At 68.3% G+C, this 110916-nt stretch carries 105 protein-coding genes, 2 tRNA genes and 2 pseudogenes (1 of these 109 cut by a window edge); 54 read left to right on the plus strand and 55 right to left on the minus strand.

From position 1 onward, the window contains the following. Positions 1 to 6 precede the first annotated feature (6 nt). Positions 7 to 1116: an NAD(P)/FAD-dependent oxidoreductase gene (locus ACFIMZ_RS18320; RefSeq protein ID WP_431820756.1), complete on the minus strand. Its 1110-nt coding sequence runs from the start codon at positions 1114 to 1116 to the stop codon at positions 7 to 9. A gap of 139 nt (positions 1117 to 1255) precedes the next feature. After that, positions 1256 to 2236 carry an AAA family ATPase gene (locus tag ACFIMZ_RS18325; RefSeq protein ID WP_431820757.1) on the minus strand — a complete coding sequence of 327 codons (981 nt, stop codon included), beginning with the start codon at positions 2234 to 2236 and terminating at the stop codon, positions 1256 to 1258. Positions 2237 to 2448: 212 nt separating this feature from the next. On the opposite strand from ACFIMZ_RS18325, the gene ACFIMZ_RS18330 reads away from it, so the two are divergent. From ACFIMZ_RS18330 to ACFIMZ_RS18370, 9 genes are all read left to right on the plus strand, one after another. Continuing rightward, entirely contained in the window at positions 2449 to 3168 is a 720-nt protein-coding gene (locus tag ACFIMZ_RS18330; protein ID WP_431820758.1) for a nitroreductase, read from the plus strand. Positions 3169 to 3314: 146 nt separating this feature from the next. Next, complete coding sequence (locus tag ACFIMZ_RS18335; RefSeq protein WP_431820759.1) at positions 3315 to 3797, plus strand: hypothetical protein; 483 nt, start codon at positions 3315 to 3317, stop codon at positions 3795 to 3797. A gap of 6 nt (positions 3798 to 3803) precedes the next feature. Continuing rightward, positions 3804 to 4628 carry an endonuclease/exonuclease/phosphatase family protein gene (locus tag ACFIMZ_RS18340; protein WP_431820760.1) on the plus strand — a complete coding sequence of 275 codons (825 nt, stop codon included), beginning with the start codon at positions 3804 to 3806 and terminating at the stop codon, positions 4626 to 4628. Between the two features lie 61 nt (positions 4629 to 4689). Further along, the gene (locus tag ACFIMZ_RS18345) at positions 4690 to 5337 is read left to right on the plus strand and encodes a LysE family translocator (protein WP_431820761.1); all 648 of its coding nucleotides are present in this window, start codon (positions 4690 to 4692) and stop codon (positions 5335 to 5337) included. Positions 5338 to 5551: 214 nt separating this feature from the next. Continuing rightward, complete coding sequence (locus ACFIMZ_RS18350) at positions 5552 to 6322, plus strand: ferredoxin--NADP reductase (RefSeq protein ID WP_431820762.1); 771 nt, start codon at positions 5552 to 5554, stop codon at positions 6320 to 6322. Positions 6323 to 6738: 416 nt separating this feature from the next. Then, positions 6739 to 7557, plus strand: a complete 819-nt coding sequence (rqpS, locus tag ACFIMZ_RS18355) for a quorum system sensor histidine kinase RqpS (RefSeq protein WP_431820763.1) — start codon at positions 6739 to 6741, stop codon at positions 7555 to 7557. Between the two features lie 7 nt (positions 7558 to 7564). Then, a complete protein-coding gene (gene rqpR, locus ACFIMZ_RS18360) occupies positions 7565 to 8221 on the plus strand; it encodes a response regulator transcription factor RqpR (protein WP_431820764.1) in 657 nt (218 codons plus the stop codon). A 159-nt stretch (positions 8222 to 8380) separates the two neighbouring features. After that, entirely contained in the window at positions 8381 to 9784 is a 1404-nt protein-coding gene (locus ACFIMZ_RS18365) for an amino acid permease (protein WP_431820765.1), read from the plus strand. Between the two features lie 296 nt (positions 9785 to 10080). Further along, the gene (locus tag ACFIMZ_RS18370; protein WP_431822527.1) at positions 10081 to 11106 is read left to right on the plus strand and encodes an XdhC family protein; all 1026 of its coding nucleotides are present in this window, start codon (positions 10081 to 10083) and stop codon (positions 11104 to 11106) included. An 18-nt stretch (positions 11107 to 11124) separates the two neighbouring features. Here the strand turns inward: ACFIMZ_RS18370 and ACFIMZ_RS18375 are convergent, their stop codons facing one another. The 6 genes from ACFIMZ_RS18375 to fliE form a co-directional block, all read right to left on the minus strand. Then, positions 11125 to 11880, minus strand: a complete 756-nt coding sequence (locus tag ACFIMZ_RS18375) for a PepSY-associated TM helix domain-containing protein (protein WP_431820766.1) — start codon at positions 11878 to 11880, stop codon at positions 11125 to 11127. A 139-nt stretch (positions 11881 to 12019) separates the two neighbouring features. Beyond that, on the minus strand, positions 12020 to 12337 hold the full coding sequence (locus ACFIMZ_RS18380; protein WP_431820767.1) for an EscU/YscU/HrcU family type III secretion system export apparatus switch protein: 318 nt from the start codon (positions 12335 to 12337) through the stop codon (positions 12020 to 12022). Further along, the gene (locus tag ACFIMZ_RS18385; protein ID WP_431820768.1) at positions 12334 to 13674 is read right to left on the minus strand and encodes a flagellar hook-length control protein FliK; all 1341 of its coding nucleotides are present in this window, start codon (positions 13672 to 13674) and stop codon (positions 12334 to 12336) included. The genes ACFIMZ_RS18380 and ACFIMZ_RS18385 overlap by 4 nt, the downstream gene beginning before the upstream one ends. Positions 13675 to 13751: 77 nt before the next feature. After that, complete coding sequence (locus tag ACFIMZ_RS18390) at positions 13752 to 14090, minus strand: flagellar protein FliT (protein ID WP_431820769.1); 339 nt, start codon at positions 14088 to 14090, stop codon at positions 13752 to 13754. Beyond that, complete coding sequence (fliS, locus tag ACFIMZ_RS18395) at positions 14087 to 14521, minus strand: flagellar export chaperone FliS (RefSeq protein WP_431820770.1); 435 nt, start codon at positions 14519 to 14521, stop codon at positions 14087 to 14089. The genes ACFIMZ_RS18390 and fliS overlap by 4 nt, the downstream gene beginning before the upstream one ends. A 159-nt stretch (positions 14522 to 14680) precedes the next feature. After that, positions 14681 to 15025, minus strand: coding sequence for a flagellar hook-basal body complex protein FliE (gene fliE / locus ACFIMZ_RS18400; protein WP_431820771.1), 345 nt, complete (start codon positions 15023 to 15025; stop codon positions 14681 to 14683). Positions 15026 to 15281: 256 nt separating this feature from the next. On the opposite strand from fliE, the gene fliF reads away from it, so the two are divergent. The 6 genes from fliF to ACFIMZ_RS18430 are packed head-to-tail and all read left to right on the plus strand — an operon-like array spanning position 15282 to position 22099. Then, a complete protein-coding gene (gene fliF / locus ACFIMZ_RS18405) occupies positions 15282 to 17054 on the plus strand; it encodes a flagellar basal-body MS-ring/collar protein FliF (RefSeq protein ID WP_431820772.1) in 1773 nt (590 codons plus the stop codon). Further along, positions 17044 to 18039, plus strand: coding sequence for a flagellar motor switch protein FliG (gene fliG, locus ACFIMZ_RS18410; RefSeq protein WP_431820773.1), 996 nt, complete (start codon positions 17044 to 17046; stop codon positions 18037 to 18039). Before fliF ends, fliG begins: the two co-directional genes overlap by 11 nt. Next, the gene (gene fliH, locus ACFIMZ_RS18415) at positions 18032 to 18715 is read left to right on the plus strand and encodes a flagellar assembly protein FliH (protein ID WP_431820774.1); all 684 of its coding nucleotides are present in this window, start codon (positions 18032 to 18034) and stop codon (positions 18713 to 18715) included. Before fliG ends, fliH begins: the two co-directional genes overlap by 8 nt. Next, positions 18709 to 20229: a flagellar protein export ATPase FliI gene (gene fliI, locus ACFIMZ_RS18420; RefSeq protein ID WP_431820775.1), complete on the plus strand. Its 1521-nt coding sequence runs from the start codon at positions 18709 to 18711 to the stop codon at positions 20227 to 20229. The genes fliH and fliI overlap by 7 nt, the downstream gene beginning before the upstream one ends. 6 nt (positions 20230 to 20235) lie before the next feature. Next, complete coding sequence (fliJ, locus tag ACFIMZ_RS18425; RefSeq protein ID WP_431820776.1) at positions 20236 to 20694, plus strand: flagellar export protein FliJ; 459 nt, start codon at positions 20236 to 20238, stop codon at positions 20692 to 20694. A gap of 31 nt (positions 20695 to 20725) precedes the next feature. Then, positions 20726 to 22099 (plus strand): flagellar hook-length control protein FliK, encoded by a 1374-nt coding sequence (locus ACFIMZ_RS18430; RefSeq protein ID WP_431820777.1) that lies wholly within the window; start codon positions 20726 to 20728, stop codon positions 22097 to 22099. A gap of 17 nt (positions 22100 to 22116) precedes the next feature. On the opposite strand, the gene ACFIMZ_RS18435 is transcribed toward ACFIMZ_RS18430, so the two are convergent. Continuing rightward, positions 22117 to 23754: a GMC family oxidoreductase gene (locus tag ACFIMZ_RS18435; RefSeq protein WP_431820778.1), complete on the minus strand. Its 1638-nt coding sequence runs from the start codon at positions 23752 to 23754 to the stop codon at positions 22117 to 22119. Between the two features lie 683 nt (positions 23755 to 24437). Here ACFIMZ_RS18435 and ACFIMZ_RS18440 point away from each other — a divergent pair. Next, positions 24438 to 25856: a coniferyl aldehyde dehydrogenase gene (locus tag ACFIMZ_RS18440; RefSeq protein ID WP_431820779.1), complete on the plus strand. Its 1419-nt coding sequence runs from the start codon at positions 24438 to 24440 to the stop codon at positions 25854 to 25856. A 36-nt stretch (positions 25857 to 25892) separates the two neighbouring features. On the opposite strand, the gene ACFIMZ_RS18445 is transcribed toward ACFIMZ_RS18440, so the two are convergent. Beyond that, positions 25893 to 26924 (minus strand): serine/threonine protein kinase, encoded by a 1032-nt coding sequence (locus ACFIMZ_RS18445; protein ID WP_431820780.1) that lies wholly within the window; start codon positions 26922 to 26924, stop codon positions 25893 to 25895. 49 nt (positions 26925 to 26973) lie between these two features. Continuing rightward, positions 26974 to 27186, minus strand: coding sequence for a hypothetical protein (locus ACFIMZ_RS18450; RefSeq protein ID WP_029226305.1), 213 nt, complete (start codon positions 27184 to 27186; stop codon positions 26974 to 26976). A 658-nt stretch (positions 27187 to 27844) separates the two neighbouring features. Between ACFIMZ_RS18450 and ACFIMZ_RS18455 the strand changes: the two genes are divergently transcribed. Both ACFIMZ_RS18455 and ACFIMZ_RS18460 read left to right on the plus strand, forming a co-directional pair. After that, positions 27845 to 28711, plus strand: a complete 867-nt coding sequence (locus ACFIMZ_RS18455; RefSeq protein ID WP_431820781.1) for a DMT family transporter — start codon at positions 27845 to 27847, stop codon at positions 28709 to 28711. Positions 28712 to 29007: 296 nt separating this feature from the next. Continuing rightward, positions 29008 to 29193, plus strand: a complete 186-nt coding sequence (locus ACFIMZ_RS18460; protein ID WP_010090370.1) for a hypothetical protein — start codon at positions 29008 to 29010, stop codon at positions 29191 to 29193. A 90-nt stretch (positions 29194 to 29283) separates the two neighbouring features. Here the strand turns inward: ACFIMZ_RS18460 and mgrA are convergent, their stop codons facing one another. Further along, positions 29284 to 30327 carry an L-glyceraldehyde 3-phosphate reductase gene (gene mgrA, locus ACFIMZ_RS18465; RefSeq protein WP_431820782.1) on the minus strand — a complete coding sequence of 348 codons (1044 nt, stop codon included), beginning with the start codon at positions 30325 to 30327 and terminating at the stop codon, positions 29284 to 29286. A gap of 183 nt (positions 30328 to 30510) precedes the next feature. On the opposite strand from mgrA, the gene ACFIMZ_RS18470 reads away from it, so the two are divergent. Then, positions 30511 to 30717 (plus strand): DUF3185 family protein, encoded by a 207-nt coding sequence (locus tag ACFIMZ_RS18470; protein WP_431820783.1) that lies wholly within the window; start codon positions 30511 to 30513, stop codon positions 30715 to 30717. 57 nt (positions 30718 to 30774) lie between these two features. Here ACFIMZ_RS18470 and ACFIMZ_RS18475 read toward each other — a convergent pair whose 3' ends face one another. Continuing rightward, entirely contained in the window at positions 30775 to 31545 is a 771-nt protein-coding gene (locus ACFIMZ_RS18475; RefSeq protein WP_431820784.1) for a phytanoyl-CoA dioxygenase family protein, read from the minus strand. A 357-nt stretch (positions 31546 to 31902) separates the two neighbouring features. Here ACFIMZ_RS18475 and ACFIMZ_RS18480 point away from each other — a divergent pair, with 357 nt between their 5' ends. Beyond that, positions 31903 to 32244 (plus strand): hypothetical protein, encoded by a 342-nt coding sequence (locus ACFIMZ_RS18480; RefSeq protein ID WP_431820785.1) that lies wholly within the window; start codon positions 31903 to 31905, stop codon positions 32242 to 32244. 111 nt (positions 32245 to 32355) lie between these two features. On the opposite strand, the gene metK is transcribed toward ACFIMZ_RS18480, so the two are convergent. Next, positions 32356 to 33543, minus strand: a complete 1188-nt coding sequence (metK, locus tag ACFIMZ_RS18485; protein WP_431820786.1) for a methionine adenosyltransferase — start codon at positions 33541 to 33543, stop codon at positions 32356 to 32358. Positions 33544 to 33809: 266 nt separating this feature from the next. Between metK and ACFIMZ_RS18490 the strand changes: the two genes are divergently transcribed. Continuing rightward, positions 33810 to 34694 (plus strand): lipid A biosynthesis lauroyl acyltransferase, encoded by an 885-nt coding sequence (locus ACFIMZ_RS18490; RefSeq protein WP_431820787.1) that lies wholly within the window; start codon positions 33810 to 33812, stop codon positions 34692 to 34694. 21 nt (positions 34695 to 34715) lie between these two features. Here the strand turns inward: ACFIMZ_RS18490 and ACFIMZ_RS18495 are convergent, their stop codons facing one another. Both ACFIMZ_RS18495 and ACFIMZ_RS18500 read right to left on the minus strand, forming a co-directional pair. Next, positions 34716 to 35018: a HigA family addiction module antitoxin gene (locus ACFIMZ_RS18495; RefSeq protein WP_431820788.1), complete on the minus strand. Its 303-nt coding sequence runs from the start codon at positions 35016 to 35018 to the stop codon at positions 34716 to 34718. A 14-nt stretch (positions 35019 to 35032) separates the two neighbouring features. Continuing rightward, positions 35033 to 35311 carry a type II toxin-antitoxin system RelE/ParE family toxin gene (locus tag ACFIMZ_RS18500; protein WP_431820789.1) on the minus strand — a complete coding sequence of 93 codons (279 nt, stop codon included), beginning with the start codon at positions 35309 to 35311 and terminating at the stop codon, positions 35033 to 35035. 347 nt (positions 35312 to 35658) lie between these two features. Between ACFIMZ_RS18500 and dapF the strand changes: the two genes are divergently transcribed. From dapF to ACFIMZ_RS18545, 9 genes are all read left to right on the plus strand, one after another. After that, entirely contained in the window at positions 35659 to 36528 is an 870-nt protein-coding gene (dapF, locus tag ACFIMZ_RS18505) for a diaminopimelate epimerase (protein WP_431820790.1), read from the plus strand. Positions 36529 to 36562: 34 nt separating this feature from the next. Beyond that, positions 36563 to 37285, plus strand: a complete 723-nt coding sequence (locus ACFIMZ_RS18510) for a DUF484 family protein (RefSeq protein WP_431820791.1) — start codon at positions 36563 to 36565, stop codon at positions 37283 to 37285. Positions 37286 to 37293: 8 nt separating this feature from the next. Continuing rightward, complete coding sequence (gene xerC / locus ACFIMZ_RS18515; RefSeq protein ID WP_431820792.1) at positions 37294 to 38214, plus strand: tyrosine recombinase XerC; 921 nt, start codon at positions 37294 to 37296, stop codon at positions 38212 to 38214. Positions 38215 to 38293: 79 nt separating this feature from the next. After that, positions 38294 to 39502, plus strand: a complete 1209-nt coding sequence (locus tag ACFIMZ_RS18520; RefSeq protein WP_431820793.1) for a class I SAM-dependent rRNA methyltransferase — start codon at positions 38294 to 38296, stop codon at positions 39500 to 39502. 75 nt (positions 39503 to 39577) lie between these two features. Further along, on the plus strand, positions 39578 to 40738 hold the full coding sequence (locus tag ACFIMZ_RS18525) for a CobW family GTP-binding protein (RefSeq protein ID WP_431820794.1): 1161 nt from the start codon (positions 39578 to 39580) through the stop codon (positions 40736 to 40738). Positions 40739 to 41214: 476 nt separating this feature from the next. Then, positions 41215 to 41631, plus strand: a complete 417-nt coding sequence (gene dksA, locus ACFIMZ_RS18530) for an RNA polymerase-binding protein DksA (protein ID WP_059611863.1) — start codon at positions 41215 to 41217, stop codon at positions 41629 to 41631. A 221-nt stretch (positions 41632 to 41852) separates the two neighbouring features. Next, on the plus strand, positions 41853 to 42389 hold the full coding sequence (gene hslV, locus ACFIMZ_RS18535) for an ATP-dependent protease subunit HslV (RefSeq protein WP_431820795.1): 537 nt from the start codon (positions 41853 to 41855) through the stop codon (positions 42387 to 42389). Between the two features lie 10 nt (positions 42390 to 42399). After that, the gene (gene hslU / locus ACFIMZ_RS18540; protein ID WP_431820796.1) at positions 42400 to 43743 is read left to right on the plus strand and encodes an ATP-dependent protease ATPase subunit HslU; all 1344 of its coding nucleotides are present in this window, start codon (positions 42400 to 42402) and stop codon (positions 43741 to 43743) included. Between the two features lie 178 nt (positions 43744 to 43921). Next, positions 43922 to 44284 (plus strand): hypothetical protein, encoded by a 363-nt coding sequence (locus ACFIMZ_RS18545; RefSeq protein WP_431820797.1) that lies wholly within the window; start codon positions 43922 to 43924, stop codon positions 44282 to 44284. 33 nt (positions 44285 to 44317) lie between these two features. Here the strand turns inward: ACFIMZ_RS18545 and ACFIMZ_RS18550 are convergent, their stop codons facing one another. The 3 genes from ACFIMZ_RS18550 to ACFIMZ_RS18560 form a co-directional block, all read right to left on the minus strand. Then, complete coding sequence (locus tag ACFIMZ_RS18550) at positions 44318 to 44860, minus strand: response regulator transcription factor (protein ID WP_059611872.1); 543 nt, start codon at positions 44858 to 44860, stop codon at positions 44318 to 44320. 36 nt (positions 44861 to 44896) lie between these two features. Beyond that, entirely contained in the window at positions 44897 to 46270 is a 1374-nt protein-coding gene (locus ACFIMZ_RS18555) for an ATP-binding protein (protein ID WP_431820798.1), read from the minus strand. Positions 46271 to 46359: 89 nt separating this feature from the next. Next, the gene (locus tag ACFIMZ_RS18560) at positions 46360 to 46584 is read right to left on the minus strand and encodes a cysteine-rich CWC family protein (RefSeq protein ID WP_010090349.1); all 225 of its coding nucleotides are present in this window, start codon (positions 46582 to 46584) and stop codon (positions 46360 to 46362) included. Positions 46585 to 46886: 302 nt separating this feature from the next. On the opposite strand from ACFIMZ_RS18560, the gene argB reads away from it, so the two are divergent. The 7 genes from argB to ACFIMZ_RS18595 all read left to right on the plus strand — a co-directional run bounded on the left by argB (position 46887) and on the right by ACFIMZ_RS18595 (position 53977). Beyond that, positions 46887 to 47786: an acetylglutamate kinase gene (gene argB / locus ACFIMZ_RS18565; protein WP_059633286.1), complete on the plus strand. Its 900-nt coding sequence runs from the start codon at positions 46887 to 46889 to the stop codon at positions 47784 to 47786. Beyond that, a complete protein-coding gene (locus tag ACFIMZ_RS18570) occupies positions 47783 to 48574 on the plus strand; it encodes a pyrimidine 5'-nucleotidase (protein ID WP_431820799.1) in 792 nt (263 codons plus the stop codon). The genes argB and ACFIMZ_RS18570 overlap by 4 nt, the downstream gene beginning before the upstream one ends. Then, entirely contained in the window at positions 48541 to 49224 is a 684-nt protein-coding gene (gene slmA, locus ACFIMZ_RS18575; RefSeq protein ID WP_431820800.1) for a nucleoid occlusion factor SlmA, read from the plus strand. Before ACFIMZ_RS18570 ends, slmA begins: the two co-directional genes overlap by 34 nt. Positions 49225 to 49659: 435 nt before the next feature. After that, positions 49660 to 50805 (plus strand): homoserine O-succinyltransferase MetX, encoded by a 1146-nt coding sequence (metX, locus tag ACFIMZ_RS18580; RefSeq protein ID WP_431820801.1) that lies wholly within the window; start codon positions 49660 to 49662, stop codon positions 50803 to 50805. Then, entirely contained in the window at positions 50802 to 51410 is a 609-nt protein-coding gene (gene metW / locus ACFIMZ_RS18585; protein WP_431820802.1) for a methionine biosynthesis protein MetW, read from the plus strand. Before metX ends, metW begins: the two co-directional genes overlap by 4 nt. A gap of 124 nt (positions 51411 to 51534) precedes the next feature. After that, on the plus strand, positions 51535 to 52956 hold the full coding sequence (locus ACFIMZ_RS18590; protein WP_431820803.1) for an AmpG family muropeptide MFS transporter: 1422 nt from the start codon (positions 51535 to 51537) through the stop codon (positions 52954 to 52956). Then, positions 52946 to 53977, plus strand: a complete 1032-nt coding sequence (locus ACFIMZ_RS18595) for a M48 family metallopeptidase (protein WP_431820804.1) — start codon at positions 52946 to 52948, stop codon at positions 53975 to 53977. Before ACFIMZ_RS18590 ends, ACFIMZ_RS18595 begins: the two co-directional genes overlap by 11 nt. 56 nt (positions 53978 to 54033) lie before the next feature. On the opposite strand, the gene ACFIMZ_RS18600 is transcribed toward ACFIMZ_RS18595, so the two are convergent. After that, on the minus strand, positions 54034 to 55008 hold the full coding sequence (locus ACFIMZ_RS18600) for an AraC family transcriptional regulator (RefSeq protein ID WP_431820805.1): 975 nt from the start codon (positions 55006 to 55008) through the stop codon (positions 54034 to 54036). A gap of 214 nt (positions 55009 to 55222) precedes the next feature. Between ACFIMZ_RS18600 and ACFIMZ_RS18605 the strand changes: the two genes are divergently transcribed. Next, entirely contained in the window at positions 55223 to 56275 is a 1053-nt protein-coding gene (locus ACFIMZ_RS18605) for an NAD(P)-dependent alcohol dehydrogenase (protein ID WP_431820806.1), read from the plus strand. A gap of 114 nt (positions 56276 to 56389) precedes the next feature. On the opposite strand, the gene ACFIMZ_RS18610 is transcribed toward ACFIMZ_RS18605, so the two are convergent. From ACFIMZ_RS18610 to gatC, 5 genes are all read right to left on the minus strand, one after another. Then, positions 56390 to 57163 (minus strand): exodeoxyribonuclease III, encoded by a 774-nt coding sequence (locus ACFIMZ_RS18610; RefSeq protein ID WP_431820807.1) that lies wholly within the window; start codon positions 57161 to 57163, stop codon positions 56390 to 56392. A gap of 58 nt (positions 57164 to 57221) precedes the next feature. Further along, positions 57222 to 58061 (minus strand): polyphosphate kinase 2 family protein, encoded by an 840-nt coding sequence (locus tag ACFIMZ_RS18615; protein ID WP_431820808.1) that lies wholly within the window; start codon positions 58059 to 58061, stop codon positions 57222 to 57224. 112 nt (positions 58062 to 58173) lie between these two features. Next, entirely contained in the window at positions 58174 to 59646 is a 1473-nt protein-coding gene (gene gatB, locus ACFIMZ_RS18620) for an Asp-tRNA(Asn)/Glu-tRNA(Gln) amidotransferase subunit GatB (RefSeq protein ID WP_431820809.1), read from the minus strand. A gap of 3 nt (positions 59647 to 59649) precedes the next feature. Beyond that, positions 59650 to 61140, minus strand: a complete 1491-nt coding sequence (gene gatA, locus ACFIMZ_RS18625) for an Asp-tRNA(Asn)/Glu-tRNA(Gln) amidotransferase subunit GatA (protein ID WP_431820810.1) — start codon at positions 61138 to 61140, stop codon at positions 59650 to 59652. A gap of 79 nt (positions 61141 to 61219) precedes the next feature. After that, positions 61220 to 61519, minus strand: a complete 300-nt coding sequence (gene gatC, locus ACFIMZ_RS18630) for an Asp-tRNA(Asn)/Glu-tRNA(Gln) amidotransferase subunit GatC (protein ID WP_042586579.1) — start codon at positions 61517 to 61519, stop codon at positions 61220 to 61222. Between the two features lie 363 nt (positions 61520 to 61882). Here gatC and ACFIMZ_RS18635 point away from each other — a divergent pair, with 363 nt between their 5' ends. The 5 genes from ACFIMZ_RS18635 to rodA all read left to right on the plus strand — a co-directional run bounded on the left by ACFIMZ_RS18635 (position 61883) and on the right by rodA (position 68206). After that, a complete protein-coding gene (locus tag ACFIMZ_RS18635) occupies positions 61883 to 62926 on the plus strand; it encodes a rod shape-determining protein (RefSeq protein WP_004189550.1) in 1044 nt (347 codons plus the stop codon). 126 nt (positions 62927 to 63052) lie between these two features. After that, a complete protein-coding gene (gene mreC / locus ACFIMZ_RS18640) occupies positions 63053 to 64132 on the plus strand; it encodes a rod shape-determining protein MreC (protein ID WP_431820811.1) in 1080 nt (359 codons plus the stop codon). After that, positions 64129 to 64641 carry a rod shape-determining protein MreD gene (gene mreD / locus ACFIMZ_RS18645; RefSeq protein ID WP_431820812.1) on the plus strand — a complete coding sequence of 171 codons (513 nt, stop codon included), beginning with the start codon at positions 64129 to 64131 and terminating at the stop codon, positions 64639 to 64641. Before mreC ends, mreD begins: the two co-directional genes overlap by 4 nt. Before the next feature lie 128 nt (positions 64642 to 64769). Beyond that, a complete protein-coding gene (mrdA, locus tag ACFIMZ_RS18650) occupies positions 64770 to 67046 on the plus strand; it encodes a penicillin-binding protein 2 (protein ID WP_431820813.1) in 2277 nt (758 codons plus the stop codon). Between the two features lie 11 nt (positions 67047 to 67057). After that, positions 67058 to 68206, plus strand: a complete 1149-nt coding sequence (gene rodA / locus ACFIMZ_RS18655) for a rod shape-determining protein RodA (RefSeq protein WP_431820814.1) — start codon at positions 67058 to 67060, stop codon at positions 68204 to 68206. Between the two features lie 46 nt (positions 68207 to 68252). On the opposite strand, the gene ACFIMZ_RS18660 is transcribed toward rodA, so the two are convergent. From ACFIMZ_RS18660 to def, 14 genes are all read right to left on the minus strand, one after another. Then, on the minus strand, positions 68253 to 69029 hold the full coding sequence (locus ACFIMZ_RS18660) for a tetratricopeptide repeat protein (RefSeq protein WP_431820815.1): 777 nt from the start codon (positions 69027 to 69029) through the stop codon (positions 68253 to 68255). Continuing rightward, on the minus strand, positions 69026 to 69811 hold the full coding sequence (locus ACFIMZ_RS18665; protein WP_431820816.1) for an HpcH/HpaI aldolase family protein: 786 nt from the start codon (positions 69809 to 69811) through the stop codon (positions 69026 to 69028). Before ACFIMZ_RS18665 ends, ACFIMZ_RS18660 begins: the two co-directional genes overlap by 4 nt. 244 nt (positions 69812 to 70055) lie before the next feature. Continuing rightward, positions 70056 to 70508, minus strand: a complete 453-nt coding sequence (gene queD, locus ACFIMZ_RS18670; RefSeq protein ID WP_010090320.1) for a 6-carboxytetrahydropterin synthase QueD — start codon at positions 70506 to 70508, stop codon at positions 70056 to 70058. A gap of 19 nt (positions 70509 to 70527) precedes the next feature. Continuing rightward, on the minus strand, positions 70528 to 71160 hold the full coding sequence (queE, locus tag ACFIMZ_RS18675; protein ID WP_431820817.1) for a 7-carboxy-7-deazaguanine synthase: 633 nt from the start codon (positions 71158 to 71160) through the stop codon (positions 70528 to 70530). A 69-nt stretch (positions 71161 to 71229) separates the two neighbouring features. Then, on the minus strand, positions 71230 to 71964 hold the full coding sequence (gene queC / locus ACFIMZ_RS18680; protein WP_042586588.1) for a 7-cyano-7-deazaguanine synthase QueC: 735 nt from the start codon (positions 71962 to 71964) through the stop codon (positions 71230 to 71232). A 303-nt stretch (positions 71965 to 72267) separates the two neighbouring features. Continuing rightward, positions 72268 to 72343, minus strand: a tRNA-Phe gene (locus ACFIMZ_RS18685). A 61-nt stretch (positions 72344 to 72404) separates the two neighbouring features. After that, the gene (esaR, locus tag ACFIMZ_RS18690; RefSeq protein ID WP_431820818.1) at positions 72405 to 73106 is read right to left on the minus strand and encodes a response regulator transcription factor EsaR; all 702 of its coding nucleotides are present in this window, start codon (positions 73104 to 73106) and stop codon (positions 72405 to 72407) included. Beyond that, the gene (gene esaS / locus ACFIMZ_RS18695; protein ID WP_431820819.1) at positions 73107 to 75548 is read right to left on the minus strand and encodes a sensor histidine kinase EsaS; all 2442 of its coding nucleotides are present in this window, start codon (positions 75546 to 75548) and stop codon (positions 73107 to 73109) included. After that, complete coding sequence (locus ACFIMZ_RS18700) at positions 75538 to 76128, minus strand: DUF4390 domain-containing protein (RefSeq protein WP_431820820.1); 591 nt, start codon at positions 76126 to 76128, stop codon at positions 75538 to 75540. The genes esaS and ACFIMZ_RS18700 overlap by 11 nt, the downstream gene beginning before the upstream one ends. Further along, positions 76125 to 77522, minus strand: a complete 1398-nt coding sequence (gene rsmB, locus ACFIMZ_RS18705) for a 16S rRNA (cytosine(967)-C(5))-methyltransferase RsmB (protein ID WP_431820821.1) — start codon at positions 77520 to 77522, stop codon at positions 76125 to 76127. The genes ACFIMZ_RS18700 and rsmB overlap by 4 nt, the downstream gene beginning before the upstream one ends. A gap of 193 nt (positions 77523 to 77715) precedes the next feature. Next, entirely contained in the window at positions 77716 to 78573 is an 858-nt protein-coding gene (htpX, locus tag ACFIMZ_RS18710; protein ID WP_321873644.1) for a zinc metalloprotease HtpX, read from the minus strand. A gap of 107 nt (positions 78574 to 78680) precedes the next feature. After that, the gene (locus ACFIMZ_RS18715; protein WP_431820822.1) at positions 78681 to 79322 is read right to left on the minus strand and encodes a LysE family translocator; all 642 of its coding nucleotides are present in this window, start codon (positions 79320 to 79322) and stop codon (positions 78681 to 78683) included. Between the two features lie 111 nt (positions 79323 to 79433). Beyond that, positions 79434 to 80417, minus strand: a complete 984-nt coding sequence (fmt, locus tag ACFIMZ_RS18720; RefSeq protein ID WP_431820823.1) for a methionyl-tRNA formyltransferase — start codon at positions 80415 to 80417, stop codon at positions 79434 to 79436. Between the two features lie 35 nt (positions 80418 to 80452). Next, a complete protein-coding gene (gene def, locus ACFIMZ_RS18725; RefSeq protein WP_010090310.1) occupies positions 80453 to 80956 on the minus strand; it encodes a peptide deformylase in 504 nt (167 codons plus the stop codon). A 185-nt stretch (positions 80957 to 81141) separates the two neighbouring features. Between def and dprA the strand changes: the two genes are divergently transcribed. The 3 genes from dprA (at position 81142) to ACFIMZ_RS18740 (ending at position 85556) form a co-directional block, all read left to right on the plus strand. Further along, on the plus strand, positions 81142 to 82347 hold the full coding sequence (dprA, locus tag ACFIMZ_RS18730; protein ID WP_431820824.1) for a DNA-processing protein DprA: 1206 nt from the start codon (positions 81142 to 81144) through the stop codon (positions 82345 to 82347). Between the two features lie 40 nt (positions 82348 to 82387). Then, positions 82388 to 82768 (plus strand): thioredoxin family protein, encoded by a 381-nt coding sequence (locus tag ACFIMZ_RS18735; RefSeq protein WP_431820825.1) that lies wholly within the window; start codon positions 82388 to 82390, stop codon positions 82766 to 82768. A 190-nt stretch (positions 82769 to 82958) separates the two neighbouring features. Continuing rightward, complete coding sequence (locus ACFIMZ_RS18740; RefSeq protein WP_431820826.1) at positions 82959 to 85556, plus strand: DNA topoisomerase III; 2598 nt, start codon at positions 82959 to 82961, stop codon at positions 85554 to 85556. A 113-nt stretch (positions 85557 to 85669) separates the two neighbouring features. Here ACFIMZ_RS18740 and ACFIMZ_RS18745 read toward each other — a convergent pair whose 3' ends face one another. Then, positions 85670 to 86719: a LysR family transcriptional regulator gene (locus ACFIMZ_RS18745; protein WP_431820827.1), complete on the minus strand. Its 1050-nt coding sequence runs from the start codon at positions 86717 to 86719 to the stop codon at positions 85670 to 85672. A 424-nt stretch (positions 86720 to 87143) separates the two neighbouring features. Between ACFIMZ_RS18745 and ACFIMZ_RS18750 the strand changes: the two genes are divergently transcribed. Then, complete coding sequence (locus tag ACFIMZ_RS18750) at positions 87144 to 88157, plus strand: D-2-hydroxyacid dehydrogenase family protein (RefSeq protein WP_431820828.1); 1014 nt, start codon at positions 87144 to 87146, stop codon at positions 88155 to 88157. A 41-nt stretch (positions 88158 to 88198) separates the two neighbouring features. Here ACFIMZ_RS18750 and ACFIMZ_RS18755 read toward each other — a convergent pair whose 3' ends face one another. Both ACFIMZ_RS18755 and ACFIMZ_RS18760 read right to left on the minus strand, forming a co-directional pair. Next, entirely contained in the window at positions 88199 to 89065 is an 867-nt protein-coding gene (locus ACFIMZ_RS18755) for a patatin-like phospholipase family protein (protein WP_431820829.1), read from the minus strand. A 10-nt stretch (positions 89066 to 89075) separates the two neighbouring features. Beyond that, a complete protein-coding gene (locus tag ACFIMZ_RS18760) occupies positions 89076 to 89480 on the minus strand; it encodes a PaaI family thioesterase (RefSeq protein ID WP_431820830.1) in 405 nt (134 codons plus the stop codon). 192 nt (positions 89481 to 89672) lie between these two features. Here ACFIMZ_RS18760 and ACFIMZ_RS18765 point away from each other — a divergent pair. Beyond that, positions 89673 to 89748, plus strand: a tRNA-Lys gene (locus ACFIMZ_RS18765). A gap of 282 nt (positions 89749 to 90030) precedes the next feature. On the opposite strand, the gene ACFIMZ_RS18770 is transcribed toward ACFIMZ_RS18765, so the two are convergent. Next, positions 90031 to 90936, minus strand: coding sequence for a hypothetical protein (locus ACFIMZ_RS18770; protein ID WP_431820831.1), 906 nt, complete (start codon positions 90934 to 90936; stop codon positions 90031 to 90033). A 13-nt stretch (positions 90937 to 90949) separates the two neighbouring features. Then, a pseudogene (locus tag ACFIMZ_RS18775) lies at positions 90950 to 91189 on the minus strand (contractile injection system protein, VgrG/Pvc8 family); the annotation flags it as partial. Positions 91190 to 91433: 244 nt separating this feature from the next. Between ACFIMZ_RS18775 and ACFIMZ_RS18780 the strand changes: the two are divergent. After that, positions 91434 to 91988: a hypothetical protein gene (locus tag ACFIMZ_RS18780; RefSeq protein ID WP_431820832.1), complete on the plus strand. Its 555-nt coding sequence runs from the start codon at positions 91434 to 91436 to the stop codon at positions 91986 to 91988. A gap of 17 nt (positions 91989 to 92005) precedes the next feature. On the opposite strand, the gene ACFIMZ_RS18785 is transcribed toward ACFIMZ_RS18780, so the two are convergent. The 3 genes from ACFIMZ_RS18785 to ACFIMZ_RS18795 are packed head-to-tail and all read right to left on the minus strand — an operon-like array spanning position 92006 to position 94238. Then, positions 92006 to 92764 carry an amino acid ABC transporter ATP-binding protein gene (locus ACFIMZ_RS18785; RefSeq protein WP_431820833.1) on the minus strand — a complete coding sequence of 253 codons (759 nt, stop codon included), beginning with the start codon at positions 92762 to 92764 and terminating at the stop codon, positions 92006 to 92008. Continuing rightward, the gene (locus ACFIMZ_RS18790) at positions 92761 to 93441 is read right to left on the minus strand and encodes an amino acid ABC transporter permease (RefSeq protein ID WP_431820834.1); all 681 of its coding nucleotides are present in this window, start codon (positions 93439 to 93441) and stop codon (positions 92761 to 92763) included. Before ACFIMZ_RS18790 ends, ACFIMZ_RS18785 begins: the two co-directional genes overlap by 4 nt. Positions 93442 to 93455: 14 nt before the next feature. Beyond that, a complete protein-coding gene (locus tag ACFIMZ_RS18795; protein WP_431820835.1) occupies positions 93456 to 94238 on the minus strand; it encodes an amino acid ABC transporter substrate-binding protein in 783 nt (260 codons plus the stop codon). A 309-nt stretch (positions 94239 to 94547) separates the two neighbouring features. Between ACFIMZ_RS18795 and ACFIMZ_RS18800 the strand changes: the two genes are divergently transcribed. After that, entirely contained in the window at positions 94548 to 94826 is a 279-nt protein-coding gene (locus ACFIMZ_RS18800; protein ID WP_431820836.1) for a hypothetical protein, read from the plus strand. Between the two features lie 54 nt (positions 94827 to 94880). Here the strand turns inward: ACFIMZ_RS18800 and phnY are convergent, their stop codons facing one another. Then, on the minus strand, positions 94881 to 96335 hold the full coding sequence (gene phnY, locus ACFIMZ_RS18805) for a phosphonoacetaldehyde dehydrogenase (protein WP_431820837.1): 1455 nt from the start codon (positions 96333 to 96335) through the stop codon (positions 94881 to 94883). 119 nt (positions 96336 to 96454) lie between these two features. Between phnY and ACFIMZ_RS18810 the strand changes: the two are divergent. Beyond that, positions 96455 to 97504: pseudogene (locus ACFIMZ_RS18810) on the plus strand (RNA-guided endonuclease InsQ/TnpB family protein); the annotation flags it as partial. A 49-nt stretch (positions 97505 to 97553) separates the two neighbouring features. Here ACFIMZ_RS18810 and phnA read toward each other — a convergent pair. Continuing rightward, complete coding sequence (phnA, locus tag ACFIMZ_RS18815; RefSeq protein ID WP_431820838.1) at positions 97554 to 98792, minus strand: phosphonoacetate hydrolase; 1239 nt, start codon at positions 98790 to 98792, stop codon at positions 97554 to 97556. A 242-nt stretch (positions 98793 to 99034) separates the two neighbouring features. On the opposite strand from phnA, the gene ACFIMZ_RS18820 reads away from it, so the two are divergent. Then, positions 99035 to 100423 (plus strand): FAD-dependent oxidoreductase, encoded by a 1389-nt coding sequence (locus ACFIMZ_RS18820; protein WP_431820839.1) that lies wholly within the window; start codon positions 99035 to 99037, stop codon positions 100421 to 100423. 116 nt (positions 100424 to 100539) lie between these two features. On the opposite strand, the gene ACFIMZ_RS18825 is transcribed toward ACFIMZ_RS18820, so the two are convergent. Continuing rightward, entirely contained in the window at positions 100540 to 101268 is a 729-nt protein-coding gene (locus ACFIMZ_RS18825) for a phosphonate utilization associated transcriptional regulator (protein ID WP_431820840.1), read from the minus strand. 164 nt (positions 101269 to 101432) lie between these two features. Continuing rightward, on the minus strand, positions 101433 to 103598 hold the full coding sequence (locus tag ACFIMZ_RS18830; protein ID WP_431820841.1) for a phosphocholine-specific phospholipase C: 2166 nt from the start codon (positions 103596 to 103598) through the stop codon (positions 101433 to 101435). A 235-nt stretch (positions 103599 to 103833) separates the two neighbouring features. Between ACFIMZ_RS18830 and ACFIMZ_RS18835 the strand changes: the two genes are divergently transcribed. Next, entirely contained in the window at positions 103834 to 104739 is a 906-nt protein-coding gene (locus ACFIMZ_RS18835) for a LysR family transcriptional regulator (RefSeq protein ID WP_431820842.1), read from the plus strand. Positions 104740 to 104758: 19 nt separating this feature from the next. Here the strand turns inward: ACFIMZ_RS18835 and ACFIMZ_RS18840 are convergent, their stop codons facing one another. Beyond that, complete coding sequence (locus ACFIMZ_RS18840; protein ID WP_431820843.1) at positions 104759 to 106402, minus strand: L-lactate permease; 1644 nt, start codon at positions 106400 to 106402, stop codon at positions 104759 to 104761. A 415-nt stretch (positions 106403 to 106817) separates the two neighbouring features. On the opposite strand from ACFIMZ_RS18840, the gene ACFIMZ_RS18845 reads away from it, so the two are divergent. Next, on the plus strand, positions 106818 to 107138 hold the full coding sequence (locus ACFIMZ_RS18845; RefSeq protein WP_431820844.1) for a DUF4148 domain-containing protein: 321 nt from the start codon (positions 106818 to 106820) through the stop codon (positions 107136 to 107138). A 178-nt stretch (positions 107139 to 107316) separates the two neighbouring features. On the opposite strand, the gene gshA is transcribed toward ACFIMZ_RS18845, so the two are convergent. The 3 genes from gshA to ada all read right to left on the minus strand — a co-directional run. After that, positions 107317 to 108930 (minus strand): glutamate--cysteine ligase, encoded by a 1614-nt coding sequence (gene gshA / locus ACFIMZ_RS18850; protein ID WP_431820845.1) that lies wholly within the window; start codon positions 108928 to 108930, stop codon positions 107317 to 107319. Between the two features lie 295 nt (positions 108931 to 109225). Then, positions 109226 to 110194, minus strand: coding sequence for a DNA-3-methyladenine glycosylase family protein (locus ACFIMZ_RS18855; protein WP_431820846.1), 969 nt, complete (start codon positions 110192 to 110194; stop codon positions 109226 to 109228). Continuing rightward, positions 110191 to 110916 carry the 3' portion of a bifunctional DNA-binding transcriptional regulator/O6-methylguanine-DNA methyltransferase Ada gene (gene ada / locus ACFIMZ_RS18860; RefSeq protein WP_431820847.1) on the minus strand. It continues 378 nt past the right edge of the window, so 726 of the gene's 1104 nt are visible here — the last part of the coding sequence; its start codon lies off the right edge, out of view; its stop codon occupies positions 110191 to 110193. The genes ACFIMZ_RS18855 and ada overlap by 4 nt, the downstream gene beginning before the upstream one ends.

Genomic DNA, 110916 nt, shown 5'->3' on the forward strand with positions numbered 1-110916 from the left:
GCGAAATCATCCGCGCGCCGTCATCTCGCCGACCCGCTGCGCGAGCGCGAGCGCCGCGGTCAGCCCCGGCGACTCGATGCCGAACAGGTTCACGAGGCCGCGCACGCCATGCTGCGCCGCGCCCTGCACGATGAAGTCGGCGGGCGCTTCGCCCGGCCCCGCGATCTTCGGGCGGATGCCCGCATAGGCCGGCTGCAGCGCATCGTCGGGCAGCGCCGGCCAGTACGCGCGGATCAGCGCGTAGAACGCCTCCGCGCGCGCCGGATCGACGTCGTAGCGCAGCGTGTCGATCCACTCGACGTCCGGCCCGAAGCGCGCCTGCCCGGCGAGGTCCAGCGTCAGATGGATGCCGAGCCCGGTGCGGTCGGGCATCGGGTAGACCAGGTGCGAGAACGGCGCGCGCCCGGACAGGCTGAAGTAGTTGCCGCGCGCGAGATAGAGCGGCGGCACCCAGCGCGGATCGAGGCCGCGCGTGCGGCGCGCGAGCGCCTGCGCGCCGAGCCCCGCGCTGTTGATCACGCACGCCGCCTCGATCTCGGCCGGCGTGTCGCCGCCGGTGCGCACGACGAAGCGCGCGCCGCGCAGCACGTCGATCGATTCGACCGGGGACTTCAGCGCGCACATCGCGCCGTTGCATTCGGCATCGCCGAGCAGCGCGAGCATCAGCTGATGGCTGTCGACGATGCCCGTGCTCGGCGAGAACAGCGCCTCGACGCATTCGAGCGCGGGCTCGAGCGTCTGCGCCTCGCCGCGCGTGAGCGGCATCAGGTCGAGCACGCCGTTCTCCGCTGCGCGCGCGCCGATCGCCTTCAGCTGCTTCACCTGCGTGGCGGACGTCGCGACGAGCAGCTTGCCGACGCGGCGATGCGGGACGTGATGCGTTTCGCAGAATTCGTACAGCAGGTCGCGGCCGTGCACGCACGACATCGCCTTCAGCGAGCCGCGCGGATAGTAGAGGCCCGCGTGAATCACCTCGCTGCTGCGCGCGCTCGTGCCGGTGCCGATCGCGTCGGCCGCCTCGAGCACCAGCGTCTCGCGGCCGCGCGCGGCGAGCTCGCGGGCGATCGCGAGCCCGACGACGCCCGCGCCGATCACCACACAGTCCGTCTGCTCCATGGCTTTTCGCGTCGTTATCGCGTCGAGGGAGAGAAGACGATTGTACGTCCCGGCCCGCACGCATGCAGGACACATGTGTAGCCGGATGTATCTCGCCGCTCCCGCGTCGCCGACAACGCCTCTCCCTGTATCCCGAGTGTCAGAACCCGATCGGGCGGCGCTTCGTCGCGCCTTCGTCCGCGCGGATGTCGCGCGCCTCGATCGCATCGCGCCCGTCGAGCCGCGCGGCGCCGAACGCGTGCAGCAACGCGCGCCGCATCGTGCGCGGCGGCGTCGCGGCGAGCACGTCGAGCGCGTCGTCGCCGAGCGTGTCCGGAAAGCGTCGGCCCCATGCGTGCGACGTGCGGATCTCGTCGTAAATCGTCTGCGCGATGCGGCGCGCGCCGGCCGCGTCGGGCGGCGCGATCTCGTACACGTTCATGCGGTTGAGCAGCGGCTCAGGAATCGCCTGCGCATCGTTCGCGGTCGCGACCCAGATCACGTTGCCCGCATCGATCGGCACCTCGGCGAATTCGTCGACGAACGCGCGCGCGGTGTCATGCTCGAGCAACGCATAAAGCGCGCCGAGCGGATCGTATTGCGCGTCGCTGCCCGCCTTGTCGATCTCGTCGACCGCGATCACCGGGTTCGCGTAGCTGCCGTTGACCAGCGCATCGAACACCTTGCCCGGCTTCGCGTTCTTCCACTGCGACGACGCGCCCGACAGGATCCAGCCCGCCGTCAGCGAACTCATCGGCACGTAGTGATACGACGTGCCGAGCAGCTGCGCGAGCGCCTTCGCGAAATACGTCTTGCCGATGCCCGGCGGGCCGAGCAGCAGGATCGGCATCAGCTCGAGCCGGTCGTCCGTTTCGAGGCACAGCGCGACCTGCTTGCGCACGTCGCCGAGCGGCTCCGTGAAATTGGGCAGCGCCTCGCCAAGCGCGTCGAACGACGGCATCCGGTTCGGCTTCACGCAAAAGCGCAGATTGCCGGTCTTGAGCATCCTCTCGTAGGTGGCGCGCAGCGCGTCGCTCGCGCCGTCGTTCAGGTCGTTCAGCGCCGTCTCGACCTGCTCGAGGTCATACACCGTGCTGAAGGACGCCACCGCCAGTTCCTGTTTCACCATCGCCGTCGTCATACCAACCTCGCACCCGCTTGCTTGCCGCACCATCAGACCCCTTCGATTTCAGTGTAGCGGCCCAAAATCCCGGTGCAAGCAAGCAGCCACGCGCGTGTGCTGCTAACAGCGGGCGCGCGCTGCGGATTCAGGCGACGGCGCGTATGATCGACAGCTTGCCGGCGGCGGCGCCGCCGCGCGCCGCCGCCGACTCCCGCCCCGAAGGAACGCCGATGTCCGTCCCCTCCCCTTCCGAGCGCGTCGACGCCGACGCAATCCACGCCGTCGACGCCGCGCTGACGTCGCGCCGCGCGATCCGCGCATTCCTGCCGACACCCGTGCCGCGCGCCACGCTCGAGGCGATCCTCGAAGCAGCGAGCCGCGCGCCGTCGGGCACCAACATCCAGCCGTGGCACGTGTACGTCGCGACGGGCGCGACCCGCGATGCGCTCGCCGCCGCGCTCGTCGCGGCCTACGACGACCCCGCGCGCGACGAGAAATACGTCGCCGAATACGACTACTACCCGCGCGAATGGATCTCGCCGTATCTCGACCGGCGCCGCAAGGTCGGCCGGGACCTGTACGGGCTCTTGAACATCGGCCGCGACGAGAAGGCGCGCATGCATGCGCAGCATGCGCGCAACTTCCGCTTCTTCGATGCGCCGGTCGCCTTGTTCTTCACGCTCGATCGCGTGATGACGCACGGCGCATGGCTCGACTGCGGGATGTTCCTGCAGGGCGTCATGACGGCCGCCCGCGCGCGCGGCCTCGACACCTGCCCGCAGGCCGCGTTCGTGCCGTTCCATCGGATCATCGCCGAGCACCTCGGCATGCCGGCCAACGAGCAGCTCGTGTGCGGCATGTCGCTCGGCCATGCGGCCCCCGACGCGATCGAAAACCGGCTCGTCACCGAGCGCGCGCCCGTCTCCGAATTCACGCGTTTTTTTGCTTGAAAACGCGTGACGCGCACTTACCTTTCAAGCAGGACCGCATCGTGCGACACACGCGTCGCGCCACCTCCGGTCGCATCGCCGTCGATGCCGATCGGGCGTAAGATGTGCGTCCGTTTCCCGCTACACCGCGATTCCGGAGAGGCTTCATGCTGAAACACGGCCTGGCCGTCCTGCTGGCGAGCGCCGCGCTCGCCGCCCATGCGCAGAGCCCCGCGCCCGCCGTCGTCGCATGGGAGATCCAGGTGGTGCGCGACGGTCAGACGATCGACACGTTCCAGCAGAAGACCACCGTGGGTCAGACCCGCACCGACACCCATCGTTATCCGTCCGCCGTGCCCGTCGGCTGCGGCGACCAGGCGCGCGTCGTGCCGACCGAGCGCTCGCGCTCCGTCACCGTCGCGCCGCTCGCCGTCGACGCGAACGCGATCTCGCTCGCGCTCGACGTGCAGGAAACGCTCGACGACCCGGGCGCGAAGCCGAGCGATCCGTGCCTGCCGAGCTCGCCGCGGCAAATCGTCGCGAGCCATCCGGGGCTGTCGGTCGGCGGCGACAACTGGACCGACTGGACGCTCGTCGAGCAGCATCCGCAACTCGTGTACCGCCTGCGCGCGCACGTCAGCAAGGACTGAGCCGACATGCACGCGCCCGATGCCCTGTCCATCCCGTTCGCCGAGCCGCACGCCGCGCCCGACGAACTCACCGCGGTGAGCTGGAACCTGCACAAGGGCCGCACGCCGCTCGGCTTCACCGCGTGGAACGCGATGCGCGACTGGATGCAGTCGACGCACGCCGACGTGTATTTCCTGCAGGAAGCGATGGCGCGGCGGCTGCCGCGGCCCGTGCTCGCGCCCGGCTTCGGCGCGCCGATGAACGATGCGTACGACGACGTCTGGCATTGCCAGGCCACCGAGATCGCGCATGCGCTCGACTGGCAGATCGCGCTCGGCCCGAACGTATTCAAGCCGTCGTGGCGGCACGGCAACGCGATCCTGTCGCCGCATCCGCTCGACCTCGGCGGGCGCTGGGACATCTCCGCGCACCGCTTCGAGCGGCGCGGCCTGCTGGTCGCGCGCGCGACGCTCGCCGGCTCGCGCCCCGTCACGCTGCTGTGCGCGCATCTCGCGCTCACGCGCGCCGCGCGGCTGCGCCAGATGCACTGGATCGCGCACTGGATCATGCGCCACGCGAAGGACGGCCCGCTCGTGCTGGCCGGCGACTTCAACGACTGGCGCAATGACTCGATTCCGCTGTTCGGCGAGATCGGCCTGACCGAGGTCGCGACGCTGCTCGGCGAGTCGGGGCGCACGTTCCCCGCGTTTTCGCCTGCGCTCGCGCTCGACAAGATGTTCGTGCGCGGGATGACGCCGCTCGAATGGAACGCGCCGTCCGGCGAGACCGCGTGGCTGTCCGACCACCTGCCGTACATCGCCCGCCTGCGCCTCGATCCGCAGCAAACCTGACCGGCGCGGCGGCGCCCGCGCTACAGTAGCGGCCTGTATCCGTGCCCGAGTCCGCGCCGCCATGACCTACCTGCCGATCCTGCTGCAAATCGCCGCCGTCTACTTCGTCGCGCTCGTCACGCCGGGCCCGAACATCTTCATGATCTCGCAGCTGTCGATGTCCGGCCGGCGCAGCCTCGGCGCCGTGTCGGCGCTCGGCGTCGGCACCGCGTCGATGACCTGGGCGACGCTCGCGATGCTCGGCCTCGCCGCCGTGCTGCACCAGGTCGAATGGCTGTACGACACGATCCGGATCGGCGGCGCCGCGTACCTCGTCTATTTCGGCTTCAAGCTGCTGCGCGCGAGCGCGCGGCGCGATCCGGCCCCGGACAGCGCGTCTGCCGCCCCCGCGACGCTCCCGCCGCCGGACACGCGCGCCCATCTGCGTGCCTATCGCACCGGCCTCGTCACGTGCCTGACGAACCCGAAATCGTGCGCGTTCTGGACCAGCGTGTTCGCGGCGATGCTGCCCGCGCACGTGCCGCTGTGGTTCAACGGCGCGGCGCTGCTGACGATCGGCGCGATGTCGGTCGGCTGGTACTGCAGCGTCGCGTACCTGTTCGCGAGCCCCCGCGCGCAGCGCGGCTACCGGCGCGTGCGCCGCCCGCTCGACGCGCTGTGCGGCGCCGCGCTCGTCGGCCTCGGCGCGAAGCTCGCCACCGATCGATGAAAGCAAATCGAAAGACAACGTTGTGCCAAATCCGCGCATCCGCCGGAGGCAAGCGCGCGATTGGCGCAGTCAAGGTAAAATAAACAGTTCTTCAAACGTCTGTCATCGAGAAGGCGCGTGTTCGGCGCGCCGGCCGGCCGATCCCCGGATCGGGTCGACGCCCTCGTTTTTCGCCCATTGCACGCGTCTGCTACGCGCGTCCGTTTTCACAGTCATGAGCAAATACGACACCGCCACCGTCCAATCCGTCCACCACTGGACCGATACGCTTTTCAGCTTCACCTGCACCCGTGAGCCGAGCCTGCGCTTCAACAACGGCGAATTCACGATGGTCGGCCTCGAGGTCGACGGCAAGCCGCTCGCGCGCGCCTACAGCATCGTCAGCCCGAACTACGAGGAGCACCTCGAGTTCTTCAGCATCAAGGTCCAGAACGGCCCGCTGACGTCGCGCCTGCAGCACCTGAAGGTGGGCGACACGGTGCTGATCGGCAAGAAGCCGACCGGCACGCTCGTCGCCGACAACCTGCTGCCCGGCAAGACGCTGTGGATGCTGTCGACCGGCACGGGCCTCGCGCCGTTCATGTCGATCATCCGCGATCCGGACATCTACGAGCGCTTCGACAAGGTCATCCTGACGCACACGTGCCGCCTGAAGGGCGAGCTCGCGTACATGGACTACATCAAGCACGACCTGCCGGGCCACGAGTACCTGGGCGACATCATCAGGGAAAAGCTCGTCTACTACCCGACGGTTACCCGCGAGGCATTCGACAACGAAGGCCGGATCACCGACCTGATCGCGTCGGGCAAGCTGTTCACCGACCTCGACGTCCCGCCGTTCTCGCCGGAACACGACCGCGTGATGCTGTGCGGCAGCACCGCGATGCTGAAGGACACGACCGACCTGCTGAAGCAGGCCGGCCTCGTCGAAGGCAAGAACAGCGCACCGGGCCACTACGTGATCGAGCGCGCATTCGTCGACTGATCTGCCCCCGAAAGTTGCGCACCATCAAAGACCGGAGCGAAAGCTCCGGTTTTTTTTCGCCCGCGCTTGGCGAATTCGTAACAATCGACGACCATCTATCTCAAATAGTTACATTTGGACACGGCGCAAGTGGCGGCTCGCGTGTCAGTGTTTTTCCTACAACAGGTTCGCCAAGATTGTTCACATTTACCCTTAAATGTCCCGCCCATCATGACTTTTCACGAAATTTTGAGATATTATGCGCGGCGCGCGGTTGCAATTCGGATGCGCATTTAAGGGTCGGATCTATGTGTTACAAGATGTAAATATTGTTACCCTGGGCGGTGACAAATTCCGTCAGGGAGCCGCTCTTTCGGCGGCTTCCGGCATACGCCGCCGACCGGTGTCTGAATCGCCTTCTGAGAGCAGGGAGAGTCATGGATACGTCGCTTAACGCGCCCGAGAGCGCCCACGCCCCGTTCCCGTCGCAGCAGCCGTCGCCGGCCTGCGCCCCCGCCCCGTTGCCTTGCACGTCCGCCGCCGACCGCGATGCGCTCGCCGCGCGGATCACCGAACTGTCCGCCGCACTGTTCGCCGCCGACGAGGCGGCGCGCCGCCATCTGGCCGGCGAGCTGCACGACGGGCTCGGCGCCGAACTCACCGCCGCGCGCTTCGCGCTCGCGAACATCGACACCTGGCTGCCCGCCGACGCGCCCGAAGGCTGCCGTCGCGCGCTCGATCTCGCGCAGCGCGCGCTCGACGCCGCGACGGACGCGAACCGCCGGCTGATCGCCGAACAGGACACGCCGGCGCTCGACGGCGGGCTCGTGCGCGCGCTGTCGGCCTGGATCGACAGTCATGCGGAACACACCGGCCTGCGCACGAGCTTCGTGTGCGCCGCCGACGCGCGCCTGCCGCAGCTCGCCGGCCCGGGCGCGCTCGCGATCTTCCGCGTCGCACAGGAAGCGCTGTCGAACGTCGCGAAGCATGCGCGCGCGACGTCGGTCGACGTACGAATCGAAGCGGACGGCACGCACGTGTCGCTGATCGTTGCCGACGACGGAATCGGTTTCTCGCGCGCTCACCGCCACGGCTACGGCCTCGCCGGCATGCGCGCCCGCTGCGAGGCATTCGGCGGCGGCTTCGAACTGGCCGCGCCGGCCGCCGGCCGCGGCGCCCGGCTCGCCGCGCGGTTCGCGTGGGACGCGCTGTTCGCGGCGCCGGCAACGGCGCACCGCGCCTTCCCGATTTCGTGAGGGCGCCATGAGTCTGAACATCCTGCTCGTCGACGACCACGCGATCGTCCGGCAAGGCATCCGGCACCTGCTGGTCGACCGCGGCGTGGCCCGCGAAGTCATCGAGGCGGAAACCGGCGGCGAAGCGATGGCGGCCGTCGACAAGCGCGAATTCGACGTGATCCTGCTCGACATCTCGCTTACCGACATGAACGGCATCGAGGTACTCAAGCGCCTGAAGCGCAAGCTGCCGCGCACGCCGGTGCTGATGTTCTCGATGTATCGCGAGGACCAGTACGCGGTGCGTGCGCTGAAGGCCGGCGCGGCCGGCTACCTGTCGAAGACGGTCAACGCCGCGCAGATGATCTCCGCGATCCAGCAGGTCGCCGCGGGCCGCAAGTACGTGAGCCCGGCGATGGCCGAGGCGCTCGCCGAATACGTGTCGTTCGAGAACGAGCCGCTGCCTCATGAGAAGCTGTCGGACCGCGAATACCAGACGCTGTGCATGCTCGCGTCCGGCAAGCGGCTCACCGACATCGCTCACACGCTGTCGCTGTCGGTGAAGACGGTGAGCGTCTACCGCACGCGGCTGCTCGAGAAGATGCGGCTGTCGAACAACGCGGAACTGACCTTCTACGTGATGAGCAACCGGCTCGTCGACATGGCGCCCGCGCCAGGCGCCTGACGGCCGCGCGCCCCTGCGTGCAAGCGCTTGTTTTAGCGGGCGATTCCACCGCGCGATGGTGCGCCGCGGCGGGTCGCCCCGGCCAAATCGGCTAAAATGTCCGGTTTTTCACTCACTCAGCGCCCCCCGCGTTCGCGCGGGCAGGCGATCTCATCCGCAATGTCTCTCTTCCGCAAGAAAAACGTCGATCGCATGATCGCCGGCGCGCACGCCGCCGGGCTCAAGAAAGCGCTCGGCGCGATCGACCTCACCTTCCTCGGCATCGGCGCGATCATCGGCACCGGCATCTTCGTGCTGACCGGCACCGGCGCCGTGCAGGCCGGCCCCGCGCTGATGCTGTCGTTCGTGATCGCCGCGATCGCGTGCGGCCTCGCGGCGCTGTCGTATGCCGAGTTCGCGTCGACGATTCCGGTCGCCGGCTCGATCTACACGTATTCGTATGCGACGCTCGGCGAGCTCGTCGCGTGGATCATCGGCTGGGACCTGATGCTCGAATACGGGCTCGCCGCGTCCGCCGTGTCGGTCGGCTGGTCCGGCTACCTGCAGTCGCTGCTGCAGGGCTTCGGCCTCACGCTGCCGACCGTGCTGACCGCCGCGCCCGGCGCGGTGCCGGGCGTGGTCACGTGGTTCAACCTGCCGGCGTTCCTCGTGATGATCGTGATCACGACGCTGCTGTCGATCGGCATCCGCGAATCGACCCGCATCAACAACGTCATGGTGTTCATCAAGGTGTCGGTGGTGCTGCTCGTGATCGCGGTCGGCATCTTCCACGTGACGCCGGCGAACTGGCAGCCGTTCATGCCGCACGGCTGGAACGGCGTGTTTGGCGCTGCGGCCGTGATGTTCTTCGCGTTCATCGGCTTCGACGCGGTGTCGTCGGCGGCCGAGGAAGTGAAGAACCCGAAGCGCGACCTGCCGATCGGCATCATCGCGTCGCTCGCCGTCTGCGCATTCCTGTACGTCGCGGTCGCGGCGGTCGCGACGGGCATCGTGCCGTCCGCGCAGTTCGCGAGCATCTCGCACCCGATCTCGTACGCGCTGCAGATCGCCGGCGAGAAATGGGTCGCGGGCTTCATCGACCTGGGCGCCGTGCTCGGCATGCTCACCGTGATCCTCGTGATGAGCTACGGCCAGACCCGCATCATCTTCGCGATGTCGCGCGACGGCCTGCTGCCGGCGATGCTGTCGCGCGTGCATCCGCGCTTCGCGACGCCGTTCCTGACGACCTGGCTCGTCGGCCTGTTCTTCGGGCTGATCGCCGCGCTGGTGCCGCTCAACGTGCTCGCCGAGCTGATCAACATCGGCACGCTCGCCGCATTCTCGATGGTGTCGATCGCGGTGCTGGTGCTGCGCCGCACCCATCCGGAACTGCCGCGCGCGTTCCGCTGCCCCGGCGTCCCGGTCGTGCCGATCCTCGCGGTCGCGTCGTGCCTGTTCCTGATGCTGAACCTGGCGCCCGTCACGTGGGCCGCGTTCGGCGTGTGGCTCGTGATCGGCCTCGCGATCTACTTCGTATACTCGCGCCGTCATTCGAAGCTCGCGCACGGTCACGACGTGCACTGAACGCCGCGCGCTGCGGTGCAACGCCCCGCAGGGCCGGATGCCGGCCCTGCGCGCGGCGGGCTTCTTCCCCGCCGCAATCCGCTGCTGCGCCCATGCGTTCCCCGCAGGGGATCCCCCTCCCGCCGTGTCGTTCCCGCGATCGCTCCTTGTCCGATCGTCGCGATGTTTTGCCCATTCCTCCAGATTCGCCCAGCCGGGCGGCATAGCCGCCTGCATGCTCACGCCGCGCGGTTCATAATCCCGCCATCGAACGGCGGCCCGCACCAGCGGGACCGTCCAGCAACAGGAAACAGATGATGGAAAGCGTCGATCTCGATGTACTGAAAACCAGCGCGCGCTGGATCGAAGAAGGCCGCCGCGTGCTGCTCGTGACGGTCGTGAGGACGTGGGGCTCGTCGCCGCGCCCCGAAGGCGCGATGCTCGCGGTGCGCGACGACGGACTCGTCGTCGGCTCGGTGTCGGGCGGCTGCATCGAGGACGACCTGATCGCCCGCGTGCATGCGAGCGGCATCGCGGCCGACGCGCGGCCGGAAGCGGTGAAGTACGGCGTGACGGCCGAGGAGGCGCACCGCTTCGGGCTGCCGTGCGGCGGCACGATCCAGCTCGTGCTGGAGCCGCTGACGCGCGACAGCGGCGTCGCCGCGCTGTGCGCGGAGGTCGAGGCGGGCCGCCTCGTCACCCGCACGATGACGCTCGCGACGGGCCGCGCGTCGCTGTCGCCCGCGCAGGCGACCGACGGCGTCGCGTTCGACGGCGAACGGCTCGTGACGATCCACGGCCCGCGCTACCGGATGCTCGTGATCGGCGCGGGGCAGCTGTCGCGCTACCTGTGCCAGATCGCGGTCGGGCTCGACTACCAGGTGACGGTGTGCGATCCGCGCGACGAATACACGGACGCCTGGGACGTGCCGGGCACGCGCGTCGTGCACACGATGCCCGACGACACCGTGCTCGACATGAAGCTCGACGCGCGCTCGGCGGTGATCGCGCTCACGCACGATCCGAAGCTCGACGATCTCGCGCTGATGGAAGCGCTGAAGACGCCCGCGTTCTACGTCGGCGCGCTCGGCTCGCGGCGCAACAACGCGGCGCGCCGCGAGCGGCTGCGCGAATTCGACCTGAGCGACACGGAACTGGCGCGGCTGCACGGGCCGGCCGGCATCTACATCGGCAGCCGGACGCCGCCGGAAATCGCGATCTCGATCCTCGCCGAGGTCACGGCCGCGAAGAACCACGTATCGTTGCCGACGATCCTGCAGGTCGAAGGCGCGAAGGCCGCGCGCGAGATCGCGGCGCGCGGCGGCGAGGCCTGCGGCATCTGAGCCGCGACCTCCGCGGCCCTAGACGAGCCCCGCGACGAGCGCTGCGGCGACCGAGCCGGCCACCAGCACGACGCCGACCGTGCGGCGCTTGTTCAGCTCGGTCCACAGCAGCACGCCCGTCAGCGACAGCAGGATCAGCGAGCCGGCGATCGTGTCCATCAGCAGCACCCAGCCGAGGTTCATCCCGACGCCGCGATGCAGGTTGTTCAGCGTCGTCAGGAACGAGTTGCCCGTGCGCTTCACCGACACGTAGCCGTTGCCGACCCAGTATTCGGCCTGCAGGTTCTGGTGCGGCCCGAACAGCCCGAACTGCCAGTGCTCGGGCTGCATCACGCGCCGGTCGCCCCATGCGACGGGCTGCGCGGGGTCCTTGCGCACCCGGCCCGGACGGCCGTCGAAGCGCAGCTCGCGCGCCAGCCACTTCGTCATCGCGGCGGGCGTCGCGGGCGCGGGGTTCGGCAGCGCGAGCTGCATCTCCTCGACCTGCGGTTCGCCGGTCGGGATCTTGAGCGGCGGCGCGCGGTGATTGAGCACGATGCCCGTCACGCCGAACAGCAGCCCCAGCACCGCGCCCCACAAGCCGACCCAGCCATGCACCTTGCGCAGCCACTTGATGAAGGTCGCGCGGCGCGAACGCTGGCGGCGCGCGGCAAGCTCGTCGCCGGTCAGCCGGCGGGCCGCCGCCGGGTGGGGCAGCACGGTGACGCCAGCACGGGGCGTGCCCGCCTGGGGCATACCCGCCTGGGGCGTATCGATCGTTTCGGGCGCGTTCACGCAGGGAATTCCATTCGTTCAAAACGACGGGCGGCGCGCCGGTAAAGCGCGCCGCCCGCAGGACATGAAAATGAGAATGGATATCATTACATAAATTGCGACCGGGCTCAATTGGCGAGCCCGCGCAGGCCGGGCCGCATCAGCGCAGCGGCGGCAGCGGGAAGTCCGGCGGCGCGCCGCCCGCTCCTGCGTCTGCGCGCTCGAGCGCGTACAGCCACGCGAGCAGGTCCGCGACCGCCTGGTACAGCTGCGGCGGGATCCGATCGTCGAGATCGACCTGCATCAGCAGCGACACCATCTCCGGCGCGGTGTGCACGTAGAGCCCCGCGTCGCGGGCGCGGGCGACGATCATCTCGGCGACCGCCCCGTAGCCCTTCGCGATCACGCGCGGCGCGGCGTCGCCGCCCTTCGCGTCATAGACGAGCGCGGCCGCGCGCTTGCGGGACGGCCCGCTCATCGCGCGCCTCCGTCGTCGTCGGCGCCGCCGCCGCGCGCATAGGCAGCCGCGGCCGCCTTCGCGGCGATCGCGTCGAAGCCGTCCGGCGCGCCGTCGACCGCGCGGATCGACAGCCCGCCGAGCTGCAGCCCCGACGCCTCCAGCCGCTGCCGCAGCGTGGCCTCGTGCCGCGCGAGGCGGCCGGCGCCGGCCTCGTTCGCGCGCAGCCGCGCGACGAGCTGCTCGCCGTTCAGCACCAGCTCCGCATCGACCGTGCCGAGCGACGGCAGCGTGAGCGTGAGCCGCGTGCGCCATGCGATGCCGTCGCCGGCGTCGTCGCCGCGCGCCGCGTGCCCGCCCGAGTCGTCGGGCTCGATCGTCCAGTCGAGCCGCGCGCCCGGCCACGCTTCGCCGATCCAGCGGAACTGGTCGGTCGCGAGCACGTCGAGCTGCTGGCGCACGAGCGGCACGGCGGCCGGATGCACGGTCACGGGCGCCGCGCCCTGCGCGTCGGACGCCGCTGCGTTGGCCAGCGCGGCGCGCGCGGGGGTCCAGCGGGAATCGGCGGCTTCGGGGCGCGCGTCGGCAGCGCCGGCACCGCGCGCCTGCACCGCGTCGGGCCCGAGGAAGTCATGCGCAGGCGGGCGCGGCGGCGCGCCGGCCGGCACGCCCTGCCCCGGTGTCTGCTGGGCCGCCGCGCGAGGCGCGGGCGACGGCAGCGGCAAGCGGGCGTCGAGCAGGTCGTCGAGCGCGCTGTCGGCCGCCGGCGGATGCGCGTCGGCGGGCGTGAGCAGGCGCGCCTGCGGCTCGCGCGCGAGCGCCGCGAGCGGCCGCTGTCCGGCCAGCCATTGCGCGAGATGGGATTCGTAGAACAGGCCGCTTTCGCTCACGGCCTGCGCGAGCGCGGCGCGCAGCGCCACGACTGGCGGCGCGGCCGACGCATCGCGCGCGGCCTGCGCGGACGATGCGGCCTGGCCGGACGGGAGCGCCGCCTGGCGCGCCGCGTCCTGTGGCACGGCCGCGCGCGCACCGCCTGGCGCCTGCGCCGCCGGATCGGCCAGCAGCACGGTCGGATCGGCGAGCAGCGGCGTCCGGCCGACGACTGCCGGCGTCGCGTCGCCGCCGAAACGGGAGATTGCGTCGAGCACGAGCCCGACGTCGGACAGCGCCGTCTGCGCGGACGCTTGCGGGATCGACGCCGCAGGCGGCGCCGGCGCCGGCGCCGCGGAGGCGCCGGCGGCCTGCGCGCCGACCTGCGCGGCCGCCCCGCCGCCGGACGGCGGCGACACGGCGCCGGTCAGCAGGCTGTCGAGGCGGCTGGCCAGCAACGCGGCGGCTACGGTGTCGATACCGGTCATGATCGGAACCTGCTCACCTTTGCAACATCGATGCGAATTCGGAAACCGGCGGCGCCGGGCGCGCGCAACCCGCGCGGTCAGCCGCGCGCGCGCGCGCGGTACAGGTCGGTCAGCACTTTGGTCGAGCGCTGCGTCTCGAACAGCGCGGACAGCCGCGCGATCTCCGGGCTCGCGAGATCGCGAATCGCGGCGTCGTCGGCCAGAATGCGGCGAATCAGGTCGAGCTTGCGGGCGAGTTCGGCCTCGTCGAGCGCGATGCCCTGCCCGGCCTCCTTCAACCCGTCGACGAGCTGCAGGTATTCCTCCTGCAGCCCCGACAGCGCGTTCCAGTCGGCGCCGCGCGCGGCGTGCAGCATCCGGCCGGACACGGCCGCGATCGCCTCGTAGCGCGCGAAGTACTCGTCCTTCCGGTTCATCTTTGCTGGTCCGCGGCCTGTTGGGCGGCCATCCGCGCAACGTCCGGGCCGATGCCGACCCACGCTTCCTCGAGCGTCGCGAGCAGCCCGTCGACCTCGACCAGCATGGCCTCGCTGCCCTGCATGTTCGCCTGCAGCAGGCGCTTGCCGATGTAGCTGTACAGCGCATCGAGGCGCACCGCGATGTCGCCGCCCGCATCGCGGTTCAGCGACGTCTGCAGGCCGCTCTCGACGATGCGGATCGCCTTGCCGATCGCCTCGCCGCGCGCCGCGATGTTGCCCTGCTGCAGATGCATGCGCGCGAGCGCGATGGCCTGCCGCGCGCCCTGGTAGAGCATTGCGATCAGGCGATGCGGGGACGCGCCCATCACCCCCGTCTCGACGCCGACGCGCGCGTACGCATTGGCTCCAGCGTGTCCTGGGGAAAACATGCGCTTCTCCTTGTTGATGCGTTGGATCTGGATAGCCTGCGCCCGCGACGCGGCTGACTCCCGGAGTTATCGGAAAGGAAGTTAAAAGCTTTAGGCAGAACCGAGGGCCCGCCGGACGGCCGCCCCCCCCGGATGGCCGGCCCCCGGATCGCCGGCCGGTCAGACCGGCATCTGCATGACTTCGTTGTACGCGGTCACGAGCTTGTTGCGGACCTGCAGCCCGAACTGGAAGCCGATGTTCGCCTTCTGCATGTCGACCATCACGTCGTTCAGCGAGATGTTCGGCGCGCCGACCTCGAACGCGTGCGCCTCGCCGAGCGCGTGCTGCTGGTCGCCGCTGATCTTGTCGAGCGACGCCTTCATCGCGCTCGCGAAGGTCCCGGCCGTCGCCGCGCCGGAACCGGCGACCGCCGCGGTCGGGCTGGCCGCGCCGCTCGCCGCCTGCGCCGCCATCGCCTGCATCTGTTGCAATACCGAACCGATTCCGCCGACGTTCGCCGTCATGCTGTCTCCGCATCCAAAAAAGAGGGCCCGTTCGGGCCAGGCCGGGCGGGCCGTCGGCGCGTGTCGCGCGCGCCCGCCATACCGGATCGCGAAAAAGCATAGCAGCGCACCGTCCGGCAAAGCCGTGAAAGTACGGGGAAAACCCGGCTCTTTTCGGGCGATCGGATCGGGGGCGGCGTCACGATAATCGCATCGTGTCATTGTCCGCCCGCTCGTCCGAGCGGCTCAGTCGTCCCGCTCCGGAGAACCTCGACGCATGGATTCGCAGGCCAATTCGCTGATCAATCCCGACGCCCGCACTGGCCTCGCCAGCCCGGCGCCCGGCGCCGCCGCGGCCGCGGCGCTGCCGGGGGCCGGCGGCGCAGGCGTGGACTTCGGGCTCGGCGGCTTCGCTGAACGGATTCCGGGCATCGCGCGGATGCGCGGCAACCCGAAGCTGCCGTTCATCATCGCCGCCGCCTTCGCGGTCGCCGTGATCGTCGCCCTCGTGCTGTGGACCCGCGCGCCCGACTACCGCGTGCTGTACAGCAACCTGTCGGACCGCGACGGCGGTGCGATCATCACCGCGCTCCAGCAGGCAAACGTTCCATACAAGTTCGCCGACGCCGGCGGCGCGATCCTCGTGCCGGCCAACCAGGTCCACGAAACGCGCCTGAAACTCGCGGCGCTCGGGCTGCCGAAGGGCGGCTCGGTCGGCTTCGAGCTGATGGACAACCAGAAATTCGGCATCAGCCAGTTCGCCGAGCAGATCAACTACCAGCGCGCGCTCGAAGGCGAGCTGCAGCGCACCATCGAATCGATCAACGCGGTGCGCACGGCGCGCGTGCATCTCGCGATCCCGAAGCCGTCGGTGTTCGTGCGCGACCGCGAGGCGCCGTCGGCGTCCGTGTTCGTCGACCTCTACCCGGGCCGCGTGCTCGACGAGGGCCAGGTGCTGGCGATCACGCGGATGGTGTCGTCCGGCGTGCCCGACATGCCCGCGAAGAACGTCACGATCGTCGACCAGGACGGCAACCTGCTGACGCAGCCGGCGTCGGCAACCGGCCTCGACGCGAGCCAGCTCAAGTACGTGCAGCAGGTCGAGCGCAACACGCAGAAGCGCATCGACGCGATCCTCGCGCCGATCTTCGGCACCGGCAACGCACGCTCGCAGGTGAGCGCCGACATCGATTTCGCGCGGCTCGAGCAGACCTCGGAAAGCTACGGCCCGAACGGCACGCCGCAGCAGACCGCGATCCGCAGCCAGCAGACCAGCACCGCGACCGAGCTCGCGCAGGGCGGCGCGTCGGGCGTGCCGGGCGCGCTGTCGAACACGCCGCCGCAGCCGGCCTCCGCGCCGATCGTCGCCGGCAACGGCCAGAACGGGCCGCAGACGACGCCGGTCAGCGACCGCAAGGATTCGACGACCAACTACGAGCTCGACAAGACGATCCGCCACGTCGAGCAGCCGATGGGCAGCGTGAAGCGGCTGTCGGTCGCGGTCGTCGTCAACTACCAGCCGGTCGCCGATTCGAAGGGCCACGTGACGATGCAGCCGCTGCCGCCCGCGAAGCTCGCGCAGGTCGAGCAGCTCGTGAAGGACGCGATGGGCTACGACGCGAAGCGCGGCGACTCGGTGAACGTCGTCAACAGCACGTTCACGGCCGCCGGCGATCCGTACGCCGACCTGCCGTGGTACCGCCAGCCGGACATGATCGACATGGCGAAGGAAGCCGCGAAGTGGCTCGGCATCGCGGCGGTCGCGGCGGTGCTGTACTTCGCGGTGGTGCGCCCGGCGATGCGCCGCGCGTTCCCGCCGCCCGAGCTGGCCGCGCCCGCGCTGCCGGCGCCGGAAGACGCGGTCGCGCTGGACGGCCTGCCCGCGCCGGAGAAGGCCGCCGCGAACGACGACGCCGACGCGCTGCTGCTCGGCTTCGAAAACGAGAAGCACCGCTACGAGCGCAACCTCGACTACGCACGCACGATCGCCCGCCAGGATCCGAAGATCGTCGCAACCGTCGTGAAGAGCTGGGTGAACGATGAACGCTGAAGGCTTGACCAAGAGCGCGCTCCTGCTGATGTCGATCGGCGAGGAAGAGGCCGCGCAGGTATTCAAATTCCTCGCGCCGCGCGAGGTGCAGAAGATTGGCGCCACGATGGCCGCGCTGCGCAACGTCACGCGCGAGCAGGTCGAGAACGTGCTGAACGAGTTCGCGAAGGAAGCCGAACAGCACACCGCGCTGTCGCTCGATTCGAACGACTACATCCGCTCGGTGCTGACGAAGGCGCTCGGCGAGGACAAGGCCGGCGTGCTGATCGACCGCATCCTGCAGGGCAGCGATACGAGCGGCATCGAAGGCCTGAAGTGGATGGATTCGAGCGCGGTGGCCGAGCTGATCAAGAACGAGCATCCGCAAATCGTCGCGACGATCCTCGTGCATCTCGACCGCGACCAGGCGTCCGAGATCGCGTCGTGCTTCACCGAGCGGCTGCGCAATGACGTGCTGCTGCGGATCGCGACGCTCGACGGCATCCAGCCGGCCGCGCTGCGCGAGCTCGACGACGTGCTGTCGGGCCTCTTGTCCGGCAGCGACAACCTGAAGCGCAGCCCGATGGGCGGCATCAGCACCGCGGCCGAGATCCTGAACTTCATGACGTCGGTGCACGAGGAAGGCGTGCTCGAGAACGTCCGCCAGTACGATCCGGACCTCGCGCAGAAGATCATCGACCAGATGTTCGTGTTCGAGAACCTGCTCGACCTCGAGGATCGCGCGATCCAGCTGCTGCTGAAGGAAGTCGAGTCGGAAACGCTGATCATCGCGCTGAAGGGCGCGCCGCCCGCGCTGCGCCAGAAGTTCCTGGCGAACATGTCGCAGCGCGCGGCCGAACTGCTCGCCGAGGATCTCGACGCGCGCGGCCCGGTGCGCGTGTCCGAAGTCGAGACGCAGCAGCGCCGCATCCTGCAGATCGTGCGCAACCTCGCCGAAGGCGGCCAGATCGTGATCGGCGGCAAGGCGGAAGACGCATATGTCTGATCCGGCGAGCGAACGCGCGGGAGACGTCAGCGCCTACCAGCGCTGGGAGATGGCGTCGTTCGACCCGCCGCCTCCCCCGCCGCCGCCCGACACCGCGGCGGCGGCGGCCGCCGCGCTCGCCGAGGAATTGCAGCGCGTGCGCGACGCCGCGCACGCGGAAGGCCTGTCGACCGGTCACGTCGAGGGCCAGGCGCACGGCTACCAGGCCGGCTACGAGCAGGGCCACCAGCAGGGTTTCGAGGCCGGCCAGGCCGAGGTGCGCGAGCAGGCCGCGCAGCTTGCGGCGCTCGCCGCGTCGTTCCGGGAGGCGCTGGCCGCCGCCGAGCACGATCTCGCCGCCGACGTCGCGCAGCTCGCGCTCGACATCGCGCAGCAGGTCGTGCGCCAGCACGTGAAGCATGACCCGGCCGCCCTCGTCGCCGCGGTGCGCGACGTGCTCGCGGCCGAGCCGGCGCTGTCGGGCGCGCCTCACCTCGCGGTGCATCCCGCCGACCTGCCGGTCGTCGAGGCGTACCTGCAGGAAGAACTCGACGCGCTCGGCTGGAGCGTGCGCACCGATGCGACGATCGAGCGCGGCGGCTGCCGCGCGCACGCCGCGACGGGCGAAGTCGACGCGACGCTGCCGACCCGCTGGCAGCGCGTCGCCGCCGCGATCGGCAAGGTGAGCGCATGGTGACGCCCACGCCCGAATCGTTCGCGCATGACGGCATGACGCCGCTCGAGCGCGAACTCGCGCTCGCGTCGTTCGGCCCGGACACCCCGCGCGAGCCCGCGCCGGCCTCCGCCGCCGACGCCGCGCCGCGCGCGCCGCACAACCCTCACCTCGCGCACTGGCGCACGCACCTGAACGGCCTGGCGGCGCGCAGCCACCACGCGCTGCCGCTGCGCCCGTGCGGCCGCCTCACCCGCGCGGCGGGCCTCGTGCTCGAAGCGATCGGGCTGCGCCTGTCGGTCGGCGCCGAATGCACGATCGAATTGCCGCCCGGCAGCACGCTGCCGGTGGCGGAGGCGGAAGTCGTCGGCTTCGCCGGCGACCGCCTGTTCCTGATGCCGACCACCGACGTCGCGGGCGTGCTGCCCGGCGCGCGCGTCTGGCCGCTCGAGCGCGCGCCGGTCGCCGATCCGCTCGCGGGCGCCAAGCGCCTGCCGGTCGGCTGGGAAATGCTCGGACGCGTCGTCGACGCATCGGGCCGCCCGCTCGACAACCTCGGCCCGCTCGCGTCCAAGGTCGACGCGCCGCTCACCGCGGCGTCGATCAACCCGCTCGATCGCGAGCCGATCCACCATGTGCTCGACGTCGGCGTGCGCGCGATCAACGCGCTGCTCACCGTCGGGCGCGGCCAGCGGATGGGCCTGTTCGCCGGCTCCGGCGTCGGCAAGTCGGTGCTGCTCGGCACGATGGCGCGCTACACGAGCGCCGAGGTGATCGTGATCGGCCTGATCGGCGAACGGGGCCGCGAAGTGAAGGAGTTCATCGAGCAGATCCTCGGCGAGGACGGCCTCGCGCGCTCGGTCGTGGTCGCGGCGCCCGCCGACGTGTCGCCGCTGTTGCGGATGCAGGGCGCCGCGTACGCGACGGCGCTCGCCGAATGGTTCCGCGACCAGGGCAAGCACGTGCTGCTGCTGATGGATTCGCTGACCCGCTACGCGATGGCGCAGCGCGAGATCGCGCTCGCGATCGGCGAGCCGCCCGCGACCAAGGGCTATCCGCCGTCGGTGTTCGCGAAGCTGCCCGCGCTCGTCGAGCGCACCGGCAACGGGCCGGAAGGCGGCGGCTCGATCACCGCGTTCTACACGGTGCTGACGGAAGGCGACGACCAGCAGGACCCGATCGCCGATTCGGCGCGCGCGATCCTCGACGGCCACATCGTGCTGTCGCGCTCGCTCGCCGAGGCCGGCCACTATCCGGCGATCGACATCGAGGCGTCGATCAGCCGCGCGATGACCGCGCTGATCGACGAGACCCACCTCGACCACGTGCGCCAGTTCAAGCAGATGCTGTCGCGCTACCAGCGCAACCGGGACCTGATCGCGGTAGGCGCCTATGCGCCCGGCCGCGACGCGCAGCTCGACCGCGCGATCGCGCTTTACCCGCACATCGAAGCGTTCCTGCAGCAGGGCTTCCGCGAATGCGCGCCGTACGACGCGAGCCTGGCCGGCCTCGATGCGCTGTTCATCCACGGAGGCTGACGCTAAATGGCACAAGGCTTTCCCCTGCAGATCCTGCTCGACCGCGCCAACGAGGATCTCGACGCGGCGACCCGGCAGCTCGGCGTCGCGCAGCGCGAACGCACCGACGCGGCCAACCAGCTCGACTCGCTGCTGCGCTACCGCGACGAATATCACGCGCGCTTCGCGCAATCCGCACAACACGGGATGCCCGCCGGCAACTGGCGGAATTTCCAGGCCTTCCTCGACACGCTCGACGCGGCGATCACCCAGCAGCGCAACGTGCTGGCCGCCGCCGACGCGCGCATCGACGAAGCCCGCCCCCACTGGCAGCTGAAGAAACGCACCGTCGGCTCGTATGAAATCCTGCAGGCGCGCGGCGTCGCGCAGGAAGCGGTCCGCACCGCGAAGCGCGAACAGCGCGAGGCCGACGAGCATGCCGCGAAGATCCTGCGGATGCGGGCCGACGCGGCAAAGTCGACGTAACCGTCCAACGCAATCGAACGAGAGATACGCCATGCCCTCCCTGTCCCTGCTCGGCGCACTGATCGATACGGCCGGCTCCGCCCTCAAGGCCGGCCGCAAGGCAGCCGCCGCGGATGCATCCGCGGCCGGCAATGCGGCCGGCAATGCGACCGATGCCGCCAGTTCGGCGCTGCCGTTCGCGCAGACGCTGCAGCAAAGCGTCGCGTCGCAGCGCACGTCGTCGGCGCAGGCCGATGCGTCGTCGTCGTCGACGACGACGCCTTCGACGTCATCGAGCTCGCCGTCGACCGTCGCCGGCAACGCGAAGCCGTCCGGCTCGTCCGACGACAAGACCCGCGACGACGCCACCGCGGCCGTCAACCCGGATGCGGCCGCACTCGCCGCCGCGGCCGCCGTGCAGGCGCAATTGCAGGCGCGTCCCGACGCCAAGCCGGTCGCGACCGACGCGCCGTCCGCCGATACGCTGTCGCGCGCCGGCGACGCGGCATCGGCCGCCCTCGCGGCGGCCGCGAACGCGACGAAGGGCGATGCGCAGCCGGCAGTCGCGACCGACGAACCGGCGACGAGCCGCGACATGCTGCATGCCGCGCTCGCGAAGCTCACCGGCGACGCGAACGCCGCTGCGATGCCGGCTGCGGACGCGGCCACGGGTACGGCTGCGCAGCCGGCCCTGTCGACCGCGGCCGCCGTGCCGCTGACGCCGAAAGCCCCGACGTTCGACAAGACGCTGACCGACGCGAAGGGCGCGCTCGCCTCGCAACAGGGGCAGGCCCAGCCGTCGCCCACGCAGCCGGTCCAGGCCGATGCGGTGAAACCCGATGCGGCACATGCGCTCGCAGCGACGCAGGACGCCGCCGCTCCGGCCGGTGCGGCGCTGGCTGCCGCGACGGCCGCCGCGCAAGCGAACGCGCCGGTGGCGGCGGCCGCGAACGGCATCGCCGCCGCGAACGCGCACGTGCTCGCGCCGCACGTCGGCACCGCCGACTGGACGGACGCGTTGAGCCAGAAGGTCGTGTTCCTGTCGAACGCGCACCAGCAGAGCGCCGAGCTGACGCTCAATCCGCCGGATCTCGGTCCGCTGCAGGTCGTGCTGCGGGTCGCGGACAATCACGCGCACGCGCTGTTCGTGTCGCAGCACCCGCAGGTGCGCGACGCGGTCGAAGCCGCGCTGCCGAAGCTGCGTGACGCGATGGAAGCCGGCGGCCTCGGCCTGGGCAGCGCGACCGTCAGCGACGGCGGCTTCGCTTCGCAGCAGCAGAACCCGCAGCAGTCGTTCGCCGGCGGGCAAGCGGCGCGACGCGGCGGCGGCGCACCGTCAGGCGCCGATGCGACGCTCGACGCCGCGCAACCCGCGGCGACGGTCGCGACCGCAAGCCGCGTCGGCCTCGTCGATACGTTTGCCTGAGCATCCGCGCGCGCCGCTCAGCGGCCGTGCAGCGCCGCCGCAGCCGCGCGCGGCGCACCCGCCCGGCGCGCGGCGACGATGAAGTCCGCCGCGCGCTCGCCGATCATCACCGACGGCGCATTCGTATTCCCGCCGATCAGCGTCGGCATCACCGACGCATCCACCACCCGCAGCCCTTCGACGCCGCGCACGCGCAGCTCCGGATCGACGACCGCGCGCGCGTCCGTGCCCATCCGGCAGGTGCCGACCGGGTGATAGATCGTGTCGGCATGCTGAACGATCGTCGCGCGCAGTTCGGCTTCCGTCTGGTCCGGCCGCGTGTACAGCTCGCGCCCGCCCTGCGACGCGAGCGGCGCCTGCGACAGGATCCGGCGCATCGCCTGCGCGCCGCGCACCAGCAGGTCGAGATCACGCGCATCGCTGAAGAAGCGCGGATCGATCAGCGGCGCATCGCGCGCGTCGCCGCTCGCGAGCGTCACCGTGCCGCGGCTGAACGGCCGCATCGCGCACACGTGCAGCGAATAGCCGAAGCCCCAGTGCATCTTGCGGTTGTGATCGTCGACGAGCGCCGTGCAGAAATGCAGCTGCAGGTCGGGCCGCTCGAGCGACGGATCGCTCTTGATGAAGCCGCCCGCCTCCGCGACGTTGCTCGTCATCATCCCGGTACGGCTCGAGAAGTAGCGCGCGAGCGCGGGCGTCATCTTCGCGAGCCCGCGCACGCACACGCCGACCAGTTCCGACGAATTCACGCGCGTGTTGATGATGAAGTCGATGTGGTCGATCAGGTTCGCGCCGACGTCCGGCGCATCCTGCACGACCGCGATGCCGTGCCGGCGCAGCTGGTCGGCCGGGCCGATGCCAGAGCACATCAGCAGTTGCGGCGAGTTGAACGCGCCGGCCGACAGGATCACTTCCGCGCGCGCGCCGAGCGTCTCCACGCGCCCGTTGCGCGCGATCGTGACGCCGACCGCGCGCTTGCCGTCGAAGCCGACGCGCAGCACCGTCGCATCGGTCATCACATGCAGGTTCGGACGGTTGCGGCCGTAGACGTACGCACGCGCGACGCTGCAGCGCGAGCCGTCGCGATGCGTGACCTGGTAGAAGCCGACGCCTTCCTGCGTGGCCCCGTTGAAATCGTCGTTGAGCGGATAGCCGGCCGCGTGCGCGGCCTGGATGAATCGTTCGGAGAACGGATTGCGAAAGCGCAGATCCGACACCGTGAGCGGGCCGTCCGCGCCGTGCCATGCATTCGCGCCGCGCTGGTTGCCTTCCGCGCGCCGGAAATACGGCAGCACGTCCTGCCAGCCCCAGCCCGTCGCGCCGAGCTGCGCCCATTCGTCGTAGTCGAGCGGATGGCCGCGCGTGTAGATCATCGCGTTGATCGCGCTCGAGCCGCCCATCCCGCGCCCGCGCGGCTGGTAGCCGCGGCGCCCGCCGAGGCCCGGCTGCGGCACGGTCTCGTAGCCGTAGTTGGTGCCGAGCTTGAACGGCACGAGCGCCGCGATGCCGACCGGCATGTTGACGAGCAGGTTGCGCTCGGTGTGCGCGCCCGCTTCGATCAGCGCGATCGTCGCATCGGGGCATGCGTCGGCGAGCCGGCCCGCGAGGCTCGCGCCGCCTGAACCTGCCCCGACAATGAGGTAGTCGTATTGCATGCACGTCTCCTTCGTGTCACGAATGGCGCCCGGCGCGGCCGTGCGGTCCGGGTCTTGTAGTGTTCGGGCATTGTAGGAATCGCCGCCGCGCACGCGGCGCGCGGATTCAAGAGCGATTCCTCTAAACGCGCGCGTGAACTAAATTTAAGATTAGTGGATGCTTGGCGCGACGCACCGGGCCGCCAGAAGCCGATCTGTCGCGAAATGGGAGTGACCGTCATGCAGCGACACGTTCCGCAGGCCGTGCGCCGACCGGGTGCTCCGGCCGCGCCGCCGCTGCCCGGCATTTCGTTTCAAACGACGCCCGGTGCGCGCGACTGCGCCGCGATGCGGACGACGCGTGACGATCGAACGGCGCGGGTCGCGCCGGCGTGTTTGGAACGCGCATCGTCGGCATCGTTCGGCAGGCTGCCGAAGCCGGCGGCGACGGTCTCGCGATGCATCGCGCCGGCGCGTGCGGCGACGCCGCACGCGGCGGTTCGTGCGTCCGTTTCGCGCGCTGCAACGCAGCGCAAACAGGCAGCGCGCATCGCCGGCAGCAGCATGTCGATGCGCACCGACCGTCGCGCGGATGCGACGCTCGCAGCAACGCCCCCACCCCGATCCGCTACGCCGCACGCGTCAAGCGGGCGCCTGCGGCCCGACTGCCGGCCGACGCGCCACGCCCAACCGGAGGAGACGACATGAAGAACGACCTGCCCGAATTCGCCGCACTGACGTCCCTGCTGCACGGCCAGCGCGCCGCCTACCTGCGCGCGCCGTATCCCGACTGGGAGACCCGCGCGAAGCATCTGCGCACGCTGCGCACGATGCTGATCGATCATGCCGACGCGCTCGCCGACGCGATCAGCGCGGACTTCGGCCATCGCGCGAAGCAGGAGGTGCTGCTGTCGGAAATCTGGATGGCGAAGGAAGAGATCGACGAGGCGCTGAAGCACGGCAAGCGCTGGATGAAGCCGATCCGCAAGCCGATGAACAAGTGGCTGCGGCCCGCGCGCGCGAAGGTGATTCCGCAGCCGCTCGGCGTGGTGGGGATCGTCGTGCCGTGGAACTACCCGGTGCTGCTCGCGGTGGGCCCGCTGATCTGCGCGCTCGCGGCCGGCAACCGCGCGATCGTCAAGATGTCCGAACTGACGCCGCGCACCTCGGCGCTGTTCGAGCAGTTGATCGCGAAGTGCTTCTCGCGCGACCACGTCGCGGTCGTGAACGGCGACGCGGAAATCGGCGCCGCATTCAGCGCGCTGCCGTTCGACCACCTGCTGTTCACCGGCTCGACGCAGGTCGGCCGGCACGTGATGCGCGCGGCGGCCGAGAACCTCACGCCCGTCACGCTCGAGCTCGGCGGCAAGTCGCCGGCGATCGTCGGGCCGAACGCGCGCTTCGACGCGGCCGTCGACGCGATCGTCGCGGGCAAGACGCTGAACGCCGGCCAGACCTGCATCGCGCCCGACTACGTGCTGCTGCCGCGCGGGATGGAAGCCGCGTTCATCGAGCGCGCGCGCACGCGGCTCGCGACGATGTATCCGGATTTCTCGCGCAACGCCGATTACACGACGATCGTGTCGGACCGCCATTTCGCGCGGCTGCAGCAGCTCGCGAACGACGCGCAGGCGGCCGGCGCGCAACTGCACCCGCTTGCGGACGCGACGTCCGATCCGGCGTCGCGCCGCTTCGTGCCGTGCGCGCTCACGCAGGTGCCGGCCGCGTCGCAACTGATGCAGGAGGAGATCTTCGGCCCGCTGCTGCCGCTCGTGCCGTACGAACGGCTCGACGAGGCAATCGCCTACGTGAACGCGCGGCCTCGGCCGCTCGCGCTCTACCTGTTCGACGACGACGGTGGCACGGTCGACCGCGTGATGTGCGAAACGATCTCGGGCGGCGTCTCGGTCAACGAAACGCTGATGCACATCGCGTGCGGCAGCCTGCCGTTCGGCGGCGTCGGTGCAAGCGGGATGGGCGCGTATCACGGCTACGACGGCTTCGTGACGTTCTCGAAGATGAAGCCGGTGCTGACGCAGGCGCGCCTGAACGCGCGCAACCTGCTCGCGCCGCCCTACGGCACGCGCTTCGCCGCGCTGATCAAGCTGATGCTGAAGTTCTGAGCGACGCGGGCCGCGCGAGCGCGCCCGTGACGTCCGTCACACGGGCCAGAGCGGCCCTTCCTGCATCGCGCCGATCTGCTCGCGCAGTTCGAGCACGCGTGCTTCCCAGTAACGATGCGTGTTGAACCACGGAAACGCGGCCGGAAACGCCGGATCGTCCCAGCGCCGCGCGAGCCACGCGGCGTAGTGGATCAGGCGCAGCGTGCGCAGCGCCTCGACCAGATGCAGCTCGCGCGGCTCGAATTCGCAGAAGTCCTCGTAGCCGGCGAGCAAATCGGCGAGCGCGCGCGACGCGCCCGCGCGGTCGCCGGGCAGCAGCAGCCACAGGTCCTGGATCGCGGGCGCCATCCGGCTGTCGTCGAAGTCGACGAAGTGCGGCCCCGCGTCGGTCCACAGCACGTTGCTCGGATGGCAGTCGCCGTGCGTGCGCAGCAGGCGGAGTTCGCCCGCGCGCTCGAATGCCGCCTCGACGCCTTCGAGCGCGAGCGTGACCGCCGTCTCGTAGGCCGGCCGCACGTCATCCGGAATGAAATCGTGCGCGAGCAGATAGTCGCGTGGCTCGTAGCCGAATGTGCGGATGTCGAGCGTGGGACGCGCGACGTACGGCCGGGTCGCGCCGACCGCGTGGATGCGGCCGATGAAGCGGCCGAGCCATTCGAGCGTATCGGCGCGGTCGAGATCGGGCGCGCGGCCGCCGCGCCGCTCGAAGATCGAGAAACGGAAGCCGTCGAACGCATGCAGCGTGCGGCCGTCGAACACGCGCGCCGGCACCGCCGGAATCTCGCGCGCGGCGAGCTCGGCGACGAATGCGTGTTCCTCGAGGATCGCGTCGTCCGACCAGCGCGCCGGGCGATAGAACTTCGCGACGATCGGCGGGCCGTCTTCGATGCCGGCCTGATAGACGCGGTTTTCGTAACTGTTGAGGGCGAGCAGGCGCCCGTCGGTGCGCAGGCCGGCCGGCATCAGCACGCTGTCGAGCGCGTCGAGCACGCACTCGGGCGTGAGGCCGGCAAACGGTGGCCCGGACGGGACGGGGGAGGCGGAAGTGACTTCGTTCATGCCCCGCATTGTGCCGCCAGCCGGGCCGAAAGACGAGCGTTCGGTGCGGCGTGCCCGCTCAATGAACGGCCGCGCCGGCCGGCAGCACGGATTCGCCGGTGTCGATCAGGTCCTCGAGAAAGAACGGCTCGGTGTTGAGTTCCTTCGACTCGCCCGGCACGCCCGCGTACCAGGTCACCATCGCCATGTCGCCCAGGATGCGCTGGACGATGCCGCGCGCGCCCTTCGGCACCGCGATATGGGTAGTGCAGACAATCGACCCGACATGCATGATGTTTCCCCACTCGTTCTTGAATCTTGAGATCCGGCCAACCTGCGCGGCCGGCAAATGCACGACACGCGCCGCCGCTTCGATGGCGGCCGCGCGTATCCCATTGTTCACGGTTTATCGAAGCGCGAAAAGCGGAAGAGGCGGGCAAAGCGCCGCGATTTCGTCGCATGTCTCCAATCAACCACTGCGCCGCCCCGCGCGCTTGCACGGGCGACACCCCCATCATACCCTGTCGAGTGTGACCGTCCGGCGATCCGGCGCCCGGCGCTCCGGCGGCCGCTTCCGGGGCTCGCACGGCGGGCCGGGCGGCGCGTGACGCCCGCGCACCGATTGCCACGCAGGCCGTTGTTGCAGTACCTTTGACGTTCATTCGCTTTCCAGCGCATTTCGCCCACGATGCATTCGCAACCGTCCGCCCTTCCGATTTCACGGCCGCCGCTCGACGCGCGGCCGCGGGCGTGCGCGCATCCTGCGGCGCCTCCCCCCCCTGTCGCACCGCCGCTCGTCGTCGCGGCGCCGCCTCCTCCGGCGGCGTTCGCCGGCTGACCGCCGGCGGCGTTCCGTCTTCCATTCGCCTGCCCGCCGTTCGTGCGTCGTGACGCACGGCGCGGCGCACGTGCGCATGGAACGTTCTCATCCGTTCGACAGGTGGATTCACATGGTTTCGTTCAAACGCGCGCTCGCCGCGCATGGGGCGACGTCGCTCTTCGTCCTGCTCTGGAGCAGCGGCGCGATCTTCGCCGAACTCGGTCTGCGGCACGCGTCCGCATTCGTCTTCCTCGCCGCGCGCTTCGCGCTCGCGTCGCTCGTGCTGCTCGCGTTGTCCGCCGCGCGCGGACGCTGGCTGCCCGCGCCCGGCGAGCGGCGCATCGCGGCCGTGACCGGGGTGCTGCTGATGGGCGGCTACTCGATCTTCTATCTGCTCGCGCTCGAACGCGGGATCGCGCCCGGCGTGCTCGCGACGATCCTCGGCGTGCAGCCGGTCCTCACGCTCGCGTGGGTCGAACGGCGCTGGCAAGCCACGCGCATCGCAGGGCTCGCGCTTGCGCTGGCCGGGCTTGCGCTCGTGGTCTGTCGCGGCGTCGGCGGCGCCGACGTGCCGGTCGCGGGGATCGCCTGCGCGCTCACCGCGCTCGTCGCGCTGACCGTCGGCGCGCTGCTGCAAAAGCGCGTGCGCTCGGCGCCCGCCGACGTGCTGCCGCTGCAGAACGCAATCGGGCTCGCACTGTGCGCGGCGATCGTGCCGTTCCGGCCGATCGCATTCGACGCGACCTGGGCGTTCGTCGTGCCGCTCGTGTGGCTCGGCATCGTGATCTCGGTGGTCGCGCAGCTGCTGTTCTATCGGCTGATGCAGCGCGGCGATCTCGTCAACGTGACGAGCCTGTTCTATCTCGTGCCGGTCGTCACCGCGCTGATGGATGCCGTCTGGCTCGGCAATCGCCCCGAGCCGCTCGCGCTGGCCGGGATGGGTGCAATCATTGCGGGGCTCGTGCTCGTGTTCCGTTCGCCTGCACGTCGCGCGTGACCTGACCGGCCGCCCGCCGGCGACGGCGGGTGACCCCGCTCATTCGAACGGCATGCAAACCCGCGAAAACAGAAAGGAAACGGAAAGAAACCCGCAAGACGGCCGTCCAATTCGCGTTCGAACCGGTGTTTTCTTGAGATTTCTGGTGCTTTTTTAATGGTTCGGATAGCGAAAAGCGTGCGGCGTTTCCTATACTCGTACTGACCACCCCTTTCTCAATCGGGTCAGAGCAAAACGAGACTGCCCAGGCATGGGTCCGGAGCAAGTGCAGCTCCGGTCGACAAGGAGACACGCATATGACCACCTACTTCACGATTGGTGACTTCATCCTGCTGATCCCGATGGCGCTCGCCGGCGCGCTCTTCCTCGGCGCGGTGCCGTGCGCAACCAACTTCCGTCACAACCTGCTGCGCGTGCTGGGCGCGATGCTCGGCGTCGGCGTCGCGGTGCTGCTGGTCGAAGGGCTGCCTGCTCTGATCTAGCGGCGCTGCGTATGCGCCGCTCCGCCGCGCCGGCGGAACGGACTGTCGACCCGATGCGGCGGCTGCGTCGCGCGCCGCATCGCATACCGGTCAGATCGCCTGATCGGTGGACGGCTTTTCCCACAGATTGACGCCGCCTTCCGTCGCGTAGCGATCGATCTCCGCGAGTTCCTCTGCCGAGAACGCGAGGTTCTTCAGTGCTCCGACGTTTTCCCGCACCTGTTCCGCGCGGCTTGCGCCGATCAGCGCGGACGTCACGCGCCCGTTGCGCAGCACCCACGCGAGCGCCATCTGAGCAAGGCTTTGCCCGCGCCGTTCGGCGATCGCATTCAGCTTGCGCACGTGCTCGAGGTTGTCCGCGCTCAGGTGGTCCTCCTTCAGCGAGCCGCCGCCCGGCCGGTTGACGCGCGCGTCGGCCGGCACGCCGTTCAGGTATTTCGACGTCAGCAGCCCCTGCGCGAGCGGCGTAAACGCGATGCTGCCCGTGCCGATCTCGTCGAGCGTGTCGAGCAGCTCGTGCTCGACCCAGCGGTTCAGCAGGTTGTAGGCCGGCTGATGGATCAGCAGCGGCACCTTGTACTGCGCGAGCAGCGCGGCCATCTCGCGCGTCTTCGCCCCCGAATACGACGAAATGCCGATGTACAGCGCCTTGCCCTGCTGCACCGCGGACGCGAGCGCGCCGGCCGTTTCCTCGAGCGGCGTATGCGCGTCGAAGCGGTGCGAATAGAAGATGTCGACGTAGTCGAGCCCCATCCGCGCGAGGCTCTGGTCGAGGCTCGCGAGCACGTACTTGCGCGAGCCGCCGCCGCTGCCGTACGGCCCCGGCCACATGTCCCAGCCGGCCTTCGTCGAGATCAGCAGTTCGTCGCGATATGGCCGGAAATCCTCCTTCAGGAGCCGCCCGAAGTTGATTTCGGCGCTGCCGTACGGCGGCCCGTAGTTGTTCGCGAGGTCGAAGTGGTTGATGCCGAGATCGAACGCAGTGCGCAGGATCTCGCGTTGCGTCGCGATCGGCGTCGCATCGCCGAAGTTGTGCCACAGGCCAAGCGACAGGGCGGGCAGTTTGAGCCCGGAGTGGCCGCACGTGCGGTATTGCATGTCGGCATAACGTTCGGAAGCTGCTTCGTAGGCCATGAGTAATCCCGTCAGGACGTCGGAGGGCGGACGCGCGCCGGCACCGCGCGAGGCGCGCCGGCGGCGAAGGAAACGTACGACGGACATGGTAGCGAACGCGGCCGATGCGCGCACGGCGATGGACGCGGCCGCGGCGCTCGCCTACACTGCGGCGTCTCGAATCACCGTTTCAGCGAGGTTTGTATGCCCCGGGTCATCTCGGTTGCGCTGCTTGTCGGCGGCGTCGTGCTGCTGTATTTCGGCGGGCAGTCGTTCCACTCGATCAACGACAACGTATCGCGCTTCTTCACCGGTTCGCCGGCGACGAAGACGATCCTGCTGATCGCGGGCGGCGCCGTCGCGTCGCTGATCGGCCTGATCGGCCTCGCGACGCCGGGCGGCAAGCGCTGACGCATTCGCCGCGGCGACGAACCACCCAACGCAGCGGCCGCACGGCCGGCGCTGCGCCTAGAAGCGCACTTCCGGCTTCGCCGCCGAACGCGTGCCCGGAATCGGCCGGTTGCTCTCGCCGTGATAGGTGAACACGAGCGAGAACTTGACCTGATCCGAGCGGTTCTGCCCCGCCGAATGCAGCGTGTTGCAGTGAAAGAACACGACGTCGCCGGCGTTGAGCGGCGGACACACGGCCGCGTCGATCAGCTTCCGGTTCTCCGGCAGGTCGCTGCGGAAGAACTTCGCGTCGTCGAACGCTTGCCCGCCGAATTCGGCGGTATGCGAGCCCGGCACCAGCCACAGCGCGCCGTTCTCGTTCGTTTCCGTCCCCAGCGCCAGCCAGACCGACACCATGTCCGCGCGTTCGAACGACCAGTAGCGGAAATCGCGGTGCCAGCCGGTGAGGCTGCCGTACGCGGGATGCTTCGTCATCATGCAGTTGTGATGCGCGCGCGACAGCACGGGCTGCTCGCCGAAATACTCCCGCATCCACGCGCCGATCTCCGGCGCGATCGCGCGCTCGGCGAACGCCGGATCGCGCGTGTACGCATCGAGCAGCCGCCGCACCGTGTGGCCGCCGGGCGCATGCTTCGACTCGGGCGCGCCCGGATAGCGCAGGTCGGCCTCGAACTCGATCGGCTGCGCGGCTTCCTGCAACTGGCGCTCGGCGACGCGCTTCAGCGCCGCGCATTGCTCGGCGCTCACGAGCCCGCGGGCGACGACGAAGCCTTGCTCGCGCAGTTCCGCCACCTGCGCGCGAATCGAATCCGACTGCAAAGAAGACATGGGACGCTCGAAATATTTCTTGTGAATGTTTCGATTGTAAAACGGCGCCGGATGACGTGTGCAGCACCATTGTCGTGCGCAGGGAATTGCCGTTCGGCAATTTGATCCAGAGCAAGGGAACTGTGCGCGTCCGCGGTGGCCTCAGCGACAGGCGGTATGTAATGCAGGCCTTGCGGCACAAGGGTTATCCGCGACTTTTGCCCGTCATGAATCCCCTGTAGCCTGACGCGGCCTGTCAGTTCTGGCGGGCGCGGCGCGCAGCCGCTTCGGATACGATGCGCTGCGCCATCCGAGGCCGTTACATACCAGTGCGTTCGTCAAGGGCGCCATCCATTCGAGCAAAGCATCACAATCTACATGCCATTCCGTCTGACTTCCCGTCTCAGCCGCGCTGCGAAGCACGTCGTGCCCTCCGTTCCCCTTCGCCCGCTGCGCCATCACCGCGCGCGTGCGCAGGCGCTCGCCGTGCGCACGCAACAGCCCGCGCGGCTCGACGGCATCCGCGCGTGGTTCCACGCGTTCTTCTCGCTGATGAGCGCGCAGGCGCTCGCGCGCCGCACCGGGCTGCGCTCGCTGCTGCAGAAGCCGTCGTCGCTGCGCGCACTCGCGCTGCGCCGCGCCGGCGGCCCGCAGCGCCGGGTCAACCGTCCGCGCCGCCTGGCCGCCAGCACCGGCTGGTTCGCGTTCGCGGCACGCTGATCGCAGCGCGGCAAACCGTCGCACGCAAACGTCGCCGCGCCCGCGCGCCGCGACGGCAGCAATAAAAAAACCCCGGCATGGCCGGGGTTTTTCGTTTGGAGCGGCGAACGCTTACGCGACGCGCACCGCCGGCTCGACGCCGGCCGCTTCCGCGAGCGCGAGCGCCTTGTCGGTCGCTTCCCACGAGAATTCCGGCTCTTCGCGGCCGAAGTGGCCGTAGGCGGCGGTCTTCTCGTAGATCGGGCGCAGCAGGTCGAGCATCTTGATGATGCCCTTCGGACGCAGGTCGAAGTGCTCGCGCACGAGCTTCGTGATCGTCGCATCCGACACGCGGCCCGTGCCGAACGTGTTGACCATCACCGAGGTCGGCTCGGCGACGCCGATCGCGTACGACACCTGGATCAGCGCGCGCGACGCGAGGCCGGCCGCGACGATGTTCTTCGCGACGTAGCGGCCAGCGTAGGCAGCCGAACGGTCGACCTTCGACGGATCCTTGCCCGAGAACGCGCCGCCGCCGTGCGGCGCAGCACCGCCGTACGTGTCGACGATGATCTTGCGGCCCGTCAGGCCGCAGTCGCCCTGCGGGCCGCCGATCACGAACCGGCCGGTCGGGTTCACGAGGAACTTGATGTCGCCCTTGATCAGGTCGGCCGGCAGCGTCGGCTTGATGATTTCCTCGATCACGGCCTCGCGCAGCGCGGGCAGGTCGATGTCCGGCGCGTGCTGGGTCGACAGCACGACGGTATCGATCGAATCCGGCTTGCCGTCGACATAGCGAACCGTCACCTGCGACTTCGCGTCCGGGCGCAGCCACGACAGGCGGCCGTCACGGCGCAGGCTCGCCTGGCGCTCGACGAGGCGGTGCGACAGGTAGATCGGCAGCGGCATCAGTTCCGGCGTTTCGTCGCACGCGTAACCGAACATCAGGCCCTGGTCGCCCGCGCCCTGGTCGAGGTTGTCGTCGTGCGCGCGGTCGACACCCTGCGCGATGTCCGGCGACTGCTTGTCGTACGCGACGAGCACCGCGCAGCCCTTGTAGTCGATGCCGTAGTCGGTGTTGTCGTAGCCGATGCGCTTGATCGTGTCGCGCGCGATCTGGATGTAATCGATGTTGGCCGTCGTGGTGATTTCACCGGCCAGGACGACAAGACCCGTGTTGCACAGCGTTTCGGCCGCAACGCGCGAGTATTTGTCTTGAGCGAGGATGGCGTCGAGAATCGCATCCGAGATTTGGTCCGCGACCTTGTCCGGATGGCCTTCGGAGACGGATTCGGACGTAAAGAGATAATCGTTTGCCACTTTTTGAGGCTCCTTGTGTGGTTACGGTTGGCTTCACGTAGCCATCTTCTAGCAGCCCGAAGTGGCGACGCTTTAGCGGATTACCAGTACCGGGCAGCGCGCTTCGCGCCAGCCGGCTTCGCCCCGCAAGTTGTCAGTTAACTCGGCGAAGCCCGTATTATAGCGGCTTTCCAGAATTGTCACAGAGCGTTGCCCGTGCCGCATGTTCCGCTGTCCTTCAACCCTGTTCCCAATGTGCCGGCCCGCCGGAATCACGGAGGTTTCGCATGCTAGGCCGCCTCTGCACGCATCTCGCCATCGGCTTCCTGAAGTTGCTCGCGCTGCTGCCGTACGGCTTGACCGCGCGGCTCGGCGACGGCCTCGGCTGGCTGCTCTACCAGATTCCCAGCCGGCGAAAGCGCATCGTACACACCAATCTGACCCTCTGCTTTCCTGACTGGAGCGACGCGCGCCGCGAGGCAGTCGCCGGGCAGCACTTCCGCCACGCGATCCGCAGCTACGTGGAGCGCAGCGTCCAGTGGTTCGGCTCCGCGAAAAAGCTCGAGAAGCTGATCCAGGTCGACAGCGCGATCGATCTCACCGATCCGGACCTGCCGCCGACGCTGTTCCTCGGCCTGCACTTCGTCGGCATCGAGGCCGGCTCGATCTGGCTCAACCGTTCGCTGCAGCGCCGCTGCGGGTCGCTGTACCAGCCGTTCACGAACCCGGTGCTCGAGGAAGCGGCGAAAGAGGCGCGCGGCCGCTTCGACGCCGAGATGGTCGGCCGCGCGGACAGCGCACGCGTCGTGCTGCGCTGGCTGCGCGACCGCAAGCCGGTGATGCTCGGCGCCGACATGGATTACGGGCTGCGCAATTCGACGTTCGTGCCGTTCTTCGGCGTGCCCGCGTGCACGCTGACGGCAGTCGGCCGGCTCGCGCAGACGGGCCGCGCGCAGGTGGTGCCGTTCATCGGCGAGGTGCTGCCGAACTACCAGGGCTACCGGCTGAAGGTATTCAAGCCGTGGGCCCAGTATCCGACCGGCGACGACGATCTCGACGCGCGCAGGATGAACGAATTCCTCGAAGAGCAGATTCCGCTGATGCCCGAGCAGTACTACTGGGTCCACAAGCGCTTCAAGACCCGCCCGCCCGGCGAGCCGGGCCTGTACTGATCCGGCTCGCACGCCCGGCCGTCACGCCCGCGCGTGCGCCCGCACGACCTTCGGCATGCCTTTCGCGCGCGCCTGCCAGAGGTCGTAAGCGGCCTGCTGGGCCAGCCAGAGATCCGCGCGCCCGCCGTTCTCCACGCCGAGCCACCCTTCGATGCGCAGCGCCATTTCCGGCGAAATGCCCGCGTGACCGTTCAGCACGCGGGACAGCGCCGCGCGCGTCACGCCGAGCTGGGCCGCGGCCTCGGTAACGGTCAGGCCAAGCGCCGGAAGCACATCCTCCCGCAGCGCCTCGCCCGGATGCGGCGGATTGAAAATGCGTGTCATGCCTTTGAGCGACCTCAGTGGTAGTCCTGGTAATCGACCAGGACGGCGTCCGGCCCGTCGAACCTGAAGGTCAACCGCCAGTTGCCGTTGACGCTGACCGCGTAGTGGCCGACGAGCGAACCCTCGAGCCGGTGGAACCGCCATCCCGGCACGTTCATGTCCAGCGGCGCGCTCGCCAGATCGAGCCGGGCAAGCTGCCGCCCCAGTCTGGGCGCATGATCGGGCCGGATGCCCGCCTTGCTCCCGCCGAGAAAAAACGCTTCCAGCCCCTTGTGTTGCCATGACTTGATCATGGACCTCCTACACTCGAGTCGCGATGGCCGCCGGCCTCGCCTGTATAGCGTATAGCCACACTATACGCATCGTCTGCCTGACATGTCAAACGCGCCGGGATCGATGACCCCTTCGCCGCACGCACCAGCACGCCATGCCCAGCCAGCCTAAAACCGCCGCCCCTCCTCCAACAAGACGGCCAATCGGCCATCACGACACGCGCCGTGCCCCGACCGCACGGGACGGCCATGACGGCTGCATGTATCATTCGCGCTTGAGATCAGCGTGACGCAAACGGCCTTCCGGCACCGCGCCGCGACGAGCCTGCCGCGCTGAGCACCCTGTTTGCAATGGAATCCCGGGACCCGTGAAGCTTTCGTTCACCAAGATGCATGGCGCCGGCAACGACTTCGTCGTGCTCGACGGCTACTCCCGCGCGCTGCCGCCGCTCACCGAAGCGCAGGTGCGCGCACTCGCCAACCGCCACTTCGGCGTCGGCGCCGACCAGCTGCTGCTCGTCGAGAAGCCGACCGTCGACGGCGCGGACTTCAAGTACCGGATCTTCAACTGCGACGGCGGCGAGGTCGAACACTGCGGCAACGGCGCGCGCTGCTTCGTCAAGTTCGTGCTCGACAAGCGCCTGACCGGCAAGCGCAGCGTGCGCGTCGAAGTGATGAAGGGCCTGATCACGCTGACGATGCAGGAGAACGGCGAGGTCGTCGTCGACATGGGCGCGCCCGTGTTCGAGCCGGCGCAGGTGCCGTTCGAAGCGTCCGGCCTCGCGGGCCGCGCGGAAGGCCGCGACACGCTCTGGCCGCTCGACGTGGACGGCGCCACGCGCTGGATCTCGACCGTGTCGATGGGCAACCCGCACGCGGTGCAGATCGTCGACGACGCCGAACGCTATCCGGTGCTCGCCGAAGGCCCGCTGATCGAGCGCCACGCGCGCTTTCCGCAGCGGGTCAACGCCGGCTTCATGCAGATCGTGTCGCGCTCGGAAGTGAAGCTGCGCGTCTACGAGCGCGGCGCGGGCGAGACGCTCGCGTGCGGCACCGGCGCATGCGCGGCGGTCGCGGCCGGCATCCGGCGCGGCCTGCTCGATTCGCCCGTGACCGTGCACACCCATGGCGGCACCCTCACGATCAGCTGGGACGGCGCGCGCGACGAAGCCGCGCCGCTGATGATGGCGGGCCCCGCGGCGACTGTCTTCGAAGGCGAGATCGACCTGGCCGCCTGACCCATTCACTGTCCTGATTGAACGCTCCTGTCCCATGAACGATCGCGAAGTCGCCGACTACCTGCTCGCCAATCCCGAATTCTTCGCGCAGCACGCCGAACTGCTCGCCACGATCCGCCTTGCGAACCCGCACGGCAAGGCGGCGATCTCGCTGCAGGAGCGGCAGATGGAGATGCTGCGCGACAAGAACAAGCATCTCGAGCGCAGGCTCGCGGAGCTCGTGCGCTACGGCCACGAAAACGACAGCCTGTCCGCGAAGTTCAGCCGCTGGACCGCGCGCGTGATCGCCGAGCGCGATCCGTACGCGCTGCCGCGCACGATCGCCGACGGCCTCGCCGACGTGTTCGACGTGCCGCAAACCGCGCTGCGCGTGTGGGACGTCGCCGACACCTACGCGCAGGCCGACTTCGCGCGCCAGGTCGGCGAGGAAGTGCGCCTCTTCACGAACGGGCTCGCGACGCCGTACTGCGGCGCGAACACGGGCTTCGAGGCCGCGCAGTGGCTCGCGCCAGTGGTCGCCGCGTCCGCGAACGCGACGGACGGCGGCGACACGGCCCCGGCCGGCGACGGCGCGGCCGCGTCGGTCGCGCTGCTCGCGCTGCGCGCGCCGCAGGCCGGCGCCGCCGCACCCGCGTTCGGGCTGCTGGTGCTCGGCTCGCCGGACCCGCGCCGCTTCCACGAAGGCATGGCCACCGACTTCCTCGCGCAGATCGCGACGCTCGCGAGCGCCGCGCTGACGCGCCTGCTGCCGCACTGATTCCCGCGATGTCCGACGATCCGATCGCCGCCTACCTGTCGAACCTGAAGCACGTCAGGCAGTTGTCGGATCACACGCTGCGCGCGTACACGCACGAGCTCGACGAACTGAAGAAGCTGGCCGCCGGCCGGCCGCTCGAAGCGCTGACCGCCGTCGACATGCGCGGCGCGGTCGCCCGCGCGCACGCGGCCGGGCTGTCCGCGCGCTCGATCTCGCACCGGCTGTCCGCGTGGCGCGCGTTCTACCGCTGGCTCGCGCAGCGCATCGAGATGCCCGCGAACCCGGTCGCCGCGGTGCGCGCGCCGAAGCGCGCGAAGACGCTGCCGAAGGCGCTGTCGGTCGACGACGCGACGGCGCTGATGGACGCGCCGCTGCCCGGCACGACCGAAGGCCTGCGCGACCACGCGATCCTCGAGCTGTTCTACTCGTCCGGCCTGCGCTTGGCCGAGCTGATCGGGCTCGACGTCATGTACACGCAGGCGGACGGCTACCGCTCGGCCGGCTGGCTCGATCTCGCCGAGGCCGAGGTGACCGTGCGCGGCAAGGGCAACAAGGAGCGCAAGGTGCCGGTCGGCCGCAAGGCGATCGACGCGCTGAACTCGTGGCTCGCGGTGCGCGGCGAGTTCGTGAAGCACGATCCGCATCCGCTGTTCCTGTCGGTGCGCGGCAACCGGATGTCGCCCGGCGTGGTGCGCGAGCGCGTGAAGCGCGCGGCGCTCGCCGCGGGCATTCCGGCGCACGTCCATCCGCACGTGCTGCGCCACTCGTTCGCGACGCACGTGCTGCAGTCGAGCGGCGACCTGCGCGCGGTGCAGGAGCTGCTCGGGCACGCGAGCGTCGCCGCCACGCAGGTCTATACGTCGCTCGACTTCCAGCACCTCGCGAAGATTTACGACAGCGCGCATCCGCGCGCGAAGAAGCGCGACTGACCCGCGCTTTCCGTGTTTACCCGCCGCGCCCGACGACCGGACGAAGTCCCCGCGGGGCGCGGCCCAATTCGATCAAGCCATGCAAACCGTCACACTCAAGCCGTCCAAGGACAAATCGCTGCTGCGCCGCCATCCGTGGATCTACGCCAACGCGATCGACCGCGTCGACGGCAAGCCCGCGCCCGGCGCGACCGTCATCGTGCGCGCGCACGACGGCCGCTTTCTCGCGCGCGGCGCGTACAGCCCGCATTCGCAGATCCGCGTGCGCGTGTGGAGCTTCGACGAGAACGAGCCGATCGACCACGCGTTCTTCAAGCGGCGCGTGCAGCGCGCAGTCGCGCATCGCAACACGATGGTCTCGGGCACCGGCGCGGTGCGGCTCGTGTTCGGCGAGGCGGACGGGCTGCCGGGGCTGATCGTCGATCATTACGTCGAAGACTCGGGCGCCGCGTCGCCGCGCGGCCAGCTCGTCTGCCAGTTCATGGCGGCCGGCGTCGAAGCCTGGAAGGATGCGATCGTTGCGGCCCTCGTCGGCGCGACCGGCTGCCCGAACGTGTACGAGCGCTCGGACGTGTCGATCCGCGAGAAGGAAGGCCTCGAGCAGACGACCGGCGTGCTCGCCGGCGACCCGCCGCCCGCGACGCTGATCACGAACGAAAACGGCGTGCGCTACCACGTCGACGTGCCGAACGGCCACAAGACCGGCTTCTACGTCGACCAGCGCGACAACCGCGCGCTGGTCACGCAGTACGCGAACGAGCGCGACGTGCTGAACTGCTTCTGCTACACGGGCGGCTTCTCGCTCGCCGCGCTGAAGGGGGGAGCTGCGCGCGTGGTGTCGATCGATTCGTCGGGCGACGCGCTCGCGCTCGCGCAGCAGAACGTCGTCGCGAACGGTTTCGACCCGGCCCGCGCGAGCTGGCTCGACGCCGACGCGTTCAAGACGCTGCGCCGCCTCGTCGACGAAGGCGAGCGTTTCGACCTGATCGTGCTCGATCCGCCGAAGTTCGCGCCAACCCGCGACAGCGTCGACCGGGCGGCCCGCGCGTACAAGGACATCAACCTGAGCGGCTTCAAGCTGCTGCGCCCGGGCGGCCTGCTGTTCACCTACTCGTGCTCCGGCGCGATCGACATGGACCTGTTCCAGAAGATCGTCGCCGGCGCGGCCGCCGACGCGAAAGTCGACGCGCGCATCCTGAAGCGCCTCGGCGCGGGCGTCGATCACCCGCTGCTGTCCGCGTTCCCGGAAGGCGAATATCTGAAGGGCCTGCTGTTGCAAATCGTCTGATCGCCCCGATCTTCGCGCGCAGCCGCTCCCGCCGGCCGGTTGGCCGAAGGGCGGGGGCTTGACAGATATGTTTCAATGAATGGTTGTGCGCCCGGATTGCCGGGCGCGACGCACATCCTGGTTTTGACCCCGATTCACGAACCACAGGCGACCGACATGGCCACTCCCGTCACCATCCTCACCGGCTTCCTCGGCAGCGGCAAGACGACGCTGCTCAAGCGCATCCTGAACGAACAGCACGGCATGAAGATCGCCGTGATCGAGAACGAGTTCGGCGAAGAGAACATCGACAACGAAATCCTCGTGCAGGATACGACCGAACAGATCATCCAGATGAGCAACGGCTGCATCTGCTGCACGATCCGCGGCGACCTCGCGCGCGCGCTCGGCGACCTGGCCGCGAAGAAGCGCGACGGCAAGCTCGACTTCGACCGCATCGTGATCGAGACGACCGGCCTCGCGAACCCGGGCCCGGTCGCGCAGACGTTCTTCATCGACAGCGAGATCGCCGACGATTTCCTGCTCGACGCGATCATCACGCTCGTCGACGCGAAGCATGCCGACGCGCAGCTCGACGAGCACGAAGTCGTGCAGCGCCAGGTCGGCTTCGCCGATCGCCTGTTCATCACGAAGTCGGACCTCGTCGACGACGAGACGGTCGCCGAGCTCAAGCACCGCCTCGTGCACATGAACCCGCGGGCGGCGATCAAGGTCGTGAACTTCGGCGACGCGGACATCAAGGAAATCTTCGACCTGCGCGGCTTCAACCTGAACGCCAAGCTCGAGATCGATCCGGACTTCCTCGCCGAAGACGAGCACGCGCACCATGGCCATGACCACGATCACGACCACGCGCATTGCGACCACGATCACGGCCACTGCAGCCACGACCACGACCACGATCACGCGCACGGCCACCACCACCACGCGCACCACGACGACAAGATCAAGTCGTTCGTGTACCGCAACGACCGCCCGTTCGATCCGAACAAGCTCGAGGACTTCCTCGGCGGCATCCTGCAGATCTACGGCGAGCGGATGCTGCGCTACAAGGGCGTGCTGTACATGAAGGGCGTCGACCGCAAGGTCGTGTTCCAGGGCGTGCACCAGATGATGGGCAGCGACCTGGCCGCGAAATGGCTGCCGATCGAGAAGAAAACCAACAAGATGGTGTTCATCGGCGTCGATCTGCCGCAGGACCTGATCACCGACGGCCTCGACGCCTGCCTCGCCTGAGCGCGCATCCGCGCCGCTTCGCCGCCGGCCGCCAACGGGCCGTCGGCGGCGGCCGGGAGCCGCTTCCTGCAAGGGTTTTGCCGTCATCGCTTTTTCGCGATTTGCAGGTTATATTTTCAAGATATCGGCGCAGCCGACGGGGATCGACCCGATACGGCGCAGACTTGCGATTCAGTTACAATACGTGCCCGCTGGAGTACGGTAAAAGACAGGCCCGGTTCTTGCAGAAGCGCAGTGCCGGGCATCGCAACAGCTCCGCATCCGGCCAGGCCGCGTCCGATGCGATCAGCCGCGCAGCAAACCGGTTCGCCGCGCGCGCAAGTCGGCGCCAGGCCCGTCCTGGTATTTGAGAACCGGTTTTTCCAGAGGCTTTCGGCCCCGCAGTCGCCAAACGCAAATGATTGCAAGCGCAGTTGCGGGTAATCCCAAAGTGCAGGCAATATGTTTCGTTTGCCGCACATTGAAGAAGCAAGCAGATGACGAAGAAACTCTTGACCGAAGCCGAAATCCTGAAGATGAGCGACAAGGATTACATGAATGAGGATCAGCTCGCCTTCTTCAAAGCTCGGCTCGAACAATTGCAGGCGGAAATCCTCCACAATGCGGGCCAGACGACCGAGAACCTCCGCGAGACGGTGATCGTGCCCGATCCTGCCGATCGCGCGACGATCGAGGAAGAGCACGCGCTCGAGCTGCGCACGCGCGATCGCGAGCGCAAGCTCCTCAAGAAGGTTCAGCAGTCGCTCGCCCGCATCGACTCCGGCGATTACGGCTGGTGCGAGGAAACCGGCGAACCGATCGGCATTCCGCGCCTGCTCGCGCGGCCGACCGCGACGCTGTCGCTCGAGGCACAGGAGCGCCGCGAGCTGCGCCAGAAGCTGTTCGGCGACTGAGCAGCCGGCGTTCCGCCCAGACACGCTGCTTCACGAAAGCGCGCGGCCTTCCGCGCGCTTTTTGTTTTTCCGGCCGGGCGAATTCCGCCCTCCGCTCTTGATATCCCCGCGTGCGCCCTAAAATGAAACGCATGCGCGCCGGGCCGCTCCCCGGCGCACCGCGATTCACGCGGCGGCGCGGCGCGCCGCCGCCTCTTCCCCGTTTTTCTCAAGGAACGCAGATGGAGCAATTTCACGGCACGACCATCGTTTCGGTCCGGCGCGGCAACCAGGTTGCGCTCGGCGGCGACGGCCAGGTGACGCTCGGCAACATCGTCATGAAGGGTGGCGCGCGGAAAGTGCGGCGGATCTACAACAACCAGGTGCTGGTCGGCTTTGCGGGCGGCACCGCCGATGCGTTCTCGCTGCTCGACCGCTTCGAGGCGAAGCTCGAGAAACACCAGGGCAACCTGACCCGCGCGGCCGTCGAGCTCGCGAAGGACTGGCGCACCGACCGGATGCTGCGCCGCCTCGAGGCGATGCTGATCGCGGCCGACGCGAGCACCACCCTCGTCATCACGGGCAACGGCGACGTGCTCGACCCGGAAGGCGGCATCTGCGCGATCGGCTCGGGCGGCGCGTACGCGCAGGCCGCGGCCCGCGCGCTCGTCGACAACACCGAGCTGTCGCCGCGCGAGATCGTGGAGAAATCGCTCGAGATCGCCGGCGACATGTGCATCTACACGAACCACAACCGTGTGATCGAAACGATCGAGTAAGGAACGAAACATGAGCACCATGACCCCTGCCGAGATCGTCTCGGAACTCGACAAGCACATCATCGGCCAGGACAAGGCGAAGAAGGCGGTGGCCGTCGCGCTGCGCAACCGCTGGCGCCGCCAGCAGGTCGCCGATCCGCTGCGCACGGAAATCACGCCGAAGAACATCCTGATGATCGGGCCGACGGGTGTCGGCAAGACCGAAATCGCGCGGCGTCTGGCCAAGCTCGCCGATGCGCCGTTCATCAAGATCGAAGCGACCAAGTTCACCGAAGTCGGCTACGTCGGCCGCGACGTCGACAGCATCGTGCGCGACCTGATCGATATCTCGGTCAAGCAGACGCGCGAAGCCGAGATGCGCAAGGTGCGCAGCAAGGCGACCGACCAGGCCGAGGACCGCATCCTCGACCTGCTGCTGCCGCAGCCGCGCGCGGTCGGTTTCGGCGCGAACGCCGAGCATGCGAACGACGACAACAACGCGACGCGCCAGACGTTCCGCAAGCGCCTGCGCGAAGGCCAGCTCGACGACAAGGAAATCGAGCTCGACCTCGAGCAGCCGACGATCGGCATGGACATCATGGCGCCGCCCGGGATGGAAGAGATGACCGAGCAGATCCGCTCGATGTTCTCGAACCTCGGTTCCGGCAAGAAGACGCGCCGCAAGGTGAAGATCGGCGAAGCGCTGAAGCTGCTGACCGACGAGGAAGCGGCGAAGATGCTGAACGAAGAGGAAGTGAAGACGAAGGCCGTGCAGAACGTCGAGCAGAACGGCATCGTGTTCCTCGACGAGATCGACAAGATCACGTCGCGCAACAACGAAGGCAGCGGCGGCGAAGTGTCGCGCCAGGGCGTGCAGCGCGACCTGCTGCCGCTCGTCGAAGGCACGACGATCAACACGAAGTACGGGATGGTGAAGACCGATCACATCCTGTTCATCGCAAGCGGCGCGTTCCATCTCGCGAAGCCGAGCGACCTGATTCCGGAGCTGCAGGGCCGCTTCCCGATCCGCGTCGAACTGGAATCGCTGTCGGTGAAGGACTTCGAAGCGATCCTCGTCGCGACCGACGCGAGCCTCGTCAAGCAGTACCAGGCGCTGCTCGCGACCGAGGACGTGCAGCTCGAATTCGTCGAAGACGGCATCCGCCGCCTTGCGGAGATCGCGTACGCGGTCAACGAGAAGACCGAGAACATCGGCGCGCGGCGCCTGTACACGGTGATCGAGAAGCTGCTCGAGGAAGTGTCGTTCGCGGCCGGCAACCACGCCGGCGAATGCGTGACGATCGACGCGAAATACGTCGACCGTGCGCTCGGCGAGGTGTCGCAGGACGAGGACCTGTCGCGCTACGTGCTGTAAGCGCCACGCGGCATCGAACGGGAAACGGGCGACTCCGGCGGGGCCACCCGTTTTTTATTGGTGCGCTCGAAGCCGCGCAGGTACCTGCACATTGGAACGCGTCCGATGGCCAGTCCCCAACGGAGTCACTAGAATCGGGATGCCCTCGTCCACGAACTGACGCAACCATCGCCATCCCATGATCATCTACCCGTCCATCGCCGGCCGATTCGTGCCGGCATTGCGCGCCCTTTCGCGCGCCGACATCCGTTCGGTCATGCAGCGGATCAAGCGGGATTCGCTGCGCCGCTACAACGTCGCGTTTGCGTTCGCGTGGCTGGGCTCGCTGGCGGGCGCAGCACTCACGGCCGTGTCGATCTATGCCGGAATCCACTTTGCCGCACGCTGCGTGTCGGCCAAGCCATGGCCAATGGCCGTCGCCGTCGTGGTCGGCGCGATCGCGCCGCAGCTCGGGAACGTGTTCTACTCGGCGCTGATCGCGCGCCTGCTGAAGCGCGAAATCGTCGCTCGCATTGCACGGGACCGGCGCCCGCCCGGATGAATCGCCGGGCGACCCCGCCGATCCCGGCGCGGCTTACTGCCGAACCGGCTTCTTCGCGAGCTTGCGCTGCAGCGTGCGGCGGTGCATGTTCAGCGCACGGGCCGTCGCCGAAATGTTGTTGTTGTTCTCGGCGAGCACGCGCTGGATGTGCTCCCATTCGAGCCGGTCGACCGACAGCACGACCGGGTGCTCGAGCGCTTCGTCCGCCTGCACTTCGCTCGCGTTGGTCTGCAGCGCGGCCAGGATCGACTCGATGTTCGCCGGCTTCGCGAGATAGTTGTCGGCGCCTTCCTTCACGGCCTGCACCGCGGTCGCGATGCTCGCGTAGCCCGTCAGCACGAGAATCCGCGCGTCCGGCTGCAGGTCGCACAGCGGCGCGATCAGGCTCAGCCCCGAGTCGTCGCCGAGATGCAGGTCGACGGTGATGAACTGGAACTTGCCCGCCGCGGCGAGCTTGAGCGCCGTCTCCTTGTCGTGCGCCTGCTGGACCGCATAGCCGCGGCGCTCGAGGCCGCGCGCGAGCGTGCCCGCAAACACCTCGTTGTCGTCGATCACCAGGAAGTTGTTGTCGCTCATGTGGTTTCTCCGTCTACATGTTGGTTGGGCGGCGAACTACGCCGCGTGGCGCGTCACCGGCAGGCGCAGCACGGCCCGCGTGCCGCGGCCCGGGGAGGCCCCGGCCAGGCGGCCGCCGGAGCGCCCTGCTCCGTTGGCCGCGTCCGGCGCGTGACCGTCGGACGCGCCGCCCGGCAGGCCCGCTGCGGCTGCCGCCGCCGTGCGCGGCTTCGCGTCGGACAGCTCGATGTGGCCGCCGAGCCGCGCCGCCGCGCTGAACGCGAGGTACAGGCCGACCCCGTGCCCGCCCTGCGTGCTGTCGACCGGCATCGCGCCGAGCGACTCGCGCAGCGGGGCCGGAATGCCCGGACCGTCGTCGCGTACTTCGAATTCGATCTCGTCCGACTTGCCGTCGTGCGCGACCTTCGCCGCGAGCGTCACGTGCTGCGGGCTCGCGCGTGCGGCGTTGTCGAGCAGGATCGTCAGGATCTGGCCGGCCGCGACGGGGTCGTCGAGCGCGACGCCCGCCGGCCGCGCGCCGAGCAGCTCGAACTGCACGTGCGGATGCCGCAGCCGCCAGTGCTCGACGAACGTGTCGAGCCAGTCGTCGACGGGCTGGCGGCTCGCCGGCGCGCTCGCGCGGCTGCGCAGGCGCGCGAGCGCGGACGTGCAGAGCGTCATCTGCTCGTCGAGCACCTTCAGGTCGGCGTCGTAGCGCGCGAGGCCGGCATCGGTGCGCGCGGCGTCGCGCAGCTCCTCGGTCAGCATCGCGATCGTCGACAGCGGCGTGCCCATCTCGTGCGCGACCGTCGCCGCCTGCACGCCGAGCGCGACCGCCCGCTCGTCGCGCAAGAGCCGCTGCTGCGCCTCGCCGAGCGCCGCGTCGCGCTGGCGCAGCGCGTTCGACATGCGCGCGACGAACCACGCGATCAGGCCCACGCTGACCATGAAGTTCACCCACATCCCGGTGCGGTAGTAGTCGAACAGGTTCGCCGGATTGTCCATGTTGAGCGGCACCGAATCGAAGCCGAGCGCCGCATAGCAGGCGACCGCGAACGCCGCGAGCCAGATCATCAGGTGCCACGGCAGCACGGCCGCCGCGATCGCGAGCGACGGCAGGTACAGCGACACGAACGGATTGGTCGTGCCGCCGGACAGGAACAGCAGCGCCGACAGCGCGCCGAGATCCACCCACAGCTGGCCGAGCAGCTCGAAATTGGTCTCGGGCCGCGCGCGCAGTACCCGCACCCAGGTCAGCGCGTTGAAGACGATTTCGAGCGCGATGACCATCAGCATCGCCGGCAGCGGCAGATGCACGCCGAAATAGGTCTGGACGACGCCGATCGTCGCGAGTTGGCCGATGATCGCGAGGTTGCGCAGCCAGAACAGGTGGCTGAGGTTGACGCGGCCGGTAGTGGTGATTCGTTGCATTCGCCCAGTTTACCCGTTTAACCGGGAACGACCCTAGCAAGGGGCCAGAACGCGTGCGCCGGACATCGCGTATCCCTGGCCATCCTCCACTATGCCGGCTTTCCCGCGACGCGCCGGGCGATCTCGTCAGCCAGGCATTCCGGGCAAAGGCAACGTGCGCCGCTGGCCGGCTGCGCGCCGTCGGGCAGCCCGGGCATCGACATGCACCAGCAGTCGAACGGCTGCGTGCGCGCGCCGCAGTCGAAGCTGCGGCCGCAACGCGGGCAGCGCGCGCTGCGCGGGGCGGAGCGGCGATCGGCGGCGGTTTCGGTCATGACGGGGCGGCGAAGAACGGGCGTGGCGGCACCCAACGAAACAAGCATAACGCGGCGGCCGGATTTTGCGGGTCGGCCGAACGGCCGATGTCGCGGGAAGAGCATGCGAACGGCGCGTTTCGCGCCCTCCCCGGCGCCACTTCCACCTCCGGCTTTCCCGCGCCGGCCGGGCCGCGCAGCCCGATCGCCCGGTGCGCCCCCCTGCCGCCACCCGTCCCCGCCCGCCCAAAATCCCGATGCTGCGCTGCGCCACTCCTGTACAATTCGCCCTGTTTCAACCGTTCCCAGCCAGAGCCGCCGCCATGTCCGAGCCCATCGACCTCTCGCAGATCGCCCCCACGCTGAAAGCCGAAATCCTCGCGGAGGCGCTGCCGTACATCCGCCGCTATCACGGCAAGACCGTGGTCATCAAATACGGCGGCAACGCGATGACGGAAGAACGGCTCAAGCAAGGCTTCGCGCGCGACGTGATCCTGCTGAAACTCGTCGGCATCAACCCGGTGATCGTCCACGGCGGCGGCCCGCAGATCGACCAGGCGCTGAAGAAGATCGGCAAGCAGGGCACCTTCATCCAGGGCATGCGCGTCACCGACGAGGAGACGATGGAAGTCGTCGAGTGGGTGCTGGGCGGCGAAGTGCAGCAGGACATCGTGATGCTGATCAATCACTTCGGCGGCCACGCGGTCGGCCTGACGGGCAAGGACGGCGGCCTGATCCACGCGCGCAAGCTGCTGATGCCGGACCGCGACAATCCGGGCCAGTACGTCGACATCGGCCAGGTCGGCGAGGTCGAGGCGATCAACCCGGCGGTCGTGAAGGCGCTGCAGGACGACGCGTTCATTCCGGTGATCTCGCCGATCGGCTTCGGCGAGGACGGCCTCTCGTACAACATCAACGCCGACCTGGTCGCCGGCAAGCTCGCGACGGTGCTCAACGCCGAGAAGCTGCTGATGATGACCAACATCCCGGGCGTGATGGACAAGGACGGCAACCTGCTGACCGACCTGTCGGCGCGCGAGATCGACGCGCTGTTCGAGGACGGCACGATCTCGGGCGGCATGCTGCCGAAGATCTCGTCGGCGCTCGACGCCGCGAAGAGCGGCGTGAAGTCGGTGCACATCGTCGACGGCCGGATCGAGCACTCGGTGCTGCTGGAAATCCTCACCGAGCAGCCGTTCGGCACGATGATCCGCTCGCATTGAGCGCCCGCCGCCAGCCACCTTCCCCCGACCTGCCGGCCGCCCTGCGGCGCCGGCGCATCTCGCGCAGCCGGCCCCGCGCCGGCGCGCCGGTGTGGCTGTTCGATCTCGACAACACCCTGCACCACGCATCGCACGCGATCTTCCCCGAGATCAACCGCGCGATGACGCAATACATCATCGACGCGCTCCAGGTCGAGCGCGCCGAAGCCGACCGCCTGCGCAACGACTACACCGAACGCTACGGCGCGGCGCTCCTCGGCCTCACCCGCCACCACCCGATCGACCCGCACGACTTCCTGCGCGTCGTCCACACGTTCGCGGACCTGCCCGCGATGCTGCGCGCGGAGCGCGGCCTCGCACGGATCGTCGCCGCGCTGCCCGGCCGCAAGTTCGTGCTGACCAATGCGCCGGAGAACTACGCGCGCGCGGTGCTGCGCGAGCTGCGCATCGAGCGGCTGTTCGAGCGCGTGATCGCGATCGAGCACATGCGCGACCGCCGCGCGTGGCGCGCGAAGCCCGACCACACGATGCTGCGCCGGACGCTGCGCGCCGCGCACGCGCGGCCCACCGACGCGATCCTCGTCGAGGACACGCGCGGCCACCTGAAGCGCTACAAGCGCCTCGGCATCGGCACGGTGTGGATCACCGGCCACCTGCCGGGCCACCTGCCGGGCACCGGCCGCCCGCATTATGTCGACCAGCGGATTCGTTCGCTAAAATCGCTCCGACTGGGCACTCGATCGGGGCGACAGAAATGCAGCCGACTCACCCGCAGGACCAAGCGGTAACGGACGACCAGGCCACACCCACCCGCACCCGCGTGCGCCCGAAACCGGGCGAGCGCCGCGTGCACATCCTGCAGACGCTCGCCGCGATGCTCGAGGCGCCGAAGCGCGAGAAGATCACGACGGCCGCGCTCGCGGCCCGGCTCGACGTATCGGAGGCCGCGCTGTACCGGCACTTCGCGAGCAAGGCCCAGATGTTCGAGGGCCTGATCGAATTCATCGAGAACACGTTCTTCGGCCTGATCAACCAGATCGCGGCGAAGGAGCCCGACGGCGTGCTGCAGGCGCGCGCGATCGCGCTGATGCTGCTCAATTTCGCGGCAAAGAACCCCGGCATGACGCGCGTGCTGACGGGCGAGGCGCTCGTCGGCGAGCATGAACGGCTCGTCGAGCGGGTCGACCGGATGATCGACCGGATCGAAGCGACCGTCCGCCAGAGCCTGCGCGTGGCGGTGATGGAAGCGAATGCGCGCCGCGACGGCAACGCGCATGCCGACGGCGCCGTGCCGTTGCCGGCCGACTACGATCCGGCCGTGCGCGCGAGCCTGCTCGTCAGCTACGTGATCGGACGCTGGCACCGCTTCGCGAAAAGCGGCTTCGCGAAAGCGCCCGGCGAACAGGCCGACGCGCAGCTGCGGCTGATCCTGCAGTGACCTGCACCCGATGCGCGCGGCCACCGCGCGCACGATGCCGGCTCCACCGGCATCGCAAATCGGACTCGTCCAATTCCATCCAGGCCGAACCTGTTCGACCATGCGGTCGTCACGGGCGAGCTGGCAGCGAAGTACCGCTGGTGATGCCGACCGGTCCGGCCGTGCCGCTCGCGTGACATACCGAAGTCCGCGCCCTGCTGCATCGAATCCGCGCGTCGCGCAATTTCCGCTATACTCTGCCGACTGCCGCCACCCTGGCGGCAGGTCGGAAGCGCGCCGATTTGCTGACTCGATTGCGGGCGCGCGAACCGGCCGGGGCCTCGTCCCGGCGGTTCACTACAAATGCGGCTAAAGAGGTCGTCAGCCGCGCATCTCCGACTCCGCGCCTCGCCGACACCATTTAGCCGCCCAGTCATATGGCATAAGGCGGAACGAATGGAATCGATCGGCATCGTCGCTCCACAGACCATGCACTTCGCCGAACCGCTGCGCTTGCAAAGCGGCAGCGTGATCGGCAACTATCAGCTCGTCGTCGAGACGTACGGCGAGCTCAACGCCGCGCGTTCGAACGCTGTGCTCGTCTGCCACGCGCTCAACGCGTCGCATCACGTCGCCGGCGTCTACGCGGACGATCCGCGCAGCACCGGCTGGTGGGACAACATGGTCGGGCCCGGCAAGCCGCTCGACACCAACCGCTTCTTCGTGATCGGCGTGAACAACCTCGGCTCGTGCTTCGGCTCGACCGGCCCGATGAGCATCGATCCGTCGACCGGCCAACCGTACGGCGCGCGCTTTCCGGTCGTCACGGTCGAGGACTGGGTGCACGCGCAGGCGCGCGTCGCCGACGCGTTCGGCATCGAGCGCTTCGCCGCGGTGATGGGGGGCAGCCTCGGCGGGATGCAGGCGCTCGCGTGGAGCCTGATGTATCCGGAGCGCGTCGCGCACTGCATCGACATTGCATCGACGCCGAGGCTGTCCGCGCAGAACATCGCGTTCAACGAAGTCGCGCGCTCGGCGATCCTGTCCGACCCGGATTTCCACGGCGGCGATTACTATGCGCACGGCGTGAAGCCGAAGCGCGGGCTGCGCGTCGCGCGGATGATCGGCCACATCACGTATCTTTCGGACGACGACATGGCCGAGAAATTCGGCCGCGCGCTGCGCCGCGCCGACGGCGCGCTCGACGCGTACAACTTCAGCTTCGACGTCGAATTCGAGGTCGAGTCGTACCTGCGCTACCAGGGCGACAAGTTCGCCGACTACTTCGACGCGAACACCTACCTGCTGATCACGCGCGCGCTCGACTACTTCGATCCGGCGAAGGCGTTCGACGGCAACCTGACGGCCGCGCTCGCGCACACCAAGGCGAAATACCTGATCGCGAGCTTCACGACCGACTGGCGCTTCGCGCCGGCGCGCTCGCGCGAGATCGTGAAGGCGCTGCTCGACAACAAGCGCACGGTCAGCTACGCGGAGATCGATGCGCCGCACGGCCACGACGCGTTCCTGCTCGACGACGCGCGCTATCACAACCTGATCCGCGCGTATTACGAACGAATCGCCAACGAGGTGGGTGCATGAACCAGCAGGCGCTGAACTCCCTGTCCGCACGCGCGGACTTCCGCACGATCGCCCGCTGGGTCGAGCCGCGCTCGACCGTACTCGATCTCGGCTGCGGCGACGGCTCGCTGCTGTCGCTGCTGATGGAAGAACTCGACGTTTCCGGTTACGGCATCGAACTGAACGACGCCGGCGTGCTCGCAAGCGCGAAGAACGGCATCAACGTGATCCAGCAGAACCTCGAGGACGGCCTGCGCCTGTTCGAGGACCACAGCTTCGATATCGCGATCCTGTCGCAGACGCTGCAGACGATCCACCAGACCGCCGCGATCCTGCGCGAGACCGCCCGCGTCGGCCGCGAATGCATCGTGTCGTTCCCGAATTTCGGCTACTGGGCGCACCGGCTGTCGGTGCTGCGCGGCCGGATGCCGGTGTCGAAGTCGCTGCCTTACCAGTGGCACAACACACCGAACGTCCGGGTGCTGACGATCAAGGATTTCGAGGCGCTCGCGCCCGAGGTCGGCGTCACGATCCTCGACCGCGTCGTGCTGCACGAAGGGCAGCCGATTCGATGGGGAGCGAACTGGCGTGGTAGTCTTGCTGTCTACCGCGTCAAGCGCAGCTGAGCCGGGGCGCCGTTGACGAACGGCATGGCCGGTCAGGCACGGCCGGTCAAGCCCAGCCCGCGCCGCGCGGGCGGCTGCCGCACGCTGCCGCCGCCATAACGTCAACGCTACCCAGTTCCATTCCATGTCGAAAACGCCACACGAGGCGCCCGCACTCACCGCTCACGAGGATCACCCCGGCTGGCGAGCCTTCCTGAACACGCACATGCTGATCTGCGTGTTTCTCGGCTTCACGTCCGGTCTGCCCCTCTTCACGCTCGTCTATCTCGTGCAGGCATGGCTGCGCTCGGAAGGCGTCCAACTGAAGGAAATCGGCCTGTTCGCGCTGATCCAGTTCCCGTATACGTGGAAGTTCCTGTGGGCGCCGCTGATGGATCGCTACCTCCCGCGCCTGCCCGGCTGGCGGCCCGGGCGCCGGCGCGGCTGGATGCTGCTCACGCAAGTGCTCGTCGCGGGCGCGATCGCCGCGCTCGGCTTCGTGTCGCCGCGCGATTCGATCTGGACGGTCGCCGCGCTCACCACGCTCGTCGCGTTCTTCGGCGCGAGCGCGGACATCGTGATCGACGCGTATCGCCGCGAGTTGCTGCGCGACACCGAGCAGGGCCTTGGCAACGCGGTGCACGTGAACGCGTACAAGCTCGCCGCGCTGATCCCCGGCTCGCTGGCGCTGATCCTGTCCGATCACCTGCCGTGGGACGTCGTGTTCGCGATCACCGGCGCGTTCATGCTGCCGGGCATACTGATGACGCTGCTCGTGCGCGAGCCGGAAGTGGTCGGCGCGCCGCCGCGCAACCTGCGCGACGCGATCGTGCTGCCGTTCCGCGAATTCATCCAGCGCGACGGCTGGGCCGGCGCGCTGCTCGTGATCGCGTTCATCTTCCTGTTCAAGATCGGCGACACGATGGCGACGACGCTGTCGACGTCGTTCTTCCTCGACGTCGGCTTCTCGCGCACGGAAATCGGCATCGTCGCGAAGACCACCGCGCTCGTCGCGAGCGTCGCCGGCGGGATCATCGGCGGCGTCTGGCTCGTGAAGATCGGCATCGGCCGCGGGCTGTGGATCTTCGGCGCGCTGCAGATGGTGTCGACGCTCGGCTTCGCGTGGCTCGCGCAGGTCGGCCCCGGCTCGGCGGCGCTCGCGACGCTCTACGACTTCACGGTCGCCGCGAGCCACGCGATCGCGTCGGTGCTGTCGGTCGTCGGCATCCAGGTCACGCCGCAGCTCAGCCCGATGACGGTGGCGCTCGCGCTCGTCTACGGCTTCGAAACCTTCACGACCGGCCTGACGATGGCCGCCTTCGTCGCCTACATCGCGAGCACGACCGACCCGCGCTACACCGCGACGCAGTTCGCGCTGTTCACGAGCCTCGCGTCGGTGCCGCGCACGCTCGCGTCCGCGGCGAGCGGCTTCATCGTCGCGAAGACCGGCTGGTTCGACTACTTCCTGCTGTGCACCGCGCTCGCGATCCCCGGCATGATGCTGCTGTTCAAGATCGCGCCGTGGCACGGCGACGCGCGCAATGGCGAGGCGACCCGTGCGCAGTGACCGCTTGCGCCGCATCGCGCACCTGGCCGCGTCGCTGAGCGTCGGCATCGCGGCGCTCGGCGCGGGCGCCGCGCAAGCAGGCGACACAGGTTCCGCGGCGGCGCCCGGCTCGGCGCCGTCGGCCACGCCCGCGCCGTCGCCCACCCCGTCCGCGACCGCCGAGCCGGCGCAGCCGACGGGCGCCGCCGCGTCCGCGAAAGCCTATACGCCGACGCCGCAGCAAGTCCGCTTCGGCAATGCGGTGGCGTTCCGCACGCTGATTCCGTCGCCGCTCCTCGAGCAGCTGACCGCGAACGAATACGCGCAGATCGTGCAGGCGGCGGCGCAGAACAACCGCCTGCTCCCCGCGAACCAGCCGCGCGTGAAGCGCCTGCACGCGATCGTCGCGAAGCTCGCGCCGTATTCGGTGAAATGGAACGACCGGGTCAAGACGTGGGCGTGGGACGTCAACGCGATCCGTTCGCGCGACATCCGCGTATCGTGCCTGCCCGGCGGCAAGATCCTCGTCTATGGCGGGATGCTCGACCGCGTCCGCCTGAGCGACGACGAGCTCGGCGTGCTGCTCGCGCACGGCATCGCGCATGCGCTGCGCGAACACGCGCGCAGCAGCTTCAGCGATACGTCGCAGACATCGCTGCGCGCGGCGGCGCTGCCGCCGCTGTTCGGCGTCGGCGATCCGCTGCCGCAGCCGCTGAACCTCGACGAGCGTCTGCAGACGATGCGCTACGACCCGACCGACGAAACCGAGGCCGACGTGATCGGCGGCGACATCGCCGCCCGCGCCGGCTTCGACCCGCGCGCCGCAATCACGCTGTGGGACAAGCTCGCCGCCGCGACCCGCGCGAACAGGGAATCGGGCTTCATCTACACGCACCCGTACGACGCCGCGCGCCGCCAGGACCTGCTGAACCGCCTGCCGGACCTGCTGCCGCTGTACGCGAAGGCTACGGCCAGGCGCGTCGACGCGCTGCCCGACTACGCGGGAATCAGCGCGCAGCGGCGCAAGGTCGCGCGGCGCTGAGCGGATGGCGCGGCGTGCATGCGCCGACGCCGGCCAACCCGATCTCGCTTACCGCGCTACGCGCCGACCTTCGGCTCGTCCGCCCAGTCGATGACTGCCTCGCCACCGATCGTCCGGCTGCCCGTCTCGCGCATCCAGCGCACCTCGTCGCCGGGGCTGCGGCCGAACAATCGCTTGAACTCGCGGCTGAACTGCGACGCGCTCGCATAGCCGACCCGCGCCGCCGCCACGCCCGCACCCATGCCGTCCTGCACCATCATCAGCCGCGCCTGATGCAGGCGCGTCGTCTTCACGTACTGCATCGGCGACGTCGCGGTGACGCTCTTGAACTGCGCATGGAACACCGCGACGCTCATGCCGGCCTCGCGCGCGAGCGTCTCGACATCGAGGTCGCTGGTCAGGTCCGCGTGAATGCGGCGCAGTGCCTTCGCGATGCGGCCGAACTGATGCTGCTGGACGAGCGCCGCGCGGATCGCGTCGCCCTGCGCGCCGGTCAGCACGCGATAGGCGATCTCGCGCATGATCGACGGCCCGAGCACGCGCGTGTCGTGCGGCGACGCGAGCGCTTCGAGCAGGCGCAGCACTGCATCCGCGAGCGGCGCGTCGAGCGGGGTCGAATACACGCCGCGCGGCTCGCTGACGGCGACGCCGCGGGTTTCGTCGAGCAGGATCGCGAGTTCGGCGATCACCGCGAGATCGACCCGGATCGAGATCGCGAGAAACGGCTCGTCCTCGCTCGCGAACGTCTCGCACTCGAACGGCAGCGGCACCGACAGCACGAGATATTGCTGCGCGTCGTAGATGAATGACTGATCGCCGAGATAGCCGTGCTTGCGCCCCTGGCAGACGACGACGATGCTCGGCTCGTACAGCACCGGCATGCGCGGCACCGGCCGGTTCGCGCGGATGAAGCGCACGCCTTCCATATCCGCATGCGTAAAGCCCTCGTTCGGCGCGAGACGCGCGAGCAGCTCGATCATGCGGCGCTGCACACGGTCGCCGGCATCGGCAAAAAGGGGCTGGAAGCTCATCGGCGCAATCCTGGACGGCAAGAGAATCAGGCTTGCAATGTAGCATTCTGGCGCTGCTTTATCGGGATGTTGGCCACATTTCGAGATAAATAGGCAAATCTTCGAGACCTTCAGGTATTTCACGGCGACGCCGCGCTCCGTACGATGGCGTCCTGCCTCGCCGCGCCGTCACATGGCGCGACGGCAGCGACTTTTGCCGAACAAGGAGCCCCGCATGAGCACAACCTATGCCTACGCAGCGACCGACGCCAAGTCGCCGCTTGCCCCGTTCGAATTCCAGCGCCGCGCGCTGCGCGATCTCGACGTGCAGATCGAGATTCTTTATTGCGGCGTCTGCCACTCCGATCTCCATCAGGCGCGCAACGAATGGAAGAATGCGATCTACCCGGTCGTGCCGGGCCATGAAATCGTCGGCCGCGTGAGCGCGACCGGCCCGCAGGTGTCGCGCTTCAAGGTCGGCGAACTGGTCGGCGTCGGCTGTCTCGTCGATTCGTGCCGCACTTGCCCGAGCTGCGCGGAAGGGCTCGAGCAGTATTGCGAGAACGGCTTCGTCGGCACCTACAACGGCCGCGACCGCGTGAGCGGCGACGTGACGTACGGCGGTTATTCGACGCAGATCGTCGTCGACGAGGCGTTCGTGCTGCGCGTGCCGGACACGCTCGACCCGGCCGGCGCGGCGCCGCTCCTGTGCGCGGGGATCACCACGTATTCGCCGCTGCGCCAGTGGAACGTCGGCCCGGGCAAGAAGGTCGGCATCGTCGGCCTGGGCGGCCTCGGCCATATGGGCGTGAAGCTTGCGCGCGCGATGGGCGCGCAGGTCGTGCTGTTCACGACGTCGCCGTCGAAGGTCGAGGACGGCAAGCGGCTCGGCGCGCACGAAGTGGTGATCTCGAAGGACGACGCGCAGATGAGCGCGCACCTGAACAGCTTCGACTTCATCCTGAACACGGTCGCCGCGCAGCACGACCTGAACCCGTTCCTGCACCTGCTGAAGCGCGACGGCACGATGACGCTGGTCGGCGCGCCGGAGCACGACCATCCGTCGCCGCAGGTGTTCAACCTGATCTTCAAGCGCCGCCGTCTGGCCGGCTCGCTGATCGGCGGGATCGCGGAGACGCAGGAAATGCTCGATTTCTGCGCGGAGCACGGGATCACGTCGGACATCGAAACGATTCCGATGCAGCAGATCAACGTGGCTTACGAGCGGATGCTGAAGAGCGACGTGAAGTATCGGTTCGTGATCGATATGGCGTCGATCAAGGCGTAAGCGGCAAGCGGCACACCCTCGCGCGGCGACCATGCATGCCGACGCGGGCAAACAAAACGGGCTGCATTTCGCAGCCCGTTTTGCATCCGGCGCCCGCGCCACGCGCGGCGCGCGTCACTTCTTGTAGTCGTAATCCACCGTCAGCGGCGCATGATCGCTGAACTTGATGTCGCGGAAGATCGACGTGCGCTTCGCGGTGCCCGCGACGCCCGGCGTCGCGATCTGGTAGTCGATCCGCCACCCGACGTTCTTCGCATACGCCTGGCCGCGGTTGCTCCACCACGTGTACTGCTCGGGACGCGGATCGAGCGTGCGGAACACGTCGACGTAGCCGACGTCGTCGAACAACTGCGTGAGCCACGCACGCTCTTCCGGCAGGCAGCCGGAGTTCTTCTGGTTGCTCTTCCAGTTCTTGATGTCGATTTCCTTGTGGACGATGTTCACGTCGCCGCACAGGATCACTTCGCGCTTCTTCTTCAGCTCGGCGAGGTGCGGCATGAACTCGTCCATGAAGCGGTACTTCGCCTGCTGGCGCTCGTCGCCGCTCGAGCCGGACGGCACGTACACCGACACGACCGACAGCTTGCCGTAGCGGGCCTCGACGTAGCGCCCCTCGGAATCGAATTCGCTGCTGCCGAAGCCGATGATCACGTCATCGGGCTCGCGGCGGCTGTACAGCCCCGCGCCGCTGTAGCCCTTCTTCTCGGCGTGGTGGAAATAGCTCTTGAGGCCGTGCGGCTCGACGAATTCGGCCGGCAGGTCGTCGGCCGACACCTTGATCTCCTGCACGCACACGCAATCGGCGTTCTGCTCGCCGAGCCACTCGAAGAAGCCTTTCTTCGCGGCGGAGCGGATGCCGTTCAGGTTGGCGGTAATCACACGCATCATGTCGGGTTTCCGTTCTGTATTCTCACAAGTTTGGATCGTAGCGCCTCGCCGGCCGCGCTTACCGGATCTTCACGCCTTCCAGCTCGGGCTTGGCCGGCGGGAACTCCAGCTTCATGTCGGTCAGCGTGCGCAGCAGCAGCTCGGCGATCATCACGTTGCGGTGGGTCTTCGAGTTCGCCGGAATCACGTACCACGGCGCATGCTCGGCCGACGTCGCGGCGAGCGCGTCGCGGTACGCGTCCTGGTACGCATCCCAGTGCTTGCGCGCGTCGAGATCCGAGATGTCGAATTTCCAGTGCTTGACCGGGTCGTCGATACGCGCCTGCAGCCGGTCGCGCTGCTCGTCCTTCGAGATGTGCAGGAAGCACTTGACGACCGTCGTGCCGTTTTCGACGAGCATCGTCTCGAAGTCGCGGATCTGCCGGTAGCGGCGCTCGCATTCCTTCTCGTCGATCGCGCCCAGCACGCGCGGCACGAGCACGTCCTCGTAATGGCTGCGGTTGAAGATCGCGAGCTCGCCGGCTGCCGGCACCTGCGCATGCACGCGCCACAGGAAGTCGTGCGCGGCCTCGATCGGCGTCGGCGCCTTGAACGGCACGACGCGCAGGCCGAGCGGGTCGACCTCGCGAAACACCGCGCGCACGGTGCCGTCCTTGCCGCTCGTGTCCATCCCCTGCAGCACGAGCAGCACGCGCTTCTTCTGCTGCGTGTGCAGCCGTTCCTGCTGCACGTCGAGCTCCATCGAGACCGACGACAGCCGCTCGCGGTCGGCTTCCTTCGCGCCCGACGAAAACGGCTTCGCGGACGGATCGTATGCGCCGAGCGAGAACGCTGCCGCGTCCTTCTCGCGCGTGTGGTACGGCACCCGGTAATCGTCGAGCGACGGTTGTTTCGCCATGCGTTCCTCCGTGTGACGGCGCGCACGCCGCGTGCGCACCAGTTGCAACGGGCCGCCCCGAACAGGTTCGGCGGCGGCCCGTGATCAAGCGCGGGTCAGGCGCGCGCGCCGCTTACCCGAGCTTCTTCTTCAGCAGTTCGTTGACCTGCTGCGGGTTCGCCTTGCCCTTCGTCGCCTTCATCGCCTGGCCGATCAGCGCGTTGAACGCCTTTTCCTTGCCCGCGCGGAATTCCTCGACCGACTTCGCGTTCGCCGCGAGCACTTCGTCGATGATCGCCTCGAGCGCGCCGGTATCGGAGATCTGCTTCAGGCCCTTCGCGTCGATGATGCGATCGGCGGCGGCTTCGTCGGTCGCCTTCTCGTCCCAGATCATCGCAAAGATTTCCTTCGCGATCTTGTTCGAGATCGTGCCGTCCGCAATCCGCTGCAGCACGAGCGCGAGCTGCGCGGCCGACACGGGAATCCCGTCGATCTCGATGCCGTCGCGGTTCAGCTGCGACGATACGTCGCCCATCAGCCAGTTCGCGGCGATCTTTGCGTTCGCAGCGCCCGCCTTCGCGACCACCGCCTCGAAGTACGCGGCCATCGCCTTGCTCGACGTCAGCACGCCCGCGTCGTACGCGGACACGCCGTACTGCTCGACGAAGCGCTGCTGCATCGCCACCGGCAGCTCGGGCATGCCGGCCTGCACGCGCTCGACCCAGTCCGCGCCGATCACGAGCGGCATCAGGTCCGGATCGGGGAAGTAGCGGTAGTCGTGCGCGTCTTCCTTGCTGCGCATCGAGCGCGTCTCGCGCTTGTCCGGGTCGTACAGGCGGGTTTCCTGCACGACTTCGCCGCCGTCCTCGATCAGCTCGATCTGGCGACGCACTTCATAGTTGATCGCCTCCTCGAGGAAGCGGAACGAGTTCAGGTTCTTGATCTCGGCGCGCGTGCCGAACTTCTCCTGGCCGACCGGGCGCACCGACACGTTCGCGTCGCAGCGGAACGAGCCTTCCTGCATGTTGCCGTCGCAGATGCCGAGCCACACGACGAGCCCGTGCAACGCCTTCGCGTACGCGACCGCCTCGGCCGCGCTGCGCATTTCCGGCTCGGTGACGATCTCGAGCAGCGGCGTGCCCGCGCGGTTCAGGTCGATGCCCGTCATCCCCGCGAAGTCTTCATGCAGCGACTTGCCCGCATCTTCTTCCAGATGCGCGCGGGTCAGGTTGACGGTCTTCGAATACGCTTCCTTGCCGGCCTTTTCATTGGCGGGCACCTGGATCGTGATCTGGCCGCCCTGCACGACCGGAATCTCGTACTGGCTGATCTGATAGCCCTTCGGCAGATCCGGGTAGAAGTAGTTCTTGCGCGCGAAGATGCTGCGCGGCGCGATGGTCGAGCCGATCGCGAGGCCGAAGCGGATCGCCCGCTCGACCGCGCCGCGGTTCAGCACCGGCAGCACGCCCGGCAGCGCCAGGTCGACCGGGCAAGCCTGCGTGTTCGGTTCCGCGCCGAACTGCGTCGGCGCGCCGGAGAAAATCTTCGAGACGGTCGACAGCTGCGCGTGCGTCTCGAGACCGATGACGACTTCCCACTGAGTCATTGCTTACACCCCCGCCGGAACTTGCTTGTGCCAGTCGGTCGCGCGTTGGAACGCGTCGGCGACCTGCAGCATCCGGGCTTCGTTGAAATAGTTGCCGATGATCTGCAGGCCGACCGGGCGCTTCGCATTCGCGCCCGCGCCGAAACCGCACGGCACGCTCATGCCGGGCAGGCCCGCGAGGCTCACCGACAGCGTATAGATATCCGCGAGATACATCTGCACCGGATCGTCGCCCTTCGCGCCGAGGTCCCAGGCGACCGTCGGCGATGCCGGGCCCATGATCACGTCGCAGGACTTGAACGCTTCCTGGAAATCCTGCGCGATGATGCGGCGGATCTTCTGCGCCTGCAGGTAGTACGCATCGTAGTAGCCGTGCGACAGCACGTAGGTGCCGATCAGGATGCGGCGCTTCACCTCGGGGCCGAAGCCCTCGGCGCGCGACTTCTTGTACATGTCGAGCAGGTCGCCGTATTCGGCGGCGCGGTGGCCGTAGCGCACGCCGTCGAAGCGTGACAGGTTCGACGACGCCTCGGCCGGCGCGATCACGTAGTAGACGGGGATCGACAGCTCGGTCTTCGGCAGCGACACCGGCACGAGCGTCGCACCGAGCGCCTCATAAGCCTTGAGCGCCGCGTCGACCGCCGCGCGCACGTCGGCGGCGAGGCCGTCGCCGAAGTATTCGTTCGGCAGGCCGATGCGCAGGCCCGCGAGCGGCTTGCCCGCGTCGTTGCCCGGCGTCCACGGCTGGCCGAGGTGGCGCGTGAAGTCCTCGTCGTCGCGCTCGAGGCTCGTCGAGTCGCGCTCGTCGAAGCCCGCCATCGCGTTGAGCAGCAGCGCGCAGTCGGCGGCGCTCTGCGCCATCGGGCCGCCCTGGTCGAGCGACGACGCGAACGCGATCATCCCGTAGCGCGACACGCGGCCGTAGGTCGGCTTGATGCCGGTCACGCCGGCGAACGACGCCGGCTGGCGGATCGAGCCGCCGGTGTCGGTGCCGGTGGCGGCCGGCGCGAGGCGCGCGGCGACGGCGACCGAGCTGCCGCCCGAGCTGCCGCCCGGCACGGCCTTCGTGTCCCACGGGTTCTTCACCGGGCCGAACGCGGAGTTCTCGTTCGACGAGCCCATCGCGAACTCGTCCATGTTGGTCTTGCCGAGCGTGACCATGCCGGCCGCCGACAGGCGGGCAACGACGGTCGCGTCGAACGGGCTCGCGTAGTTCGCGAGCATCTTCGAGCCGGCGGTCGAGCGCCAGCCGCGCGTGACGAACACGTCCTTGTGGGCGATCGGCAGGCCGGCGAGCGGGCCGGCCGCGCCGCGCGCGAGCTCGGCGTCGGCGGCCTTCGCCTGCGCGAGGGTCAGATCGGCATCGACGTGGACGAACGCGTTCAGGTCCTGCGCGGCGTCGATCCGTTTCAGATAGTGCTGCGCGAGCTCGACAGCCGAGCATTCCTTGGCGGCGAGCGCGGCGCGCAGTTCGGTCAGGCTTTTTGCGTGCATTGAGTGGTTTTCCTGGGAATTCTGGGGCGCGTGCGGCGCGAAACGGCATGAAGCGGCGCGCACGCTTGTCATCGAACGCTTACTCGATCACCTTCGGCACGAGGTACAAGCCGTCCTGCACGGCCGGCGCCGGACGCTGGTTGTCGTCGCGGTTCACCGTTTCCGTGACGGCGTCGTCGCGCAGGCGCTGCGCGACTTCCTGGATCTGTTCGATCGGGTGGGCGAGCGGCGCGATGCCGGCGGTGTCGACCGCCTGCATCTGCTCGACGAGGCCGAAGAATTCATTGAGCTGGCCAAGCGTATGCTCGGCGTCGGCATCGGCCATTTCGAGGCGCGCAAGGTGCGCGATGCGTTTCACGTCGGTCAGGGTCAGAGCCATGCAATCACCGGAAAACAAGGCGGCGCAGCGCGCGAGAAGCGGCGCTGCGGCGGGGGTTGGAGGGTGCGATCCCACCCTCAAAAATCGGGTACGAAGCGGGAAAAATACCGTCCGTTTCGATTCAAATACCGCGAAATTATAAGGTATCATTACGCGTTCGACCCAAACCCGGCAGCCTTTTCCCGTACCGCTGAGCCCCCTGTCGGCAGGCCGTGCGGGCTTCAAGCGACTCCCGGTAGATTTCATTCGCAGCTTCGAGCGCCGCGGCGGCCGCTTCCGCCACGATCCGAGGCTGTTATTTTTTCCGCTGCCGCCCTCAGCGCTCGCTATGCAGGGTCGGCCCAGAGCGAAACAGGATTCTGAATGTTCGGTTTTTTGCGCAGCTACTTCTCCAACGATCTGGCGATCGACCTCGGCACCGCAAACACCCTGATCTACATGCGCGGCAAGGGCATCGTGCTCGATGAGCCGTCCGTCGTGTCGATCCGCCAGGAAGGCGGCCCCAACGGCAAGAAGACGATCCAGGCGGTCGGCAAGGAAGCCAAGCAGATGCTCGGCAAGGTGCCCGGCAACATCGAGGCGATCCGCCCGATGAAGGACGGCGTGATCGCCGACTTCACCGTCACCGAGCAGATGATCAAGCAGTTCATCAAGACGGCCCACGAGTCGCGCATGTTCTCGCCGTCGCCGCGCATCATCATCTGCGTGCCGTGCGGCTCGACCCAGGTCGAGCGCCGCGCGATCAAGGAAGCGGCCCACGGCGCGGGCGCGTCGCAGGTCTATCTGATCGAGGAGCCGATGGCGGCCGCGATCGGTGCCGGCCTGCCGGTGTCGGAAGCGACGGGCTCGATGGTCGTCGACATCGGCGGCGGCACGACCGAAGTCGGCGTGATCTCGCTCGGCGGCATCGTCTACAAGGGCTCGGTGCGCGTCGGCGGCGACAAGTTCGACGAGGCGATCGTCAACTACATCCGCCGCAACTACGGGATGCTGATCGGCGAACAGACGGCCGAGGCGATCAAGAAGGAAATCGGCTCCGCGTTCCCCGGCTCCGAAGTCAAGGAAATGGAAGTGAAGGGCCGCAACCTGTCGGAAGGCATTCCGCGCAGCTTCACGATCTCCAGCAACGAAATCCTCGAGGCGCTCACCGATCCGCTGAACCAGATCGTGTCGTCGGTGAAGATCGCGCTCGAGCAGACCCCGCCGGAACTGGGCGCGGACATCGCCGAACGCGGGATGATGCTGACGGGCGGCGGCGCGCTGCTGCGCGACCTCGACCGCCTGCTCGCGGAAGAGACCGGCCTGCCGGTGCTTGTCGCCGAAGATCCGCTCACCTGCGTGGTGCGCGGTTCGGGCATGGCGCTCGAGCGCATGGACAAGCTGGGCAGCATCTTCTCGTACGAGTGATCGTCTAGGCAGTCTTCCTGACATGACGCACCCGCGGCGTGGCCGGCTCGCTCGTTTAGAACGAACCGCCGCGCCGTTTGCGCGTCTGAGCATCATTTAACCGATCATTCGCGCCCGGCGCCGACCATGGAATACAGTCCGCCGCCCCTCTTCAAGCAAGGTCCGCCCGCCCTCGCGCGGCTCATTTTCTTCGTCACGGTCGCCATCGCGCTCCTCGTGTCGGACGCGCGCTTCAACACGCTCGAAATCGTCCGCGGGGTGCTCGGCACCGTGCTGTATCCGCTGCAGCGCGTGGCGCTCGTGCCGCGCGACCTGTTCATGGGCGCGGCCGAAATCGCGACCAGCGGCGCCACGCTCCGTCACGAGAACGACCAGTTGCGCGCCCGCAACCTGCAACTGTCGACGCAGGCCAACCAGGCCGCCGTGCTCACGCAGGAAAACGCGCATCTGCGCGCGGTGCTCGAGCTGCGCCAGCATATCGCGACGCAGTCGACGCCCGTCGAGATCCAGTACGACACCGCCGACCCGTTCACGCAGAAGATCGTGATCGGGCAGGGCATGCAGCAACGCATCCAGGACGGCGCGCCCGTCGTCAGCGAGGACGGCGTGGTCGGCCAGGTCACCCGCGTGTTCCCGCTGCAGGCCGAAGTCACGCTGATCACCGACCGCGATCTCGCGATTCCGGTCCAGGTGCTGCGCACCGGCCTGCGCAGCGTGATCTACGGCACCCCGCGCGGCGATTCGCTCGACCTGCGCTTCGTGCCGACGAGCGCCGACGTCGTCGCCGGCGACGAGCTCGTCACGAGCGGCCTCGACGGCGTCTATCCCCCCGGCCTGCCGGTCGCGAAGGTCGTGCGCGTCGACAAGCTCGCCGACACCGCGTTCGCGCGCGTGATCTGCGCGCCGGTCGCGGCGGTGCGCGGCGCGCGCCAGATGCTGGTGCTGCACTACCAGAACGCCATTCCGCCGCGCCCGGCCGAGCCGGAATCGGCCGACAAGAACGCGAAGGGCGGCAAGAAGGCCGCGAAGGGCGCCGCCAAGGGCGAAAAGAGCGAAAAGAGCGAAAAGGGTGACAAGGCCGACGCGGGCGCGAAGCCGGCGACCGGCGCCGCGGCCCAGCCCGGCGCGACGCCCGCGCCGGCTGCGCCTGCGGCCCCTGCCGCAACGGCCAAGCCCGCCGCCGGGCAATCAGGAGCCCAGCGATGAATCGCCCGCAATACATCCTGCAGCCGGTCAACCCGTACTTCATCGTCTTCAGCCTCGCCGCCGCGTTCCTGCTGAACCTGATGCCGTGGGGCCACCTGCCCGGCGTGCCCGATTTCGTCGCGCTCGTGCTGCTGTTCTGGAACATCCACCAGCCGCGCAAGGTCGGGATGGGCGTCGCATTCGCGCTCGGCATCCTGATGGACGTGCACGAAGCGGGCCTGCTCGGCGAGCATGCGCTCGCCTACACGCTGCTGTCGTACGGCGCGATCACGATCCACCGCCGCGTGCTGTGGATGCCGATCGGCGTGCAGGTGCTGTATGTCACGCCGCTCCTCGTCGTCGCGCAGCTCGTGCCGTTCGTGATCCGCCTGCTGATGGGTGCCGCGTTCCCGGGCTGGCGCTACCTGGTCGACGGTTTCGTCGAGGCCGCGCTGTGGCCGATCGCGAGCCACCTGCTGCTGATGCCGCAACGCCGCCCGGTCGATCCGGACGACACGCGCCCCATCTGAGCCGCAGCCGCGCCGCCAGGACCCCGCCTTGAACTCCCGCCGCCCTTTCGCCCGCCGGCCGCGCCACGGGGCGGCGCCATGCCCGTCGCGCGAGCGTGCCGCGCGCGGGTCCGATCGACCGTAACCGCATGACCGAATTCAACGACACCCAACAACAGCTCTCGAAGTTCCGCCTGCGCGTCGCGGCGGCGGGCGTGTTCGTGTTCGTCTGCTTCGGGCTGCTCGCGAGCCGCTTCTTCTACCTGCAGCTCTGGCAGCACGGCAAGTACGCGCTGCAGGCCGAGGAAAACCGCATCTCGGTGGCGCCGATCGTGCCGAACCGCGGCATCATCACCGACCGCAACGGCGTCGTGCTCGCGAAGAACTATTCCGCTTACACGCTCGAAATCACGCCGTCGAAGCTCACCGACACGCTCGAGAACACGATCGACAAGCTCGCGACGATCGTCCAGATCGACGCGCGCGACCGCCGTCGCTTCAAGAAGCTGCAGGAAGACTCGAAGAACTTCGAGAGCCTGCCGATCCGCACCCGGCTCACCGACGACGAAGTCGCGCGCTTCACCGCGCAGCGCTTCCTCTTCCCCGGCGTCGACGTGCGCGCGCGGCTGTTCCGCCAGTACCCGCTCGGCACGACGGCCGCGCACGTGATCGGCTACATCGGCCGCATCTCGAAGCGCGACCAGGACCGGATCGACGCGATGAGCGACGACAACGACAGCGACCCGGAGCACTACGATCCGCGCCGCGACGCGAACAACTACAAGGGCACCGACTACGTCGGCAAGATCGGCGTCGAGCAGAGCTACGAGACCGAGCTGCACGGCCTGACCGGCTTCGAGGAAGTCGAGGTGACGGCGGGCGGCCGACCGGTGCGCACGCTGTCGCGCACGCAGGCGACGCCCGGCAACAACCTCGTGCTGTCGCTCGACATCGGGCTGCAGCAGGTCGCCGAGCAGGCGTTCGCCGGCAAGCGCGGCGCGCTCGTCGCGATCGAGCCGAAGACGGGCGACGTGCTCGCGTTCGTGTCGTCGCCGAGCTTCGACCCGAACTCGTTCGTCGACGGGATCGACCAGCAGACCTGGGACGAGCTGAACAACTCGTCCGACAAGCCGCTGCTGAACCGGCCGCTGCACGGCACCTACCCGCCGGGCTCGACCTACAAGCCGTTCATGGCGCTCGCGGGCCTGACGCTCGGCAAGCGCACGCCCGGCTGGGGCTTCCAGGATCCCGGCTACTTCACGTTCGGCGGCCATACGTTCCGCAACGACGTGCGCTCGGGCCAGGGCTGGGTCGACATGAACAAGGCGATCATGGTGTCGAACGACACCTACTTCTACATGCTCGCCCGCGACCTCGGCGTGAACGCGATCGCGAACTTCATGAAGCCGTTCGGCTTCGGCCAGATCACCGGCATCGACATCCAGGGCGAGGCGCGCGGGATCCTGCCGTCGCCGGACTGGAAGCGCAAGACCTTCAAGAAGGCCGCGCAGCAGAAGTGGTTCGACGGCGAGACGATCAGCCTCGGGATCGGCCAGGGCTACAACTCGTTCACGATCCTGCAGCTCGCGCATGCGACCGCGACGCTCGCCAACGACGGCGTCGTGATGAAGCCGCACCTCGTGAAGGAAGTCGAGGATCCGATCTCGCGCGGGCGCCACCTGACCGTGCCGAAGGAAAGCGACACGATTCCGCTCAAGCAGTCGGACATCGAGGTCGTGAAGCGCGGGATGGAGAACGTGATCGAGAACCCGTCCGGCACCGCGTACAAGGTGTTCCGCGGCGCGCCGTACCTCGCCGCCGGCAAGACCGGCACCGCGCAGGTGTTCTCGCTGCAGGGCGGCAACTACAAGGGGCACCTGCTCGCCGAGCACCTGCGCGATCACGCGCTCTTCATCGCGTACGCGCCCGTCGACCATCCGCAGATCGCGCTCGCGCTGATCGTCGAGAACGGCGGCTGGGGCGCGCAGTCCGCGGGCCCGATCGCGCGCCGCGTGCTCGACTTCTACCTGGTCGAGCGCCAGAAACCGGAGAACGAGGCGGCCGCCGTGGCCGCCGCGGCGTCGGCGACCGAGCCGGTCAACGCGCCGGTGGTCGGCGACGTGTCGAAAGCCGTCACCGTCGCGGCCGGCTTCAGGATGCTGCCGCAGCCGGTCGTGCCGGGCGCGGCCAGCGCGGCGGAAGCGGCGTCGGGCGCATCGGCGCCGGGCGCGAGCGCCGCCGGGGTTGCCGCGCCCGTCGTGGCAAGCGCCGCGGCGCCGGCCGCCGCGAGCATGCCGCCATTCCGGCGCATGCCGCATCGGCCGCACAAGCCGGCCGGCGACGCGCAGCCGCTCGCCGCCGCGCCGCGCAACGACAACCGTGCAGCGCCCCCCGCGAAAGCGGCGGACGCGGGCACCGCTCATTGACGGAGAAAGGCATGCAATTCGACAAGCGCGCCTGGCTCGACAAGATCAAGCAGATGTTCGCGGGCTTCGACCGCCCGCTCGCCCTCATCGTGTTCCTGCTGCTGTGCGTCGGCATCGTCACGCTGTACAGCGCGAGCATCGACATGCCGGGCCGGGTCGAGGACCAGTTGCGCAACATCCTGCTGACGTTCGTGCTGATGTGGGTGATCGCCAACATCCCGCCGACGACGCTGATGCGCTTCGCGGTCCCGCTGTATTCGTTCGGCGTCGCGCTATTGATCGCGGTCGCGCTGTTCGGGATGACCAAGAAGGGGGCGAAGCGCTGGCTGAACGTCGGCGTCGTGATCCAGCCGTCCGAGATCCTGAAGATCGCGACGCCGCTGATGCTCGCGTGGTACTACCAGCGCCGCGAAGGCGGCGTGCGCTGGTACGACTTCATCGCCGCGTTCGGCATCCTGCTGGTGCCGGTCGGGCTGATCGCGAAGCAGCCGGACCTCGGCACCGGCCTGCTCGTGTTCGCGGCGGGCTTCTTCGTGATCTATCTCGCGGGCCTGTCGTTCAAGCTGATCGTGCCGGTGCTCGTCGCCGGCGTGATCGCGGTCGGCTCGATCGCGGTGTTCGAGGAGCGGATCTGCCAGCCGGAAGTGCAGTGGCCGCTGATGCACGACTACCAGAAGCACCGCGTCTGCACGCTGCTCGACCCGACGTCCGACCCGCTCGGCAAGGGCTTTCACACGATCCAGGCGGTGATCGCGATCGGCTCGGGCGGCGCACTCGGCAAGGGCTACCTGAAGGGCACGCAGGCACACCTCGAATTCATTCCGGAAAAGCACACCGACTTCATCTTCGCGGTGTTCTCCGAGGAATGGGGCCTCGCCGGCGGCCTCGTGCTGCTCACGCTGTACATGGCGCTGATCGCGCGCGGGCTGTACATCGCCGCGCAGGGCGCGACGCAGTTCGGCCGGCTGCTCGCCGGGTCGCTCACGCTGGCGTTCTTCGTCTATGCGTTCGTCAACATCGGGATGGTGAGCGGCGTGCTGCCCGTCGTCGGCGTGCCGCTGCCGTTCATGAGCTACGGCGGCACCGCGCTCACGACGCTCGGCATCGCGATCGGGATGATCATGAGCGTCGGCCGGCAAAGGCGGCTGATGAAGAGCTGACCCGCGCGGAACATCAAATCGAAGCGGCGCCTCGTGCGCCGCTTTGTCATTGCGGCGGCGCGCCGCGCTGGCCGCCTTCCGGCGCCGCGCCGGCACCGCCGCCGCTCGCCGGGCCCTGCGCCTTCACGCGTTCGCTGAGCTCCTTGAATTTGAGTCCCGCGGTCTCGTCGCCCTGCGCGGCCGCCGCCGCGTAGTACGCGCGCGCGATGTTCAGGTTCTGCTCGACGCCGTCGCCGCCGCGCTCGTAGAACGATGCGGTCACGTACTGCGCGGTCGGATCGCCCGCGTCGGCGGCCTGCTTGTACCAGACGAACGCCTGGCGGTTGTCGCGCGGCGTGCCGCGTCCGTCGAGGAACTGGTTCGCGAGCGCCAGCGCGGCCTGCACGTGGCCCTGCTTCGCCGCCTTCAGGAACCAGCGATGCGCCTCGGCCGGATTGCGCGCGACGAATTCGCCGTCATCCAGCATCCGGCCGTATACGTACTGCGCGTGCGACATGTTCGCGTCGGCCGCGCGCCTCAGCCAGCGCAGCCCCTCGTCGACGTTCGCCGTCACGCCCTCGCCCGTGATCAGCATCATCGCGTAATTGAACTGCGCGAGACGGTTGCCGCGCTCGGCCGCATCGTGAAACTGCACGAGCGCCGCCCGGAAATTGCCCGCGTTGTAATCGGCGATCGCGGACTCCGTCTCGCGCGCCGGCTCCGGCTGCGCTCGCGCGCCCTGTGCGAGCGCCGCGCCGCAGGCCGCATATAGGCCGAGCGCCGCTACGCCCGCCCGCAGCGCGCGCGCGCAGGTGCGGCGACACACGCCGGCGCTTGCGTTCATGACCGCACCTCCTGCAATGCCTGCCGCGTCGCGCGCAGCAGCCAGCTGACGTCGGCGGACAGCGAAATGACCCGGTAGCCGGCGTCGCGGTATTGCCGCGCCGCGGCCGTATCGGCCGCGTAGATGCCGACCGCGACGCCCGCTTGCCGGCCCGCCGCGAGCACGCGCGCCATCGCGGCTTCGACGACCGGATGCCGGATGTCGCCGAGATGCCCGAGGCTCGCCGCGAGATCGGCGGGTCCGATGAACAGGCAGTCGATGCCCGGTATCGCGGCGATCCGCTCGACTTCGTCGACGCCGCGCGCCGATTCGATCTGCACCATCACCGCAACCTGCGCGTTCGCCGTCTGCAGGTAATCGCGCCGCATTCCGAATGCCGCCGCACGCACCATGCCCGCCACGCCGCGCAGCCCGTCCGGCGATTCCGGCGACGGGTAGCGGGTGAGCCGCACCGCGTGCGCGGCGTCGTCCACGGTTTCGATGTTCGGAAACATCAGCGTGCGCGCGCCCGCGTCGAGCGCGCGCTTCACGAGCCACGGCTCCCGCGCCGGCACGCGCACGACCGGTTCGCTTGGCAGATGGGCGGCGGCCAGCGCCCGCAGCTGCGACGCGACGTCGTGGCTGTCGTTCGGCGCGTGCTCCATGTCTATGCAGAGCCAGTCGTAGCCGGCGTGCGCGAGCGCTTCGGCGGCGGCGTCGCTCGCGAGCGTCAGCCACAGGCCGTACAGCGGGTCGTCGCCGTCGTGCAGGCGTTGTTTGAGGGAATTGGTGAGCGTGCTCATCGAAACGGCCTCCAGACGGACGGGCATTCGAAAGGGACAAGCAACGGGCGGGACAGGGCGCGGACGCGCCGGGCTGCGCCGGCGCAGGGACGCCGACGCGTTTTGCGACGCCACGCAACGATCATAGCGCGGCACACGGCGGAATGTGGGAACGGGCGGAACGGAAAACCGCCAGCGGATTACCGCCGCGGTACGCCGTGGCGGCAGTCCGCGCCGACCGGGCGGGACTGCCGCGTCAGGAAGCTCAGCGGCCGGGCTCGCGCTCGACGTCGGCCCAGCAGTTCGGCGTTTCGTACAGGCGCACGCGCTCGAGGCGCAGGTTGATCCCGTAGTGCGCGTCGTAGACGTTCGCGAGGATGTCGAACGCGATCGCCGCGAGGTTCTCGACGGTCGGAATCCGGTCGATCACGACGGTCTTGTGATCGGCCATCTGCTCGAGGAACGAGCGCACGACCTCGTCGCGCGCGTAGACGAGAAACGCGTGATCCCACTTGCTGACCAGATGCTCCATCGCGAGCGCCTTCACGTCGGCGAAATCCATCACCATGCCGCGGTCGGGCGCGCCCTCGGTATCGACGAGATCGCCGCGCAACGTGATTTCGAGCACGTAGCGATGGCCGTGCAGGTTCCTGCACTGGCTGCGGTGATCGGGAATGCGGTGTCCCGCGTCGAATTCGAGTTTTCGGGTAATCAGCACGATGTCAAAAGCCGGTGAATCAGGGAATGTTCAGATATTTGTGCGTCTGCATCGACAGGCGCCACTGCGGATGGCGCTTGCACCAGTCGATCGCGAGCCTCGTGTTGAGGTCGCGCGACGGGCCGTCCATCGGTTGCACGAGGAAATAGTCGAAGTCGAGCTTCGCGTAGTCGGCGAGCCGCTGGTTGTCCTGCGGGATCACGACCTTCAGCTCGTTGCCCTTCGTGACGACGAGCGGCGCGTCGGCCTTCGGGCTCACGCAGATCCAGTCGATCGATTCGAGCACCGGCAGCGAGCCGTTGGTCTCGATCGCGATCTCGAAGCCCGCCGCGTGCAGCGCGTCGACGAGCGGCTGGTCGAGCTGCAGCATCGGCTCGCCGCCCGTGCAAACGACGAAGCGGTGCGCCTCGCCGTCCGGCCACAGGCTCGCGACCTGCGCGGCGAGCGCCGCCGCGTCCTTGAACTTGCCGCCGTTCTCGCCGTCGGTGCCGACAAAATCGGTGTCGCAGAAGCGGCACGCCGCCTCCGCGCGGTCTTCCTCGCGGCCCGACCACAGATTGCAGCCGGCGAACCGGCAGAACACGGCCGGACGGCCCGCGTTCGCGCCTTCGCCCTGCAACGTGTAGAAGATTTCCTTGACCGCGTAAGTCATCGTCCTGGATCCGGCTCGCGCCGCTCGTTCTCGATCAGTTCATCATTGTGCGCCGCCGGCGCGCGGGCGTCACAGCGGCGCTTCGGTCACGCGCTCGCCCTTCAGGTAGGCCTCGTAGCCGCGCTTGCGCAGCTTGCACGCCGGGCATTCGCCGCAGCCGAAGCCCCAGTCGTGCAGCTCCGCCCGTTCGCCGACGTAGCACGTATGCGTCTCGACGCGGATCAGCTCGACGAGCGCCTGGCCGCCGAGCTGCTCGGCGAGCTGCCAGGTCTGCGCCTTGTCGAGCCACATCAGCGGCGTCTCGAGCACGATGCGCGTGTCCATCCCGAGGTTCAGCGCGACCTGCAGCGCCTTCATCGTGTCGTCGCGGCAGTCCGGATAGCCCGAGAAGTCGGTCTCGCACATCCCGCCGACCAGCACGCGCAGCCCGCGGCGGTAGGCGATCGCCGCGGCGATCGTCATGAACAGCAGGTTGCGGCCCGGCACGAACGTGTTCGGCAGGCCGTTCGCCGACGTCTCGATCTCGATCGCGCGCGTCATCGCGGTGTCGCTGATCGCGCCGAGCACCGACAGGTCGATCATGTGATCGTCGCCGAGCCGGCCCGCCCACGCGGGAAACTGGCGCTTCAGCGCGTCGCGCACGCCTTCGCGACACTCCAGCTCGACGCGATGGCGCTGGCCGTAGTCGAAGCCGAGGGTCTCGACCGTCTGATAGCGTTCGAGGGCCCAGGCCACGCACGTGGCCGAGTCCTGTCCGCCGGAAAACAACACGAGCGCGCCGTCTTTAGCGTCTGTCCGAATCACCGTGATACTCCGTGAATGTGTAGGCTCGCGCCGCGCTGCGACCGGCTGTCGCCAGGCGGCTCGACCAGTATAGGCGGGGCCGCCTGCGTCAAGGACGACGGATGCTTATGCTGCCCATCGAGCGGCATCGGCGCCGCACACCGGCGCGATGCCGGACCGCCCGCTTCGCAATGCACGCGAAGCGACGCGCTAAGTCATTGAGCGGGCACGGATTTTATCACGTCACCGTGAATGCCGCCGGACACGCGCGCCACCACAAACGAAAAACCCCAAGAATCTGGCGATTCTTGGGGTTCGAAATGCTGGTGGCCTGGGACGGAATCGAACCATCGACACGCGGATTTTCAATCCGCTGCTCTACCAACTGAGCTACCGGGCCAACGAAGAAGAGAAAGTATATCGAGGTATCTGGCGTTGCGCAAGGACTTTCGTGAAGTTTTTTACACGAGGCCTTCCGGCGGCTTCTTGCCGAGCTCGACGCCGAGCTGCTTGAGCTTGCGATACAGGTGCGTGCGCTCGAGGCCCGTCTTCTCCGCGACGCGCGTCATGCTGCCGTTCTCGCGCGCGAGGTGATACTCGAAGTACGCGCGCTCGAACGCGTCGCGCGCCTCGCGCAACGGGATGTCGAACGGAATCGCCGCCGTCTGCCCCGCGAGGCCGAGCGTCGCGGCCATGTCGTCGCCGAGCGTCGGCAACGCGGCCGCGGACGCGATCATCGCGGGCCCCGCAGCCGGCCCTGCTCCCGCCTTCGCCACCGCGTTGACGGTCGCCGGCGCCGCGCCGCGCGCGAGCCCGTGCTCGACCGCCTTCAGCAGCTTCTGCAACGCGATCGGCTTCTCGAGGAAATCGAGTGCGCCGATCTTCGTCGCCTCGACGGCCGTATCGATCGTCGCATGCCCGGACATCATGATCACGGGCATCGTCAGCAGCCCCTGCGCCGCCCATTCCTTGAGCAGCGTGACGCCGTCGGTATCGGGCATCCAGATATCGAGCAGCACGAGATCGGGCGTCTGATTCAGGCGGTAGTCACGCGCGGCCTGCGCGTTCTCCGCCGCCTCGACGACATGTCCTTCGTCGCTGAGGATCTCCGAGAGCAATTCCCGGATGCCCATTTCATCATCTACCACCAGGATGGTTGCCATTTACGCTGCCTTTGTCTGCACACTTGCTTTTGTCTTTGCGGGGGCCGGCCTTCCGGGGGCGGGCCTTCCGGAGGCCGTCCCGCCCTGCACGCCACGCTCGGCGTCCGGCGCATCGCTCGCCAGCTGCAGGAACAGGATCGACACCTGCGCACCCTCGACGGCCTCGCCGTGCATGCGATTGCGCAGATCGATCCGCGCGCCGTGCTCGTCGACGATCTTCTTCACCGTAGCCAGCCCGAGGCCCGTGCCCTTCGCCTTCGTCGTCACGTAAGGCTCGAACGCGCGGGTCAGGATGCGCGCCGGAAAACCCGGGCCGTTGTCGGACACGGTCAGGCGAACCGCGACACGCGTTTTGCCCTCGGTGTCGGGATCGCCATATTCTACTGTCTTGGTTTCGATCAACACACGCGGCTGCGCGACTTCCGCAACCGAATCCTGCGCATTCTGCAGCAGGTTGTGGATCACCTGGCGCAGTTGCGTCGCGTCGCCGCGAATCACCGGCAGCGGCGCGAGCTCGACGACGATCGTGCTCTTGCCTTCGCCGACGCCGTAGAGTCCGAGCACCTCGCTCACCAGTTCGTTGAGCTGCAGGTTCGCGAGCACCGCCGGCGGCGTGCGCGCATATTCGCGGAAATCGTCGACCATCCGCTTCATCGCCGCAACCTGGTTGACGATCATCGTCGCGCCGCGCTTCAGCACGTCCGCATCGGTCGGCGCGAGCTTGTCGGACAGCTTCATCTGCAGCCGCTCCGCCGACAGCTGGATCGGCGTCAGCGGGTTCTTGATCTCGTGCGCGAGCCGCCGCGCGACTTCGCCCCACGCAACCGAACGCTGCGCGGAAATCACGTCGGAGATGTCGTCGAACACGACGACGTAGCCGGACGTCTGCGGATCGTCCGCCTGTCCTTCCACTGTCAACACGAGACGCGTGCCGCGCACGAGCAGCGTCAGCGGATCGGCTTCGCCCGGCACTTCGACCGCGAACTGCTGCTGCCAATGGCCATGATCGCCGCTGCCGCCGTCGGACGCCGCCTCGCGATCGGCGAACGCCTTGCGCACCATCGCGCCGAATTCCGCGACGACGCCGACCTGGTCGAGCGTCGTGCCGATCAGCGCATCGAACGGCTGCCGGAAGATCCGCTCGGCGCCGCGGTTCGCGGTCGTCAGCCGGAACTGGCGGTCGAGCACGAACACGCCCGCGGTCAGGTTCGCGAGGATGCTCTCGAGATAGGTCTTCGAATGCTCGAGCGCGATGCGGTTGTTCTCGACCGCGAGCCGCGCCTCGGACAGCTGGCGGGTCATCGCGTTGAACGCCTGCGTGAGGAAGCCGAGCTCGTCGCGCGACTTGATCTCGCGCTTGGGCGTGTAGTCGCCTTCCGCGACTTCCTTCGTCCCCTGCGCGAGCAGGAACAGCGGCCGCGCGAGCTGCTGGCCGAGCGCGAGCGCGAGCATCATCGCGATGAAGGTCGCGAGGAACAGCGCGAGCGTCAGCGTGCCGATGTACATCTTGCGCAGGCCCGTGCGGCCAAGCGCCTTTTCCTGGTATTCGCGATACGCGCGCTGCACGGCGTCCGCGTTGTGCGCGAGCGTCGGCGGCACCGGCTGCGTGAGCTGCAGGAAGCGCTCGGCCGGCTGCAGCAGCGACATGGACGCATCCGGGATGGGCCGCACGACGCGCAGCCGCAGCGCGCCCTTCGCGCCGTGCGCATGCGGATCGCCGTCGACCTCGCCCTCGATCGCCGCGTACACGCCGCGTTCGCGCGCCTGGTTCAGCATCAGCGGCGTCGGCAGGTCGTCCGGGATCAGTGCCGCGAAATTGCCCGACGCCTGCGCGACGATGTGCAGGTCGGGCGCGGCGCCCGGGCCGCTGCGGCCGGGCTCGACGATCGTCGCGTCCTGCACGCCGAACTGGTCGCGCAGGCGCAGCAGCGTGAGCGTCGTGCCGTTCGTGTTCGTATCGGCGCTCGCGAGCTGGTCGGACATCAGGCGCGCCTTCGTCTGCAGGTCGGACAGCGACGCGTCGAGCATCCCGCGGCCGAGGTTGAGGCCGGCGGTCAGTGCGGTTTCGACGTTCACGTCGAACCACGATTCGATGCTGCGCGACACGAACTGGTACGACACGATGTAGATGATGCCGCCCGGCACGACGCCGACGAGCGCGAAGAATACCGCGAGCTTCGCGAGCAGCCGCGTGCCGAACTTGCCCTTCCTCAGACGCACGACGATCATGCCGATCAGGCCGAGCACGACGAGCAGGAACACCAGCGCGACGACGATGTTGGTCGCGTAAAGCCACGAGTAGTAGCGGTCGAAGAATTCGGTGTTCGCGCTCGCGGCCGCCAGCAGCACGAGCAGCAGCAGCGCGGTGAGTGCAACGGTAGAAACGATCACGCGCACGAGCAGGCTCCTCCCGCTGGCCGCGCGGCGCACTTTATTTAGCACGTTCGGTCACCGTGAAGGTAAAGCGCTTCCAGTCCGACCCGAGCGTCCAGTCGCGGTTGTTCACCGCGTCGACCTGGAACGGCTTCGGCATCAGCGCCGTATCGAGCTGCATCCGCACCGAGGCCGTGTAGGTTTCGCCCTGATGCACCTGGTTCCGGTCGATCACGTGCCACGACGTGACGTGCTTGATGACCGCGAGCGCGTCCTTCAGCGTGCCGAAGCCGAGCTGCAGGCCGCCCGTCGATACGCGGTATTCGCGCGTGAGCGGCTGGAACGACAGGCGGATCGTCTGCGACACCGACACCGGCTGTTCGTCGAACCAGTACCAGCGCGCGCGGCCCAGCTCGAAATCGGTCGTGAAGTAAAGCGGGATGCCCTTGTTGACGGCGTCCTCGAGGTTCGAATTCAGCTCGAAGTCGAAGCGGGCGTCGAGGCTCCAGCCGCTGCCGTCGGACTGCAGCGACGCGCGCTGCACGGCGATCGATTCGGCGCGCGCCGGCCTCGCGACTGCGAGGCACAGGGCCAGCGCGACCATCAGCACGGCCGCGAGCCGAAGTGGAAAAAGGTGTTTGATCGTCACCGTTTCTGAAACCGCGCGTAGAAGAATCCGTCGTGATCGGTGTTCTGGTCGGGACCGGCCGCGCCTGCCTGCGCCCCGCCCGAGGCGGCGCGCGGCAGCAGCTGGCCGGGCGCGTCCAATCGTACCGCATCTTCACTGGCCGCTTCAAACCAGCGCGCCTGCAGCTCGCCCTCTTCCGGAAAGATCGAACAGGTCACGTACAGCAGTTCGCCGCCCGGCTTCACGAGCGGCCACAGCGCCGACAGGATGCGGCGCTGCTCGGCGACGAGCGCCGGAATGTCGGCCTCGCGGCGCAGCCAGCGAATGTCGGGATGACGGCGCACGATGCCGGACGCCGAGCACGGCACGTCGGCGAGGATGCGGTCGAACGGCCGGCCGTCATGCCATTCGCCGGGCGCGCCCGCGTCGCCGACGCGCACGTCCGCGACCAGCGACAGCCGCGCGAGATTCTCGCCGATGCGCGTCGCGCGGGTGGCGTCGCTTTCGAGCGCAACGACTTCCGCGTCGGCGAGCTCGAGGATATGCCCGGTCTTGCCGCCGGGCGCTGCACAGGCGTCGAGCACGCGCATCCCGTCGGCCGCGCCGAGCCATTCGGCGGCGAGCTGCGCGCCCGCGTCCTGGACGGAGACGACGCCGTCGGCGAAGCCCGGAATTCGTTCGACCGGCAGCGGCGTGGCGAGCCGCACCGCATGCTTGCCGATCGCGGCCGCGTCGATGCCGTGCGTGCGCAGCGTGTCGAGATACGCGTCGACGGTCGTGCGACGCGCATTCACGCGCAGCGTCAGCGGACCGGGACGGTCGCCGGCCGCGAGAATCGCCTGCCAGCCGTCGGGCCACGCGGCCTGTACCGCGTCGCGCCACCACGCACGGTAGTTCCAGCGCGCGACCGGATCGTCCCGCATCGCCGCGACCTGCGCATCGCGCTCGCGCAGGAAACGCCGCAGCACCGCGTTGACCATCCCTTTCGCGAACACAACTTCGCGACGCGCGCCGATCGCGGTCACGGCCTGGTCGACGACGGTAAATGCCGGATACGCGGCGGCGTCGCCTTCATCGAGCAGCAGCGCGATCGCGCACGCGAGGATGGCATGGACATGCGCGGGCGGCGCCTTGCCGACGAGTCGGCCAATCAGCCAGTCGGCGCTGCCGAGGCGGCGCATCGTCCGGTAGGCGACGTCCTGCGTCGCGCCGCGCGCCAGCGCCTGCGCGCCGGACGGCATCCCCGCAAACACCATCGCCAGCGCGGCCGGCAGCGCGTTGCCGCGGCGCACCGCATCGACCGCCTGCGCGGCCGCATCGAGCGCGAAGCCGAGCGACTCGGGCGCAAGATGCAGTGCGGACAGGCGAGCCAGGCGGCCGGACGAAGGTTTGGCGGAGGTGCGGTTTCGTGTCATCGGATCGAGGCGTCGGCAAGCAACGGGAGCCGCGGCGGCTGCGTGGCCGCCGCGATCCCAAACCGCGCATTGTAGCGTGGGAGCATGCACGCCCCTTTTCGGGACGCACCAATGGAACACCCCGCAGCGCAACGCATGCGGGGTGAGGTCGAGCGTGCGCGTCCAGTGGCCACGCACGAGGCGACAGGGAGGCTTAGTCGAAACGGCCCGTGCGCGCCATTTCCATCAGGCGCGCGATGCGCTCCTCGGTGGCCGGGTGCGTCGAGAACAGGTTCTGCAGGCCGCCGCCGTGCAGCGGGTTCATGATCATCATCTGCGCGGTGGCCGGATGCTCCTCGGCCGCCGGGAACGGGATGCCCGCCGCGTAGCGATGGATCTTGTCGAGCGCCGACGCGAGCGCCTGCGGATCGCCGGAAATCTGCGCGCCGCCGCGGTCCGCCTCGAACTCGCGCGCCCGCGAGATCGCCATCTGGATCAGCGCGCCGGCGATCGGCGCGAGCAGCGCGACCGCAATGCCCGCGATCGGATTGGCCGGACGGCCGTTCTCGTCACGCCCGCCGAAGAACATCGCGAAATTCGCGAGCGCCGAGATCGCGCCCGCCATCGTCGCGGTGATCGTCGAGATCAGGATGTCGCGGTGCTTCACGTGCGCGAGCTCGTGCGCCATCACGCCGCGCATCTCGCGCTCCGACAGCACGCGCAGGATGCCGGTCGTCGCCGCGACGGCTGCGTGCTCGGGGTTGCGGCCCGTCGCGAACGCGTTCGGCGCGTCTTCGTTGATCAGGTACACGCGCGGCATCGGCAGGTTCGCGCGCGTGGCCAGCTCGCGCACCATCCGGTAGAACTGCGGCGCCGTGTTCTCGTCGACTTCCTGCGCGTTGTACATGCGCAGCACCATCTTGTCGGAGAACCAGTACGAGAAGAAATTCATGCCGAGCGCGAACAGCAGCGCGATCGTCATGCCGCGCGAACCGCCGATCATCCCGCCGATCACGATGAACAGGGCCGTGATCGCGGCCATCAGCATCGCGGTTTTGACCCAATTGAACATACGTCCACTCCTTATCCGAATGCAGCACCCGCCGGATGCCTCAAGAGGGCGCGGCGAAAAAATTGTAAGCGATCTGTTAGATAAGTGCGTATTGGAAAAATTCAATCTCAGCGCTGCGAAGTCGCAAGCCTGAGGCCGAGCCCGACGAACGCGCTGCCGACCGTGCGGTCGAGCCACTTCTTCACGCCCGGCTTGCCGGAAAAACGGCGCGTCACGCTGCCCGCGACCCACGCGAGCAGGCTGTTCCAGATCGTGCTCATCACGACGAACACCGCGCCGAGGGTCAGGAACGCCAGCGCCTTGTGCGCGCTGTCCGCCGACACGAACTGCGGGAAGAACGACACGAAGAACAGCACGACCTTGGGGTTCAGCACGTTCGTCCAGAAGCCCTGCATGAACAGCTGGCGCAACGGCTTGGCGGCCGCGACCGGCGCAGCCTGCGCCGTGTGGGCCCCGGCCGCCGGCTTCGCGAGGATCATCCGCACGCCCAGGTAGATCAGGTAGGCCGCGCCCACCAGCTTGATCACCGTGAACGCCGTGGCCGACGCGGCCAGCACCGCGGTCAGGCCGAACGCGCAGGCGAGCGCGTGCACGCAGCAGCCGGCGGAGATGCCGAGCGCGGACATCAGCCCCGCGCCGCGGCCTTGCGCGACGCTGCGGCCGATGATGTACGCGGTGTCGGGCCCCGGCGTGACGTTCAGCAGGAACACCGCCAGGAGAAAGAAGCCGAAATGGGTGATGCCAAGCATGGAAACCTCGGAGCCGGGAAAGCGCAAGGAAATTCTACGCGCGCGCGCCGTGCGTTGCGACTCGGCCGTTCGGCCGATTGCGCGCCGCCGGCAAGCCGTGTCGAATGACGCTCATGATGCGTCGGGAAGCGTGAACCGCTGGCCCGCGGCCAGCGGCGCGCCGGCCAGGAATTCGCGCGCCGGCAGCCGCTTGCCGCCCGGTTTCTGCAGCTGCGTGACGCACAGTGCGCCGCTGCCGCACGCAACGATCACGCCGTCCGGGCCCGCGTCGACGATCGTCCCCGGCGCCGCGTCGCCGCGCGCGTCCACGGGCGCCGCCGCCCACAGCTTGAGCGCCGCGCCGTCGAGCGTCGCGACGCCGCCCGGGAACGGATCGAACGCGCGCACCCGGCGCGCCAGCACGTCCGCGGGCTCGCGCCAGTCGAGCGCGGCCTCGTGCTTGCCGATCTTCTCCGCGTACGTCACGCCGTCGGCCGGCTGCGGCGCCGCCGGCAGGCTGCCGGTCCGCTCAAGCTGAACCAGCGCGTCGACGATGAGGCGCGCGCCTTCCGCGGCGAGCCGGTCGTGCAGCGTCGCGGTCGTGTCGTCGGGTGTGATCATGACGCGCGCGTCGTGCAGCATCGCGCCGGTGTCCAGCCCGGCGTCCATCTGCATCAGCGTGACGCCCGTCTGAGCGTCGCCCGCCTCGATCGCGCGATGGATCGGCGCGGCGCCGCGCCAGCGCGGCAGCAGCGACGCGTGGATGTTGATGCAGCCGTGGCGCGGGATGTCGAGCACCTCCTGCGGCAGCAGCAGGCCGTATGCGGCAACCACCATCACGTCGTGCGGGGTCTCGCGCAGCAGCTCGATCGCTTCGGCCGCCTCGGCCGGGTACTTGCCCGCGCGGCGCAGCGACGAAGGCTGCGCGACGGGCATGCCGTGCTCGACGGCATAGCGCTTCACGGCGCTCGCCTGCAGCTTCATTCCGCGCCCGGCGGGGCGGTCGGGCTGCGTGAGGACGAGCGGCACGGGAAAGCCGGCCTCGTGGATCGCGGCGAGCGCAGCCGCGGCGAATTCCGGCGTGCCGGCGAAAATGACGCGCAACGAATGTGTCATGACAACGGATCGGGGTCAGGCAGGGCGAACACGCGTCACATCGCGCGTTCGAGTTTCTTCATCTTCGACTTGATGCGGCTTTGCTTGAGCGGCGACAGGTATTCGACGAACACGCGGCCCATCAGGTGATCCATCTCGTGCTGGATGCACACGGCCAGCAGGCCTTCGCAGTCGAGCTCGAACGTCTCGCCCTTTTCGTCGAGCGCGCGCACGCGCACGCGATCCGGACGCTCGACTTCGTCATAGACGCCCGGCACCGACAGGCAGCCTTCCTCGTAGACCTGCTTCGCGTCGCTCGACCACACGAGCTCGGGGTTGATGAATGCGCGCAGCTCGCTCTTGTCTTCCGAGATGTCGATCACGATCACGCGCTCGTGCACGTCGACCTGCGTCGCGGCAAGGCCGATGCCCGGCGCGGCGTACATGGTTTCCGCCATGTCGGCGACGAGCTTGCGGATCCGGTCGTCGACCTTGTCGACGGGCTTGGCGACCTTGTGCAGCCGCTTGTCGGGGTAATGAATGATGTTCAGCAAAGCCATGGCGTTCGGTAATCGGTAAATCGGCGGTTCGCTTCGGCCATCCGGCCGACTGGTCCAGCCGCGAGGATGCAACGAAGATGAGGCGGATGCGTGGCGAATCAACGCCCGCGGATCACGCGACCTGCAACCGGCCGCGCGCCTGCGCGCAGCCTCATCGGATTATTTCGGATGATGAAAATTTTAACATGGCGACACGCGTCTCGCTGGCGGTCGCATTCGACGGTTTCCTCATGTCGCCGCACCCGCTGAGCGCCGCCGCGCTGCGCGCCTGGCTGCAGCTCGCCGAAGCGCCCGGATTGACGCCCGCGGTTCTGCGCGTGCTGCTCGACGCGTTCGGCTCGCCGCGCGCGCTCATCGACGCGCCGGACGACGCGATCGCCGCCGCGAGCAGCCCGGCGGCGGCGCAGGCCGTGCGCGCGAGCGAGCGTGCCGACCTGGACGCACGGGCCGCTGCGGCGCTCGCGTGGCGCGACGCGCCCGGCAACTGCATCGTCCCGCTCGGCGATCCCGCCTATCCGCCGCGGCTGCGCGACCTGCACGACCCGCCGCCGCTGCTATATGTAAAGGGGCGCGTCGCGCTGCTGCACGCGCGCGGGATCGCGATCGTCGGCAGCCGGCACGCCACGCCGCAGGGCCTCGCGGATGCGACGCGCTTCGCACGCATCCTGTCGGACGCCGGGCTCGCGATCGTCTCCGGGCTGGCGCTCGGCATCGACGGCGCCGCGCACCGGGGCGGGCTGGACGGCCGCTCGAGCACGATCGCGGTGATCGGCACCGGCGCCGATCTCGTCTATCCGGCGCGGCACCGCACGCTCGCGCACGAGATCGCCGCGCACGGCGCCATCGTCTCCGAGTGGCCGCTCGGCACGCCGGCCCGCGCCGCGCACTTCCCGCAACGCAACCGGCTGATCGCCGCCCTGGCGAGCGGCGCGCTCGTCGTGGAGGCCGCGCCGCGTTCCGGCTCGCTGATCACCGCGCGGCTCGCGAACGAATTGGGCCGCGACGTGTTCGCGATGCCGGGCTCGATCCACGCGCCGCTTGCGCAAGGCTGCCACGCGCTGATCCGCGACGGCGCGAAGCTCACCGCGACGCCCGAGGACGTCCTCGACGAATATGGGCTGAGCACGGAATCGCCGGGTGATGCTGTGCAGGCAGCGGCGACATCCGGCGACGCGGCCGAGCAGGCCGTCCTCGCCGCGCTAGGATATGGCCCCGTTACCTACGAATGGCTGGCCGAGCGCAGCGGCCTGTCCGACGACGCGCTGCACCGGGCGCTCCTCGCGCTCGAACTGGCCGGCCGCGTCGCGAGCCTGCCGGGCGGCCGCTTCGTCCGGCTCGGCGGCCCCGCCGCGCCGCAGCTTGCGCACGGCGTGCTACATTCCCCCGCATAGGGGCGGCTGCGCCGCCCGCCGACTTCATGCAAGGAAACCCATGCCTGCGCTGAATCTCGACACCGACGCGGATCGGATCGCCGAGCGCCTCCGCCATCCCGACACGCTGCTCGTCGCCTGCCTGTGCGCCGATTGGTGCGGCACCTGCCGCGAATACCGCATCGCCTTCAATCAGCTCGCCGACGCGCATCCCGAAGCCTGCTTCGCGTGGATCGACATCGAAGCGCATGCCGACAGGCTCGACGACCTCGACGTCGAGAATTTCCCGACGATCCTGATCGAGGATGCCAACGCCGCGCGCTTCTTCGGCACGGTGCTCCCGCACGCGGCCATCGTCGAGCGGATGCTGTCCGACCTGACCGCCCTGCCGGGCGTGCCGCATGCACCGAAATTGCGCAACATCCTGAACGTCGAGGCCTGAACCGAGTGCCGGTGCCACGGTATTTCGCGCGAAAGCGTGTCCTGCTGCGCCGCACGCTTGCCGCCGTCACGGCCCCCCACTATGATGAGCCGCTTTTTGCACGCCGAGCCGCCGTCGCGGCGCCGTGTGCTATAAAGCCGTCGTAAAAGGGACCCACAACCGGCAAACCCGGTCTACCACACACACAGTCATGTCCAAAGCTCTGATCATTGCGGAAAAGCCTTCTGTCGCGAACGACATCGCGCGCGCTTTGGGTGGCTTTACGAAGCATGACGAATACTTCGAGAGCGACGAGTACGTCTTGTCGTCCGCTGTCGGCCACCTGCTCGAAATCGCGGCCCCGGAAGAGTACGAGGTCAAGCGCGGCAAGTGGAGCTTCGCGCACCTGCCCGTCATTCCGCCGCATTTCGACCTGAACCCGATCGCCAAGAGCGAGTCGCGCCTCAAGGTGCTGACCAAGCTGATGAAGCGCAAGGACGTCGACCGCCTGATCAACGCATGCGACGCGGGGCGCGAAGGGGAGCTGATCTTCCGCCTGATCGCGCAGCACGCGAAGGCGAAGCAGCCGGTCCAGCGCCTGTGGCTGCAGTCGATGACCCCGCAGGCGATCCGCGACGGCTTCGCGCACCTGCGCAGCGACTCCGACATGCAGCCGCTCGCCGACGCGGCCCGCTGCCGCTCGGAAGCCGACTGGCTCGTCGGGATCAACGGCACCCGCGCGATGACCGCGTTCAACAGCAAGGGCGGCGGCTTCTTCCTGACCACGGTCGGCCGGGTTCAGACGCCAACCTTGTCGATCGTCGTCGAACGTGAAGAGAAAATCCGCCGTTTCGTCCCGCGCGACTACTGGGAAGTGAAGGCGGCGTTCGCGTGCGCGGGCGGCTTCTACGAAGGCAAGTGGTACGACCCGAAATTCAAGCGCGACGAATTCGATCCGGAAAGGCGCGACTCGCGGCTCTGGAGCCCGCCTGCCGCCGAGACGATCGTCGCGGCCTGCCGCGACCAGATCGGCACCGTCAGCGAGGAATCGAAGCCGTCGACGCAGCTGTCGCCGCTGCTGTTCGACCTGACGAGCCTGCAGCGCGAAGCCAACAGCCGCTTCGGCTTCTCCGCGAAGAACACGCTCGGTCTCGCACAGGCGCTGTACGAAAAGCACAAGGTGCTGACCTACCCGCGTACCGACGCGCGCGCGCTGCCGGAAGACTACATCGCGACGGTCAAGTCGACGATGGAGATGCTCAAGGAGAGCCACAACTACCTGCCGCATGCGAAGCAGGTGCTCGACAAGGGCTGGGTGAAGCCGAACAAGCGGATCTTCGACAACTCGAAGATCAGCGACCACTTCGCGATCATCCCGACGCTGCAGGCGCCGAAATCGCTGTCCGAGCCGGAACAGAAGCTCTACGACCTCGTCGTGAAGCGCTTCCTCGCCGTGTTCTTCCCTGCCGCGGAATACAAGGTCACGACCCGGATCACCGAGGTGGCCGGCCATCACTTCAAGACCGAGGGCAAGGTGCTCGTCGAGCCGGGCTGGCTGCAGGTGTACGGCCGCGACGCCGAAGGCGCGGACGCGAACCTCGTGCCGGTGCAGAAGGACGAGAAGGTGAAGACGGACGAGATCGCCGCAGTGGCGCTCGTGACGAAACCGCCGGCACGCTACTCGGAAGCGACGCTGCTCTCCGCGATGGAAGGCGCGGGCAAGCTGGTCGAGGACGACGAGCTGCGCGAGGCGATGGCCGCGAAGGGGCTCGGCACGCCGGCCACGCGCGCGGCGATCATCGAAGGGCTGCTCGGCGAGAAATACCTCGTGCGCGAAGGCCGCGAGCTGATCCCGACCGCGAAGGCGTTCCAGCTGATGACCCTGCTGCGCGGGCTCGGCGTGAAGGAACTGACCGCGCCGGAGCTCACCGGCGAATGGGAATACAAGCTGTCGCAGATGGAGCGCGGGCACCTCGCGCGCGACGCGTTCATGCAGGAAATCGCCCGCATGACGCAGCAGATCGTCAAGCGCGCGAAGGAATACGATTCCGACACGATCCCCGGCGATTACGCGACGCTCGAGACGCCGTGCCCGAACTGTGGCGGCCAGGTGAAGGAAAACTACCGGCGCTTCGCGTGCACGAAGTGCGAGTTCTCGATCTCGAAGATTCCGGGCAGCCGGCAGTTCGAGATCGCGGAAGTCGAGGAGCTGCTGCAGAAGAAGGAAATCGGCCCGCTGTCCGGTTTCCGCAGCAAGATGGGGCGGCCGTTCTCGGCAATCCTGAAGCTCTCGCTCGACGACGAGACGAAGAACTACAAACTGGAGTTCGATTTCGGCCAGGACCAGGGCGGCGAGGAAGGCGAGGCGCCGGACTTCTCCGCGCAGGAGCCGGTCGGCGCCTGTCCGAAGTGCAAGGGTCGCGTGTTCGAGCACGGGATGAGCTACGTGTGCGAGCACTCGGTCGCCAACCCGAAGACCTGCGACTTCCGCTCGGGCAAGGTGATCCTGCAGCAGGAAATCACTCGGGAGCAGATGGGCAAGCTGCTCGCCGACGGCCGCACCGACCTGCTGCCGAACTTCAAGTCGTCGCGCACCGGCCGCAACTTCAAGGCGTACCTCGTGAAGCAGCCGGACGGCAAGATCGGCTTCGAGTTCGAGAAGAAGGAGCCGAAGGCGGCAGCGGCGAAGAAGACGGCGAAATCGGCGACGAAGGAAGCCGAAACCGTGACGGAAGGCGCCGACGAGAAGCCGGCGCCGGCCCGCAAGACCGCCGCGCGCAAGACGACGACGCGCAAGACCGGCTCGTAAGGGCTTGCCGCCCGGCGCACCCGGCGCCGGGCCCGCCAACAAAAAACGCGGATCGAGCGATCGATCCGCGTTTTTTCATTGCGCGGCGATTCGATCGCCGCCCCGCCCCCGCGTTACAGCGGCGACGGCACGGCAACCCGCGACCGCGGCGAGCGCGGCAGGCGCGACGAAACCTTCGAATCGACCGCATCCGGCCGCTCGGGGCGCATCTCGACGCCGATCGGCGCCGGCGCGACGCCCTGCGCCGCCCACTGCTCGCCCATCATCGCATCGGTCGAATGGCTGAAATGCTCGACAAGGTGGTCGATGAACGTGCGCACCTTCGCCGGCAGGTGGCGGCGGCTCGGGTACGCGATGTTGATCTCGACCTGCGGCAGCCGGAAATCCGGCAGCAGCCGCACGAGCGCGCCGCGCGCGATGTCGCTGCCGATCAGGTAGCTCGGCAGGATCGCGACGCCCATCCCGAGCAGCGCAAACTGGCGCAGCATCGCGGTGTTGTTCGCGACGACCACGTTGGTCGGCCGCACCCGCACTTCGCCGTCCGGCCCCGTGAACACCCGGTCGTCGCCCCAGTATTCGCTCGGCAGGCTCAGGCTCGGATGCTCGGCGAGATGTTCCGGATGCGTCGGCACGCCGTGCTTTTCCAGATAGCTCGGCGTCGCGCAGACGGTCATGCAGCCGGTGGTCAGCCGCCGCGTCACGATGCTCGCGCTGCGCATCTGGCGCGTCACCACGATGCCGACGTCGAAGCCTTCCTCGACCAGGTCGACCTGCCGGTCGACCAGCGTCAGATCCGGCACCACTTTCGGAAACTGCTCGGTATAGGTCTGCAGCACCGGCGCGAGGTTATGCAGGCCGAACACGACCGGCGCAACGATGCGCAGCGTGCCGACCGGCTCGTGGTTACGGGCGACGACCATCTGCTCGACGTCTTCGAGTTCGTCCAGAATCTGGCGCGCGCGCTCCAGATACACCTGGCCGGACTCCGTCAGCGAAAGGCTGCGCGTGGTGCGATTGAGCAGGCGCGTGCCGAGACGGCCTTCCAGATCGGCGACGTGACGGGTCGCGACCGCGTTGGAGATATCCATTGCACTTGCGGCCCGCGCGAAACTTCCGAGATCCGCAACCTTGACGAACACTCGCATCGACTGCAAATGATCCATAAACGACTCCTGCCGCTGTTACCGCTTCAAAAAGATGAAGCAAATGCGTAATTCTCCTACGACAGCGGAATTGATGCAGAGTTGCTCAACAAGCCCCCTGTAGCCGACAAAAACAGTCAAACATCCTCGCCGCTGCCGGAAAAATGACCTAATTATTCTGATTGGAGCAACAATTGGGTGAACCTCGTCGCCCAAGCGACGGATTCAGGAAGGACGTATTTGATGCGGCACGGCATCGGGGGCCGGCCGGGCGGCGCAAACACGGCGCCGGAGCAGGCTGACGCCAATTGCGGCAGGGCGTAACAACCTGTTAAAAAGACACCATGAGGCCGCTCGACATTGCATCATGTCGGCCCCGGCCGGGCGGGACGAGGCGCGACCGCGCGCCGCCGCCCCTGCTTTCAACGCGCGACTCCCGCAAACCATGAAAATTGCCATCCTCGACGACTACCAGGACGCCGTCCGCAAGCTGAATTGCTTCCAGATGCTCGCCGACCACGACGTGAAGGTCTTCAACAACACGGTGCGCGGCCTGGGACAACTCGCGAGCCGCCTGGCGGAAGTCGAGGCGCTCGTGCTGATTCGCGAACGCACCCCGATTTCGTCGCAACTGCTAGCCAAGTTGCCGCATCTGCGCATGATCAGCCAGACCGGCCGCATCGGGACCCATATCGATCTCGAGGCCTGCACCGAGCGCGGCATCGCGGTGCTCGAAGGGTCGGGCTCGCCGATCGCGCCCGCCGAGCTGACCTGGGCGCTGATCATGGCCGCCCAGCGCCGGATTCCGCAGTACGTCGCGAACCTGAAGCAGGGCGCGTGGCAGCAGTCGGGCCTGAAGACGTCGGCGATGCCGCCGAACTTCGGCCTCGGCCAGGTGCTGCGCGGCCAGACGCTCGGGATCTGGGGCTACGGCAAGATCGGCCGGATCGTCGCCGGCTATGGCAAGGCGTTCGGGATGAACGTGCTGGTCTGGGGCCGCGAGCATTCGCTCGAGGCAGCGCGCGCAGACGGCTATGCCGCGGCCGACAGCCGCGAGGCGCTGTTCGAGCAGAGCGACGTGCTGTCGCTGCACCTGCGCCTGCACGACGACACGCGCGGCATCGTCAAGCAGGACGACCTGATGCGGATGAAGCCGACCTCGCTGCTCGTCAACACGAGCCGCGCCGAGCTGCTCGAGGAAAATGCGCTCGTCAACGCGCTGTCGCACAACCGTCCGGGGATGGTCGCGATCGACGTGTTCGAGAGCGAGCCGATCCTGCAGGGCTACAGCCTGCTGCGGATGGAGAACGTGATCTGCACGCCGCACATCGGCTACGTCGAGCGCGAAAGCTACGAGCTGTATTTCAGCGCGGCGTTCAAGAATATCCTCGCGTTCGACCAGGGCGACATGTCGAACGTCGCCAACCCGGAAGCGCTGACGCCGATCCGCAAGCGCTGACCGGCCCCGGCCGCGCCCGCCCCTGAACCGCCAGCCAACCGTCAGGCGGCGGCGCGCCCGCCCGTCATCGCGTCGATGCGCGTGAGGAAGTGCTCGCCGTCGCGCCGGCCGAGATCGTACGCATGCCGCATCTGCGACGGGCTCGTATAGTCCCAGCTCGAAATCGGCACCTTGCTCGACGGCTGCACGTAGAGGCGCTGCTGTTCGCCGTGCGCGACCGTGAACATCTGCGGCCGCGGATACAGCCGGGTGACGAGCACCAGCACGCGGCCCGGCGACGCGTCGAGCGCGCCGACCGGCACGTTGTCGACCATCCCGCCGTCGAGCACCGGCCGGCCGTCGCGGCGCAGAACCGGCGTGAACGGCGGCGTGCATGACGACTGCAGGATCAGGTCGGCGAGATCCTCGACGCGCGCGCAGTCCTGCGCGCGCACGAATTCCGGCCGGAAACCGAGCGCGCGGCCGAGCGTCGGGTGCAGCGTCTTGCGCACGTATTTCTCGATGTTGTACGCGACGAGACCCACCGCGACCGCGCTGCGCGCACCGAGCCAGCGCGGCACGTGCGACACGCCGATGCGGATCTCGGGCGCGTCGGCGAGCTTCGCGAACGGTTCGCCGTAGATGTCGAGCAGCGCCTGCCGGTAGATCCGGTAGTGCGGAAACACCGGCTCGCGGCCGAACAGGTTGCCCCAGTACGCGTTCTTCCGGTTGTGGCGCAGCGCCTCCTCGTAATAGCGCATCACCCATGCCGCGTCGCGCGTATACAGCATGCACGCGGTCGCGGCGCCGGCCGAGATCCCGGCGATCACGCGCGGCCGCAGCGCGAGCGCCGGCTGCGCAACGTCCCAGAAGCCGGCCTGCCACCAGCAGCGGTTGCCGCCGCCCGCGAACACAATCTGGTCGAACATCGCGCGCCGCTCAGCTGACGAGCGCGTAGGTCGACGTCGCATGGACGGCCATCTTGCCGTCCTCGTCGAACAGCTCGACCTCGCCGAACACCAGGTTGCGCCCCATCCGCAGCACGCGCGCGGTGATGAGCACGTCGCCCTTGCGCACCGGCCGCATGAAGTTCGTGTTGAGCGAGACGGTCGTCATCGGCCGGAACTCGCCGAGCGCGGACGAGATGGCCACCACCATCGCGGTATCGGCGGCGGCCGTGAACACCTGGCCGCAGATCACGCCGCCGGAATGACGGAATTCGCCGGAAAAGGGCAAGCGCAGCGTGATGCTGTCGTCGGCGATCGTTACGGGGACCAGACCGAGCGAGCGGACCCACGGGGCCAGCAGCCGGTCCAGCAATTCGCGGACTGCGTTTTCGTCCATCTTCGAATGTCCAGGAAATGTTGCGCGACCGCCGCGCAACAGGTGTGGGCGTCATCATACCGGGAGCGCGCAAACTGCGATCACTCGTTGAGACGCCAACCGGCCCGAGCGTTCGTGACGAAATATTTTCGAGAAATTTGCAGAAAGGGCTTGCCAGGGGTAAAAAACCCGTGCATAATTTCACTTCTGTTGGGGGCGTTAGCTCAGTTGGTAGAGCAGCGGACTCTTAATCCGTAGGTCGAGTGTTCGAGTCACTCACGCCCCACCAGGAATTCCGAAGCCCGGTTAGCGAAAGCTGACCGGGCTTTTTGCTTTGGCCGAGACATTTATCGTCACGCGCCCCCGACTCCGGGATCAACGGCTCGTGCATCGAGCGCGATGCTTGGCTGATTTTTGCTTTCCGGCACGCCGCGCGCGATACAGCTTGCCGGCCTGAGCGACTCATTGTGTCAGCGCCCCGATGCGCTTCGCTCACCGTTGCCCGGCAGGCAACATCGGACACCACGATCTGCGCCTTGCCGCCTACTGTTGCTCGCATCGTCACATAATCTCATCGCGGATTGGCGGACGATCCCTGCAAAGCCCTGATCGGCGGGTCCCGGTAGGCCGAATCGATCGTGTAGCCTTGCTCTTTCAGGGCCGCCTCTGTCTTGAGTCGCTTTGCGTGGTACTTCTGCAGCTCCGCCGGGAGCAACGCCTTCCAGTTTTGAATTTTCTCGGCATCGCCAGGAAAATATCCCAAGCCGTAAAAGGCATACTCATCCTTCATACGAACAGATAGAAGATAGGTCGTCTTCCCGACAAATCCGCCCATGTTACTTTCATTGAGCGATACCTCGAGATAAACATCATCCGCGTAAAATATCCATCGCGGCATCTCCTTTACTGCGCCCTTCCACTCCTCTAAGGTCGGCGTATAATTCGAATCCAGCGAGTATATTGAATAGATTTTCATATAGTCCCACGCCTGCTTGCCAGTCAGACGCGGATTACCTATATCGATATATCGCATCCAGCCTCTTTCACGTAATTCTGAGAACAACCTCTTCATACGAGCAAGAGCAGCCTCATATGTATCGGCTTGCTCACGGCTCACCCCGAAATTGACACTCCACTTGCAAATACCTCCCGACACATCCTTATCGGCGGACCCCATTGCCGATAGCACGTTGTCGATCATGAAGCTGTGCTTTCCGTGCACGAACTCCACAGTGCCTAGATTGCCTCTCATCCAATCACGCTGATAAAACTTCGCCCCCGATGGATGGTTATCGACAGACGAACCCGGTCCGTTAAGATCAGAGCCTTTAGGGTCACCAAGCCGGATATGTGTCGGTGATAAATCCATGTCTTTACCATGGTCGATTATTGAGCGAGGACTCCAGTAGTGCGCAGTCAACGCGACACCAAATAGGATCACTCCAAGAATCAGTGAAAGAGATAAAGCTTTATTCATTATTTTTCTAACAGGACTGATCTGCCTGCTGAATCCAGAGCGTAACGGGTTGCCCGATCAGCGTTTTCAATTTGAGGTCGCTACACGTCGACAGCACGTCGAGCGTGAAATCGAAATGCCGGCCGATCCGGGACCGGCCCAGGGTGCGTTGGGGTAACAACACATTGTCCCCTAGTGGGATATCGAGTTTCAGCAGTCGATCTTGCTGGAGCAGTGCCCCTTGCATCGCCCTCACGATGTCTTGCACACTCATCACAATCTTTTTTTACTTTTTGCCTACTTTTCCGTCAATTAGCCAACAGAACTCTCTTGCGCGATTCTACAGACAATTGTGCAATGCAGCCTGAAGGTGGGCCATGCGCCGTGCTTATGCCGTCGCCCATTGCGCCAGCCGCTGTCCTCATCTGCCCTCGCTGCGTCGGCGACATGTATCAGCGTCCATGAAGGGTGCCGGGCGACGCGAGGCTCAATATCAACGACAAGGATCCGCTTCAACGATGACTGACGAGCTTGCGACGATCGTCAAAGAAAATATCTCGGGCCTGTGCGACTCGTATGTCCTGCATCTGGCATGCGTCGCCACCGACAATGGCTTCATCGAGATGGCGCGCCAAAAACCGTCGTGCATCCGAGCGGTTCACCGAGCAAGTGATCTTGTCTGCCCGGCAGCCGTCCGGAACAACGCGTCCTTCCTGGATTACCTGATCTCGCGAATCAGGCGGTCGGCAAACATGCCGACGCGTCAGTACTTTGTGGAAGAACTCCGACGCCTGGAGTCGTGCGTGACCAGGGAACACATCTTCGCGCTGGCGACGCTGCCCAAACCGTCCCTCATGATTCTCATGGGCGCGCCATTGTTATTTTTGGGTTCCGCCCTCGGATTCGATACACGAAGCCGATATGCCAAGTTCGTGCAAGACAACGTGAACGCCGGAACAATCGATGAGCGCGTCGTATATGCGGAAATTCTGGAAGGGCTATCCGGAGAAGATATCCCCCTTAACTACCGCCAGGGAATTGCGGATGCCTTGAAGACCGCGGCAACGCGTTGATGACCTGCCCTCGCCGCTCAGACCACCACCGCCCCCTGCGCAAGCGTCGAGACGAACCGCGCGGTGCGCGCATCACGCGGCCGCGTAAACAGGTCGCGCGATGCCCCGCTTTCCACCACCCGCCCGTCCGCAAGGAACACCGCGTCGTGCGCGATCGACGCGGCAAGCCGCAGGTCGTGCGTCGCCATCAGCATCGTCGTGCCTTCGCGCGCGAGCTGGCGCAGCACCTCGACCACTTCGACGGACAGCTCGGGATCGAGCGCCGACGTCGGCTCGTCGCACAGCAGCACCTGCGGCGACGGCGCGAGCGCGCGTGCGATCGCGACGCGCTGCTGCTGGCCGCCCGACAGCGTCGCCGGCCACGCGTCGGCCTTGTCCGCGATGCCGACTTTCGCGAGCAGCGCGAGCGCCCGCTCGCGCGCGCGTTCGCGGCGCCACTTCTGCACCGTGACGAGCCCCTCCATCACGTTCTGCACGACCGTCAGATGCGGAAACAGCTGGAAATTCTGGAACACCATGCCGGTCTGCCGGCGCACCGCGAACACCGCGTCGCGAGACGGCCGGCGGCCGGCCGAGAATTCGACGCGCGCGCCACCGACGGTGAGCACGCCGGATTCCGGCGTCTCCAGCAGATTCACGCAGCGCAGCAGCGTGCTCTTGCCGCTGCCGGACGGGCCGATCAGCGCGGTGACGCTGCCGGGCTTCAGCGCGAGCTCGACCTGCGCGAGCACCCGCTGCGCGCCGAACGACTTGTCGATGCGTTCGAGCCGGATCATCGCAGCTCCGCGTGAAACCGAGCATGGCGGCCGAAATGCGTTTCGAGGCGCTGCTGCAGCGTCGACAGCACCGAGCTGAACAGCAGGTAGATCAACGCGGCCTCGGTATAGAGGATCAGCGGCTCGTAGGTCACGGCCGCGATACGCTGCGCGGCCTGGAAGATCTCCGGCACGGTCAGCACCGCCGCGAGCGACGTGTCCTTGACGAGCGAGATGAACGAATTCGACAGCGCGGGCAGCGCGACCCGCGCCGCCTGCGGCAGGATCGCGCGGCGCAGCGCCTGCGCGCGCGTCATCGCCATCGAGTAGGCGGCTTCCCACTGTCCTTTCGGGATCGATTCGATCACGCCGCGAATCACCTCGGCGTTGTACGCGCCGACGTTCAGCGAGAAGCCGATCACGGCCGCCGTCAACGGATCGAGCACGATGCCGACGTTCGGCAGCCCGTAGAAGATCACGAACAACTGCACGAGCAGCGGCGAGCCGCGAAACAGCCAGATGTAGAAGCGCACGGCCGCCTGCGCCCAGCGCGGCCCGAACAGGCGCGCGAGCGCGGCGCCGAACGCGAGCAGCAGCCCGATCGCGAACGACGCGAGCGTCAGCGGGACGGTGAACACCAGCCCCGCGTACAGCAGGGGCCACAGCGATTGCCCCATCAGGTGCAGCCACGCCGGCATCGCTCAACCCCGCGTCACTGTTGCGACACGTCGCGGCCGAAGTACTTCTGCGAAATCTTCGCGTAAGTGCCGTCCGCCTTGAGGTCGGCGAGCGCCTTGTCGATCGCCGCGCGCAGCTCGGGGCTGCCCTTGCGGATGAGCACGCCCGACTGGTCGCCCGCGCCGGCGGTGTCGGTCGCGGCAATCTTCAGCTTCGCGTCGGGCTTGTGCTTGCGGAAATCCAGGTACGACAGCGAATCGTTGACCGTCGCGTCGACGCGCCCCGACGTCAGCAGGTCGATCGCCTCGTTGAAGCCCTGCACCGCGACGACGTCCGCGCCGTGCGCGGCGGCGAGCTTGCCGAAGTTGCTCGTCAGCGTGTTCGCCGACTTCCGGCCCTTCAGGTCGTCGAACGAACGGATCGCCGCATTGTCCGAGCGCACGATCAGCACGGCGCGCGACGTGATGTAAGGCGTCGAGAAGTCGTACTTCGCCTTGCGCGCGTCGGTGATCGCCACTTCGTTGACGACGGCATCGTAACGGTTCACGTCGAGGCCCGCGATCAGCCCGTCCCACTTGCCTTCGACGAACTGCGGCTTCACGCCCAGACGCTGCGCGATCGCGGTCGCGAGATCGACGTCGAAGCCGGTCAGCCGGCCCGTCTCGTCGTGATACGTGAACGGCGCGTACGTGCCTTCGGTGCCGACCCGGAACACGCCGGACGACTTGATGTGCGAGAGGTCGTCTGCAGCGAAGGCGTTCGCAGCCGCCACGATCGGCAGCAACGCGACGAGCAGCATGGAGCGGATGAGTTTCATGGCACGGACCCCGAATGATTGGACAACGTGATCGATCTCGCCGGCACGGCTTGCCGCGCGAGCGGTCCGCGAATTCTACCGACGGCCCGACGGCCGGCAAAAACGCAAATCGGCTAACGATATGAGCGTGTCGAATAACGCGCGGGCCGCTCCGTCCGAACGTCGGACGAAACCTCGCGCGACGTTGCGTTACGGGTGGTTACAGAAGCGACAACGCGGTATCACCCGTGCCGTGGGCGCCACGTACCATGGAGCCAAGATGAAATGGATGGTTCGCAGGCCGATCGGCCGCGAACGGAGCGAAGGAAGATGAAGCGAATCCTGTTGTCCGGCGTCATTGGCATCGCGGCGGCCTGCCTGTCGGCAAGCGCATTCGCGCATGCCGACATCGGCGTGTACCTCGGCGTGCCGGGCCCGGTGATCGAAGCGCCGCCTCCGGTGGTCTACGCGCCGCCGCCGCCCGTCTACTACGAACCTGCGCCCGCCTACTACGGCCCGTACTACGGCGAATACCGCTATCGCCGCTGGCACGACAACGGCTGGCATCGCGGCTGGCGCCATCACCATCACGACGATGACGACGATTGACCGCCGCCTGCGGCCGCGCGCCGCCGCCGACGCGGCGTGCGCGCGACGCCACGCTCACCACGGCAACGAGTACGTCTTCGTATTCGTGAAGCTCTTCATCGCTTCCTGCACGCCTTCCTTGTAGCCGAGCCCCGAATCCTTCACCCCGCCGAACGGCGTCAGTTCGAGCCGATACCCGGGCACTTCGCGCACGTTCACGCTGCCGACTTCCAGCTCGGTGATGAAGCGCGTGATGTAGTCGAAGCGGTTCGTGCAGATCGACGACGACAGCGCATAGTCGGTGCTGTTCGACATCCGGATCGCGTCGTCGATGTCGCGAAAGCGCATGATCGGCGACACCGGCCCGAACGTCTCGTGCTTCACGAGCGGCATGTCGGGCGTCACGCGATCGACGACCGTCGGCGCATACAGCGCGCCGTCGCGCACGTTGCCGGCCAGGAGCCGCGCGCCGCGCGCGAGCGCGTCGTTCACCTGCTGCTCGCAGAACCGCGCGGCCGCCTCGTCGATCACCGTGCCCATGTCGATCGACGGATCGGCCGGATCGCCGTACGACCACGCGCGCGTCTTCTCGACCACCAGCTCGGTGAAGCGGTCGGCGACCGCCTCGTGCACGAGCATCCGCTTGATCGCCGTGCAGCGCTGCCCCGAGTTCTTGTACGAGCCCGACACCGCGAGCGTGCTCGCCTCGTCGAGGTCGGCGTCTTCCATCACGATGATCGGATCGTTGCCGCCGAGCTCGAGCACCGCGCGCCGGTAGCCCATCCGCGCGGCGATCGACTTGCCGATCGACACGCCGCCCGTGAACGTGATCAGGTCGATCGCCGGGTTCGTGATCAGCTCGTCGGCGATCTCCTTCGGGTCGCCGGTGATCACCTGCAGCATCTGCGGCGGCAAGCCCGCTTCGTACAGGATGTCCGCGAACAGATAGCACGACAGCGGCACCTTCTCCGACGGCTTCACGACGATCCGGTTGTTGGTCGCGACCGCCGGCACGATCTTGTGCGCGACCTGGTTCATCGGATGGTTGAACGGCGTGATCGCCGAGATCACGCCGAGCAGCGGCTCGCGCTGCGTGTACACGCGGCGCTTCTTGCCGTGCGGCGTCAGATCGCACGAGAAGATCTGCCCGTCGTCCTTCAGCACCTCGCCCGCGCCGAACGTCAGCACGTCGGCGACGCGGCCCGCTTCGTACGTCGAGTCCTTGATGCACAGCCCGGCTTCGGCGGTGATCAGCCGCGCGATCTCGGCGGTGCGCAAGCGCACGATGTCGGCCGCGCGGCGCAGGATCGCCGCGCGGTCGTGGCGCGTGAGCTGCGGCCGGTACGCGCGCGCGACCGCGAACGCGCGCCGCACGTCGTCGAGCGTCGCCTTCGGCACGGTGCCGACCAGCGCACCGTCGTACGGATTGCGCACGTCGATCGTCGCGTCGCGACGAATCCGTTCGCCGTCGATCCGCAACGCTTCGTGGCGGATCTCGCCGACGTCCGTCGATGCTGCCATGTCGTTCATCAGACTTTGCTCCGAGAAACCCCGCCATTTCCTCCAAGGGGACTTCCTTCGGGGCGCATGGCGGGGAGGAAAGGAGTGCTCTTGACAGGCAGCTTCTTCCACGGGTTAGGATGGCCGGCATGATTCTTGTCTACCGCTACCGGGTGAAGTCGCTCAACGGACTCCTTAACAAGCAGAGCCGTGCGGTGAACTATGTGTGGAACTTCTGCAATGACACGCAGAAGCACGCGCTCAAGTGGGGCAAGAAGTGGCCGACGGGTTTCGACCTGAACGTGCTCACGACCGGCAGCAGCAAGGCGCTCGGCATCCACTCCGGCACGGTCAATGCAACGTGCGAGCAATACGCGAAATCGCGCAGCCAGCGCCGTCGCACTTACCTGCGCTATCGCGGCAGAAAGTCGCTCGGCTGGGTGCCGCTGAAGGGCCGCGACCTGAAACGCGAGGGCGACGCGTTTCGTTTCGCCGGAAACACCTTCCGCGTATTCAATAGTCGCCCGCTTCCCGACGGCAAGACCAAGGACGGCACCAATTTCGCGCAGGATGCGCGCGGCAACGGGTTCCTCAACATCGTGATCGAGATGCCCGATGTTCCGGCGCGCCCGATCCGCTCCGGCGTCGGCATTGATCTCGGGCTGAAAGACTTCGCCACACTTTCGACCGGCGAGAAGCTGCCCAATGACCGCTTCGGCCGGCGCGCGGCCGACAAGCTGGCGAAGGCGCAACGGGCCCGCAAGCACAAGCGGCATATCGCGAAGCTGCACGCCAAGGTGGCGAACGCCCGCGCCGATTTCCAGCACAAGCTCGCGCTCGATCTGGTGCGACGCTTCGATTACATCGCGGTCGGCAACGTGTCGGCCGTGAAACTCGCCAGAACCCGGATGGCGAAAAGCGTCTACGACGCATCCTGGTCGTCCTTCCGGGACAAGCTCCGTTACAAAGCGATCGCGCACGGAGCCACGTTCGAGGAAGTGGACGAAAGCGGTTCTACCCAGTCCTGTTCGGCGTGCGGGTCGAAAGACAGCACGACGCGGCCGAAAGGTATCGCGGGACTGCGAATAAGAGAGTGGACTTGCAGTGACTGTGGTGTCGTGCATGATCGTGATACCAACGCTGCGTTGAACATTCTCCGATGCGGACGTGCATCGCCAGTGGTGGGAATCCTCCGCCTTCAGGCGGAGGAGGACGTCAAGAATGAGTCCTCGTCCGGATGCGCGCGCGTCACTGCAGATGATTGAGCGCGATGTCGATGATGTCGAAGTTGCGCAGCCGCGCGCGTTCCGCCACGCCAGCGGCGACCGGCCGGCTGAAGACCAGCGGCACGATCTGCTCGGAGAGCCCGCCGTGCGAGCGCAGCGGCACGTCGAGGCCCGACAGGTCGTGCCTGCTGCGGCGCGTGCCGAGCACGACGTCCTGCCGCGAGACGACGATCAGGTCACCCAGCCGGGCCGGCGGCAACTCGAAGCGCGCGCAGCCTTCGGCGCCCGTCAGCGCGAGCTCGATCCCGTCGACCGCGGCGAGCCGCGCGCGCAGCGCGTCGACATCGGCCGAAGCCGGCACGTAAACCGTCGCGAACGAACCGAGCGCGCCGTGGTGCACGACGTACGGATCGGTGATCGGCAGGATCACGCGCGCGGCGTCCTCGCCCAGCCAGTCGTCGAACAGCTCCTGCAGGTAGATCACGTTCGGCTCGCCGGTCGCGGCGTCGTGCTTCGCGTTCATCCCGTGGTCGGCGGTGATCGCGAGGATCGCGCCGAGCTCGTCGAGCCGCTTCAGGTAGCCGTCCATCATCGCGTAGAACGCGTTCGCGCCGGGCGTGCCGGGCGCGCACTTGTGCTGCACGTAGTCGGTGGTCGACAGGTACATCAGGTCGATCGGGCGCGTCTCGAGCAGCCGCACGCCCGCGGCGAACACGAATTCCGACAGGTCCGCGCTGTACACGCCCGGCACGGGCTTGCCGACCAGCTCGAGCACGTGGTCGATGCCGTTCTCCGCGATGCTCGCGCAGTCGGCCTTCTCCGATGAGAAGCAGATGCCCTTCAGCCCGTTGCCGAGCAAGCGGCGCAGCTTGTCCTTCGCGGTCACCACCGCGACGCGCGCGCCCCGGTCCGCGAACGCCGCGAGCACGGTCGGCGCGACCAGGTATTTCGGATCGTTCATCAGCACTTCGGCGCCGCTGTCGCGATCGTAGAAGTAGTTGCCGCTGATCCCGTGCACCGACGGCGGCACGCCCGTCACGATCGACAGGTTGTTCGGGTTCGTGAAGCTCGGCACCACGCACTCGCCCTTCAGCGCCGTCCCGGGCTTCAGCAGCGTGCGCAGGAACGGCACGACGCCGGCCTCGGCCGCCTGCTCCAGGTATTCGTACGCGCAACCGTCGACGCATACCACCACCACCGGTCGGCTCATCCAGTTGTAGCAGCGGCCGTTCACTTCCACGGAAACAGGCGTTTCAGTCATGACTGTCCTTTCGATTCGGAGCGATCGCGGCGCCGGCGTCCGTGCCGGGCCGCGCTTTCGATGCTTGACATTAAAATCGATGGTTTGTAGATTGTCAACAACATGCAGAGAACAGAATGCAATGTGCCGGGTGGTCCGAGCGACGACTTCGGCATGTTTTATCGGGTGGTCAAAAAGCGCGGCTACCTTCTGTAGCCGGCCGTGCGCGACACGGCCGCCTTTCCATTCTTGCGAAACGACTGATGCGTCCCTTCTGGATCGAACAAGCGCTGTTCCACGACGGCGATCTCGCCCCTGCGCTGCAACGCGCGACGCAGGCTGACGTCTGCATCGTCGGCGGCGGCTTCACCGGGCTGTGGACCGCGATTCAGGCGAAGCAGCAAAACCCCGCGCTCGACGTCGTGATCCTCGAAAATGACCTGTGCGGCGCGGGGGCGAGCGGCCGCAACGGCGGCTGCCTGCTCACGTGGTCCGCGAAATTCCTGACGCTGCGGCGCCTGTTCGGCGAAGCCGAGGCGATCCGGCTCGTGAAGGCGTCGGAGGCGGCCGTGCAGCACATCGCCGATTTCTGCCGCGAACACGGCATCGATGCGGAACTGCGCGTCGACGGCACGCTGTACACCGCGACGTCGCCCGCGCAGGTCGGCACGCTCGCGCCGGTGCTCGACGCGCTCGCCGCGTGCGGCATCCACAGCTACGCGCCGCTGCCGCCGGCGGAAGTCGCGCGCCGCTCGGGCTCGACGCGCAACCTCGACGGCGTGTACTCGCCGATCGCCGCGACCGTGCACCCGGGCAAGCTCGTGCGCGGGCTGCGCCGCGTCGCGCTCGCGATGGGCATCCGCATCCACGAGCGCACGCCGATGCTCGACTTCACGCCGGGGCCGCCGGCCGTCGTGCGCACGCCGGCCGGCAGCGTCACCGCGGGCAGGCTCGTGCTCGCGATCAACGCGTGGATGGCGAGCCGCTTCCCGCAGTTCGCGCGCACGATCGCGGTCGTGTCGAGCGACATGGTCATCACCGAGAAGTGTCCGGAGCTGCTCGCGCGGACGGGGCTCGCCGACGGCGTGTCGGTGCTCGATTCGCGGATCTTCGTGTACTACTACCGCAGCACGCCGGACGGGCGGCTGATGCTCGGCAAGGGCGGCAACACGTTCGCGTGGCGCGGGCGCATCGCGCCGGTGTTCGACCAGCGTTCGCCCTATGAGGCGCAGCTCACGCAGAGCCTGCGCGAATTCTTTCCGTCGCTCGCCGGCGTGCCGATCACCGCGAGCTGGAACGGCCCGTCGGACCGCTCGGTGACGGGCTTCCCGTTCTTCGGCCGCCTCGACGGCGCGCCGCACGTGTTCTATGGCTTCGGCTATTCAGGCAACGGCGTGGGGCCGACCTACATGGGCGGGCAGATCCTGTCGTCGCTGGTGCTCGGCCTCGACAACGCCTGGACGCGCAGCCCGCTCACGCGCGGCCCGCTCGGCCAGTTCCCGCCGGAGCCGTTGCGCTACGTCGGCTCGCATGTCGTGCGCAACGCGATCCGCCGCAAGGAGCGCGCGGAGGACGCGCACCGCCGGCCGTGGCGCGTCGACACGTGGCTGAGCCGCCTGGCCGGCGCGGCCGGGAAGGCGGACAAGGCGTAGGGACGATGGTCGCGCGGGCGGTGCAACCCGCGTGATGAAAAAAGGGCGCTTCGCAGCGCCCTGTTCGGTTTCCCGGCATCGGTGACGCTGCCGGAACGGCAGCCGTCACGCGCGGCTTACGCCCGCTCCGCCTTCTGCCGCGCGGCCTTGCCCGTCACCGGCAAGCCCTGCTCGTGCGTGCGGCGCATCCGCGCGAGGCCGTGCGCGAGATGCTCGCGCACGAGCGCGACCGCCTTCTCCTCGTCGCCGCTGCCGAGCGCCTGCACGATCTTCTCGTGCTCGGACGCCGACACCGACAGCGCATCCTCCTCGGCCTCGATCGCCGCCTGCCGCAGCAACCCGAGCTGCCGCACGAGCCGGCGATAGGTGTCGGTCAGGTGCGTGTTGCCGACGCCGACGACCATCGCGTCGTGGAACTGCACGTTGAGCTCGGTGTAGCGCGTCACGTCGTGCGCCTTCGCCGCCGCCTTCATCGACTGGATGATGCCTTTCAGCGCCTTGAGCGTGTCGGGCGAGATGCGCTTCGCGAGCGCGCGCGCGACCGACTCGTCGAGCATCGCGCGCACTTCGTAGATCTCCTCCGCCTCGCGCAGCGGCACGACGCGCACCGTCACGCCGCGATTCTTCTCGTTGCGCAAGAGGCCCGCCTGCTCGAGCGCGCGGAACGCCTCGCGCACGGGGCCGCGCGACACGTTCAGCTTCGTCGCGATGTCGACTTCGTTGAGCTTCTCGCCGGGCGCGTATTCGCCGGACACGATCGCGCGCTCGAGCATGTCCTGGACGATCATCGCGAGCGACTGGCTCTGCAGGAGTTCGATGGCGTTGAGCGCGTTCGGGGAAGTCATGGTCGGGCAGGCAGCGGGACTGCGGTGAGGAACGGAGGCGCCATGTCGGCGAATGCTCCGTTGTATACCCTTAGCCCCGCATATTGTCAACAGTTTTCAGTCTCCAAACCCCATCCCGGCAGCCGCGATGCCCTCCGGCATCGCGGCGCACAACATCGCGCGCGTCAGCGCTTCACCGGCCCCGGGTCGCTCTGGCTCGGCCGGCCCGTCTCGACGTGCCCGGCGAAGCGGCGCACGACCTTGTCGCTCGCGCCGCCCGTCGTGGTCGCGACGATGTTCAGGTCGTACCAGCCGTGGCTCGAGCTCAGCTCCCAGTGATCCTCGACACGCTCGCCCGGCTCCAGCACATAGGTCCGCGCATGCGCATGGCTGTATGCGTTGTCGACGACCACGCGGCACGTCGCGCGGCCGCTGTTGCGCAGCTGCAGGTACACGTGGCGGTTGCGCACGTCGTAGCCGAGCTTCGCTTCCGGGTTCGCGTGATGGCCGTCCATCGCGCGCGTCGCGTTGCCCTGGAACTCGCACAGATGGCCGTTCGGCCCGTACACCGCGAGGTGATAGTCGCCCTGCGCGACCGACGTGCTCCAGCTATCGGCAATCCTGTCGCCCGCCGACACCGCATAGCGGCGCGGCTGGCTCGACGGATTGCGGCGGTCGTACACGTAGAACGCCGCGCCCGCATCGCCGGTGTTCGCGAAATCGAGCCACACGTTGCCGTCGTGGCTGTTCACGCGGCTGTGCACGAAGACCTCGTAAGGCAGCGCGCGCGCCGGCCGCGTGCCGGCTTCCTGCGCGGGCATCGTCTGCTGCGCGGGCACCTGGTACGCCTGGCCCGCCGTCGTGAGGTGCTGCGGCACCGTGAAGCTCACCGTCGACGCATCCGGCTTGCCGGAGAAATCGAACGCCGACGTCAGGTCGCCGCAGACCGAGCGGCGCCACGCGCTGATGTTCGGCTCCTTGACGCCGAAGCGCGCCTCGAGGAAACGCAGCACCGACGTGTGGTCGAAGGTCTCCGAGCACACCCAGCCGCCCTTCGTCCACGGCGAAATGATGATCAGCGGCACGCGCGGCCCGAGGCCGATCGGCTGGATCCCGCCCGGGTCCGCGCCCGGCACGAGCGGGCTCATCTCGCCCGGATACTTGTTCAGGTCGAGCAGCTCGTCGCCGAGATTGCCCAGCAGGTTCGCCGACACGACGCCCTGCCCGTTCACGCCGCTCGTGACGGGCGGCACCGGCGGCACGACGTGGTCGAACAGCCCGTCGTTCTCGTCGTAGTTGAGGATGAACACGGTCTTCGCCCACACGTCCGGATTCGACGTCAGCGCCTCGAGCACCATGTTGATGTAGAACGCGCCGTCGGTCGGCGACGCCTGCGGATGTTCGCTGTACTTGTACGGCGCGACGATCCACGACACCTGCGGCAGGCGGTTCGCCTGCACGTCGGCCTTCAGCTCCGCGAGCGTGTGGTTCGACGCGCCCTTGTCGACGAGCGGGCCGCTCGCGCCTTCCTTCACCTGGAAGCGCTTGAAGAACATCAGCGAGTTGTCGGTGTAGTTGTCGGTCGGGTCGCCCGGGATGCCGGTGCCGCCCTGGTACACCTTCCAGCTGACGTTGGCGTTCTCGAGCCGCTCCGCATAGGTCGTCCACGTATAGCCGTTGACGTTGTTGCGCTCGCCGATGCCGGGGCCGTTCGGCTGCGTGCCGTACACGTTGCGCGAATCGATCGTGCCGGTCCACAGGTAGACGCGGTTCGGCGCGGTGTCGGCGTGCGCCGAGCAGAAGTACGCATCGCAGATCGTGAACGCGTCGGCCAGCGCGTAGTGATAGGTCAGGTCCTGGCGCTTCAGGTAGCCCATCGTCAGCACGTCCTGCTTCTGGTTCACCCACTGGTCCCACTGGCCGTTGTTCCACGCGAGGTGGCCGCTGCTCCAGCCGTGGTTGGTGCCCGGCTGGAATTCGGTCGTCTGCTTCGGATCGAGGTAGAACGGCAGCACGTACGGCGCGGCCGGGTCGAGCCCGCGCGCATGGTAGTTCTTCGTGTGCACGGCGGCCGGCGGCTGCCGCCAGACCGGCGCGCCGTTCGGCAGCAGGTGCGGACGCGGGTCGTTGAAGCCGCGCACGCCGCGCAGCCCGCCGAAGTAATGATCGAACGAACGGTTTTCCTGCATGAAGATCACGACGTGCTCGACGTCCTGGATCGAGCGGGTGCGCGAGGCGGCAGGCATCGCGAGCGCCTTGCGGATCGCGGGCGGAAAGCCCGCGTAGGCGGCCATCGCGCCGGCTGACTGGGCGGCAAGGCGCAGGAAATCGCGTCGGTTGGTCGAGGACATGAAAAGGATCCTATGGGTCGGTAGGGATGGAGCCGGCGCGAGCGGGGCCGACGGTTCGGTACGGTGACGATGCCGTTATTAGTCCGTAAGCGCATGTCCCGGCCGTGACCGGTTCCCGCAGGTTTCTTGCGGTCATCCCCAGCTTTTTTTCGAAGCGGCGCACGATGCCGGTTTCACGGGGCCGACACATGCTTGCGTTAGCCTGACGCGCGATGAAAGGGGGAGACGCCGATCCGTGTTCGATCAGCTGAAGGCATTCCACGCGACCGTCCGGCAGGGCAGCATCACGCGCGCGGCGCGGCATCTCGGCGTCAGCCAGCCGACCATCGCCGCGCAGATCCGGCAGGTCGAGCAGGTGTACGGCGTCGAGCTGTTCCACCGCAGCGGCCGGCGGCTCGAAGTCACCGAAACCGGCGTCGGGCTGCTGCCGCTGGTCGAGCAGATGATCGCGCTCGAAGCGCAGGCCGACATCATGCTGCGCAACGTCGGCGGCCTGTTCGAAGGCCATCTGCGGATCGGCGCGACGGGGCCGTACTACATCATGGAAGCGGTCGGGCGTTTTTCGAAAGCGCATCCGTCGATCGCGCTCACGTGCCGGATCGGCAACTCGGAAGAAATGCTGCAGGCGCTGCACGAGTTCCGCATCGATCTCGCCGTCTCGTCGCAACGCAACGACGCGGACGGCCTCGAGCGGCAGGTGATTTCGACCGACCCGCTGGTGCTCGTCGTGCATCGCAGCCATCCGCTCGCGCGCTTCGACGCGATCGACGCCGCGCAGCTCGCCGACGTGCGGCTGCTGATTCGCGAACAGGGCTCGGTCACGCGCAGCTGCACCGAGACGATCCTCGCGGCGGCCGGCGTTGCGCCGGCGTCGGTCGCGGAGATCGGCAGCCGCGAAGCGATCCGCGAGGCGATCCTGCACGGCGTGGGCGGCAGCCTGTTTCCGCGCGGCGAGGCCGAACGCCACCCCGACCTGCGGATCGTCGCGCTGCGCGGCGTCGACACGACGATCGACGAATACGTGTACTACCTGAAGGCGCGCCGCCACAGCCCCGCGATCGACGCGTTCCTCGCGTGCATCATGCCGGCGGGCGGCGAGGCCGCCGCCGAACGGAAGACGCGCCGCGCAACGGCGCGCTGAGCGCGGACGGCCCGCGCGTTCACTTCGGCAGCGCCGGGATCATCCACGTCAGTACGTGCTGCTGCAGGAACACGAGCACGCCGAGCAGCAGCGTGAGGATCACGCTGTGCCAGAACGTGCGCGCGAACACGACACCCTCCTGCCCCTTCAGGTCCGTCGTCGACACGCCGGTCGCGATGTTCTGCGGCGAGATCATCTTGCCCATCACGCCGCCCGACGAGTTGGTCGCGGCCATCAGCACCGGGTCGAGGCCGAGCTGCCGCGCGGCGACCACCTGCAGGTTGCCGAACAGCGCGTTGCCCGACGTGTCGCTGCCGGACAGGAACACCGCGATCCAGCCGAGCGATGCGGACACGAGCGGGAACAGCGCGCCCGTCGACGCGACGCCGGTGCCGAGCGTGTAGCTGATGCCCGAGTAGTTCAGCAGATACGCGAGCCCGACGATCATCATCACGGTGGCGATCGCGATGCGGGTCTGCCGCCACGTCTTCGCGACGCAGCCGAGGACATCGCCGGCGCCGGTGCGCGTCCACGCGGCCGTGACGATCGCCGCGAGCAGGATCGCGGTGCCGGTGCCGAGCGGCTGGAAGTCCCAGACCGCCGCATACGGCTTCTGGTACAGCGTGACGTACACGGCGTTGTGCAGCCCCGGCCACTGGATCTTCACGTCGCCGATCGCCGCGATGTTCGCGCGCACCCACACGATCACGATCACCGACACGACGAGCCACGGCAGCCAGCCGCCGTAGCCGACGCGCCCGCCCGCCGCGCCGTTCGCGGGCGTGCTGCGCGCGATCGCGAATTGCGGATCGGGCAGCGGCTTCCACACTTTCAGGAAGCCGATCGTCACGATCAGCGACGTCAGCGACGACAGCACGTCGGTGAGCTGATAGCCGAGGAAGTTCGACGTGACGAACTGCGCGAGCGCGAAGCTGCCGCCCGACACGAGCAAGGCGGGCCACAACCGCGCGATCGAGCGCGCGCCGGCGTATACGCCGACCACATAGAACGGCAGCACCAGCGCGATGAACGGCAGCTGGCGACCGACCATTGCGCCGAGCGTCGCGGCCGGCAGCGACGTGACCGCGCCGAGCACGGTGATCGGCACGCCGAGCGCGCCGAACGCGACCGGCGCGGTGTTGAACAGCAGCGTGTAGGTAAGCGCGTCGATCGCCGGGAAGCCGAGCGCGATCAGGAGCGCGCTCGTGATCGCGACCGGCGTGCCGAACCCGGAGATCCCTTCGAGCAGGCAGCCGAACGAGAACGCGACGACGAGCAGCACGAGCCGGCGGTCGTCGGGCAGGTGGTCGAGCATCCACTGGCGGAACTGGTCGAAGCGGCCCGACTTCACCGCGATGTTGTACAGCAGCAAGGCGTTGAAGACGATCCACATCACGGGAATCAGCGCGAGCGCCATGCCCGCGGCGACCGCGTCGAACGCGAGGCCGACGGGCATCCCCCATGCGCCGATCGCGACCGCGAGGCCGGCGATCAGTCCCGCGAGCGACGCCTGCCACGCGGGGCGGCGCAGCACGCCGAGCGCGATCAGCGCGACCGCGATCGGGATCACCGCGACGAGGAACGACAGCAACAGCGAGTGGCCGACTGGCGTGAGCGGCTGGGCGAAGACGGCGCCGGCGGGTAGGGACGATGAGGGGGGCATCTTGTCTCCTGTCGACCGGAGTTGGCGCTTCAGCGCTTACTCCGGTCCCATGCTTCGCGGTCGATCCGGGTTGGCGCTTCAGCGCTGCGGCCGCAATAGCCCGGAAGTCGCACCGGGCAGCCCGTCGCTTGCCGGCGCAACGACATCGCCGCGGCCAGTCGATCGGTCACTTAAAAAGGTTAGGCGGCACGCGCCGCTTGTACAAGGAGGGGCAAGCCCGATATGACGAATCCGGGCGACGGGGCAGCCGGCGCCCCTTCCCGCCCCCGCAACGCATGGCTGCAATCTTGCACTGCCAACAAAGGTGCCTATCCGCGAGCGGGATGTTTCCCCGGGTGTCCGAAGCCTAGACTGCACGCATCGATTCACGCCGCGACGAGTCAGTACGCGACGCTCGACCAACCCGGAGTGCAACATGAAGAAGACGATGATACGTGCGGCTTGTATCGGCATCCTGATGATGGGCGCCGCTGCCGCGGCCCAGGTGCAAGCCTCCTCCCAACCGCTGACGCGGGCCCAGGTCCGACAGGAACTGGCCGAGTACGAAGCGGCGGGTTACCGACCCGCCATCGTCAGCAGCCCGGACTATCCGCAGAACGTGCAGGCGATCACGCAGCGCGTCGCGCAAGCGCGCGCGGACGCTGCCGGCTACGGCGGCAACGGCCGTGCGACGGTCGAATCCGGCAAGCGGGACGCAGCGCCGGCCGTCGATCCGTCGACCTATTCGCATCACTGAAGCAGGCGCGCGATGAACCGCGTGGATGCGTCACCCGGCGCGCCGACGCCGGAACGCAACAGCGCCGCCGGTCCGCGCCGGTTGCCCTGTACGCGCCGCCGCGCGTGCGCCGGATTCCGCCGGCGTCATCGCGCAGGGGCGATCCGCACGCCGATGCGTGCGGCCGCGTGCACGGCCGTCAGACGCTGAAGCGGTTCAGCGTGTACGCGCGATAGGCGGCGACGAAAGCGTCGAACGAGCCGGCTTCCTTCGCTTCCAGTTCGGCCTGGTCGGCCAGCGAGCGCTCGGCGAGCGCCGCCGCGGCGCGGGCGTCGGCCTCCGGAAGCGGCCGCGCGCGGAAATGCGCGGCATGCGCGTCGCTTTGCGCGCGCGCGAACGCGAGGAACGATTGCCCGTTGTCGCGCATCGTGCGCAGCACGCGCGCGGACGGCGTGCGTTCCGGGTCGGCGAGCTTCTCGCGCTGCGCGGCGATCGCGCGCGCGTGCTCGTCGCCGCCGCGAATCTCGTCGAGACGACGGCCGACGGCTTCGACTTTCGCCATCAGCTCGTCCGCCCATGCCTGCAGCGCAACCGGGCTGCCGTCGCGCGACAGCGCGAGGCCCGGCTTGCGGCCCTCCATCGTCACGGCGCCGAAGTTCGCGTTCGCTTCCCGGTACGCGTCGCAATCGAGCGGCGGGCTCGCGTCGAGCGCGCACGCCAGCAGATACGCGTCGATGAAGCGCGCGGTGTCGAGCGCGATGCCGGTCGGCGCGAACGGATCGATGTCGAGGCAGCGCACTTCGATGTACTGCACGCCGCGCGACGCGAGCGCATGCAGCGGACGCTCGCCCGAATACGTGACGCGCTTCGGCCGGATCGTCGAATAGAACTCGTTCTCGATCTGCAGCACGTTCGTGTTGATCTGGATCCACTCGCCGTCGCGATGCGTGCCGATCGCCTCGTACGGCGGATACGGCTCGCTCACGGCCTTCGACAGCGCGTCCAGATAGCCCGACAGCGTGTTGTAGTCCGCCTGCAGCGCCGCCTGCGCGGTCGTGTTCGAGTAGCCGAGGTCGCTCATCCGCAGGCTCGTCGCGTACGGACGGTACAGCGTGTCGGCGTCGAACGTGTCGAGCGTGTGCGGGCGGTCGCGCAGGAACCGCCGGTCGAGCGCCGGCGACGCGCCGAACAGGTACATCAGCAGCCAGCTCGTGCGGCGGAAGTTGCGGATCAGCGCGAGATAGCGCTCGGACTGGTAGTCGACGAGCGTCGCGGTCGAGCCTTCCTCCGCGTGCAGGCGCCGCCACACCTCCTCGTGCAGCGAGTAGTTGTAGTGGATGCCGGCGATGCACTGCATCGTGCGGCCGTAGCGATACGCGAGGCCGAGCCGGTACACCATCTTCAGGCGACCGATGTTCGACGTGCCGTAGTCGGCGATCGGAATCTGGTCGTCGGCGGGCAGCAGGCCCGGCATCGACTCGTTCCACAGCATTTCGTCGCCGATCGACGCGTACACGTAGCGATGCAGCTCGTCGAGGCGTTCGAGCGTGAGCGCTGCGTCGGGCTCCGCCGGCGTGATCAGTTCGAGCAGCGCTTCGGAATAGTCGGTCGTCAGCGACGGATGCGTGAGCGCCGAACCGAGCGCGCGCGAATGCGGCGTGAACGCGATCATCCCGTCGCGCGTCACGCGCAGGCTTTCCTTTTCGATGCCGCGCAGGCCATCGGGCAGATGCTGCCGCGTCGGGCCGGAACTCAGCACGTCGAGGCGATCCAGCAGCAATTCGGTCTGGCGGATGGTCATGGTGTTCGACATTGATGCGCAAGTGCGGGCACGGCCGCGCGCGGAACGCTCGCGCGCGGCCGGCAGGATTGTTGGTCGCTTCGTTGGTAGCGGGCACTTTAACATCTCGCCGAAACACGCGCTTGCGGTGGCCTCGCACCTGGGCGGGCGCGTCGGAACGCGCGGAAAGGATCGTGCGGGAAGGCGTCTTTTCGGGCAACCGAAGGGCGCACGCGGGCCGTCGCGCACACGCTGCCACGCCCGGCTGCGGGGATTCGTCTGCCGGATGACGGGATGCGCCGGCCGGCAGACGACCCGCTTCGTCGCGTCACCCGCCGCGCGCCGCGCCCGCGCGGTCGGCCACCTCGTTCCACAGATGGAGCGCCGCATACGCGCGCCACGGACGCCAGCCGTCCGTGCGGCGCTTCTGGCTCGCGAGCCGGTCGAGCGACGGATCGCGCGCGGTGATCGATTGCATCAGCACGAGATCGGACGCGGGCCACGCGTCCGGGTCGCGCCACGCACGCATCGCGATGTATTCGACAGTCCACGGGCCGATGCCGGGCAGCTCGAGCCACGCCTGGCGCAACATGGCGAGGTCGGCCTGCGCGGGATCGAGCGGCACGTCGCCCGCCGCGACCGCGCGCGCCATGCCGGTGAGCGCCGCCGCCCGCTTGCCGGGCATGCCGATCTTCGCGAGATCGCACGCGGCGAGCGCGTCCGGCGCCGGAAAGCGCCACGCGGGCGCACCGTCCCATGCGTGCACGCCGTCGTCGTGCACCACACGCTCGCCCGCGCGCTCGACGAGCCGGCCGACGATCGTCGTCGCCGCCTTCACGCTGACCTGCTGGCCGACGATCGCGCGCACCGCGAGCTCGAAGCCCGACCACGCGCCCGGCACCCGCAGCCCGGGCGCGGCCGCGACAAGCGGCGCGAACCACGGATCGCGCGCGAGCTCCGTGCCGATCGCGGCCGGATCGGCGCGCAGGTCGAACATCGACGCAACGCGCGCGGCGAACGCGTCGTCGACGTGGCGCGCCGCCGCGCCCTCGACCGTCGCGATGAGGCAATGCCGGCGCGGATGCCGCTCGACGGTGAGCCGGCCGGGCTCGCCCTTCAGGTCGACGATCCGGCGGTACACGCCGCCCGCGACCTGCTCGACGCCCGGAATCGCGCGCCCGCTGAAGAAGCGCAGCACGCGCGCCCAGTCGTAGGGCGCCTTGAAGCGCAGCTCGAGTTGCGCGGATGGCGGCACGCCGCCGCCGTCCACGGTTGCGATGGGCGTTGCGATCTTCAAGCTGCGCTGCCCTCCGCGACGGCGACGTCGGCCTTATCGTCGTGCGCGTCGTGCACATGGCGCGCCTCGGCCGCGAGCAGCGTCTCCTTGCGGCGCACGCCCCAGCGATAGCCGGCCAGCGCGCCGCCCTTCTGCACGACGCGATGGCACGGAATCGCGAGCGCCACCGGATTCGACGCGCACGCGGACGCCACGGCCCGCACCGCGCGCGGCGCGCCGAGCGCCTCGGCGATCTCCGAATAGCTGCGGGTTTCGCCGTACGGAATGTTCGTCAATGCCTCCCACACGCGCTGCTGGAACGCGGTCGGCGCAATGTCGAGCGGCAGTTCGAAGGTGCGGCGCGTGCCGTCCAGGTACGCACCGATCTGCGCGACGAACGGCGCGAGCTGCTCGGGCGACTCGACCAGCTCGGCGCGCGCGAACGCGTCCTTCAGCGCGGCGACGAGCAGCGCGGGATCGTCGCCGAACGCGATCCGGCAGATGCCTTGCGCGGTCGCGGCGACCAGCACCGTGCCGAGCGACGTCGGCGCGGTCGCGAAGTCGATCCGCAGCCCCGCGCCCTGGCGGCGGAACGCCGACGGCGCCATCCCCAGCTCGCGCGGCACCGACGCATAAAGCCGCGACGGCGAATTGAAGCCCGCGTCGACGGCCGCCTGCGTGACCGGCCGGCCGCTCTGCAGCGCCTGCCGCAACGCGGCGCCGCGCTGCGCGGCCTGGTATTG

Origin of the sequence: Burkholderia sp. F1 (assembly GCF_050813845.1) — a bacterium.
Classification (GTDB): Bacteria; Pseudomonadota; Gammaproteobacteria; order Burkholderiales; family Burkholderiaceae; genus Burkholderia; species Burkholderia ubonensis.

Bases quoted from the DNA above. Each gene is read 5' to 3' on its own strand.
- ACFIMZ_RS18745 (WP_431820827.1), bottom strand. From the start codon at position 86,719: ATGGATCATTTGCAGTCGATGCGAGTGTTCGTCAAGGTTGCGGATCTC.
- ACFIMZ_RS18635 (WP_004189550.1), top strand. From the start codon at position 61,883: ATGTTCGGTTTTTTGCGCAGCTACTTCTCCAACGATCTGGCGATCGAC.
- ACFIMZ_RS18460 (WP_010090370.1), top strand. From the start codon at position 29,008: ATGACCACCTACTTCACGATTGGTGACTTCATCCTGCTGATCCCGATG.
- ACFIMZ_RS18445 (WP_431820780.1), bottom strand. From the start codon at position 26,924: ATGCGGGGCATGAACGAAGTCACTTCCGCCTCCCCCGTCCCGTCCGGG.
- def (WP_010090310.1), bottom strand. From the start codon at position 80,956: ATGGCTTTGCTGAACATCATTCATTACCCCGACAAGCGGCTGCACAAG.
- ACFIMZ_RS18820 (WP_431820839.1), top strand. From the start codon at position 99,035: ATGCGTCCCTTCTGGATCGAACAAGCGCTGTTCCACGACGGCGATCTC.
- ACFIMZ_RS18840 (WP_431820843.1), bottom strand. From the start codon at position 106,402: ATGCCCCCCTCATCGTCCCTACCCGCCGGCGCCGTCTTCGCCCAGCCG.
- ACFIMZ_RS18495 (WP_431820788.1), bottom strand. From the start codon at position 35,018: ATGACACGCATTTTCAATCCGCCGCATCCGGGCGAGGCGCTGCGGGAG.
- ACFIMZ_RS18320 (WP_431820756.1), bottom strand. From the start codon at position 1,116: ATGGAGCAGACGGACTGTGTGGTGATCGGCGCGGGCGTCGTCGGGCTC.
- ACFIMZ_RS18440 (WP_431820779.1), top strand. From the start codon at position 24,438: ATGAAGAACGACCTGCCCGAATTCGCCGCACTGACGTCCCTGCTGCAC.
- ACFIMZ_RS18325 (WP_431820757.1), bottom strand. From the start codon at position 2,236: ATGACGACGGCGATGGTGAAACAGGAACTGGCGGTGGCGTCCTTCAGC.
- ACFIMZ_RS18390 (WP_431820769.1), bottom strand. From the start codon at position 14,090: ATGAACCGGAAGGACGAGTACTTCGCGCGCTACGAGGCGATCGCGGCC.
- rqpS (WP_431820763.1), top strand. From the start codon at position 6,739: ATGGATACGTCGCTTAACGCGCCCGAGAGCGCCCACGCCCCGTTCCCG.
- ACFIMZ_RS18480 (WP_431820785.1), top strand. From the start codon at position 31,903: ATGCCATTCCGTCTGACTTCCCGTCTCAGCCGCGCTGCGAAGCACGTC.
- ACFIMZ_RS18600 (WP_431820805.1), bottom strand. From the start codon at position 55,008: ATGAGCTTCCAGCCCCTTTTTGCCGATGCCGGCGACCGTGTGCAGCGC.
- gatA (WP_431820810.1), bottom strand. From the start codon at position 61,140: ATGCACGCAAAAAGCCTGACCGAACTGCGCGCCGCGCTCGCCGCCAAG.
- ACFIMZ_RS18350 (WP_431820762.1), top strand. From the start codon at position 5,552: ATGAGCAAATACGACACCGCCACCGTCCAATCCGTCCACCACTGGACC.
- ACFIMZ_RS18555 (WP_431820798.1), bottom strand. From the start codon at position 46,270: ATGCAACGAATCACCACTACCGGCCGCGTCAACCTCAGCCACCTGTTC.
- ACFIMZ_RS18520 (WP_431820793.1), top strand. From the start codon at position 38,294: ATGCAAACCGTCACACTCAAGCCGTCCAAGGACAAATCGCTGCTGCGC.
- ACFIMZ_RS18435 (WP_431820778.1), bottom strand. From the start codon at position 23,754: ATGCAATACGACTACCTCATTGTCGGGGCAGGTTCAGGCGGCGCGAGC.
- fmt (WP_431820823.1), bottom strand. From the start codon at position 80,417: ATGACACATTCGTTGCGCGTCATTTTCGCCGGCACGCCGGAATTCGCC.
- ACFIMZ_RS18660 (WP_431820815.1), bottom strand. From the start codon at position 69,029: ATGAACGCAAGCGCCGGCGTGTGTCGCCGCACCTGCGCGCGCGCGCTG.
- ACFIMZ_RS18550 (WP_059611872.1), bottom strand. From the start codon at position 44,860: ATGAGCGACAACAACTTCCTGGTGATCGACGACAACGAGGTGTTTGCG.
- metX (WP_431820801.1), top strand. From the start codon at position 49,660: ATGGAATCGATCGGCATCGTCGCTCCACAGACCATGCACTTCGCCGAA.
- ACFIMZ_RS18475 (WP_431820784.1), bottom strand. From the start codon at position 31,545: ATGTCTTCTTTGCAGTCGGATTCGATTCGCGCGCAGGTGGCGGAACTG.
- fliF (WP_431820772.1), top strand. From the start codon at position 15,282: ATGGATTCGCAGGCCAATTCGCTGATCAATCCCGACGCCCGCACTGGC.
- ACFIMZ_RS18755 (WP_431820829.1), bottom strand. From the start codon at position 89,065: ATGTTCGACCAGATTGTGTTCGCGGGCGGCGGCAACCGCTGCTGGTGG.
- ACFIMZ_RS18490 (WP_431820787.1), top strand. From the start codon at position 33,810: ATGCTAGGCCGCCTCTGCACGCATCTCGCCATCGGCTTCCTGAAGTTG.
- ACFIMZ_RS18450 (WP_029226305.1), bottom strand. From the start codon at position 27,186: ATGCATGTCGGGTCGATTGTCTGCACTACCCATATCGCGGTGCCGAAG.
- hslV (WP_431820795.1), top strand. From the start codon at position 41,853: ATGGAGCAATTTCACGGCACGACCATCGTTTCGGTCCGGCGCGGCAAC.
- ACFIMZ_RS18340 (WP_431820760.1), top strand. From the start codon at position 3,804: ATGCACGCGCCCGATGCCCTGTCCATCCCGTTCGCCGAGCCGCACGCC.
- dprA (WP_431820824.1), top strand. From the start codon at position 81,142: ATGGCGACACGCGTCTCGCTGGCGGTCGCATTCGACGGTTTCCTCATG.
- ACFIMZ_RS18785 (WP_431820833.1), bottom strand. From the start codon at position 92,764: ATGATCCGGCTCGAACGCATCGACAAGTCGTTCGGCGCGCAGCGGGTG.
- ACFIMZ_RS18605 (WP_431820806.1), top strand. From the start codon at position 55,223: ATGAGCACAACCTATGCCTACGCAGCGACCGACGCCAAGTCGCCGCTT.
- ACFIMZ_RS18740 (WP_431820826.1), top strand. From the start codon at position 82,959: ATGTCCAAAGCTCTGATCATTGCGGAAAAGCCTTCTGTCGCGAACGAC.
- queE (WP_431820817.1), bottom strand. From the start codon at position 71,160: ATGACTTACGCGGTCAAGGAAATCTTCTACACGTTGCAGGGCGAAGGC.
- ACFIMZ_RS18365 (WP_431820765.1), top strand. From the start codon at position 8,381: ATGTCTCTCTTCCGCAAGAAAAACGTCGATCGCATGATCGCCGGCGCG.
- ACFIMZ_RS18665 (WP_431820816.1), bottom strand. From the start codon at position 69,811: ATGAGCACGCTCACCAATTCCCTCAAACAACGCCTGCACGACGGCGAC.
- argB (WP_059633286.1), top strand. From the start codon at position 46,887: ATGTCCGAGCCCATCGACCTCTCGCAGATCGCCCCCACGCTGAAAGCC.
- xerC (WP_431820792.1), top strand. From the start codon at position 37,294: ATGTCCGACGATCCGATCGCCGCCTACCTGTCGAACCTGAAGCACGTC.
- ACFIMZ_RS18615 (WP_431820808.1), bottom strand. From the start codon at position 58,061: ATGGCGAAACAACCGTCGCTCGACGATTACCGGGTGCCGTACCACACG.
- rsmB (WP_431820821.1), bottom strand. From the start codon at position 77,522: ATGACACGAAACCGCACCTCCGCCAAACCTTCGTCCGGCCGCCTGGCT.
- metW (WP_431820802.1), top strand. From the start codon at position 50,802: ATGAACCAGCAGGCGCTGAACTCCCTGTCCGCACGCGCGGACTTCCGC.
- ACFIMZ_RS18735 (WP_431820825.1), top strand. From the start codon at position 82,388: ATGCCTGCGCTGAATCTCGACACCGACGCGGATCGGATCGCCGAGCGC.
- fliI (WP_431820775.1), top strand. From the start codon at position 18,709: ATGGTGACGCCCACGCCCGAATCGTTCGCGCATGACGGCATGACGCCG.
- phnY (WP_431820837.1), bottom strand. From the start codon at position 96,335: ATGAACGACATGGCAGCATCGACGGACGTCGGCGAGATCCGCCACGAA.
- mrdA (WP_431820813.1), top strand. From the start codon at position 64,770: ATGACCGAATTCAACGACACCCAACAACAGCTCTCGAAGTTCCGCCTG.
- fliJ (WP_431820776.1), top strand. From the start codon at position 20,236: ATGGCACAAGGCTTTCCCCTGCAGATCCTGCTCGACCGCGCCAACGAG.
- fliH (WP_431820774.1), top strand. From the start codon at position 18,032: ATGTCTGATCCGGCGAGCGAACGCGCGGGAGACGTCAGCGCCTACCAG.
- ACFIMZ_RS18795 (WP_431820835.1), bottom strand. From the start codon at position 94,238: ATGAAACTCATCCGCTCCATGCTGCTCGTCGCGTTGCTGCCGATCGTG.
- ACFIMZ_RS18560 (WP_010090349.1), bottom strand. From the start codon at position 46,584: ATGACCGAAACCGCCGCCGATCGCCGCTCCGCCCCGCGCAGCGCGCGC.
- ACFIMZ_RS18780 (WP_431820832.1), top strand. From the start codon at position 91,434: ATGACTGACGAGCTTGCGACGATCGTCAAAGAAAATATCTCGGGCCTG.
- slmA (WP_431820800.1), top strand. From the start codon at position 48,541: ATGCAGCCGACTCACCCGCAGGACCAAGCGGTAACGGACGACCAGGCC.
- ACFIMZ_RS18715 (WP_431820822.1), bottom strand. From the start codon at position 79,322: ATGCTTGGCATCACCCATTTCGGCTTCTTTCTCCTGGCGGTGTTCCTG.
- rodA (WP_431820814.1), top strand. From the start codon at position 67,058: ATGCAATTCGACAAGCGCGCCTGGCTCGACAAGATCAAGCAGATGTTC.
- ACFIMZ_RS18830 (WP_431820841.1), bottom strand. From the start codon at position 103,598: ATGTCCTCGACCAACCGACGCGATTTCCTGCGCCTTGCCGCCCAGTCA.
- ACFIMZ_RS18750 (WP_431820828.1), top strand. From the start codon at position 87,144: ATGAAAATTGCCATCCTCGACGACTACCAGGACGCCGTCCGCAAGCTG.
- ACFIMZ_RS18510 (WP_431820791.1), top strand. From the start codon at position 36,563: ATGAACGATCGCGAAGTCGCCGACTACCTGCTCGCCAATCCCGAATTC.
- ACFIMZ_RS18370 (WP_431822527.1), top strand. From the start codon at position 10,081: ATGGAAAGCGTCGATCTCGATGTACTGAAAACCAGCGCGCGCTGGATC.
- ACFIMZ_RS18610 (WP_431820807.1), bottom strand. From the start codon at position 57,163: ATGATGCGTGTGATTACCGCCAACCTGAACGGCATCCGCTCCGCCGCG.
- ACFIMZ_RS18770 (WP_431820831.1), bottom strand. From the start codon at position 90,936: ATGAATAAAGCTTTATCTCTTTCACTGATTCTTGGAGTGATCCTATTT.
- mreD (WP_431820812.1), top strand. From the start codon at position 64,129: ATGAATCGCCCGCAATACATCCTGCAGCCGGTCAACCCGTACTTCATC.
- ACFIMZ_RS18525 (WP_431820794.1), top strand. From the start codon at position 39,578: ATGAATGGTTGTGCGCCCGGATTGCCGGGCGCGACGCACATCCTGGTT.
- rqpR (WP_431820764.1), top strand. From the start codon at position 7,565: ATGAGTCTGAACATCCTGCTCGTCGACGACCACGCGATCGTCCGGCAA.
- ACFIMZ_RS18470 (WP_431820783.1), top strand. From the start codon at position 30,511: ATGCCCCGGGTCATCTCGGTTGCGCTGCTTGTCGGCGGCGTCGTGCTG.
- ACFIMZ_RS18500 (WP_431820789.1), bottom strand. From the start codon at position 35,311: ATGATCAAGTCATGGCAACACAAGGGGCTGGAAGCGTTTTTTCTCGGC.
- htpX (WP_321873644.1), bottom strand. From the start codon at position 78,573: ATGTTCAATTGGGTCAAAACCGCGATGCTGATGGCCGCGATCACGGCC.
- ACFIMZ_RS18455 (WP_431820781.1), top strand. From the start codon at position 27,845: ATGGTTTCGTTCAAACGCGCGCTCGCCGCGCATGGGGCGACGTCGCTC.
- gatC (WP_042586579.1), bottom strand. From the start codon at position 61,519: ATGGCTCTGACCCTGACCGACGTGAAACGCATCGCGCACCTTGCGCGC.
- ACFIMZ_RS18430 (WP_431820777.1), top strand. From the start codon at position 20,726: ATGCCCTCCCTGTCCCTGCTCGGCGCACTGATCGATACGGCCGGCTCC.
- ACFIMZ_RS18335 (WP_431820759.1), top strand. From the start codon at position 3,315: ATGCTGAAACACGGCCTGGCCGTCCTGCTGGCGAGCGCCGCGCTCGCC.
- fliG (WP_431820773.1), top strand. From the start codon at position 17,044: ATGAACGCTGAAGGCTTGACCAAGAGCGCGCTCCTGCTGATGTCGATC.
- ACFIMZ_RS18800 (WP_431820836.1), top strand. From the start codon at position 94,548: ATGAAGCGAATCCTGTTGTCCGGCGTCATTGGCATCGCGGCGGCCTGC.
- ACFIMZ_RS18330 (WP_431820758.1), top strand. From the start codon at position 2,449: ATGTCCGTCCCCTCCCCTTCCGAGCGCGTCGACGCCGACGCAATCCAC.
- ACFIMZ_RS18790 (WP_431820834.1), bottom strand. From the start codon at position 93,441: ATGCCGGCGTGGCTGCACCTGATGGGGCAATCGCTGTGGCCCCTGCTG.
- ACFIMZ_RS18385 (WP_431820768.1), bottom strand. From the start codon at position 13,674: ATGACCGGTATCGACACCGTAGCCGCCGCGTTGCTGGCCAGCCGCCTC.
- ACFIMZ_RS18760 (WP_431820830.1), bottom strand. From the start codon at position 89,480: ATGGACGAAAACGCAGTCCGCGAATTGCTGGACCGGCTGCTGGCCCCG.
- dksA (WP_059611863.1), top strand. From the start codon at position 41,215: ATGACGAAGAAACTCTTGACCGAAGCCGAAATCCTGAAGATGAGCGAC.
- esaR (WP_431820818.1), bottom strand. From the start codon at position 73,106: ATGGCAACCATCCTGGTGGTAGATGATGAAATGGGCATCCGGGAATTG.
- ACFIMZ_RS18845 (WP_431820844.1), top strand. From the start codon at position 106,818: ATGAAGAAGACGATGATACGTGCGGCTTGTATCGGCATCCTGATGATG.
- ACFIMZ_RS18825 (WP_431820840.1), bottom strand. From the start codon at position 101,268: ATGACTTCCCCGAACGCGCTCAACGCCATCGAACTCCTGCAGAGCCAG.
- fliS (WP_431820770.1), bottom strand. From the start codon at position 14,521: ATGTTTTCCCCAGGACACGCTGGAGCCAATGCGTACGCGCGCGTCGGC.
- ACFIMZ_RS18345 (WP_431820761.1), top strand. From the start codon at position 4,690: ATGACCTACCTGCCGATCCTGCTGCAAATCGCCGCCGTCTACTTCGTC.
- hslU (WP_431820796.1), top strand. From the start codon at position 42,400: ATGAGCACCATGACCCCTGCCGAGATCGTCTCGGAACTCGACAAGCAC.
- gatB (WP_431820809.1), bottom strand. From the start codon at position 59,646: ATGACTCAGTGGGAAGTCGTCATCGGTCTCGAGACGCACGCGCAGCTG.
- ACFIMZ_RS18380 (WP_431820767.1), bottom strand. From the start codon at position 12,337: ATGAGCGGGCCGTCCCGCAAGCGCGCGGCCGCGCTCGTCTATGACGCG.
- fliE (WP_431820771.1), bottom strand. From the start codon at position 15,025: ATGACGGCGAACGTCGGCGGAATCGGTTCGGTATTGCAACAGATGCAG.
- mgrA (WP_431820782.1), bottom strand. From the start codon at position 30,327: ATGGCCTACGAAGCAGCTTCCGAACGTTATGCCGACATGCAATACCGC.
- mreC (WP_431820811.1), top strand. From the start codon at position 63,053: ATGGAATACAGTCCGCCGCCCCTCTTCAAGCAAGGTCCGCCCGCCCTC.
- gshA (WP_431820845.1), bottom strand. From the start codon at position 108,930: ATGTCGAACACCATGACCATCCGCCAGACCGAATTGCTGCTGGATCGC.
- ACFIMZ_RS18545 (WP_431820797.1), top strand. From the start codon at position 43,922: ATGATCATCTACCCGTCCATCGCCGGCCGATTCGTGCCGGCATTGCGC.
- phnA (WP_431820838.1), bottom strand. From the start codon at position 98,792: ATGACTGAAACGCCTGTTTCCGTGGAAGTGAACGGCCGCTGCTACAAC.
- ACFIMZ_RS18590 (WP_431820803.1), top strand. From the start codon at position 51,535: ATGTCGAAAACGCCACACGAGGCGCCCGCACTCACCGCTCACGAGGAT.